Below are 88,933 nucleotides of genomic sequence, written 5' to 3' on the forward strand. Positions count from 1 at the left end.
AGAAGGCGGACTGACTGACGTGGACATCAGCGTGTACCGCCCCGGCGAGCTGAGCTCCGCCGACCGGGCGGCGTGGACCTCTCTGCAGTCCAAGGCCCATCTCCAGGGTTCGCCGGAGCTGGGCAACCCGTTCCTCTCGCCCGAGTTCGCGCTCGCGATCGGCCGCTGTCGGCGCGGGGTGCGGATCGCGGTCGTCCGGGAACGCGGCGAGCCGGCCGCGTTCTTCCCGTTCCAGCGCACGGCGGCCGGCGTCGGCCGGGCCATCGGACTCGGCGTCTCGGACGCCCAGGGCGTCGTGCACCGGCCCGGCTTCACCTGGGACGCGCGGGAGCTGCTGAAGGCGTGCGGGCTCGCCGTATGGGAGTTCGACCACCTGGTGGAGGGCCAGGCGGCGTTCCAGACGGAGGCGTCCGGCACGTTCCCGTCCCCGGTCATGGACATCGACCAGGGGTACGAGGCGTATCTGGGCCAACTGCGGGAGCGGTCACCGAAGTTCACGCGGACGACGCTGGCCAAGGAGCGCAAGCTGGGCCGGGACCACGAGGGCGTGCGGTATGTGCACGACGAGCGTGATCCGGCGGCCCTGCGCACGCTGATGGCGTGGAAGTCCGCGCAGTACCGCAGGACCGGCCGCAGCGACCGGTTCGCGCAGGAGTGGATCACTCGGCTGGTGGAGCAGCTGTTCCACACCCGCTCGGAGCCGTTCGCGGGGATCCTGTCGGTGCTGTACGCGGACGGCAGGCCGGTCGCCGGGCACTTCGGGCTGCGTGGCGAGCGGGTGCTGGCGTGCTGGTTCCCGGCCTACGACCCGGCGTTCTCGAAGTACTCGCCGGGTCTGGTGCTGCATCTGCGGATGGCCGAGGCGGCCGCCGCCGACGGCATCGCCTACCTGGACCTCGGCCGGGGCCAGAAGGAGTACAAGGACTCCCTGAAGACACGTGAGCTGACGGTGTCGGAGGGGTGGGTGACCCGGCGTCACCCGGTCGCGTTCGGACACCGGGCACGGCGTGCTCCGGTCCGGGCGCTGCGCAACACGGTGCAGGCACGGCCGGAGCTGTTCGAACCGGCGGACCGCCTCCTCAGGAGCATGGGGAAGATCCGTTCGGGACGTCGGTGACAGCCGGTGCAAGACGGCCGGTTACGGCCAAACCAACAAAAACGTGAGAGCTCGTTCCAGCTCTTGCCATACAGGCTCAATCATCAATACCGTCGTACATCTCACTCGCATCGGACTGTCAAACGCGGCTCTAGGGGAGGGCTCAAGACCGCGACAGGCCCGGCGCGGGGCGCGGTAGGGGGGTGCTCGGTGACAGTGTCCGCACTGGTGACCGAGTCGTGCCGCGCGACCGGCTGCCGATTATCGGTGGCCGGCCAGACATGCCAGCTCACCACGCGTGCACGGAGATCCATCCGGCCGTGCCGTACGTGAGAAACCCCCCTTTCGAACCGGACAAAACACCGGGCCGCCCAGGGGCGGGCGGTCCACCGGACGAGAGGGACCAGACTCATGAGCTCTGTGCTGCGCCCGGCGGTCGCGGACCAAGGTCCGTCCACAGCCGGCAAGTACCGGCCCGTCTCCTCGCACCTGGCCATCGCGCCACCGGTGAGCGTGGTGATCCCGGCCATGAACGAGGCGGAGAACCTGCCGTACGTCTTCAAGACACTTCCGGACTGGATACACGAAGTGGTCCTGGTGGACGGCAACTCCACCGACGACACCGTCGAGGTCGCCCGTGAGCTGTGGCCGGACGTCAAGGTCGTGCGACAGCGCGGGAAGGGCAAGGGGGATGCCCTGACCACCGGGTTCGCGGCGGCCACCGGCGACATCATCGTGATGGTCGACGCGGACGGCTCGGCCGACGGCAACGAGATCCTTTCGTATGTCTCCGCCCTGGTCTCGGGCGCGGACTTCGCCAAGGGGTCCCGCTTCGCCAACGGCGGCGGCACCGACGACATGACCTTCATCCGCAAGCTGGGCAACTGGGCGCTGTGCACGGCCGTCAACCGCAAGTTCGGCGCCCGCTACACCGATCTCTGCTACGGGTACAACGCGTTCTGGCGGCACTGCCTGGACAAGATCGAACTCGACTGCACCGGCTTCGAGGTCGAGACCCTGATGAACATCCGGGTCGTCAAGGCGGGACTGAAGGTGCAGGAGATCCCGAGCCACGAGTACCTCCGAATCCACGGCACGAGCAATCTGCGGGCCGTGCGGGACGGACTGCGGGTACTCAAGGTGATCCTCCGGGAGCGCTCCAACCGGCGTGCCCTGCGCAGCCGGAGCCACCACTCCCCGATGCTCGACTCGGTGCGGGGAGAGGTGTCTTGAGCGGTCCCGACATCTCCGTCGTGATCTGCGTGTACACCGAGGACCGCTGGGAGGACATCCTCGCGGCGGTCTCCTCGGTGCGGGCGCAGTCGTATCCGGCCCTGGAGACCCTGCTGGTCGTCGACCACAACGAGGCGCTCCTGGACCGGCTGACCAAGGAGTACAAGGAGTCCGGGGAAGGCGAGGGCGAGGTGCGGGTGCTGGCCAACGCCGGGCCCCGTGGCCTGTCCGCCGGCCGCAACACCGGTATCGCGGCCTCCTACGGCGAGGTGATCGCGTTCCTCGACGACGACGCGGTGGCCGAGCGGGACTGGCTGAGGCACTTCGCCGCCGGGTACGCCGACCCGAGCGTCATGGCCGTCGGCGGGCGCACCGAGCCGGTCTGGGCGTCGGGGCGCCGGCCGGCCTGGTTCCCGGAGGAGTTCGACTGGGTGGTGGGCTGCACCTACCGGGGCCTGCCGCGCGGCCGGGTGAAGGTGCGCAACGTCCTCGGTGGCAACGCCTCCTTCCGGCGTACGGCGTTCGACTTCGCGGGCGGCTTCGCCACCGGCATCGGGCGCGACGGCGACCGGCTGCCGCTGGGCGGCGAGGAGACGGAGCTGTGCATCCGGCTCACCCGGGCCCGGCCCGACGCGGTGCTGCTGATCGACGACCGCGCGGTGATCCACCACCGGGTGCCCGGACCGCGCGAGCACTTCCGGTACTTCCGCACGCGGACCTACGCCGAGGGTCTCTCGAAGGCGCTGGTGGCCCGAAGTGTGGGCGCGGACAAGGGACTTGAGTCCGAGCGCCGGTACACCACCCGGGTGCTGCCGGCCGGGGTGGCGCGCGGGCTGCGGGACGCCGTGCTGGCCCGGCCGGGGGGCGCGGGGCGGGCCGGCGCGATCGTCGCGGGGGTGCTGACGGCGGCCGGTGGGTACGTCGTGGGGAGTGTCCGAGCGCGCCGGGGCCAGGTCACATACTCGGTGGTGGGCATCGAAGGGGAAGCCGGCGTCGAGGGGGAGGCCGGTATCGAGGGGGGCAGCAGATGACCGACGGGCGCGTACCGATCCTCATGTACCACGCCGTCTCCACCTCGCCGAACGACGCCACCCGCGAGCTGTCGGTGGCGCCGGAGGCGTTCGCGGAACAGATGGCGCTGATCGGCGACCTGGGCCTGACGCCCGTCAGGACCGCAGATCTCGCGGCGCGCTGGCGCTCGGGCAAGCCACTGCCGGAGCGGCCGGTGCTCATCACCTTCGACGACGGCTACGAGGGTGTGCACCGGCACGCCCTGCCCGTGCTTGCCAAGCACGGTTTCCCGGCGACGCTGTTCGTCTCCACGGGCTGGCTGAGGGGCCCGCACGACACCGGCGGCGGCCTGGACGCCATGCTCGACTGGGACCAGGTGCGCGAACTCGCCGGGGCGGACGTCGAGATCGGCGGCCACAGCCACACGCACCCCCAGCTCGACCAGCTCCCGGACGACAAACTGCGCTCCGAGCTGATCCTCTGCAAGGAGATCATCAGCGACGAACTCGGCACCGTCCCGGCCTCGTTCGCCTACCCGTACGGCTACTCCAGCCGCCGGGTGCGCGAGGCGGTGCACGAGACGGGGTACGCCCAGGCGCTCGCCGTCAACAACGGCCTCGCGCGGCGCCGGCAGGGTCCGTACGCCCTCACCCGGCTGACCGTGCGCCGCACCACCGGGATCGAGGAGTTCGGGCGGATGGTCGAGGGCCGCGCCATCGCCCGTGCCTTCGCCAGGGACCGCGCCCTCACCAAGGGGTACGCCGTGGTCCGCAGAGCACGACAGGTCCGCCGGAAGGCCATCCGTTCCCGTGTCTGACACGACGACCACGACCGAGCCCGCATCGACCGACGCCACGGCGCCCGAGCAGTCGGGGCGCCGCCTTCGCCTGCCCGGCATGGGCGGGTCCCCCGGGGGCGGCCAGCTGTTCCGCAACGCCTACGCCCTGATGATCAACACGGGTGTCTCCGCCGTGCTGGGGCTCGGTTTCTGGCTGGCCGCCGCCCGCTACTACTCCGAGTCCGCGGTCGGTCAGGGGTCCGCCGCCATCGCCGCGATGAAGTTCCTCGCGGGTCTTACGGCGGTGACGCTGACGGGCGCGCTGGCCCGGTTCATCCCGGTCGCGGGCCGTAGGAGCGGCCGGCTGATCTTCCGGACGTACGCGGGCAGTTGCGTCGTGGTGGCGCTGGCGGCCGGCGTCTTCCTGCTGACGCTGGACCTGTGGGGGCCGTCGTACCGGTTCCTGAACGGGCCGGTCAACGGGCTCTTCTTCGTCGTGGCCGTCATCGCCTGGAATCTGCTCACCCTGCAGGACGGTGTGCTGACGGGGCTGCGCAGCGCGGTGTGGGTGCCGGTCGGCAACACCGTGTTCTCGGCGGTGAAGCTGGGTCTGCTGGTGGCGTTCGCGGTGGCGATCCCCACCGCCGGGGTCTTCGTGTCGTGGGTCGCGGCCATCGCGGTGTCGGTGCTGCCGCTGGGCTGGCTGGTGTTCCGGCGGCTGGTGCCCCGCCATGTGGCGGCCACCGAGGAGCACGCCCGTCCGCCGTCGCTGCGGGAGATCGGCCGGTTCCTGGCGGGCGACTACACCGGCTCGCTGTTCTCCCTCGCCGTGGTCTATCTGATCCCGGTGATCGTGGCCGCGCGGGTCTCCGCCGAGGACAACGCGTACTTCTACATCACGGCCACGATCGGCGGCACCGTCAACCTGCTCGCCATCAACATGGGCGCCTCCCTCACGGTCGAGGGCTCGCACGACCCGAGGCGGCTGGCCGCCAACACCCGGGCCGCGCTGCGCCGCATGGCGCGGATCATGGTGCCGGTCGCCGCGATCCTGTTCTTCGGGGCGCCCTGGATCCTCGGCGTCTTCGGCCAGGGCTACGCGGACGCGGCGACCCCGCTGCTGCGCTGGTTCGCGGTCGGGGCGCTGCTGCGGGTCGTCATGGAGACGTACTTCGCGGTCCTGCGCGCGCAGAGCCGCACCGCCGGACTGGCCTGGCTGCAGGGCCTGCTGTGCGCCTCGGTGCTCGGTCTGACGCTGGTGCTGCTCCCCCGGATGGGCCTGACCGGCGCCGGCGTCGCCGAGATCGTCTCCCTCTCCGTGATCGTCGCCATCGCGGCGCCCAAGCTGTACCGGACCGCGCGGGCGACCGCGGGCGAGGTCCCCGAGGACGCGGCGCCCGACGGTGACCTCGCCGACCTGGGTGCGCGCGAGGTGCCCGAGGGGGCGCGCAGGCGGGGCCCCGGGTGGGCGCTCGACACCGACACCCTCGCGCTCGGCATCCACGTCGACTTCGACCACCTGGAACGCCGGCCCGACGTCCGCCCGGGGCCGGGCACACCGCCCACGGGCACCCCGCCGGTACGCCCGGACCACCGGCCGACCTGGGCGCGCAAGCCGGAGGTCGGGCTGCCGGTCGAGGAGCGCGAGCCGGGCTCTGAGGCGTCCATGGGGCCCGCCGAGGTGGACGCGCCGTTCGAGACGGACTTCGACGCGGGCAAGGGCGAAGAGGCCGGACCGGAGGAGCGCGAGGAGGCTGCCGTACGGGAGGAGGCCTTCGTACGGGAGGAGAGTGCCGTACGGGAAGAGCCGCCCATGCCCGAAGAGGCCGTACGACAGCCCGAGGCGCTCGCGCCGACCTGGCGGGAGCGGTTGCTGCCGACCCGTCTCGGGGTCGTCCTGGGCTGTCTGCTGATCGCCGCTCTGCTGCTGTACTGGGTGCCCGCGCTGCGGCTCGGCGAGACCGACCTGGACGGGATGGGCGGGCTCGGGCTGATCTCCGTGCTGCCGCTGCCGACGCTGGTCGGGGCCGCGCTGCTGGCGGTGGTGTTCGCCTCGCTGCTGTGGCTGGGCCGGGAACACCGGGCGCTGCTGCTGGTCACCCTGCTCGCGACGGTCGTGTCGCTGCACGCCCTGCCCGCGCTGATCGAGGTCGAGCCACGGTTCGCGACGGCCTGGCAGCACCTCGGCTTCCTCGACTACATCGACCGCACCGGGTCGGCCGTGCCCGACCTGGACGCGCGCTGGAGCTGGCCTGGGTTCTTCGCGGTCGCCGCGTTCGTCGCGAAGGCGTGCGGGGTCGGCGACCTCACCGAGGTCATCCGCTGGTGGCCGCTGGCCATGCAACTGCTGTACCTGGTGCCGATGTTCCTGCTGGTGCGCTCGATGCGGGCGAGCTGGCGGGCCAAGTGGACCGGCATCTGGGTGTTCGTGCTCAGCGGCTGGGTGGGCCAGGACTACTTCTCGCCCCAGGGCTTCACCTATCTGCTGTATCTCGCCTTCGCCGCGATCCTGCTGGTCTGGTTCCGGGCGCCGCATGTGATCTGGACGAAGCGGCGGCCCGGCGAGGTCGAGGTGGAGCCGGCGAACCGGCGGCAGCAGGCCGTGCTGCTGGCGGTCGTCATCGGGCTGTTCGCGGCGAGCGTCCCGGCCCACCAGCTCACGCCGTTCGTGATGCTGGGCGTGCTGACCGGGCTCGTGCTGATCGGCAAGTCCGAACTGCGCGGCCTGCCGATCCTGTTCGGCGTCATGGTGACGGTCTGGATCGGCTTCTTGGCCGAGCCGTACTGGTCCGGGCACTTCGACGAACTCTTCGGCGGGGTCGGCGGCGTCGGCAGCAATGTGTCGTCGTCCGTCTCCGGCCGGATCGAGGGCGGCAGCTCGACGCACAAGCTCGTGCTGTACGTGCGCGTGCTCCTGGCCGGCGGTGTGATGGCCTTCGCCTGCTGGGGCTGGTGGCGCCGGCGCTTCCACCACTACCGGGAGCGCTCGCTGCTCGTCCTCACCTTCGTGCCGTTCCTGGGCTTCGGCATGCAGTCGTACGGCGGTGAGATGGCGCTGCGCGTCTTCATGTTCGCCCTGCCCGGCGCGGCACTGCTCACCGGTCTGGCCTTCTTCCCGCGCACCGGAGTCACCGCGAAGGAGCGCGACAAGGACCGGGTGAGCCTCGCCCCGCTGGCCGCGCTGATGGCTGGCCTGGTGCTGATGGGCGGCTTCCTGGTGGCCCGGTGGGGCAACGAGCCGTTCGAGCGGATCCGGCCCGGTGAGGTCGCCGCCATGGAGTTCGTGTACGCCCACGACGATCCGACCGTGCGGCTGCTGTGGCTGAGCGACGACCCGGTGAACGTGGTGACGCCGTCGATGCCGTGGGGCGCGCGGGACATGGAGAAGGTGGAGTACCTGCCGACGCTGGCGCCTGCCGACCCGGTGCTGGTGTCGGGCCTGGTCAAGTCGTTGAAGGACGCGGGCCCGAACTCGTATCTGATGATCAACCGGGGTCAGGTCACCTATCTCCGGATGGACGTGGGCTATTCGGCGACCTGGGAGTCCCGGCTGATCCGGCATCTGGACGAGCGGCAGGAGCTGAGGAAGGTCTTCGCCAACACCGACGTGACGATGTACGCGCTGCGCAAGCAGCCGGCGGGCGAGGTGGCGAAGGCCGATCCCGGGCCGATCGGGCCGCAGGTGACCTGGACGCCCTGGTCGGTGGTCGGGGGGCTCGCGGCGCTCGCGCTGATCGTGCTGCTGATGGCCCGCGAGATCGTCCGGGTGGTGACGGCGCCCAGTGTGCGGCAGCTGCGCTGGTTGCAGAGCAGCTTCTGGTTCTCGCTGCCGCTGCTGGCGGTGCTGCTGGCTTCGCTGGTGCAGCGGTTCCTGACGATCAAGTAGGCGGCAGGGCAGAGGTGCGGTGGCTCAGCGCTTGAGCCACTTCACCTCGTACGCCTGGAGCTCGACCTTGTCGCCGTCGATCGTCGCGCTGGTCTGCCGGTCCAGGGTGTTCACGACCAGGATCGCCTTGTCCGTGGCCAGGACGCGGACGTCGGCCTTGTCGCCGTCGGCGACGGACACCGGCTTGTGCTGCGTCCCCGGCCGGAACTCCGCGCCGAATCGGGAGAGCAGGTCGTACATCGGCAGCTTCGCGCCGCCGCTCGCGGTGTCGGTCGGCGTCCACAGACAGCCGGCGCACTCGGTGCCCTTCTCCTCCTCCGGGTTCCAGTAGAAGGCGGAGGAGGCACCGCCCTTGGCCAACGCGATCATTCCGGCGGCCTGGACGGCGACGCGGCGGGCCTCGGACCAGCCCTTGCGGTCGTCGTTGCCGTCGGCGGGCTCGACGTAGTACTCGGCCCACCACAGCGGCAGACCACCGGTCTGCTTCCGCACCCACCGGCTGACGGCCGTGAACTTGTCGGTGGCCGTGAACTCGTCGGGCAGCAGCTCGTCGTCCCGGGTGTAGCTGGAGCCGTCCACGACGACGAAGTCGGCGCCCGCCTTGTACTGGTTCCAGTACGCGAAGGCGTCGACGGTGCGCTGGTCCAGGGCACCCCAGGGGCCGGTGAGGGCCTTCGATGCCTCCTCCGCGCGCGGGTCGACGCTGTCCATCACGAGGTACGGCCCGCCGACCATGATGTCGGGGTTGACCTTCTTCAGCGCCTTGTAGACGAGGTTGTAGAGCTCCGTGTATCCCTCGTAGTCCCAGCGGGCCTCGGCGTCGTTCCAGAAGCCCTTGAACTCGTTCCACACGATGAAGTGGCGTACGTCGGGGTAGCGCTTGGCGACGGTCACGGCGAGCGCGGCGAAGTCGTCGAAGTGCTCGGGCTCGGGCGCCGTCTCCAGGGCGGCCTGGCTCCAGTCGGTGTCGTCGACGCCGGCCTCGCCGCCCTTCATCCAGTCGGGGGCGCAGCACAGGGTGACGACCGGGGTGCTGCCGGAGGCGCGGACGAAGTCGATCCGGCGGTCCATCGCCTCGAAGTCGTAGCGCCCCTGGACCGGTTCGGGGTTGTCGGCGCCCCAGCCCATGATGTGCTGGATCTGCGGCAGCCCTCCGGCGTCCGCGAGCCGTCCCTCGACGCGCTTCACGGCTGCGGCGGCGCCCTCGTCCGCGCTGTGCTGGGTGTGGGTGAACCCCCAGCCGACCTCGGGGTTCGTGGCGTCCGGTGTGGCGGTCGGGCTGCCGTGCACCTTGTCGCCGTCGCGGGTGGTGCCCGCGGTGCTCGCGCCGTTCCCGGGAAGTGTGTTGAGCAGGGTCACCACCAGGGCCAGCGCGGCCACGCCCACACCGAGCAGCGCGGTGAGCCGCCACCGCCGTGCCCCCGAATTCCACCCATGACGTCCCATCAAGGACACGGTAACGGGGGTGACGGCCCCTCGGGCGGGTTTCGTCACTCTGGACCGCCCGCGGTACATGCCGGGGAAACCGGGTGCACCGGGCCGCCGTGTGCCGGATCATGGCCGCATGTCTGCGAACCCACACGACGCTCTGCCGATCCGGCTCAACGTCGACGACAGCGACTCGCCGTCCGACGTCGTCGACGCGCTGTTCCTCGGCCGCTTCGCGACGGGCGAGCAGCCGTACTCGCACGCGGCGAACATCGACCGCGTACGGTCCGGTGCGACGCTGCTGCCGCCGGGTGCCCGTGTGCTGCGCGCCGCCCGCGACGACGACCGCAGCGCGACCCTGGCGGAGGGCGACGGCTGGACCCTGCTGATCTCCCGCTGGAACCGGGGCGCCGACGTCACCGTGACCGCGACCAGCGAGGAGCTGGCGGAGCGGGTGCTGGGCGAGGCGACGGACGGCGCCGCGGACGAGCCCGAGCCGCAGCCGGAGAACGTGACCATGGGCTTCTGGTACGTCTCCCCCAGGCGCGGCCCGCACCGCACGACCCGGCAGATCTCGGCGGGCACCTGGGACGAGGTGCGGGCCAACTACACCGCGCCGGTGGCGGACGCGATGGACCGTCTGATGAAGACGACCCCGGAGGACATCGCGGGCCGGCTGCTCCTGCTGCACGGCCCGCCGGGCACCGGCAAGACGTCGGCGCTGCGGACCCTGGCCCGCTCCTGGCGGGACTGGTGCCAGGTCGACTGTGTCCTGGACCCGGAGCGGCTGTTCAGCGACGTCGGCTATCTGATGGACATCGCGATCGGCGAGGACGACTCGACGGGCAAGGGCCGCTGGCGGCTGCTGCTCCTGGAGGACTGCGACGAGCTGATCCGCGGCGAGGCCAAGCACACGGCGGGTCAGGCGCTGTCGCGGCTGCTGAACCTGACCGACGGTCTGCTGGGCCAGGGCCGCAACGTCCTGGTCGGCGTCACGACCAACGAGGACCTGGAGCGCCTGCACCCCGCCGTCGTCCGGCCCGGGCGCTGCCTGGCCCGGATCGAGGTGGGGGCGCTGACGCGCCGGGAGGCGACGAACTGGCTGGGCACGGAGGAGGGCATCGGCCGCGAGGGCGCCACGCTGGCCGAGCTGTACGCGCTGCGGCGGGGCACGTCCCCGACCGCGCTGCCCGACCCGAGGGACGGGGCGGACGCGGGGCTGTATCTGTAGTGCTTTGATGGAGGTATGACCCTGTTCGTCGGCACGTCGGGGTGGCAGTACCGGGACTGGAAGGGCGTCCTGTACCCGGCCGACGTACCCATGCGACTGTGGCTCGAGGAGTACACGGAGCACTTCGCCACGGTCGAGATCAACAACGCCTTCTACCGGCTGCCGACGCGGGAGAACTTCGAGGCGTGGCGGGAGCGGGTGCCGGGGGACTTCGTGGTCGCGGTGAAGGCGAGCCGGTATCTCACCCACATCAAGCGCCTCAAGGATCCCGAGGAGCCGGTGCACCGTCTGATGTCCCACGCGGCGGGCCTGGGTGACCGTCTGGGGCCCGTGCTCCTCCAACTCCCGCCGACCCTGCGCGCCGACCCCGATCTCCTGGACGCCTGTCTTGCCTGCTTCCCGTCCGGCACGCGGGTCGCGGTCGAGCCCCGCCACGAGTCCTGGTGGACGGCCCGGACCCGTGAGGTGCTGGAGTCCCGGAAGGCCGCCCTGTGCTGGGCCGACGTCCAGGCCCGCCCGGTGGCGCCCCTGTGGCGTACGGCGGACTGGGGCTATGTCCGCTTCCACGAGGGCCGCGCCCACCCCTGGCCCGGCTACGGCCGGCGTTCCCTGGAGACCTGGGTCGACCGCATCGCGACCACCTGGTCCGACGCCGCGGACATGTACGCGTACTTCAACAACGACCCCGGCGGGGCCGCGGTGCGGGACGCGGTGGTCTTCGGGAGGGCGGCGGCCCGGGCGGGTCTTGCCGTCACCCGCACGCCCGAGCTCGCCGGGCGCTCGAAGGCCGGGCGATGACTACTCCCCGTAGGCCGCCCGCAGGGCATCCCGTACGGCGGCGAGCGCATCCCCCTCCGTCAGCCCGAGCCGCCGGGCACGCTCGACGTACGCCGCCGCGGCCGACGCGAGCTCCCGTTCCGCGGCCGGGCCGGCGGCCGCCACGAACGTGCCGTTGCGGCCCCGCGTCTCGATCACGCCGTCGCTCTCCAGCGCGCGGTAGGCCTTGGCGACGGTGTTGGCCGCCAGCCCCAGCGACTCGGCCAGCCCCCGCACGGTCGGCAGCCGGTACCCCACCGGCAGCGCCCCCGACCGTGCCTGCTCGGAGATCTGCGCCCGCACCTGCTCGTACGGCGCGGCACTGTCATCGATGTGGATCTTCAAGGTCACAGGGCGATTGTCCCGCACCGCAGGAAAATGAGAGGCACCCCGACGCCTCCGCCTCATAGCGTGCGCGGTGATGACTATGACCGTGCGCCCGCTCCGCCCCGACGTGCGAGCCGATGCCGAGGGCTTCTCCCACGTCCGCCACCTCGCCCTCCCGTGCTACCTGATCACCCCGGAATCCGTCTCCTACGACGTCACCCACATGCACCCCGACGCCCACTACCAGCCACTTCTCGCCGAGGAGAACGGCGAGGTGATCGGCACGGCGCAGGTCGGACTCGTCCACGAGAGCCCGGAGCCCGGACAGGGCTACGTCAACGTGTACGTGCACCCGGAGCGCACGCGTCGGGGCGCCGGCACGATGCTGGTCCGGGCCGCCGAGCGGCATCTGGCCGCAGTGGGCGGGACCAGGCTGTTCGCCTGGGTCCTGGACGAGCCCGGCAACCGCGCCTTCGCCGAGGCGCGGGGCTACCGCGAGAGCCGCTCGGCGCACTTCCTCCGCCTGGACCTGGCGAACGGCGCACTGCCCCCGCTCCGGAGCCTCCCACCGGGCGTCGAGCTGCGCACGGGTGCCGACTTCGCCGACGATCCGCGTCCGCTGTTCGAGCTGGACGCGGAGACGTTGTCCGACGAACCGAGCGACATCGCCTATGAGTTCACGGACTACGAGGCCTGGCTCCAGGACACCTGGCACCACCCCCTCTTCAGCCGCGAGCTGACGTCCGTCGCCCTGGTCGACGGCCGCCCCGCCGCCTTCAGCGCGGCCCGCACGGACAGCGGCACCCGGTACGGCACCGTCATGACCGGCACCGCGCGCGCCTTCCGCGGCCGCGGCCTGGCCAAGCTGGCGAAGAACGACTCCCTGCACCGCGCCCGCGCCTCGGGGTACACGGAGGCGTTCACGGGCAACGACACCGGCAACGGCCCCATGCTCGCGATCAACAAGTGGTTCGGCTACGAGATCTGCGCCACGGAGGTGCGCCATGTCCGCGAACTCGGCTGACCAGGGACGTCCACTGGACGTGGTCCTGGTCAAGGGCGGCCGTACGAAGATCCGTTACGCGGCCGAGCCGCTCTCCGACGACGGCACCCGGATCGTCGTCCGCGCGCCCTGGGCCGGCGCCGGGGTCCGTGACTTCGGCTTCGTCCGCTTCGAGCCGGGCGACGTCTTCACCGAGTACTACTGGCGGGACCGCTGGTACTCGGTGAAGGAGGTCCGCGCCGCCACGGGGGCCCTCAAGGGCTGGTACTGCGACGTCACCCGCCCGGCCACGCTGTCCGGCGCCGAGCTGGTCGTCGAGGATCTCGACCTGGATCTGTGGTGCTCCGCGGACGGCACGGACGTACGCCGCCTGGACGAGGACGAGTTCGCCGAGAGCGGCCTCGAACGGACCGATCCGAAGGCCGCCGAGGCCGCCGTGGCGGCGCTGGACACCCTGGAGGACCTGGCCCGCGGGGCCGGGTTCGGCGAGCTCCTGGCCTAGGCCCTGTCGTCAAATTCCCGTCGTCCGCCCGGAGGGCGGGCCCGGAGGAGGCGATGGGGGTGCCCCCGCGCGAGCCGGGCGAAGCTCGGTTCGAGCGTGGGGGAGCGTGCGATCGCAAGGCGCCGGAGCGCCCTCGTGGCGGAGCCACGTGGGCGGTTCGGCAACGCGGCGAGCGTGCGTGCCAGACACCTCCGGGCAGGCGGGAATTTGACGACAGGGCCTAGGGCCTGCGGTCTGGCCGGGTCGCCCCGGTCAGGCCACCGTCGCCACGGCCGCGTACCGCTCGTCGTCCACCGCCCTCCCCCACAGCCGTGTGTCCCCGGACAGGCGCTCCACGCGGACGTCGTCGGCGAGCGGGGCGAGGAGTGCGGCGAGCCGGTCCGCCGGTATGCCGACCGTCGGTGCGGTGGTCCCCCACACCCCCTCGACCAGCACGAATCGCCCCTGTGGGCGCAGCAGCCCGCGCCAGTGCCGCAGGACCCGGCCCGGGTCGGGCAGCGTCCACAGGACATGGCGGACGAGCACCACGTCGAACCGCTCCTCGCCGACCGGTGGCACCGCCGCGTCACCGACGAGGAACGCCGCGTCCCGTCCGGCCAGCTTGGCGCGGGCCAGGTCCACCATCGCCGGGGACCGGTCCACCCCCGTGACCCGGTGTCCCTGTTCGGCCGCGAGGAGCGACAGGCTGCCGGTGCCGCAGCCGAGGTCGAGCACGTCGCAGGCGCGCTCGGGCAGCCAGGACCGCAGCCGGGATGCCCAGGCCTGGCGCACCTCGGAGTCGCGCAGGCCGTGGTCCGGCTCGTCGTCGAAGTCCGCGGCGGCCGCGTCCCAGTCCACGTCCGCGCTTGCCGCTGTGCCTGTGATGGCGTGTTCACCGTTCGTCATGGGCCAAGAGTGACACCCGCCACTGACAGTCGGATCGTGACAGCCGCCACTGACAGGACCGGCGCCGATGAGGAACTCTCCCCGGACGGGTCTACCTCCCCAAGAACGAGGAACTCGGTAGTCCCTGAAGGAGGCAGCCATGCGCCGTGTGACCGTGCAGAAGCCCCTGAAGAGGAAGTCGGATACCCGCCGGGTCCAGGAGGAGGCGGACGAGCGCCCCTCGGGACGACCCGAGGTCCGCAAGGACATCGCGCGCACCTGGTGGCCGGACGGCTGAGACGCCCGTCGGCCCCGGTGAGACACGTCAGTCGAGCCGCTTGCGGTAGTGGACGCGGTCGTACGGCCCGAGCCTGATCTCGGGCAGGCCCAGCGCACGCGCGTGGTGGTCCGTCATAGCGCGACGGTACCTACCTGATCGCAGTCTCAGCACTCCCTTAAGGCGACCCTAAAGATCGCCATCACCCGCCTCCAGCAGGCGATTTCGCGGTTTCCTCGGGCTAGCTTCTGAGCGCCCCCACGGGATTCACCCCCCCCGGGATTCACCCCACGCGTCAGAACCCCCTTGAGGAGATCTTCCATGCCCGCACGCCGCAAGGCCGCCGCCGTCGCCACCCTCGGCCTGACCCCGCTCGCCCTGACCGCCCTCGCCACCGCGCCCGCCTCCGCGCACGGTTCGATGGGCGATCCGGTCAGCCGGGTCTCGCAGTGTTACGCGGAGGGTCCGGAGAGCCCGAAGTCCGATGCGTGCAAGGCGGCGGTCGCGGCGGGCGGTACACAGGCCCTCTACGACTGGAACGGCATACGCATCGGCAACGCGGACGGCCGCCATCAGGAGCTGATCCCGGACGGCAAGCTGTGCAGCGCGAACAGCGAGGAGTTCAAGGGCCTCGACCTGGCCCGCGCCGACTGGCCGGCGACGAGCGTGAGCAGCGGGTCGTACACCTTCAAGTACCGCGTGACCGCCCCGCACAAGGGCACCTTCAAGGTCTACATCACCAAGGCCGGATACGACCCGGCGAAGCCGCTGGCCTGGGACGACCTGGACCTGGCGAACCCAGTAGCGACGGCGACCGACCCGGCGGCCACGGGCGGCTTCTACACGTTCTCCGGCACGCTGCCCCAGCGCTCCGGCAAGCAGCTGCTGTACGCGGTCTGGCAGCGCTCGGACAGCCCGGAGGCCTTCTACTCCTGCTCGGACGTGGCGTTCGGCGGCTCTGACGCCGGCGGCTCGGGCAACGGCTCCGACAACACCGACGACCCCGGTTCCGGCTCCGGCTCCAGCGGCGAGGCGGCCGCCCCCGCCCCGAGTGCCTCCGCGCCCTCCGAGGAGCAGATCGAGGCCGGCGCCGACCAGTCGACGATCGAGCACCACGGCCACGGTGACCAGGACGCCGGTACGTCGGCGGAGCCGGTCGCGGCGGCCGAGGAGGAGGGGTCCGGGTCCGCCCCGGCCAACCGGCCGAAGGCGGCCGGCGCCACCGAGAACCTCGCCGAGACCGGCGGTGACAGCGGCACGGCGTATCTCGCGGTGGGCGGTGCGGCGACGCTCGCGCTCGGTTCGGCGGTCCTGTTCGCGTCGGTGCGCCGACGGGCGGCGGGCGGCGGACGCCGCTGACGCCGTTGGCGCAAGGCTCCGGGGTCTGACCGGCGGCTCAGGCCGGTCAGACCCCGGTGGTGTTCAGTCGCTCAGTCACTCAGTCGCTCAGCCGACCACGGACGCACAGGTGGTCGGCGTCGCCCGTGCCGGGTCGAGCGCGTTGGTCACCTCGTGGAAGGCGATCCGGTCGGTCAGGCCCAGGAGCGCGTGCTCGGACAGGTCGGCCGCGCACTTGTCCTGGATCAGGACGTTCTTCACGTCGGGCCCGTTCAGGAACTGGGTCCGCCAGGGCGTGACCACCTCGTCGTACTTGGTGGCGATGACGGTGTAACGGACACCGGGGACGGTGTCGCCGCCCGCGTTGAGCTTGGTCATGAACTCGGATCCGACGACCTGCTGGGCGAGGGCGGGGGTGGCGGTGGTGAGAAGGTCCTCGGCGCCGGGGAAGTACGGCAGCAGGTTGGTGAGCCCCGCCAGGGTGGTGCCGTGGTTGTTGGGGGCGATACCGACGAGGGCGTTCACCTTGTCGGCGCCGCCGAGGAACTTGAGGTAGTAGCGAGGCATCATGCCGCCCTGCGAGTGACCGACGAGGTCGGCCTTCGCGGCGCCGGTGGCGGCGAGCACGGTGTCGATGTAGGTCGACAGCTGCCCTGCCGACTTGTCTATGGGGCCGAGGGCGTGGAAGAAGGGCACGCCCGGCAGTTGGCCGTAGTCGAGGGAGAAGACGCAGTAGCCGCGGTTCACCAGATAGGGCGCGAGGGCCAGCCAGTTGTCGACGGAGTTGGCGAAGGTGCCGTGCACGAGGACGACGGGGCGGGGGTGGGCGGCTGAGGGCTTGCAGGAGTAGTCGTTCCAGCCACTGTGCGAGGTCGTCGCCGCTTCGGCCGCCTGGGCGGTGGTGGCGGGGACGACGACGACCGCGGTGGTCAGCAGCAGCGCGGCCACGGGTCTGAGCGCTCGTTTCCAGGGCAGCATCGGGTGATCTCCTTGCGGCTCAAGGGAGGTGCGACGGCCTTACGCCCTGTGATCCGGATCACGAGGATGCTGTTCACTTGTCAAGTTACGGGCGAGTAGTAGACGTGTGAAGTTACGCGTCAGTAAAAACTTCCAGTGATAGTCAAGAGCGGTTCACGAGCCATGACGAACCGTCACTACGCGGCGAGCGACCCCGGCATCACCGCATGCGGCCCGAACTTCGCCCGCACGCGGTCCGCGACCTCCTCCAGGCGGCGGGCCTTCTCGTCGAGCGGGTCGAAGGTGAGCTGGTGGGAGGCCCGTTCGGCGGGGTCGAGCCCCTCGGCGCGCAGGGCCAGGGCACGCACGCGGGCGCGTTGGAGGCCGAGGGCCTCGTACATGCCGTACGCCACCCTGGTCAGCGCCACCGAGTGGGCCGTCGGCTCCTTCAGGGTGCGGCTGCGGGTTGTGGAGGCGGGGGTCCCCCCGCTCGAGCCTGTTCGAGAGTGGGGGAGGTCGGCGTAGCGGACGGTGAGGGTCAGGGTGCGGCAGACCTTGTCCAGGGCGCGCAGCCGGGCGCCCAGTTCGTCGGCGGCCGAGAGCAGGGCGCGGCGGTGCCGGTCGGGGTCCAGCTCGTCGCGGGTGAAGGGGCGTTCGGTGGCCAGCGAACGGGAGACGGCGTTCGGGACGACCCGGCCCCGGTCGATTCCGTTCGCCTTCTCGCGCAGCTCACGCCCGGCCTTCGCGCCGACCAGCCGCTGGAGCGTGGACAGCGGCGCGGCGGCGACCAGGCCGAGGGTGTCGAGGCCGTACTCGCACAGGGTGCGGGCGGTCGCGGCGCCGACGCCGGGCAGCGCGGCGACGGGCTGGTCGGCGAGGAACTCCGCGATGGCGTCCGGTCCCTCGGGGACGGCGCAGGTCACCCCGGGCCGGGCGCCCCGCAGTGCCACGCGGGCCAGCATCGGGCCCGGCCCGGCGCCGATCGCGCAGTCGATGCCGTGGTGGGCGAGGGCCCGCACCCGGATCACCGACGCCAGTTCGAGCGCGTCGCGCCCGAAGTACCGCTCGGCGCCCCGCAGATCGGCCAGCGCCCCGTCGGGCGGCAGGGCCTCGACGACCGGCGTGAAGTCCTCCAGCAGTCCGAGCAGCCCGGGCAGGGCCGCCTCGTTTGTCGGCGGCAGCTGGAAACGTACGCAGAGGATGGTCATCCCGCACTCCCCGGACTCTGGTGCCACAACTTCCGTACCTGTGAGGGCTCTTGACCCGCCGGCCGCAGATCGGCCCACGGGTGCATCTCGTATCCGGTCGGCAGGTGGATGCGCCGGCCGTGCGTCGGATCGTCTGCGTCCCCCTCCGCCACGGGCTCCGCCAGCCGCGCCGCCACCACGTCGAGGCCGCCCTCGGCGCGCAGCTCGACCAGCTCGGCGAGGTTCCAGGCGGCGGAGCCCACCACACTCAGGCTGCGCGGCCCCCGCCGCTGCACGACCCCGCGCACCAGCAGCAGCCAGGAGTGGAAGACGGTGTGGGCGCACGCGTCGTGCGAGTCGTCGAAGAACGCGAGGTCCACCAGGCCCGTCCCGTCGTCCAGCGTGCTGAAGATGACCCGCTTGCCGGACCGGATCGGCGGCGTCTGGGTGGCCGCCTTGGCCCCCGCGACCAGCACGGTCTCGCCGTGCCGGGCCTCGCGCAGCCGCCGCGCGCTGACCACGCCCAGCTCGTCCAGGAACTCCCGGTGGTCGTCCATCAGATTGCGCGAGGCGTCCATCGACAGCACCCCCAGCTCGGCACTGAGCCGCTCCTGCGAACTGAGGTCGGGCAGCCCGGCCGCGGCTGTCTTCCGCCCGCCGCTCAGCGGGAGTTGCCCCCCGCCGCCGCCCTTGCCCCGGGCTCCCCGGTGCAGCTCGGTCAGATGCAGTTGCAGATCACGCCGGTTGGCCCCGAAGGCGTCCAACGCGCCGACCTGTGCGAGCCGTTGGGCCAGCGGACGACTGGGCCGTCCGCGCTCCCAGAAGTCGAGCAGCGAGGCGTACGGCTGCCCGTCCGCGATCCGCGCCGCCTCGGCCTCACTGATGCCGTACACGTCGGAGAGGGCGAGCCGCAGCCCCCAGACGGCCCCCGACCCCCCTGATTCAGACACCAGTTCGATACGGTGTGCGACTCCCGACACGTTCACGTCCAACGGCAGGATCGGCACCCCGCGCCGCCGCGCGTCCGCCAGCAGCAGCCGCTTCGGATACATCCCGGGGTCGTGGGTGAGCAGCCCCGCGTAGAAGGCGGCCGGGTGATGGGCCTTCAGCCAGGCCGACTGATAGGTCGGCACCGCGAAGGCGACCGCGTGCGCCTTGCAGAAGCCGTACGACCCGAAGGCCTCGACGATCTCCCAGGTCCGCCGGACGGTCTCCGCGTCGTACCCACGCGCCGCCGCGTGCTGCGCGAACCACACCTGGATCCGCCCCTGCGACTCGGGATCCGACAGCCCCCGCCGCACCCGGTCCGCCTCGTCCCGTCCGCACCCGGTCATGATGTGCACGATGTCGATGATCTGCTCGTGGAAGACGACGACCCCGTACGTCTCCCGCAGCGGCCCCTGAAGATCCTTGTGCGGATAACGCACCGGCGCCCGTCCGTGCCGCGCCTCGATGAACGGCCGCACCATGTCGGCGGCGACAGGGCCGGGCCGGAAGAGCGAGATGTCGACGACGAGATCATGGAAGGTGGCCGGCTGAAGCCGCCCGACCAGGTCCCGCTGCCCGGGCGACTCGATCTGGAAGCAGCCCAGGGTCTCGGCGGAACGAATGAGCCGGTACGTCTCCGGGTCGCCGTCCCCCCGCTCGAAGTCGAGCGCGTCCAGGTCGATCCGCTCCCCCGCGACCCGCTCCACCTCCGCGACCGCGTGCGCCATCGCCGACTGCATCCGCACGCCCAGCACATCGAGCTTGAGCAGCCCGAGGTCCTCGACGTCGTCCTTGTCGAACTGCGACATGGGCAAGCCCTCGCCGCTGGTCGGCATGACGGGCGTACGGGACAACAGGGAGGCGTCGGACAGCAGCACCCCGCACGGATGCATGGCGATCCCCCGCGGAAGGGCGTCGAGCGCCTCGACCAGCTCCCACAGCTTTCCGTACTTCTCCCGCTCCCCCGCCAGCTGCCTGAGCTCGGGCAGCTCGTCCAGGGCCGCCCGGGCGTCCCGCGCCCGGATGTGCGGGAAGGACTTGGCGACGCGGTCGATGTCCGCCGGGTCCATGGACAGGGCCGCGCCCACGTCCCGGATCGCATGCCGTACCCGATAGGTCTCCGGCATCGAGACGGTCGCGACCCGCTCACTCCCGAACCGGTCGATGATCGCGCGATAGACCTCCAGCCGCCGCGCGGACTCCACATCGACGTCGATGTCGGGCAGCACCAGTCGCCGCTTGGACAGAAAGCGCTCCATCAGCAGCCCGTGCTCCACGGGATCGGCGTGCGCGATACCGAGCAGATGATTGACGAGCGACCCCGCACCGGACCCACGGGCGGCCACCCGAATCCCCATCTTCCGCACATCGTCGACAACCTGAGCAACCGTCAGGAAATAGGACGCGAACCCGTGATGGGCGATGATGTCCAGCTCCTGGTGCATCCGCTCCCAGTACTCCCGACGCCCGTCATAGCCGCGCCGCACCATGCCCGCCACCGCCCGCGAGGCGAGCGCCCGCTGGGCGGTGCGCTGCCCGGCCCCGACGAGATACGGCTCGGGGAAGTGGACGGTGCCGATACCGAGATCGTCCTCGGGATCGACGAGACACTCGGCGGCGGTGGCCCCGGTCTGCTCCAGCAGCCGGTACGCGGCATCACGCCGAAAGCCCGCGGCCTCGACGACCCGCTCGGCGACCCGCGCCATCTCCCCCGCGCCCTTGAGCCAGGCCTCACCGGAGTCCAGCTCCTTGGTGGAGTGGACGGGCACGAGCCGCCGCGCGGCGTCCAGCACATCGGCGACCGGCCCCAGCCCGGGATCCGCGTACCGCACGGCGTTGCTCAGCACCGGCCGCACCCGCTGCTCGGCGGCGAAGCCCACGGTACGGGCGGCCAGCCGCAGCGACCCCGGTCCGGTGCCCTGACGCCCGTGCCATACGGCCTCCAGCCGCAGGGAGTCGCCGTAGATCTCCCGCCAGGGCCCAAGCAGCCGGGCCGCCCGGTCAGGACGCCCGGCGGCCAGCGCCCGCCCCACATCGGACTCGACACCGAGCAGGACGATCAGCCCGTCCCCCCGATTGTCCCCCCGAGGCAGCAGCGGCGGCCCTTCACCAGCATGCGCGGCCGAAACGGCCCGGCACAGATCGGCCCACCCCCTCCCTCCGTCCCGGGCGAGAAAGGTGACCCGAGGCGCCGACTCGTCGACAAAGGCGCCGCCCCGCACAGGAGCCCGCCGCCGCCCCGCCCCCGAGCCCCCGGACGCGAACTCCTCCACGGCCAGCTCCACACCGAACAGCGGCCGCACCCCCGCCGCCGCACAGGCCTTGGCGAACCGAACCGCACCCCCGAGCGAGTCCCGATCAGTAAGGGCCAGGGCATCCATCCCCCGCTCGGAGGCACGCTCGGCCAGCCGCTCCGGGTGCGAGGCGCCGTACCGCAGGGAGAACCCGGAGACGGTGTGCAGATGCGCGAACCCCGACACACGCACCTCCCGACTCACACTCCCGAGACCCGGCCGGACACCAAATCTCGAACATCAGTTCCCAATGCCCCCACCCCCACCATAGACCATCCCGGGACCGTTTCTCGAACATCCGTACGACATCCATTCGGCCGCCTCCCACCTGCGCAAACGCCCCGAGCCCCCGACCGTGGGGGCATGTCCCCCAGCCCCTTCCGCGCCGAAGTGAAGGACGCCGTCACCCCCCGGGCCACCCTGCTCGTGACCGGCGTGGTCGCCCTCGCCCTGCTCTTCATCGCCTCCTACGTGGGCGCCCTCCACGACCCGAAGCCCAGGAACGTCCCCTTCGGCGTCGTGGCCCCCGAGGTGGCCGCCCGGCAAACGGTGGACCGGCTGGAAGGCCTGCCCGGCGACCCCCTGTCTCCCCGCACGGTGCCCGACGAGAAAACAGCCCGCCACCAGATCCTGAACCGCGACATCGACGGCGCCCTCCTCATCAACCCCACCGGCACCACCGACACCCTCCTGGTGGCCACCGGAGGCGGCAGAGTCCTGGCCGTCACCCTGGAAAATCTCCTCGCCACCCTGGAGAGATCCGAGGCCCGCACCCTGCGCACCCTCGACGTGGCCCCCGCCGACCCGCACGACGCCAACGGCCTCACGTCCTTCTACGTGACCGTCGGCTGGTGCGTAGGGGGCTACCTCTGCGCATCGATCATGACGATCAGCTCGGGCGCCGGCCGCCCCACCCCGAGACGCTCACTGATCCGCCTCATCGCCATGGCCGCGGTCGCCCTCGTAGCCGGACTGGGCGGCGCCCTCATCGTCGGCCCCGTCCTCGGCGCACTCCCCGGCAGCATCGCCGCCCTCTGGGGCGTGGGCGCCCTGATCACCTTCGCGGTAGGCGCCGCCACCCTCGCCTTCCAGGCCGTCTTCGGCCTGGCCGGCATCGGCCTGGTCATCCTGATCGTCGTCATCCTGGGCAACCCCAGCGCGGGCGGCGCCCTCCCGCCCCCACTGCTCCCCCCGTTCTGGCGAGACCTCGGCCCGGCCCTGCCCCCGGGCGCGGGCACCTGGACCACCCGCTCGATCGCCTACTTCAGGGGCAACGACACAACCCCTTCCCTCCTGGTCCTCTCGGCCTGGGCGGCAGCGGGCACAGCCGTCACCCTCCTGGCAGCGATGGTGCGCGGCAAGGACCCAGGCCAGACGCCGACTGCGGGTCCGTAGTGGCTGGTCGCGCCCGCGCGGCGGAGCCGCACATCGATACAGCCCCGCGCCCCTGGGGAGTTGCACTGGGCCGCGCCGAGACGCACTCGCAGCCGCCCACGGCGAGCAGGGGACGTGTCGGGGGGTGTCCGCCCGCAGCGGCGGGCGTCAACGCAGAGCACATCCAGAGCCAACCGAGCCGCCCGACCGAGGACGGACACCCCCCGGCGCGGCCCCGACCCACAACGCACCGAACCGCGCTACGCGAACCCCCACCCACCGCAACGGGCCGCCGCAGGCCCCCGCCCACACACACGAAAAGCCCCGCCCCCCAACACAAGGGGCGGGACTTCACGGCAAGCAGCCGACGAACCGTCAGCCGATCTCAGTACCCGTGGCGGACAACGCCTCGGTCACCGGCTGGAAGAACGTCTCCCCACCGGAGGTGCAGTCACCACTGCCACCGGACGTGAGCCCGATCGCCTTGTCACCGGAGAACAGCGACCCACCACTGTCACCCGGCTCGGCGCAGACGTCCGTCTGGATCAGCCCGTTGACGATGTCACCGTTGCCGTAGTTCACGGTGGCGTCCAGCCCGGTGACCTTGCCGTCGTGCACCTGGGTGGTCGACCCGCTCCGGGTGACCTCCATGCCGACGGTGGCCTCGGCGGCCCCGCTGATGGCCTGCGAGGACCCGTTGTAGAGGTTGACCTCACTCGGGTGGTCGACCTCGGCGGTGTACTTGACCAGCCCGTAGTCGTTGTCCGGGAAGCTGGAGACCTCGTTGGTGCCGATCTGGTTGCCGCTGGAGTCCGACCAGTCCGTGATGCCCTCGGTGCAGTGCCCGGCGGTCAGGAAGAACGGCTCGCCGCCCTTGACGACGTTGAAGCCGAGCGAGCAACGCCCACTGCCACCGGTGATCGCGTCACCACCCGCGACGAAGGGCTTGAACTCCCCCTTCGACCGCTTGAGTTCCGCAGTGGCGCCCAGCCCGTCGACGACCTTGCCGAGCTTGGCCCACTCGGCGTCGGACACCGTACGGTCGGCGGTGACGACCACCTTGTTGGTCGCCGGGTCCGTCACCCACGCGGTGCCGGGAATGGTCGCGTCCTGCTTGAGCGTCGTACGCGCGCTCTTCAGCTCGGCGAGCGAGTTCTCCACGACTCTGGCCTTGGCGCCGGCCGCCTCGACGGCGTCGGCGGCGGCCTCGTCGAGGACGTTCACGACAAGGTTCTTGGTCTGCGCGTCGTAGTAGGTACCCGCGGCGTCCCCGCCGAGGTCCTTCGCGAGCGTCGAGGCGAGCTTTCCGGCCGCGCCGACCGAAAGGATCTTCGGCGTCGACGCCTCGGGCGTCTCACTCGCGTTCGCAGTCTGCAAGGTCACACCCGCGGCGACCAGTGCGGCGATACCCGCACCTGCCACGGCTGCACGCCGCTTGGGTATGCGTCGGTGCTTCAACTCACGTCCTCCTGTGGGGGGTCGGCCCGAAAGGTTGTGGGGACCTCGTCGGACCGGAAGGCGTACGGTCACGGGGGCGACACACAACAAAAGCTGCACCCGCACCGGTTGAACAACGCTCACTATTCCGAGACCCCGGGGGAGCGCACAAGGTCGACTTCCGGACGCGCGTAGAACACGGTTGCACGCCCCCGCCATCTTGACCGTGCACAGTCATACGGGGCCTCTTCGCACAGCAAACACCGCAAGCGAGCGAACCATACGCAACGCGTGAGGTCTACTCCTGTCTCAAAATCGACCCATCAGGATCCGATTCCAAGCGCGCCCCAGGAGACGGAACTTCACTCTCCCCGGCCGGCGGCGCCACGGACGACCGCTCCCCGGAGCCCGCCCCCTGCTGCGCTCCTTTCTCCAGAAAACGCAACAACTCCACCGGAATCGGAAGCACCAACGTGGAGTTCTTCTCGGCCGCCACCGCCATCACCGTCTGCAGCAGCCGAAGCTGAAGAGCCGCAGGCGCATCGGCCATCTGATGCGCCGCCTCCGCCAGCTTCTTGGAGGCCTGGAGCTCCGCGTCGGCGTTGATCACCCGCGCCCGCCGCTCCCGGTCGGCCTCCGCCTGCCGCGCCATCGACCGCTTCATGGTCTCGGGCAGCGAAACGTCCTTGATGTCCACCCGGTCGATCGTCACGCCCCACTCCACCGCCGGGCTGTCGATCATCAACTCCAGCCCCTGGTTGAGCTGTTCGCGGTTGGACAGCAGATCGTCCAGCTCGCTCTTGCCGATGATGGACCGCAGCGACGTCTGCGCCATCTGCGAGACCGCGAACCGGTAGTCCTCCACCCGGACAACGGCCTCGGCCGGCGAGGACACCTTGAAGTACACGACGGCGTCGACCCGTACCGTGACGTTGTCCCGGGTGATGCCCTCCTGCGCCGGCACCGGCATCGTCACGATCTGCATGTTCACTTTGCGCAGCTTGTCCACGCCCGGCACGATCATCGTGAACCCGGGCCCGCGCACCTGGGGCCGGAGCCTGCCGAGGCGGAAGACCACGCCTCGTTCGTACTGCTTGACGACCCGCGCCCCGGCCATGACGTACACCGCACCGGCGGACGCGAGCGCCACCCCCGCCGCCACCAGCTCCTCGATCATCAGCGACCCCCAGGAGTACGGCCCGTACTCCCGAAGGTAACCCCGCGCCACGACAAGGACGAGCCCCCGCACGACAGTTGCGTACGGGGGCTCACATGCTGCTGGCCGCGCTTCGATCCGCCCGGATCAGACCGTAGAGATCAAGCCATCGGGATCAGGGCGCCGACCGGACGTCAGTGGACCGTCAGTAGACGCTGACGCCATACGCGCTGAGGGCCTCGGTGACCGGCTGGAAGAAGGTCGTGCCACCGGAGGTGCAGTCGCCGCTGCCGCCGGAGGTCAGACCGTACGCGGTCCCGTTGCTGCCGTAGAGCGAACCGCCGGAGTCGCCGGGCTCGGCGCAGACGGTGGTCTGGATCAGACCGGAGACGACGTCGCCGCCGCCGTAGTTGACGGTCGCGTTCAGGGCGGTGACCCGGCCGCTGTGCGTGCCGGTGGTGGAGCCGTCACGGATGACGGTGGTGCCCACGCTGGGCGTGGCCGCGCGGGTGATGTCCACGCCGTTCGCGGTGCCGGGCCGGCTGACGGAACCGGAGTAGCGCACGATGCCGTAGTCGTTGCCCGGGAAGCTGGAGCCGGCGGTCGAGCCGATGACCGTGGTGCGGCCGGAGTTGGAGTACCAGGTGCCCGCGCCGTCGGTGCAGTGGCCGGCGGTCAGGAAGTACTGGTTGCCACTGCTGTCCTGGACGTTGAAGCCGAGCGAGCAGCGCCAGCTACTCGCATAGATGGCGTCGCCACCCTGGATGAACTTGCTGAACTTGCCGGGGACGCTCTTGATGGTGAGCGCGTCGGCGTCCGCCCCGGCCTGCTGCTTGATCTTCGCTATCTCCGCCTGGGAGACCGTGGAGTCGACGGTCACCGTGACGCGGTTGGTCTTGCTGTCGACGGCCCAGGCGGTGCCGGGGACGTCGGCCTTCAGCACGGAGCCGCTGACGCTCTTGAGCTCGGCGGCGCTGAAGGTGGCGGGAGTCTCCGCGGCGGTCGCGTTGGGGATCGCGATCGCGGCTGCGGCGACGAGGCCGGAGGAAACGGCGATCAGCCGGGTCCGTCTCGTGATGCCACTGCGGGGGGTGGTGCGCTTGATCCTCACTTTTCGTTCCCTCCAAGGGAAGTCGGGGGCCCGCGTGGGGGTCGGGGCCCGTGAGGCGCAGTCAGTCGGCCGGTCGTCTCCGGATCCCGAACACGTCGTGCCCCTGACAAGCGCTGAGGGGGAGTATTCGGCCGAACGGCCGGTTGGCGCAAGAGCGCCTTTCGGCCGTCAACTTTTGAACCACCTTTACGTTTTGGCCATCAGCCGCGGTCAGCGGCGTTCTGGGCCCGTCCCCGCCCCGAGCGGAGCACCTAACAACCGTCGCAAGGGCAACAGCAATCGCACCCGTCGCAGTCACAGTCACGACAGCAGCCCTCACGCTTCTTACGCGACCACGGCCCCTCGTACTCCTTCGCACAGCACAGCTTGCAGGTGCAGCACAGCAGCCAGAACATCCCGCAGCCGGCCCAGAACCCACGCCGCTTCGGCGGCTGGGGCGCCGGCACCCCGCCGAACCCCCCGAAGTCACCCCCGCCCCCGCCACCTCCGCCGGGCACGCCCCCGCCCCCCGCGTACGGGTTCCCGCCGGCGTACGGATTCCCGCCACCGGCGTACGGATTCTGCGGCGCCCCGTACGGCCCCTGCTGGGGCGGCTGCCCATAGGGACCGGGCTGATGCGACGCGCAAGCGGGCACCGTGCCGAACGCGCGGTCCACCGAGCGCCGCAGCTCGTGCACCAGCAGCAGGTGGGCGAGCCCCGGATCCGTGAACTCCACCTCGCGCAGCGCCAGCCGCACCCCCTGCACGGCGTCGTCCGCGAGCCGTCGCGCCTCGGCGAGGGAGGTGCCGGTCGCGGTGAGCGGGTTCCACGCGCCCGCCTCGGCGTCGGCCGCCCGGTCCTCCACGGCGTCCAGGAGGTGGGCCAGCCGGCCGAAGAGGCGCCCGGCCTCGGCGAGCGGCTCGGCGTTCCGCGGCCGTCCGGCCAGGATCGCGGTGTGCGCGAAGGCGGCGGCGGTCGCCGTCTCGGTCGGTTCGGTCACGGTGAGGATCGACGTCCCGATCCCGGCGAGCGTCTCGATGCCGATCTGCCGGTCCACGGCGTCGACGAGTACGGCGGTGTCGAACCCGACGGCCGAGCCGCTCCGCGCGCCCGCCGCACCCCAGCCGGTGGCGACCCGGCGCGCGGCGAGCGCCACCGGCTTACGGGCCAGCAGTCCGTCGCCGTCGGCCACATGGTCACGCACCTTGGCCGAGGCCAGCACCAGGGAGACGGCGGCGGCCAGCCGGGCGCCCTCGCCTTGCGCGACGGACGCGGTGCGCATACCGCGCAGCGGACACGGTCCGGCCGTGCGCCGCAGTCCGCTGTCCTGGTCCGCCTGAGCCTCTGTCAGAACGGAGATGAGGAGGCCGCCGTAGTTCGTCACGATCCGCGCGAACTGGCCGTGGTCGCCGCGCAGCGCGAGGCACAGCCCGCACAAATGCGCCATCCACTGGCCGGTGAGCTTCTCTCCGAGTCGATGACGGCAGGGCCTGACCATTCCGAACATGACGCTCCCCCGAGGTTCTTACGGTGTACTCACGACGCTGAGCTGCCGCATCGTACCGAGCGGAGTAGTGAACGCCGTGACGGGCTCGTTCACCCGTACGCACCTCACATCACCCAAACGCCGTGAAGAATCATATTTCACTCACAGTCAGCAGCCGTACGTGGCATGCCCCTTGGGGTACACGGGCTCTCGACGTATTCGCTGTGCACCAGTACCGTCACAAACCCCCCGCGCGGCGTCTATCCACTTGGCGCGACGTCCGCATCATGGATGACCATAGGGATACGGAATGTAAGAGAGACCGCTGTGAGAGGAGGCGTCCATGGGATCGGTGCGCAAGGCGAGTGCCTGGCTGGGCCTCGTTGACGACAACGATGACGAGCGTTACTACGACGACGACTACTCGGAAGGGACCGAGCCCGGCGAGGCCTGGGTCACCGACCCGCGGGTCAAGGTGGCCACGGACGTCGCCGAGGAGAAGGGCCGCCGCATCGGCACGGTCACTCCGGACAGCTTCCGGGACGCCCGCGCCATCGGCGAGCTGTTCCGGGACGGGGTCCCGGTCATCATGAACCTCACGGCCATGGAGCCCGCGGACGCCAAGCGGGTCGTCGACTTCGCGGCGGGCCTCATCTTCGGTCTGCGCGGCTCGATCGACCGGGTGTCCAACCGCGTGTTCCTGCTGACCCCGGCCGACACGGAGATCATCAGCGGTGAGCGTGCGACGCACCGCGAGGACGGCTTCTACAACCAGAGCTGAGGCAGGGCCGTCCACCGGCCCTGCCCCCTCCTGGTGGGCTCACCGGAAGGCGTCGAGTCCGGTGAGCGCCTTGCCCAGCACGAGCTGGTGCATCTCGACGGTGCCCTCGTAGGTGAGCACCGACTCAAGGTTGGTCGCGTGCCGCATCACGGGGTATTCGAGCGAGATCCCGTTGGCGCCGAGGATCGTCCGGGACATACGGCAGATGTCGATGGCCTCACGGACGTTGTTGAGCTTGCCGAAGCTGACCTGCTCGGGACGCAGGCGGCCGGCGTCCATGCGCCGCCCCAGATGATGGGCGAGCAGAATCCCCTTGTGCAGTTCGAGCGCCATGTCGGCGAGCTTGGCCTGGGTGAGCTGGAAGCCCCCGATCGGCCGGCCGAACTGCTCCCGCGTCTTCGCGTAGTCGACAGCGGCCTCGAAACAGGACCGCGCAGCCCCCATGGCGCCCCACACGATCCCGTACCGCGCGTGCGAGAGACAGCTGAGCGGCCCCTTGAGCCCCACGACCTCCGGCAGCACGGCGTCGGCCGGCAGTCGTACGTCGTCCAGCACGAGCTCACTGGTGACGGAGGCGCGCAGCGACAGCTTGTGCTTGATCTCAGGAGCGGAGAACCCGGCACTGTCGGCCGGCACGACGAACCCGCGGATCCCCTCCTCCGTCTGCGCCCACACCACTGCGACCCCGGCGACGGACCCGTTGGTGATCCACATCTTCCGCCCGCTGAGCACCCAGTCGGCGCCGTCGCGCTTGGCGTAGGTCCGCATGGACGCCGGGTCGGACCCGTGGTCGGGCTCGGTCAGCCCGAAGCACCCGATGACCTCACCGGAGGCCATCCGGGGCAGCCACTCCTGCTTCTGCTCCTCGCTCCCGAACCGGTGGATGGCGTACATGGCGAGGGAGCCCTGCACGGAGACGAGGGACCGGATCCCGGAGTCGGCGGCCTCCAGCTCCAGACAGGCGAGCCCGTACTGCACGGCGGAGGCCCCGGTACAGCCGTACCCCTCCAGCGACATCCCGAGGGCACCGATCTCCCCGAGCTCCCGCGCGAGTTCCCGGATCTCCGGCAGCTCCCCCTTCTCGTACCACTCGGCGACATACGGCACGACCCGATCCGCCGCCCAAGCCCGCACGGTGCTCCGGATCGCCAGGTCCTCGGGCTCCAGGAGGTCGTCGATACCGAGGGGATCGGCGGGGTCGAACGGGGGCAACTTCGAGGACGCTGACATGGGACACCCTCCGGGAGGATTAAAACTAGCGCCGCTAGTTACGACTCTGGGCAGACGCTACGACGCGGTGTCCCGCACGTCCAGTACGACCCCCACGGGACTCGTTCGCCACGTAGGGGCGGCCGCCGGCGGCGATCGGCCCCCACGGGAGACGTCCACCTGTCAACGAACCGTAAACGGGTGGTGCGTGGGTGGGAGAAGGCTTTGGTCAAGCGGAGACGCGGGACTCCACGACTTCCCTCGGCTTGGGCAACTCCACCGCGGGCGCCTCACACTGCATGACCCGCGGCAACCGCAACGCCATCACGGCCCCCAGCAGCAACAACCCCGCACTCACCAGCAACGTCACATGCAGCCCGTGCACAAAACAGTCCCGAGCCGCCCGCTGCAGAGCCACCCCCGCAGACCCGCCCAGCCGCGCAGCGACCTCGTACGCCTCACCCAGCGAATGCGAAGCCGCCGCGGAGGCCGACGCCGGAACACCCGACACGTTCGCCAGCCCGGGGGCATACGCCGCGTTCATCACGCTGCCCAGCAGCGCGATGCCGATCCCCGCGCCCAGCTGGTACGAGGTCTCGCCGATCGCCGCAGCCCCACCCGCCTGCTCGGGCGGAGCCTCGCTCAGCATCGATTCGTACGCCCCGAAGAGCGTCGTCTCCAGCCCGAAGCCCAGCAGCACGAACCCGAACAACAGCAGCCCGGGGTTGTCCTCGCCGCCCATCGCCGTCAGCAGCAGCACCGCGACGGCCGTCAGCACGAACCCGGCGCACACCATCCGCCGCGGCCCGAACCGCCGCAGCATCCGCGCGCCCGCGAGCCCGGCCGCCATCGCCGCGAACGTCAGCGGCAGCAGCCGTAGACCCGTCTCCAGCGGCGAGAGTCCCAGCACCAGCTGCAGATACTGCGCCGCGATCAGTTCGAGCCCCACGAGCGCGAGCATCGCCAGCACGATGCAGCCGACCGAGGTACTGAACGCCGGCCGCGCGAACATCCGCAGGTCCACCAGCGGAAACTCCCGGCGCCGCTGCCGCCGTACGAAGAGCACCAGCAGCACCGCGCCTACCACCAGCGGCACCAGGGTGAGCAGGCTGGCCACCTGCTCCCCGCCGCCGAGCCGCTTGACGCCCAGCACCATGCCGAACAGTCCGGCCGCCGCCATCAGCGCGCCGACGACGTCCCAGGGACCCTTGCCGTCGCCCTTGGACTCGGGCAGCAGCAGCCGTCCCACCGGGAGGCTGACCAGCATCAGCGGGATGTTGACGAGGAAGACCGAGCCCCACCAGAAGTGTTCGAGGAGGAAGCCGCCGAGCAGCGGTCCGACGGCCGCGCCGACCGCGGCGACGGCGCTCCAGATGCCGATGGCGAGGGCCCGCTCGCGCCGGTCGGGGAAGACCTGGCGCAGGATCGACAGGGTCGCGGGCATGATCATCGCGCCGCCGACACCGAGCAGGGCGCGGGCCACGATCAGCACCTGTGGATCGTGGGCGAGGGCCGCGAGGCCCGAGGCGAGACCGAAGAGGGCGTAACCGAGGAGCAGGACGCGTCTGCGGCCCACCCGGTCGCCGAGCGTGCCGAAGAGGATCAGCAGCGAGGCGCAGACCAGCGGATAGATGTCGACGATCCAGAGCAGCTCTATCGCGCCGGGCCTGAGGTCCTCGGTGACGGCCGGCACAGCCACGTGCAGCACGGTCGCGTCGACCGCGACGAGCAGCAGGCTGGCACAGAGGACGACGAGGACGACCCAGCGGTTGGCACCGGCCCCGGCCGCCCGACGGCGCAGCCCAGCGGCAGCCGTGGTCGTCCCGGACATGTACGTACCTCCCAGATGTTCCCTCGCCCCCGGCGGTCACACGGGGTGGGGACTCCCCGTGGCCCGGCCGGAGAGGAGCGGTGGTCTCCGGCCCACGCGACGAAGGGCGAGTGACTCGTCAGAGTACGCGAGTCCGACTCGGCGCCGAGTGGCGGACCTCTCACACCTGTGCGGAACCAGTGTGGCGTATGCCACTCCCGCCCCCTTCCGTCGCACTCCCGCCGACCTCCCCGTTCTGCCCCCGCCGATAATCGGGCCCGTGACCGATCTTGCGATGCGCGTGACCCCGGCCCGTTCCGAGGCGCTGCGCCGGGCCGCCCCGGCGCTCCTCGGGTACGCGGCCGTACGCGCCCTCGGGCTGCTCGTCCTGGCCCTGTGGAGCGCGATGCGCGACAAGGACGCGTACACCCTGCTGACCGCCCGCTGGGACGCGCTCTGGTACACGAGGATCGCCGAGCTGGGGTACGGCTACGAGGTGCGGCTGCCGAACGGCGACGTGCACTCGAATCTCGCGTTCTTCCCGCTGTTGCCCTGGCTGGAGCGGCTGGTCGCGGAGGTGTCCCCGCTGTCGTACGCCGACGGCGGCTTCGTCGTCAGCCTGCTGGCCTCGCTCGCCGCGGCCTGGGGGATCTTCGCGGTGGCGGAGCATGTGTACGGCCGCCGCGTCGGTGTCTGCGCGGTCCTGCTGTGGGCGGTCCTGCCCGTCGGGGTCGTGCAGTCGATGGCGTACAGCGAGTCACTGTTCACGGCGCTGGCCGCCTGGTCCCTCTACGCGGTCCTGACCGGCCGCTGGATCACGGCGGGCACCCTGGCCCTGCTGGCGGGGCTGACCCGGCCGGTGGGACTGGCCGTGGTCGCGGCGGTGTGGGTGGCGGGCATCGCCGCGTTCGTGCGGGAGCGCGGGGCCGCCCGGGCGCCGGGCGCGGGCGGCCCGGGACTCCCCCGCGGTGTTCCGGTGCGCCGCGCACTGGGGATGCTGCTCGCCCCGCTCGGCGTCGCCGCCTATGTCCTGTGGGTCGGCCACCGCACCGGCAAGGGCCCGCTGGGCTATCTCGACGTCCAGGCGGGCTGGCGCAACGGTTTCGACGGCGGGTACGCCTTCGCCCGGTTCGTCGCCGAAAAGTTCACGTCGTTGCCGTCGGCCCTGGCAGGGGTCGGGCTGCTGGTCGGCGTCGGCCTGCTGGTCTGGCTGTATGTCGTCTGCGTACGGCAGCGCCAGCCGTTGCCGCTGCTGGTGTACGCGGGTGTCGTCACCGCACTCGCCCTGTGCGCGTCGAGCTACTTCGGCTCGAAACCGCGCCTGCTGCTGCCCGCTTTCCCGCTGCTCCTGCCGCTCGCCCGGTCCCTCGCCGGCCTGCGTACCCGCAGGTCGGTGCTGCTGGTGGGCGCTGTGGCCGTGGCCTCGGCGGCGTACGGGGGGTTCTGGCTGAACGGCAGCGGTCCGCCCTGACCGCCGGTGGGCCCAGGGAAGCTCCGAGAGAATTCCGCATTATGCGCCGGTGAACAAATACAAAAGCGCGATAAACGCCCGGTCCGGAATGATCAAAGGAATTGAGGGCCACCGTCTCCGACGATTACGCATTCGCTCGAAATAAACTCCCCCCTGAGAGGAATCCCACATCACATCGTCATCACAAAGACGGTGAATCGACCGGGATCCGAGCTCACTCGCTGTAACGTCGATTGGGTGCGTACCAAACCGAAGCCCACCCGTCTGGACCGGGTGTTCGCCAGACTGGATCGTGAGCCGGAACGACCGGCCCACATCAGTGTGCCGACGACGAGCCGACACCGGATCGTGCTCCTCGGCGCGACCCTGGCCTTCTACGCGGCCATCGTGTGGGCCATCGTCATCACTTCCTGGCTGGTCCGGCTGGACTGGCAGGTCATGTTCTTCCGCCCCTACCAGCAGTGGGCGGAGATCCACGCCTTCGTCGACTACTACGTGGTGCTCGGCCAGCGCGGCCCGACCGCCGTGATGGTCGCGGCGTGGCTCGGCTGGCGCTCCTGGCGGCAGCACACGCTGCGCCCGCTGCTCGCGCTCGGCGTCTCCCTGCTGCTGCTGAACGTCACCGTCGGCGCCGCCAAGATCGGCATGGGCCGCCTCGGACCGCACTACGCGACGACCGTCGGCTCCAACGAGATGTGGCTGGGCGGCGATATATTTCCCAGCGGCCACACCGCCAACGCCGTGGTGACCTGGGGGATCCTGGCCTATCTGGCCTCGACCCCGAGAGCGCGCCGCTGGCTGTCGGCCCTGTCGGCGGTGACCTCGCTGGGCGTGGGCCTGTCCACCGTCTACCTGGGTACGCACTGGCTGAGCGATGTGCTGCTCGGCTGGGCCGCCGGCCTGCTCATCCTGCTGGCCCTGCCCTGGTTCGAGCCGCTGATCGCCCGCTCCGAGGCCTGGATCTTCGACCTGCGCGACCGGTGGCGCGAGCGCCGCACCGGCGTGGTCACCGTGCCGGCCGCCCCGGTCGAGGCCCCGGTGCTGCTCAAGCCCTGCCCTGTGGGCGCCGAGGACGAGGCCGCCGCCCGCGAGGCGGCCACCGCGGCCCGCTCGCCCCGGACGACCCTCCATCCGCCCGTCTACCTGGCACCCGGCCCGCACACAGCCCGCGCGGAGCGCACTCCGGTGACCCCGGTCGGCAGCCGCCGGCCGCCGCACACGGACCGCGTCGCGCGCGGCGCGCCCCAGACGGCCCGCCCCCTCACGGGCGGCTGACCGCCCGGACGGCGGGGTTCGGTACGCACGACCCCCCGCCCGACCGCACGGTGAAGGCGAAGGCCCCGGCCCCTCGACAGGAGCCGGGGCCTTCGCCCGTCTGCCGGTCTGCGTCAGCCCTTCCAGGCCCGCGCCACCTGGCCGTCCTTCACCTCGAAGTTCAGGCGACCGCTGCGGTACTCCATGGTGATGATCGCCCCCGGCGGCAGGGAACGCACCGTCGACCACCCTCGGTCACGGGCGAGTCGCTCGGCCCGGTCGGCGGCCAGACCGACGTATGTGTCCGGGCTGTCCTGCGGTTCGGCGGGGGGTTTCGGAATGGGTGCCATGCCGCCACGCTAGGCCCTGCGCGAGGGTTCGGGCCAGAGCGGACAGAGAGCCTTTGTAGCGGCCATCCAGGTCACACGTACCTCTGGGGTCACGCTTTTGTCACAGAATCACGACACGCGTTTCGGCCACTCTTCGTCACACGGACGGGCGGTTCCCTAGGCCTTCCGCAGGCATTCGATCGTAATTTCCGCGTGTCGCGCCGACCAGGTCAATAGCCCGGGGAAAAGTTCCCGGGGAACTGCCGCCGACCCCTTTTCCCGCCGCCGCGACAATGGCTGCCGCCGCGGTGGGCGTACGGGCCGCGGGATCCGATGCCGCACAGAAAATACATGGTTCCGACACAGAAACCCCGTACGCCCCCTGTCGGAGCGCCGTCGACGCGAGCATCATGGCGTGAGCTCGCGTCGGCGCGTGCGGCGCGGGCTTCAGCGGGCCCGGGGCGCGACGAGCGAAGGGGCGAGCGAGCGATGGGGACGCAGACCGTACCGGCGACGGCACGACCCATGCGAGGCAAACAGCCCGGCGGCCGGGTGGTCGTCGACTGGCTGACCACGACCGACCACAAGAAGATCGGCCATCTCTACCTGATCACGTCGTTCCTGTTCTTCCTGGCCGGCGGTGTCATGGCGCTGCTGATGCGGGCCGAACTGGCTCGGCCGGGTATGCAGTTGCTGAGCAACGAGCAGTTCAACCAGCTCTTCACCATGCACGGCACGATCATGCTGCTGCTGTTCGCCACCCCGACCTTCGCGGGCTTCGCCAACGAGCTGATGCCGCTGCAGATCGGCGCCCCGGACGTGGCCTTCCCACGGCTGAACATGTTCTCGTACTGGCTGTTCCTGTTCGGCGGCCTGATCGTGATGAGCTCGCTGATCGTGCCGGACGGGCCGGCCTCCTACGGCTGGTTCGCCTACGCGCCGCTGAACAGCCTGGAGCGCTCGCCCGGCATCGGCCCCGACCTGTGGATCATGGGCCTGGCACTGGCGGGCTTCGGCACGATCCTCGGCGCGGTCAACTTCATCACCACGATCATCGGGATGCGCGCCCCGGGAATGACGATGTTCCGGATGCCGATCTTCGTGTGGAACACCCTGTTCACGTCGATCCTGATCCTGATGGCGTTCCCGGTGCTGGCCGCGGCCCTGCTGGTGCTGGAGGCGGACCGCCGGTTCGGCTCGGTGGTGTTCGACGCGGGCAACGGCGGGGCGCTGCTGTGGCAGCACCTGTTCTGGTTCTTCGGGCATCCCGAGGTGTACATCATCGCGCTGCCGTTCTTCGGCATCATCACGGAGATCATCCCGGTCTTCAGCCGCAAGCCGATCTTCGGCTATCTGACGCTGGTCGGGGCGACGATGGCGATCACCGGTCTGTCGATCGTGGTGTGGGCGCACCACATGTTCGTCACCGGCGCGGTGTTGCTGCCGTTCTTCTCGTTCATGAGTTTCCTGATCGCGGTGCCGACGGGTGTGAAGTTCTTCAACTGGACCGGGACCATGATCAAGGGCTCGCTGTCCTTCGAGACACCGATGCTGTGGGCGACCGGCTTCCTGGTGACGTTCCTCTTCGGCGGGCTGACCGGGGTGATCCTGGCGTCGCCGCCGCTGGACTTCCACGTCTCCGACTCGTACTTCGTCGTCGCCCACTTCCACTACGTCGTCTTCGGCACGGTCGTCTTCGCGATCTTCGCCGGGTTCCACTTCTGGTGGCCCAAGTTCACCGGGAAGATGCTCGACGAACGGCTCGGCAAGATCCACTTCTGGACGCTGTTCGTCGGCTTCCACACCACGTTCCTGGTGCAGCACTGGCTGGGCGCGGAGGGCATGCCGCGCCGCTACGCCGACTACCTGGCCGCCGACGGCTTCACGGCACTCAACACGGTCTCCACGATCGGCGCGTTCCTGCTCGGCCTGTCGACGCTGCCGTTCCTCTACAACGTCTGGAAGACCGCCAAGTACGGCAAGAAGGTCGAGGTCGACGACCCCTGGGGCTACGGCCGCTCCCTGGAGTGGGCGACCTCCTGCCCGCCCCCGCGGCACAACTTCAACGCGCTGCCGCGGGTCCGCTCCGAGTCCCCGGCGTTCGACCTGCACCATCCGGCGCACGCGTTGGAGGCTCCGCAGCCCGAGCCAAAGAGCGAGCAAGCAGGCCGTGAGCCGTCCTGATCCTCGCCACCAGCTCGGCCGGCTCCAGGACCTCGAACTCGAAGCCCATCAGCATCACATGGATCACCATCACGTCGAGGCTTCCGGCGCCGGTGCGCAGCAGACAGCTGCCGGGACCGTCTGCCTCCAGTTGCCCGTCCGACGGCGAGATGTGCTCGGCGGCCTCCTCCAGGGGCACCAGCAGCCGGATGACGGCATGCGCGGCGTACGCGCGCGTGGAGACGCCCCGGGAGACGTAGGCGGCGAGGTCCTCGGCGGGCGGTGTGCGCGGGGTGAAGCGCGGGCCGTGCGGCGGCCTGGGGGTGACGCGGTCGACGCGGAACGTCCGCCAGTCCTCGCGGTCGAGGTCCCAGGCGACCAGGTACCAGCGGCGCTCGCTGCACACCAGGCGGTGCGGCTCGACACTGCGGCGGGTGGGGGCGCCCTCGTGATCGCGGTACTCGAAGCGCAGTCGCTCGGCGTCCCGGCAGAGGTGGGCGAGCTCGGTCAGCACGGCCGGGTCGACGGCAGAGGGCTGGGGGCCGCGCAGCATCGGCACGGTGAAGGCGTTGAGGGCGCCCACGCGGCGGCGCAGCCGGTTGGGCAGGACCTGCTCCAGCTTGGCGAGGGCCCGTACGGAGGTTTCGCCGATGCCCTCGATGCCCTGGCCCGCGGCCGTGCGCAGGCCTACGGCGACGGCGACCGCCTCGTCGTCGTCCAGCAGCAGGGGTGGCAGCTCGGCGCCGGCCCCGAGCTGGTAGCCGCCGCCGGTGCCGGGGCTGGCGTTGACCGGGTAGCCGAGTTCGCGCAGGCGGTCGACGTCGCGGCGCACTGTGCGGGGGGTGACGCCGAGGCGTTCGGCGAGCTGAGCGCCGGACCATTCTCGGTGGGCCTGGAGGAGGGAGAGCAGTCGCAGGAGCCTGGCGGAGGTGTCCAGCATGATCCGAGTCTGCCAGTCGCCTAATAGCCCGGCGGTACGGATATCGCGGGCGGGTGCGGGCTCGTAGGGGTTGATCGCACAGTTCCCCGCGCCCCTGAGGGCGTTGTCGCTAACCGGCATTCGACGCTGAGGTTTCCCTGGCGGGTCGCGTACGGGACCCGGGAGGCGAGGGAATCCACCTTCATCGCGCCCGGCGCCAAGCGGTGCGGTTCGCCCTCCGTCACGCGCGCGTACGCGTCCCAGTGCCCCTCCGGCAGGGCCACGCTGCTGGGAAGCGCGGCGCGCAGGCGGCCCTTCGTGGCCGGCGTCAGGGGCAAGGTGACCTCTTCGTGGCCCTCGCGATGGCGCAGGACCAGGTGGGCCGTCTCGGTGGCCCCGGCCGCCGTGACGTCGAAGGTCAGTCCGCCGGCCGAATCCGCGATGCAGTCGGCGCGCAGTGGTGCGGCGTGCGACACGGGCGTCATGCGCTGCGGTACCTCCCTGGACTCGCTTCTCGGTCTACTCCCTGTTCTGCTGCGTCAGTTGGACCGGTGACACGGCCCTATGGTTGCCCGTCACGGCCGGTACGACAGTTGCGGGACGTCGAAGCACGTGGTGTTCATGTCTCCTTGGGAGACCCAGCCCCGGCCGTCCTCCCAGCGGGCCACCGACAGACAGGTCCGGCGGCTCTTCGGCGGTTCGGCCAGCCGCTCGAACCTGACCGGGAGCAGCAGGCCGTCGGCGGTGTATCCCTGGCCGCGGTTCATGAAGTCGTCCACGCACGCGCGCGTGACGCCCTGTTCGGCACATGACTTCGCCGCGTCCGTGAACCACATGGCCGCCGCCCAGCCCTCCAGTTGCCACTGGGAGTGCGTCTTCAGCCCCTTGGTGGCGTCCCGGAACTCCCGTACTGCGTCCTGCTCCGTGTCCTCGTGGTTGCGGGACGAGCCGGACGCCCACAGGGCGTTGCGGCAGTGCGGGGCGTCCTTGTAGTCGTCGGCGACGGTGGACGTCCAGTTCTGTACGTTCGTGACCTTGGCGGTGACCTCAGCGCCGACGGCGTCCATCGCCTCGCACAGCTGGGCGTTGCCGTGCGTGTCCATGGCGTCGAAGACGAGGTCGGCGCCCTGCTCCTTGAGATCGGCGGCCACCGCGCGGAAGTTGGGCAGCGCGAAGTCGACCTGCTCGGTGACCACCTTGTAGCCCTCGGCCTTCAGTCCCCGCTCGACGAGCCGGGCGTACGCGGCGGACGCGGGCTGGTTGTACGAGACGACAGCGGCCGTACGGGCGCCGTGCTCGCGCTTGAAGTAGCGGTAGACCTCCGTGCCGCCGTACTGCCTGCCGTCCCAGCCGGTCGTGCCGTCGCGGGGCGCGAGGCTGCCGTAGATGCCGTACAGGTGCGGGTAGGTGTCGTAGGCGGCCCCGATGGGCTGGCCGCCGATGTCGGGCACGCGTGCGCGTGCGACGCGGGAGGCGCCGGCGTAGTCGAGGGCGGTGGTGGCGACCAGGGCGACGACCTCGTCCTCGTCGATCAGCCGGTGCACGCACTCGTTGTTGCCGACGCCGCTGCCGCCGTCGTCGCACTCGCGGACCTCGACCCTGCGCCCGTCGACGCCTCCGCGCGCGTTGAGGCGGTCGAAGTACGCCTTGGCTCCGTCGCGCGGGCCGGTGAAGGCGTTGCCGCCGACCGGGCTGGTGGCGCTGGTGACGACCCCGACCCGGATGGGGGTGCGGTCGCGGGCCGGCGCCGGGGAGCCGCCGCGGTCACGGTGCTCGAAGTCGCTCTCCGGCAGCCTGCTGCCGCACGCCGTGCTCAACGCCAGCAGCACCACGACGATCGCCGCCTCAGCACCCCGGGACCGGCGACCCATTGCCGCTCAACTGGACCAGCGCGCACAGCGTCTTGACGGACACCTTCCAGGTGCCGTCCTGTTCGACCGCGGTCCCGGAGGCGTTCGGCAGGGCGGTCGCGCCCTTCAGGGTCAGGTCGTACGTCACGTCCGCCTCGGTCGGCGAGGTGAACTCGACCTTGGAGACCTTCGCCTCGACCTGCCCGCCGCGCTCGTCACCGCTGAACGCCTTCAGGACCGGCCCCATCCGGTCGCCGTTCTCCAGCACGGCCTGCTTCTCCTCCGTGGAGGTCGCCGGGTCGAAGAACTTCTGCCAGTTCTGCTTGATCTCCGTCTCGGCCGCGCCCACGTCGGGGGGCGCCGTCGCGGCCGGGGCCGTCCGCTCGACGGTCGGTGTCGGCGGCGTCGCGTCGCCGCCGCCTCCCTCGTCGTCGCTGCACGCGGCAAGGGCCGGGGCGAGGAAGAGGAGCAGAGCGGCCACCGGTGCGGCCCCCCGTCCCCTGAATGTGTTGCTCCGCCTGACGTCGCTCCCGAGAACCATCTGGCTCACCACCGGGTGTCGATCCGGGCTGTGCGCGCCCGGTGCTTTCAGGGTCAGCTTGCAGGAGGCATAGTGCAAGTCCATTGGCAGACATGGAATAGCGCCAGGCACATGCGCAGAAACCCGGCGCGCATGCACACAGACCCGACGTGTGGGAGCCAGCGATGCGGACAGCGCGACTGCGGACCGTGCACCCCGTCCGGTGGGCCGGCTGGGCCGCGCTCGCCGCCGGCGCGGTGCTGTGCGTCATCGGCTGGTACGGCGTCTCCGGCGAGCGGTTCGCCGAGCGGCAGCTGCCGTACCTCGCGTCCTGCACGGTCCCCGGCGCCGCGCTGATCATCGCCGGGTCGGTGCTGCTGACCCACGGCCGGGGAGCGCTCGCCGCCGCGCGCGTGGAGGAGCTGTACGGCCTTCTGGTGGCCGTGGAACCGGCCGACGCCGAGGAGTCCGGGCAGGCGGCCGCGGCTCCGCAGGCGGTCAGCGGGGACCTGCTGATGGTGCCCGGCGGCACCCTCTGGCACCGCGCGGACTGCCCGCTGGTCGCCGGGAAGGCGGAGGCCGTGCCCGTCGACGCGAAACTGGTGCGCAGCGGCGAGCTGGGCCCGTGCCCGATCTGTGAGCCCGCCGAAGCGGACGACTGAGGCGGACGCCGATGTCCTCGCTGACGTACGACCTCACACTGGCCGGTCTGTCGGTCGGCGGCGCCGCCGCGCTCACCGGGATCGGCCTGGTCGTGACGTACCGGGCGACCGGCGTGCTGAACTTCGCGCACGGCGCCATCGCCATGGTGTGCGCGTACGCGCTGCGCGGTTGCGTGGTCGAGTGGGGCTGGCCGCTGTGGGCGGGCGCGACGGTGACGCTGCTGGTCCTGGCGCCCGGCATCGGGGTGGTGCTGGAACGGTTCGTCTTCCGCCCGCTGGCCGTCCTGGGCGGCGACCCGGCGCAGACCCTGGTCGCGTCCATCGGCGTGTTCGTGCTGCTGGTGGGCGGCGCGGTGCTGCTCTGGGGCCAGGGGGCACGGGACGACGCGCCGGAACTGGTGTCGGCGGACCCGTGGGGCCAACTGGCGGTGGCGCTGCTGCTGGCGGCCGGTGTCACGGCGGTCATCCGCTGGACGCGCTTCGGCCGCGAACTGCGCGCCGTGGTGGACGACCGGCAACTGGCCGTCCTCGGGGGTATCGACGCGGACCGGGTGGCGGCGGCGGGCTGGGCCTTCGGCTCGTTCACGGCGGGCCTGACGGGCGTCCTGCTGGCGCCGTACGTGCGTCTGGACCCGTACGGCATGCCGCTGCTGGTCATGGAGGTCGTCGCGGTCGCGGTGGCCGCCCGGATGCGCAGCCTGCCGGTCGCGGTACTGACGGCCGTGACGATCGGGGTCGCCCAGAGCCAGCTGACGCGCCTGCACCCGTCCGGCTGGGGCGCACCCCTCCTCCAAGCCGTCGGCACGAACCTCTTCGTCGTCGCCCTGCTGATCGCGGCCCTGGCCCTCCCCCCGGTCGGCGCCCGCGACGCCCTGCCCCGCACGGCCACCGCGCGCGTACCGACACCTCCGGGCGCCTGGATCGTGGCGCTCGTGCTCTTCCTCCTCCCCCTCGGCTTCGCGGGCTCGGACCTGCATACGTCGGTGCAGGTGCCGGCGCTGGCCGTGGTGCTCCTGTCCCTGGTGGTCGTCACGGGCCGCGGCGGCCAGATCTCCCTCGGCCAAGCGGCCTACGCGGGCCTCGGCGCCCTGTTCACGGCCCTGCTGGCGGCGGGCCGCCTCCCGGGCCTGCCCCGCCTGCCGGAGCTCGCGGCCCTGACCCTGGCGGTCGTCCTGGTGGCTCCCCTGGGCCTGCTCACCGGCTGGCCCGCGATCAGCCGCCGGGGCCTGGCGTTGGCGCTGGTGACCTTCGCGGTCGGCGTCGGCGTGAGCCGCTTCGTCTTCACCCAGCCGTACGCGATCTCGGGCCTCTCCCTGAACCGCCCGGCGGGCTTCGAGGGCGACCGCGCGTACTACGTCCTCGAACTGCTGCTCCTCGGCGCCGCCCTCCTCACGACCTGGCTGCTGCGCCGGGGCCGCACGGGCCGGGCCCTGGCCGCGATGCGCGACCACGAGTCCGGGGCATCGGCGGCAGGCGTCCAGGTCCCCTCCCTCAAACTCCTGGCCTTCGTCGCGGGCGCCGCCCTCGCAGCCCTGGGCGGCGGCCTGCTCGGCATGGGCCTGCGCGCCTTCGACCCGTCCGCCTACGACCCCGTCCGCGGCCTCCTCTGGTTCGCCGCGGTCATCGTCCTCGGCGCCGACAGCACCCTCGGCGCCCTGGCCGCCGCAGCCCTCCTGGTCGGCCTCGACGCAGGCACCCGCGGCGGCGTGGCAGCGGCCCTGATCGGCATCCTGGCGGCACTGGTGGGCCGCTTCCCCGAGGGCCCGCACGAGGCATGGCGGTCCCGCAGGAGGCGGAGGACGGGGTTGACGCCGCTGGGGATGGGGGTGCGCGGGCGGTTGCGGCAGGTGGGGCGGGGGGTTACGCCCGGGCGGAGCTTCACGGGGCTGACGGGCCCGACAGGCCCGACAGGCCCGACAGGCCCGACAGGCCCGACAGCGTCAGGCGTAGCGCGGCGGACGCTCTCCACTCCGGCCAGCCCCTCAGGCCCCAGCCCCGCAGACCCCAGCCCGACAGCGACCCCCCACCCGGCCGCGGCCGCCGACGGCGCTGAACCCCCACAAGGGCCACCCGCACCCGACGACGAAAGCAGCACGGGTGGTGCGGGTGGGACCCCCAACGCGGCCGAAGGCCGCGTGCCCACCCACACACCCGCACCAGAACCCACCCCCCTCACCACCCACCACCTCCAGGCCCACTACAACGGCTTCACCGCCCTCGACGACGTGACCGTCACCGTCCCACCCGGCAGGGTCACCGCCGTCATCGGCCCCAACGGCGCAGGCAAATCCACCCTGTTCCACTGCCTCGCCGGCACCCACCACCCCACCCACGGCCAAGTCCACCTGGGCCCCCACGACATCACCCACCTCCCCGCACACACCCGCACCCGCCTGGGCATCGCCCGCACCTTCCAGCAACTCGCCGTCTTCCCCTCCCTGACCGTCGCCGAGAACGTCCGCGTAGGCGCCGAGCAGGGAAGAACCCGAGACCCGTCCGCCGTCGAACGTTCCCTCCGACTCCTGGGACTCGACGGCCCCGTGAGAGCTCTCCCCGCAGCAGACCTCCCCACCGGCACACTGAGACGCGTAGAACTGGCCAGAGCCCTCGCGGGCAACCCGCGCGTACTGCTCCTCGACGAGCCCGCCGCCGGCCTCGACACCGCCGAAGTCACCGCACTGACCCGCGTCCTGAAGGCCCTCGCCGCCGACGGCATGGCCCTGCTGGTCGTCGAACACGACCTGGACCTGGTCGCCGACGTCGCCGACACCGTGCACGTCATGGCGGCGGGCCGCATCATCGCCTCGGGCCCTCCCGACCGCGTCCTCGACACGGCAGGCCCCCAGGAGCCCCCCGCATGACCCCGAACCCGCCCACGCCCGCGCCCGCGCCCGCGCCCGCGACCAAGATCTCCCTGCACAACGCGCGCGTGCGCTACGGCCCCTTGGAGGCCCTCCACGGCGTCACCCTCACCGCCCCCGGCCCCGGCCTCACCGTGCTGCTGGGCCGCAACGGCTCCGGCCGTACGACCGCCCTGCGTGCCCTCGCCGGAACCGTGCCCCTGTCCGGCGGCGCGGTGTTCTGGGACGGCACCGACGTGACCCGTGTGCCCGCGCACGAGCGGGCCCGCCGCGGACTGTGCCTGGTCCCCGAACGGCAGGCGGTGTTCGCCTCCCTCACCGTGCGCGAGCACCTCGAACTCGCGGCCGGTTCGTACGACATCGCCCTCGACGCCTATCCCGGCCTCGAACCCCTCCTCATCCGCCGCGCCGGCACCCTGTCCGGCGGCGAGCAGCGCATGCTCGCCCTCTCCCGTGCCCTGTCGGCACGCGCGCGTGTCGTGCTCGTGGACGAGCCCACGCAGGGCATGTCACCCACGGTGGCCGCTCGCACGTACAGGCTGCTGAGCGAACTCCACGCGTGTGTGGTCGTCGCCGAGCAACGACTGCCGCCCGTCCTGCACGGCCGGGCGGCACTCGTCCACGAACTGCGGCGCGGCGCGGTCGTGTTCAGCGGCGAGTCGGGCGAATGGGAGCGCCGTGCCGCGCGCCGAACCGGGTCGATCCCTTCCGGATGAGCGTCGACCCCTTCCGGATGAGCAGCGAGGTCTTCTCCGTCAGCTGCTCCGTGACGCTCTGTTTGGCCATGTCCAGGCGGCCCTTGAGCCCGTACCGCCTGGAGCAGTGCGGCCACGCACCCCATCCCTGCGAGGCCGCCACCTTCCGGGCGATCGCGATCTGCTGCTGACGGGTGGCGAGATCCGCCCGTTCGGCGTACTTCGTCCCGCCGAAAGCCTCCCAGGTCGACTGCGAGAACTGCAGCCCCCCGTAGTGGCCGTTGCCGGTGTTGATGTGCCAGTTCCCGCCGCTCTCGCACTTGGCGACGCAGCCCCAGGGCCATTGGTCCTTGGCACACTCGTACGCCACGCGTTTGGGCGGCGGTCCGGGGGCCGGTCGCGGCGCCGTATGACTGGCGCGGGTGGCATATGTGGCGCGCGCTGTGTGCGTCGCGTGTGTGGCGTTCGACGGACGCGTCACCTGCGTGGCGTTCGACGCGTGCGTGGCGTTCGACGTTCCCGGAGCCACGGCGGTGAACAGGGCGGCGACCAGGACGATCTTGAGCGGTGTGCATTTCATATGAGCACGCTAGGCAGCTTATTGCGACCTTCCGGGGCGGCGCGTCCGACGGGAGCGGGTGCCCCACCCGGTCGGCGGACCGGGCGGGGCACGGTGCCCTGGCCAGGGAGCGACACTCAGAGTTCGAGACGCTGCCCGGGCACGATCAGATGGGGATCAGCGCCGATGACGGACTGGTTGGCGGCGTAGAGCTGCCGCCAGGTGGTCCCGTGCCGGGCGGCGATGCCGCTCAGCGTGTCGCCCGTACGGACGGTGTAGTCCCCGCGGGACGAGCTGCGGTTCGTGTGCCCCGCCGAACGCTCCGGCGTCTGCGCCGAAGTGGACGGGGCCGCCTTGGGTGCGGAGGGGGCCGAGCCGGCGGCGGAAGCCGCGGGTGCGCTCCCGGACGCTCCGGCCCGGGCCGAACAGGTCGGCCACGCGCCCCATCCCTGGGCGCGCTGCACCTTGGTCGCCACGGCGATCTGCTGGTCCTTGCTCGCCCGGTCGGCCGTCGGCGCGTACGCCGTGCCGCCGTAGGCGCGCCAGGTGGAGGCGGCGAACTGCAGTCCGCCGTAGTAGCCGTTGCCGGTGTTGATGTGCCAGTTGCCGCCGCTCTCGCACTGGGCGATGCGGTCCCACACTGCGCTGTCCGCCGCCGCGGCGTTGCCGGTCGCGGCCAGCAGCCCGAGCGGAGCGAGCAGTGCCGCTCCAGCGAGGACCGCCGTCGTACGGGTCCGGTTCCCGTTCGGAGCCGAAGCCTTCGGCGCCTTCCGAGTGTTGTCGCGCGTGTTATCGGCACATTCGGACATGTAGTTCCCTCTCGAAGCACTCGGGGTCCCCCAAGGCTGGACGCCACTCGCCACGCCATGGGGCGGGTGAGCGGCGCGGCCCCGTCCGCCGGAGGTGGTGCTGTGCGCTGGCTGGTGCGGTTCGGCGGACGTACCCGAGCGGTGCTCGTTGCACACGGCCGAGGAATCTAGGGACAGCGGCCGTTCGGCATCAACCAACTCCTTGTCACTCCAGGCCAGTTCGCCGTTACCCCAGGTATCGGCGATTTTCGGCCACCCACTTCATTCGCTGATTTCAGGATTTGTCGACCAGACCCCCTGACGATCTGTGACACACCACACGCAACCAACCTCCTTTGTTCTCCGAGGAGTTGACCGTGAGTGGGCGATTCCGCACCGGGCGTGACGGTGCGCGATGGATGGTTCGATTCCGTTCGCCGTGGTGCGTGACTCCCGCCACAGATCGTCCGTTGTCTTCTTCATGAGCCCGGGAGCCGCCCGGTTCACGGGCCGGGAGCCACCCGGCCCCGCCACGCCACATCCCGAGGGAGCCACCCGTGCCGCGCATGCTCGACGTCAGCGACGAGGTACGTGCCGAGATCGGCGACGAAGAGGCCGACCGGCTGCTCGCCGGAGAGAACGCCCCGGGCAGTTACGACTGCACCTCCTGCCGCACCCCGGGCGACTCCGAACAGGAGCGCACCAGCACCGTCCTGTTCATCGGGGACGAGACCGCAGTCCTCGCCTTCGCCCACGCCACCTGCCTGCCCTCCCAGGTCGTCCAGGTCACCGAGGAGCAGCTGCGGGGCGCCGTGAAGTCCATCACCGGTGACCGCGTCGATCTGGAGCCGGAGACGATCGTGCCGGAGCAGGCCGTGCTCGGCGTGACCAGCGGGCTGGTGCTGATCGCCGGGGAGCTGCACCCCGCCCTGGTCGTGGAGCCGACCGGGCCCATCGTGCGCCCCGGGGCGGTCGACGCCGGGGACGACTTCCTGCCGCTGCTCATCGAGCAGGGGTTCATGCCGGTGACGGAACTGACCGATGTGCCGCCGGTGCTGCACGGCTGGTCGGTACTGCTGGCGATGGGGCAGCTGCACGCGGTGCTGCAGCCGGGGCCGAACGGGAGCCAGCCCGTCGCCTGGTGGCAGGCGCATCAGCCGCTTCAGGTGACCGACGGCTGGCGGGCCGCCGCCAACAAGCACCAGCAGGTGCTGATGTTCGCGGCGCCGGTGGGGTCCATCGGACGCCAGCCCCGGGAGGATCTGTTGCGGGACGCGTTGGACAAGGCGGCGGCGAACGGGAAGTTGGTGGGGGCGGCTCTGCCTCTGGCGGGAACCTGAGGGCGCCCGCTCAGCGGGGACCCGCACATCGACACAGCCCCGCGCCCCTTCGGGGCGATACCCGGCCGCATCTCTTCCCGTGCCGGGTCGTTTGGACATACGTGCATGCATACGACGTTCCCCGCCACCAGGGCGGCCCCTCGCCCACGCCGATCTACGACGCGCTCTACGCCGAGTACGTCAAGTCCTTCCGTTCGCTGCCGGGTGATCGCAGCGGTGAGGAGGACCTGGGGTTCGTCGCGTTCGGGAACATCCAGCGCAGTACCGGCACGTACGGCGGCCATCGCCCGGGGTCGTTCAGCAGCTCGTACAGTGCCTACAGCGCGGGCGCCCACAGCGCCCGGCACGGCAACAACCAGCAGCCGCAGTGGCAGCGCGTCGGCCACATCGGTCCGCAGGGCAACACGGGGATGCACCACGTCCCGGCCGCGCTGCCGCCGGCGCGCAGAGGCTGAACAGACTGAACACGACGGAAGGGCGGCCCGCTGAGGGCCGCCCTTCCGTCATGTCGGCTGCTGCTCGCCGCTACTTCTTCTTGCCGCGCTTCTCGCGCACGCGAACGGAGATATGGATCGGCGTGCCCTCGAAGCCGAACTCCTCGCGCAGCCGGCGTTCGATGAAGCGGCGGTAGCCCGCCTCGATGAAGCCGGAGGCGAAGAGGACGAACCGCGGGGGCTTGGTGCCGGCCTGGGTGCCGAAGAGGATGCGCGGCTGCTTGCCGCCCCGGATCGGGTGCGGGTGGGCGGCGACCAGCTCACCGAGGAAGGCGTTGAGGCGGCCCGTGGGGACGCGGGTCTCCCAGCCGGCGAGGGCGGCCTCGATCGCGGGGACCAGCTTCTCCATGTGCCGGCCGGTGCGCGCGGAGACGTTGACCCGCGGCGCCCAGGCGACCTGGCCGAACTCGGTCTCGATCTCCCGCTCCAGGTAGTAGCGGCGCTCCTCGTCGAGGGTGTCCCACTTGTTGTAGGCGATGACCATCGCGCGTCCGGCCTCGACGGCCATCGTCACGATCCGCTGGTCCTGGACCGAGATGGAGTCGGCGGCGTCGATCAGGATGACCGCCACCTCGGCCTTCTCGACGGCGGCGGCGGTGCGCAGCGAGGCGTAGTAGTCGGCGCCCTGCTGGAGGTGGACGCGCTTGCGGATGCCCGCCGTGTCGACGAACTTCCAGGTGACACCGCCCAGTTCGATGAGCTCGTCGACCGGGTCGCGGGTGGTGCCGGCCAGCTCGTTGACGACGACGCGCTCCTCGCCCGCCACCTTGTTCAGCAGGGAGGACTTGCCGACGTTCGGGCGGCCGATGAGCGCGATACGGCGCGGGCCGCCGACCCCGGCCCCGCCGAAGGTCTGCGCGGGGGCCTCCGGCAGCGCCTCCAGGACGGCGTCCAGCATGTCGCCGGTGCCGCGGCCGTGCAGCGCGGAGACCGGGTGCGGTTCGCCGAGTCCGAGGGACCACAGATACGTCGCGTCGGCCTCGCCGCTCGGGCCGTCCACCTTGTTGGCGGCCAGCACCACGGGCTTGCCGGCCTTGCGCAGCAGTCGTACGACCGCCTCGTCGGTGTCGGTGGCGCCGACCTTGGCGTCGACGACGAACACGACGGCGTCGGCGGCCTCGATGGCGTACTCGGCCTGCGCGGCCACGGAGGCGTCGATGCCGAGGACGTCCTGCTCCCAGCCGCCGGTGTCGACGACCTTGAAGCGGCGCCCGGCCCACTCGGCCTCGTAGGTCACGCGGTCGCGGGTGACGCCGGGCTTGTCCTCGACGACGGCCTCGCGGCGGCCGATGATCCGGTTGACCAGAGTCGACTTGCCGACATTGGGTCGTCCGACGACGGCGAGCACGGGCAGCGGACCGTGACCGGCCGCCTCGATCGCGCCCTCGACCTCCTCGAGATCGAAGCCCTCTTCCGCGGCGAGCTCCATGAACTCCGCGTACTCGGCATCGCCAAGCTCTCCGTGGTCGTGCTCTTCGAGCGAGCCCTCGGAGTGGATGTGGTCGTTCATGAAGTCCGTACCTCGTCGTTCATCGTGGTGATCGGTGGAACACCGGGTGTCCCCCGGCTGATCCACTACTCAGTTACTTCAGTGTCGCCCGGCGACCGGTCAGTCGCCTGGCGTTTTCCAGGTGTGCGCTGAGCTGCTTCTGGATGCGCTCGGTCGCCTCGTCCAGCGCCTTGCGCGTACGTCGTCCGCTGCCGTCGCCCGCCTCGAAGGGGTCGCCGAAGACGACGTCGATACGGCTGCGCAGCGGAGGCAGCCCCTTCATCAACCGTCCCCGCTTCTCGGAACTTCCCAGTACGGCGACCGGGACGATGGGCGCCCCGCTGCGCACGGCGAAGTAGGCGAGCCCGGCACGCAGGGAGGCGAAGTCGCCCTCGCCCCGGGTGCCCTCCGGGAAGATCCCGAGGACGCCGCCGGCCGAGAGGACGTCGAGGGCCCGGGTGATCGCCGTACGGTCGGTGGTGTCGCGGTCCACCTTCAGCTGGCCGATCCCGGTCAGGAACGGATCCAGCGGCCCGATGAACGCCTCCTTCTTGATCAGGAAGTGCGTCGGCCGGGGCGCCACGCCCATGACCATCGGGCCGTCTATGTTGTGCGAGTGGTTGACGGCGAAGATCACCGGACCGCTCGCGGGCACCTTCCAGGCGCCGAGCACGCGCGGCTTCCACAGCCCGTACATCAGGCCGACGCCGATCCGCCGCCCGACCTCGGCGCCCCGCTCCGAAGCCTGCGTCACTTTCCGGCCCGCTTCTCCTCGACGAGCGTGACGACGCACTCGATGACCTGCGACAGGGTGAGCTCGGTGGTGTCCACCTCGACCGCGTCGTCGGCCTTGGCGAGCGGCGAGGTCTTGCGGCTGGAGTCGGCCGCGTCGCGCTTGATCAGCGCCTCCCTGGTCGCGTTGACGTCGGCGCCCTTCAGCTCACCGCTGCGGCGGGCGGCGCGGGCCTCCGGGGAGGCGGTGAGGAAGATCTTCAGGTCGGCGTCGGGCAGCACGGTCGTACCGATGTCACGGCCCTCGACGACGATGCCGATCTCCGCGGACTTGGCCAGGGAGCGCTGCAGCTCGGTGATCCGGGCCCGCACCTCCGGCACGGCACTGACCGCGCTGACCTTGGAGGTGACCTCCTGGGTGCGGATCGGCCCGGCCACGTCGGTGCCGTCCACCGTGATCGTCGGGTTGCCCGGCTCGGTGCCGGAGACGATCTCGGGCTTGCCGGCCACGGCGGCGATGGCGGAGGGGTCCTCGATGTCGATCCCGTTGGTCACCATCCACCAGGTGATCGCCCGGTACTGGGCGCCGGTGTCGAGGTAGCTGAGCCCGAGCTGCGCGGCAACGGCCTTCGACGTGCTCGACTTGCCCGTGCCGGAGGGGCCGTCGATGGCGACAATCACGGGCTTGGCGGCACCGTTTTCCACGGGGGGACACCTTCCAGATGCGGTGTGACGGGAGTGCGGGGACGCGAGGGCGCCCCGCACAAGGTTACTGGGTTCAACTCACTCGTCCGGCCGCACAGGGTTCGCCCCCGCCGCCCCTACCCGTCCCATCCTTCTGGGGCTCCGCCCCAGACCCCGCTCCTCAAACGCCGGAGGGGCTGAATTGATCAGCCCGTCCGGCGTTTGAGGACGAGGCCCGAAGGGCCGACAGCGGGGGTCTGGGGGCGCAGCCCCCAGGGACGGGACGGGTAGGGGCGGCGGGGGCGAGAATCCGCTACTGCCGGATCGCCCAGCCCCGCTCCCGCAACGACGCCGACAGAACCGGCGCGGCCTTGGGCTCCACCATCAGCTGCACCAGACCGGCCTGCTGCCCCGTCGCGTGCTCGATCCGCACATCCTCGATGTTGACCCCGGCCCGCCCCGCGTCCGCGAAGATCCGCGCCAACTGCCCCGGCTGGTCGTCGATGAGCACGGCGACCACCTCGTAGACCCGCGGAGCGGCCCCGTGCTTGCCGGGCACGCGTACCTGCCCCGCGTTCCCCCGCCGCAGCACGCCCTCGATACCGGCCGTCCCCTTCACCCGCTTGTCCTCGTCGGAGGACTGCAGGGCCCGCAGCGCCCGCACCGTCTCCTCCAGATCGGCGGCGACGTCCGTGAGCAGATCGGCGACGGGCCCGGGGTTCGCGGAGAGGATGTCGATCCACATGCCGGGATCGGACGCGGCGATCCGCGTCACATCACGGATGCCCTGACCGCACAGCCGTACGGCCGTCTCCTCGGCGTTCTCCAGCCGCGCGGCGACCATGCTGGACATCAGATGCGGCATGTGGGACACGAGCGCGACCGCGCGGTCGTGGGCGTCGGCGTCCATCACGACCGGCACGGCCCGGCAGTGCGAGACCAGCTCCAGGGCGAGGTTCAGCACCTCGGTGTCGGTGTCCCGGGTCGGCGTCAGCACCCAGGGCCGCCCCTCGAAGAGGTCGCCGGTCGCGGCCAGCGGCCCGGACTTCTCCCGGCCCGACATGGGATGCGTACCGATGTACGACGACAGGTCGAGCCCGAGCGCGTCCAGCTCACGGCGCGGCCCGCCCTTGACGCTGGCCACGTCGAGGTAGCCGCGGGCCACACCCCGGCGCATGACGTCGGCGAGGACACCGGCCACGTGCGCGGGCGGGGCGGCGACGATCGCGAGGTCCACGGGGCCCTCGGGCGCCTCGTCCGTGCCGGCGCCGAGCGCGGCCGCCGTCCGGGCCTGCTCGGGGTCGTGGTCGGCGAGGTGGACGGTGACCCCCCGCCTGGCCAGCGCGAGGGCGGCGGACGTACCGATGAGGCCGGTGCCGATGACGAGTGCGGTTCTCACTGGGCGATGTCCTTGCGCAGGGCGGCCGCGGCGCCGAGGTAGACGTGCGCGATGTCGGCGCGGGGCTTGTCGGACTCGATGTGCGCGAGGACCCGAACGACCCGGGGCATGGCGCCCTCGATGTCCAGTTCCTGGGCGCAGATCAACGGGACGTCGGCGAAGCCGCTGCCGAGCTTGCGGGCGGCGGCCGCCGGGAAGTCGCTGTGCAGATCGGGCGTGGCCGTGAACCAGACGCTGATCAGGTCGTCCGCGGTGAGGTCGTTCCGCTCCAGGATCGCGGTGAGCAGGGCACCGACCTGCTCGTCCATGTGGCCGGCCTCGTCCCGCTCCAGCTGGACGGCCCCCCGGACCGCTCGTACCGCCACGGCACTGCTCCTTGCTGACGTACGGATCACTCTTCGGCTGTCCAGCCTAGTCAGCCCGGGTGCGCCGGACCCATCTCGCCCGCCCCCTGAGACAACCCGACCCGCCTTGACGAATGCACGAAACGCCCGTTCTCCTGCACTATGCCCCAAGTTGTTTCGCCTTCGGCGCTTTAGGTGCAAAGATGCTGTTGCTCCGCTCGGAGCGACTTCCCGGCGCCCTCTGGTTCTTCCGCACTTTCGGAGTGACGACATGACCTACCGTCCGACGCGGCGCACGATCCTCATCGCGACGGGCGCGACAGGCGCGACGGCGCTCGTCGCGGGCTGTGGCGATTCCGACGGCGACGGCGACTCCGCCTCGACCTCCACCACCTCCCCCGGCCAGGACGACCAGGACGGTCAGACCGGCCAGGAGGGCAAGGAGCTGGCCACCACGTCCGAGATCCCGGTGGGCGGCGGCAAGATCTTCGCCGACGACAAGGTGGTGGTGACCCAGCCCGAGACCGGCCAGTTCAAGGGCTTCTCCGCCATCTGCACGCATCAGCAGTGCACGGTCGCGACGGTCGCGGACGGCACGATCAACTGTCCGTGCCACGGCAGCAAGTTCAACATCACGGACGGCTCGGTGGCCCATCCGCCGGCGACGCGGCCGCTGCCCGAGAAGAAGATCACCGTGGACGGAAATTCGATCCGCCTGGTCTGATCCGCCGCGTACGCTCCGGGCATGCGCCCCGAGACCCTGGTCCGCGACCACACGATCTACGCCTGCGTGATGGGCTCGCGCGCCTTCGGTCTGGCGACGGACGGCAGCGACACCGACCGCCGCGGCGTCTTCCTCGCCCCGACGCCGCTCTTCTGGCGCTTCGACAAGCCGCCGACGCACGTCGACGGCCCGCTGGAGGAACAGTTCAGCTGGGAGCTGGAACGCTTCTGCGAGCTGGCCCTGCGCGCCAACCCGAACATCCTGGAGTGCCTGCACTCCCCGCTCGTGGAGTACGTCGACGACACGGGCCGCGAGCTGCTCGCCCTGCGCGAGGCGTTCCTGTCCCGGCAGGCCCTGGAGACGTTCACGCGTTACGCGCTGGGCCAGCGCAAGAAGCTGGAGGCGGACGTCCGCTCCCACGGCGCCCCGCGCTGGAAGCACGCGATGCACCTCCTGCGCCTCCTGACGAGCGCCCGCGACCTGCTGCGCACCGGCCGCCTCACGATCGACGTCGGCGACCGGCGCGAGGCGCTGCTGGAGGTCAAGCGCGGCGAGGTCACGTGGCCGGAGGTGGAGTCCCGGATGAACCGCCTGGCGCGGGAGGCGGAGGAGGCCTGCCGTCACAGCCCGCTCCCGGCCGAGCCGGACCGCCGCCGGGTCGAGGACTTCCTGATCGGCGTCCGCCGCGCGTCAGCTCTCCAGCCGGGTCCGTACGACGAAGGCGTGCAGGGCGTCGTGGACGGCCGGGGCATCGGGCAGCGCTGAGGCGGCCTGCGCCTCGTCCAGCGCACCGTGCAGCCGCTCCACGTCGGCCGCCACGCGCGCGTGGTCGACGTCGGCGGCTCCGTGCTCCTGCTCGGCCTTGGCGGTGATCAGCTCCGGCAGGTAGCCGGGGGCGTCGACCTCCCCGATCAGCGTCGGCAGATGCGGCTGCACCTCGCCAGTGCGCATCAGGTGGATGCCGGTGAGCAGCACACGGAAGGTGTAGAGCAGCGGCTTCAGCTCGCCGGTCTTCTCGAACAGCCGCCACTGGGTAGTGGCGAAGCCCCGGTAGTGATGGGCGTGATGGCTGGTGAGCACGCCCGGCGCCAGCCCGGCCAGCTCCCGGTGGGCGTCCGTGGTGTGCACGACGAGCGGCGAGAGCAGCTGCTCCAGGACATAGCCGTTGCGGCGCAGCATCAGCCGTACGAACTTGCGCAGGTCGTGTGTGACCAGGTCCATCTCGACGCCGTCCCGCACCCACATCCGCGACCGCGTCTCGTCCGGCTCCCGCAACCCGACGAGGTCGGCGGTGGGCAGCAGGTGCACGCCCCGCAGGTCGACGTCCGAGTCGCGCGACGGGAAGCCGTACAGATGCGCGCCGGAGACCGTCGCGAACAGCACCGGATCGGGCTGCTCGGCGACGACGGGCGCGAGGTCGATGTCCAGGGCGTCGATCATCCGTCAAGCGTCCCAGAGCGCTCCGAGGGTCAGCAGGTCGCCCCGGTACTCGATGCGGTCCGCCCACTCCGTCGGCCACGCCTCGGCACCCAGGTGGGCGCCCGCGAACGCGCCGGCCAGGCACGCGATCGAGTCCGAGTCACCGGATGTGCAGGCGGCCCGCCGCAGGGCCGTCAGCGGCTCGTCGACGAACCACAGGAAGCAGAGCAGCCCGGTGGCCAGGGCCTCCTCGGCGATCCAGCCCGCACCGGTCGCCAGGCACGGGTCGGTCTCGGGCGAGACGGTGCGCACGGCCTCCTGGAGCCGGTCCAGCACGCCCAGGCACTCGTCCCAGCCGCGCGCGATGAAGTGCTCGGGCGTCGGGTCCTGGCCGCGGGTCCACAGGTCGCCGAGCCAGCGCTCGTGGTAGCGGCCGCGGTTCTCGTAGGCGTACGACCGCAGCAGCCCGACCAGCCCGGTCGGCTCGGCGCCCTGCGCGAGGAGGCGTACGGCGTGCGCGGTGAGGTCGGAGGCGGCGAGCGCCGTCGGGTGGCCGTGGGTGAGCGCGGACTGCAACTGGGCGGCGCCCGCCCGCTGTTCGTCGCTCAGCCCCGGTATGAGCCCGACCGGAGCCACGCGCATGTTGGCACCGCAGCCCTTGGAGCCGATCTGGCTGGCGTCCTGCCAGGGCAGGTCCGTGCGCTCCAGCAGGTCGCAGGCCCTGAGGCAGGTGTTGCCGGGGGCGCGGTTGTTCTCCGGTGAGCGGTTCCACGCGATGAACTCCGCGCGCACCGGCCCCACCATCGCGTCGGGTCCGAGCACACCCATGTCCGTCGCCGTCCGCAGCCCCTTCCCCAACGCCAGCGTCATCTGCGTGTCGTCGGTGACGATCGCCGGCGTCGGCAGCTCCATCTCGGCCCATGGCCCGCATTTGGCGAGGATCGAAGGGACGTCGTTGAACTCGGTCGGAAATCCGAGGGCGTCCCCGAGGGCGAGGCCGAGCAGGGAGCCGGTGGCGGCGCGCTTGCGGACGGTGGTCGTGGTCATGCGGGGCGTCCTTCCGGGGTGGGCCGCAGCAGGGGCGGGTGGAGGGTGGCGGCGGTGCCCGCGCGGTACAGCGCGGCCGGTTTGCCGCGGCCGCCGGTGAGCCGGGCGGCGCCGGGCACGGCTTCGACGAAGCCCGCAGTGGCGAGGACCTTGCGGCGGAAGTTGGGCCGGTCGAGGGCGGTGCCCCACACCGTCTCGTAGACCTGTTGCAGCTCGCCGAGCGTGAACTCGGGCGGGCAGAAGGCCGTGGCGAGGCCGGTGTACTCCAGCTTGGCGCCGACGCGGTCATGGGCGTCGGCCAGGATCCGGTCGTGGTCGAAGGCGAGGGGTCCGGCCGTGTCGTACGGCACCCAGCGCGCCTGGGCCGCGTCGCTGCCGCCGTGCGGTTCGGGAGGATGGGGCAGCAGGGCGGTGAAGGCGACCGTGACGACTCTCATCCGGGGGTCGCGGTCGGGCTCGCTGTAGGTCCGCAACTGCTCCAGGTGCAGCCCGGAGACGTCCGACAGGCCGGTCTCCTCGGCGAGTTCACGCCGGGCCGCCGTCTCCGCCGACTCGTCGGGCTGCACGAATCCGCCGGGCAGGGCCCAGTGGCCCTTGTACGGCTCCTGCCCGCGCTCCACGAGCAGGACGTGCAGGGCGCCGTCGCGGAGGGTGAGGACGGCGAGGTCGGCGGTGACGGCGAAGGGTTCGTGTGCGTACTTGTCGTAGGCCGTGCCCATGAGAACCACTCACCCCCTCAACAGCTTTAATAGTCAGTACGACTATAAAGAGGCCGAGGGGGTCACCACAACCCCCGTTCACGCACAGGACTCGCGACGCCCCAGGAAGCCCAGCAGCCGGACGTCGGCACGCGCGCGTGGCCGCACCTCGACCGGCGGCGCGAACCGCACGCCCCGGTCCTCCTCGGTGACCACGCAGCGGGCGACGTTCAGCAGCTCGGCCGCGAGCGACACCGGGATGGGCCTGGGCCGACCGCAGGCCTGGGCGACGTCCCACCCGTGCACGGCGATCTCGACGGCACCGACGGCGCCCATCACCCGTACGTCCAGCGGCCGTTCACCGACCAGCACGCGCTGCCCGGCGGGTCCGGCCGCCCAGGCACCGAGCACGGCGCACGCGCGCGTACGGAAGCCGCAGGCCCGGTCGGTGCGCGGGAACAGCCCGATCCGCCCGCCCGTCAGCCCTTCATAGAGCGCGTCCAGGGAGTCGTCGAGATGCCCGAGCAACTCCCCCAGATCCCACCCGGCGCACGGCGTCCGGCCCCCGAGACTCCCCCGCGTCCACCTCGGCGACGCTCCCCAGCGCGTAGGCGAGCGAACGCTCCAGCAGCTCCCCGGAGCTCATGACAGGCCCCGCAAGGCCGTCAGCGTGCCTTCAGGCGCCGTCCGAGGCGCCTCCTGGCCGGTCGTGTTCGTCCCCGCAGTCGTGTCCGCTGTCGAGTTCATCCCCGCTCCCTCCGTCACCGATACAGACCGGCGGAGCGGCGAAAACGAATCGGCCGGTCCTGGACCACTCCAGAACCGGCCGACGCTGGGGGGCGACCTACAGGTCGACCTCCTGCATCAACATCCCGACCTCGGTGTTCGACAGCCGCCGCAGCCAGCCCGACTTCTGGTCGCCGAGGGTGATCGGCCCGAAGGAGGTGCGGACCAGCTTCTCGACGGGGAAGCCCGCCTCGGCCAGCATGCGGCGCACGATGTGCTTGCGGCCCTCGTGCAGGGTGACCTCGACCAGGTAGTTCTTGCCGGTCTGCTCGACGACCCGGAAGTGGTCCGCGCGCGCGTAGCCGTCCTCCAGCTGGATGCCGTCCTTGAGCTTCTTGCCCAGGTCGCGCGGGATCGGGCCGACGATGGCCGCCAGGTAGGTCTTCTTGACGCCGTACTTGGGGTGGGTGAGGCGGTGGGCCAGCTCGCCGTGGTTGGTGAGCAGGATGACGCCCTCGGTCTCGGTGTCGAGCCGGCCGACGTGGAAGAGCCGGGTCTCACGGTTGGTGACGTAGTCACCGAGGCACTGCCGCCCCTCCGGGTCCTCCATGGTCGAGACGACACCGGCGGGCTTGTTGAGCGAGAAGAACTGGTACGACTGCGTGGCGACGGTCAGCCCGTCGACCTTGACCTCGTCCTTCTCCGGGTCGACCCGCTTGCCCTGCTCCAGCACGATCTCGCCGTTGACCTCGACCCGCGCCTGCTCGATGAGCTCCTCGCAGGCGCGCCGGGAGCCGTAGCCGGCCCGCGCGAGCACCTTCTGGAGGCGCTCGCCCTCCTGCTCGGCGCCCGGGAAGGTCTTGGGCAGCTTGACGTCCTTCTTGCCCGCGTAGCGCTCCCGGTTGCGCTCCTCGGCGCGGGCGTCGTACTCACGGGAGGTCGCCGGCGCCGAACGGCCCCGACCGGTGCCGCGCTGCTGGCCCTGCTTGGGCCCGCCCTTGGCGCCGCCGCGCGCGGAGGCACCGCGCCCCGACTTCGGGCCGTCCTGGGTGGCGCCGGGGCCCACGTCGTAGCGCCGCTCCTCCGGGCGCGGCTTCTTCGGCCGGCCGCCCTGCTTGTCGTCGCGGTTGTTGCCGGCGCCGCGGTAGTTGCCGCGGCCCCCGCTGCTCCCGCCGCGGCCGCCGCTGTTGCCACCACGGCTCCCGCCGTTGTTTCCGCTGCTGTTCCTGCCGCTGCTGCTTCGCATCAAAGTTCCGTCTGGTCGTCTACGTCGTCGGTACCCCGGCTCACCGAGGTGCCCGGACCGTCATCGGGAGCGTCCGGGTCGAACGACGGCACCCCTTCCTGGGTCTCGGCCTCGATCGCCTCCGCCTCCGGGAGGAAGGGCGCGAGCTCCGGGAGCTCGTCCAGACCGCGCAGGCCCATCCGCTCCAGGAAGTAGTTCGTCGTCCTGTACAGGATCGCACCTGTTTCGGGTTCCGTGCCCGCCTCCTCGACCAGCCCGCGCTGAAGGAGGGTGCGCATGACCCCGTCGCAGTTCACTCCGCGCACCGCCGAGACGCGGCTACGGCTGACGGGTTGGCGGTACGCGACGACGGCCAGCGTCTCCAGGGCGGCCTGGGTGAGCCGGGCGGTCTGCCCGTCCAGCACCAGCCGCTCGACGGCGGCCGCGTACTCGGGACGGGTGTAGAAACGCCAGCCGCCCGCGACGAACCGCAGCTCGAAGCCGCGCCCCTGCACGACGTAGTCGTCGGCCAGCTCCCGCAGGGCACCGGCGATCTGCCGCCGCGGCCGCTCCAGGAGCTTGGCGAGGCGCTCCTCGGTCGCGGGCTCGTCCACGACCATGAGCATCGCCTCCAGGGCGGGCTTGAGGTCGAGGTCCGCGACGCCGCGCAGCCCGGCCGGAAGCTCGGTGGTCTCCTCACTCACGCCTTCTTCTCCTCCTTCGGCGGCTCGGGCGGCCGGTCGAACTCGTCGGTCACCGTGGGCGTCTCGTCCCCGTCCCCGCCGGTCCAGCGCACGGTGAGCTCCCCGAGCGCGGTCTCCTGGTCCAGGGCCACGGCCTTCTCCCGGTAGAGCTCCAGCAGGGCCAGGAACCGCGCCACGACGGTGAGGGTGTCGTCGGTGTCCTCGACGAGAGCCCGGAAGCTGGCCTCGCCGAGCTCCTTCAGCCGCGCGACGACGATCCCGGCCTGTTCCTGCACGCTGACCAGCGGCGCGTGGATGTGATCGACGTAGACCTGCGGCTTCGGCTTGGGCTGCATCGCCTTGACCGCGAGCCTGGCGAATCCTTCCGCCCCGATGCTGATGACGACCTCGGGCAACAGCTCGGCGTGCTGCGGCTCCAGCCCGACGGTCCGCGGATAGCGCCGCGCCTCGTCGTCGAGCCGTCGGCTGAAGATGTCGGCGATCTGCTTGTACGCCCGGTACTGCAGCAGCCGCGCGAACAGCAGGTCCCGCGCCTCCAGCAGCGCGAGGTCGGCCTCGTCCTCCACCTCGGCGGCGGGCAGCAGCCGGGCCGCCTTCAGATCGAGCAGCGTGGCCGCGACGACCAGGAACTCGGTCGTCTCGTCCAGGTCCCAGTCCGACCCCATGGCCCTGATGTGCGCCATGAACTCGTCGGTCACCTTGGACAGCGCGACCTCGGTGACGTCGAGCTTGTGCTTCGAGATCAGCTGGAGGAGGAGATCGAAGGGCCCCTCGAAGTTGGAGAGGCGGACCTTGAAGACGCCGTCGTCGGGCTCGTCCGGTTCTGCGGCGGGCGGTTCGGGAGGGGCCGCCGCGGCCTCTTGGGCGGGTCGTTCGGCAACGGCCTCCGACGGCTGCGCAGCGGTCGGCTCGTCGTCATCGCCGCCGCCGTTGTGGGCAGCTGTTCCGCCGGGCGGAACGGGTGGGCACGACGGCCCCCGGGCCGGAGCCGGAGACCGGACCTCAGCCGGCGCCTCGCTCTCCGCCTCCGCAGGAGGCGAAGGAACCGGCTCGACCGGCGGAGCCGCCCCCGGCCCTCGCCCCAGCGCACGCCGACGACCGGCTGCTGCGCCGGAGGCCGGGGCGGGAACGTCGTTCGAGGTCATGGCCCCCGCAGGCTACCGCTACCGCCCGCGAAGTCGTCGTACGAGGATGCTGGCGTCTCCGCGGCTCTCCAGATCCGCGAGGACCACGGCCACCGCCTCGCGGACGATCCGCCCCCGGTCGACGGCCAGCCCGTGCTCACCGCGCAGCACGAGACGCGCGTGCTCCAGGTCCATGAGCTCCTCGGCGGAGACGTACACAGTGATCTTCTCGTCGTGCCGTTCACGCCCACTGGGCCGGCGCGAGGCGCTCCGCCCCCGCTTGCGCGGCGCGGCGGAGGCCGAAGCGGCAGCGGCTCCGGACCCGGCAGAACCGCCGGAGGCACCCGCGGCAGAACCTTCCTGCGCCCCCTCCTGCCGGCGCGCGGAGCGCTCCGCGGCCCGGCTGCGTGACTCACCGGCGTCGACGGACTCCGCGTCGGCCGCCACATGCTCCGCGCCGTCACCGTCGCCGCCCTGCACGGGCACCGACTGCGGCGCGTCCTCGGCGGCCGCGGCGGGATCGCTCTCCCCCGCGGGAGCCGGCACCCGGGCCTCGCCGTTGGCCGGGCGCCGGGGAGTGGACGGCTGGAGCGCCATACCCCCTGTCGTACGGAACAGTTCGTCGGCCCCCGGCAGACTCACTCGGCGTGACACCGGGCGAGCACCTCCCTGGCGAGCTGGCGATAGGCGGCGGCCCCGACGGAGTTGGAGGCGTACGTGGTGATCGGCTCACCGGCGACCGTGGTCTCCGGGAAGCGGACCGTGCGCCCGATGACCGTGTGGTAGACGTGGTCGTCGAACGCCTCGACCACACGGGCCAGCACCTCGCGGCTGTGGACCGTGCGCGAGTCGTACATCGTGGCCAGGATTCCGTCGAGCTCCAGCTCCGGGTTGAGCCGCTCCTGGACCTTCTCGATGGTCTCGGTCAGCAGGGCCACGCCACGGAGGGCGAAGAACTCGCACTCCAGCGGCACGATCACCTTGTGGGCGGCCGTCAGGGCGTTCACCGTGAGCAGACCCAGCGAGGGCTGACAGTCGATCACGATGAAGTCGTAGTCGGGCAGCAGCGGCTTCAGGGCGCGCTGGAGCGTCGACTCGCGCGCGACCTCGCTGACCAGCTGGACCTCGGCGGCCGACAGGTCGATGTTGCTCGGGAGCAGGTCCATGTTGGGGACCGCCGTCTTCAGGAGCACCTCGTCGGCCGACATGCCCCGCTCCATGAGCAGGTTGTAGACCGTGAGGTCGAGCTCCATCGGATTGACGCCGAGTCCGACCGAGAGCGCGCCCTGGGGGTCGAAGTCGACGAGCAGGACCCGGCGTCCGTATTCCGCGAGTGCCGCACCCAGGTTGATGGTCGACGTCGTCTTGCCGACGCCGCCCTTCTGGTTGCACATCGCGATGATCTTCGCGGGGCCGTGGTCGGTCAGCGGACCCGGGATCGGGAAGTACGGCAGCGGACGCCCGGTCGGGCCGATGCGCTCGCGGCGCTGCCGGGCAGCGTCGGGCGCGAGGGTGGCCGCGTACTCGGGGTCGGGCTCGTACTCCGCGTCGGGGTCGTAGAAGTGCCCGTCGGGCAGTTCGTCGTAGTCGGCGAATTGGTTGTGGGGCGCGCCACTTCCGTCGCCGGCCATGGCGTTCACGTGATGGCCATCCATGCTCTGGTGTGCTGTCTGAGTCAACCCTGAGATCTGGTGACTCTGGTGGGCTGCGAAGGTGCGCACCGCAACGGAGCCGACAGCCTCGAATCCCGCGGGACCCTGGCCCCGTACCGGCATTCCTGGTTGACCACCCCCGGGAGAAAATGTCGACTCATTCACAAGTCGTCTTACCTCCTTGGTGACCAGGAAACTTCTAGACAGGTCAGCGTGGCACCATGCCGACAGTCGGCGACTCTATGGCGTGTCGGGCATCCGCAGCAACACAATCCGCCGGACCGGGCAGATGTGTCGACAATGAAACATCCCGCTGTCAAGGGCGTACGGCCGTCGCACAGCAGGTTTCGCGGGTGTGCGAATCGGGCGAAGGGTTGCGTTCGAGGCGAGTTGACCGAGAGTCGCAAAGTGACCATACACACATCCGGCCGGACCTTTTCGGGCAAGGTCCGGCCGGGTGCGTTCGGTTGACGACTTGTGTTGACGTATCGCCTTTACCAGAAAGTGACTTAGCCGATCGGCTCAGCCGAGCAGCGTTTCGAGCTCCGCGTGCTCCAGGCCGTGCGCCTCGGCGACCTCCCGGTAAACGACCTTGCCGTCATGCGTGTTGAGGCCCTTGGCCAGCGCGGCGTCGCGGCGCAGCGCCTCGACCCAGCCCCGGTTGGCGAGTTCGAGGATGTAGGGCAGCGTGGCGTTGGTCAGCGCGTAGGTGGAGGTGTTGGGCACCGCACCCGGCATGTTGGCGACGCAGTAGAAGACCGAGTTGTGGACCGGGAAGGTCGGCTCGGCGTGCGTGGTGGGGTGCGAGTCCTCGAAGCAGCCGCCCTGGTCGATCGCGATGTCGACAAGAACACTTCCCGGCTTCATCCGGGAGACCAGCTCGTTGGTGACCAGCTTCGGGGCCTTGGCACCCGGGATGAGGACCGCGCCGATGACGAGGTCGGCCTCGAGGCAGGCCTTCTCCAGCTCCAGGGCGTTGGAGACGACGGTCTGGATCTTCGTGCCGAAGACCTTGTCCGCCTCCTTGAGCTTGTTGATGTCCTTGTCGAGCAGGGTCACGTGGAAGCCCATGCCGATGGCGATCTGCGCGGCGTTCCAGCCGGAGACGCCGCCGCCGATGACGACGGCCCGGCCGGCCAGCACGCCCGGGACGCCGCCCGGCAGCACACCGCGGCCGCCGTTGGCGCGCATCAGGTGGTAGGCGCCGACCTGCGGGGCGAGCCGGCCGGCCACCTCGGACATGGGGGCGAGCAGCGGCAGAGCGCGGGAGGGCAGCTCGACCGTCTCGTAGGCGATCGCCGTGGTGCCGGACTCGACGAGGGCGTCCGTGCACTCCTTGGAGGCGGCCAGGTGCAGGTAGGTGAAGAGCGTCTGGTCCTTGCGGAGGCGGTGGTACTCCTCAGCGATGGGCTCCTTGACCTTCAGCAGCAGGTCGGCGGTGGCCCACACCTCGTCGGCGGTCGGCAGGATCTGGGCGCCTGCGGCGACGTACTCACTGTCCGGGATCGACGAGCCGACACCGGCGTTCTGCTCGATGACGACCTGGTGGCCGTGGCGCACCAGCTCCAGCACGCCGGCGGGGGTGATGGCCACCCGGAACTCGTTGTTCTTGACCTCGCGGGGGATGCCGACCTTCACGTCGATCACGGTCCTTGGCTCAGAGGGTGTGGGGCATTGCATGACATTCCCAGGCATGCGGGGGCACACCGGGGTACACCGCAGGAGAAGGTGCGGCAGAGCCAGTCTAATGAAGGTGTTCCCGCTGTCTAGCCTTTCATTGCATCAATCTTCTGCGGATGCACTACGGATTTCGCAGGCGTTAGCGTCTTGTTCCGGCTCGAAAGCGCCTTGCCGGGGCTCAGACACGGCCACATCGGACTCCCGAGGCTCCTCTCCCAGCATCCGCTCGGCCGCGCCGCGGTGCAGCTGCGCCGCCGACGAGTCGCCGAGATGGTCCAGCGTGTCGGCGAGCCGCAGATGCAGGGCCCCCTGGAGCCGTACGTCCTCGGCGCGCCGTGCCCACTCCACCGCCTCCTGGCAGGTGCGCAGCGATTCCTCGGGCCGGCCGGCGTACTCCTGGACCCGGGCCAGCTCGCTCAACGCCCGTGCGTGCCCGGCGACATCGCCGTTCTTGCGGTGCCCGGCGATGGCGGCCCGCCAGTTGCGCAGCGCGTCGCCGTACCGGCCCGCATAGGTGTGCGCCTCGCCGATACGGCCGTACAGCCGGGCGGCGTCGGCCCGCTCGCCCCGGGCCAGCCGCTGGGCGAGCGCGCGGCCGAACCAGTCGGCGGCCCGGTCGTAGTCCCCGAGCTCCAGATGGGCGCCGCCTACGGATTCCATCGCGCGGCCGGTCGCGTACGGGTCGTTCGCGTCCCATCCGGCGTCCAGAGCGGCCCGATACCGCACCAGCGCCTCGCGGGTACGCCCCGTCCGGGCGTCGAGGTCGCCGAGGTTCAGCAGCGCGGCGGCCTTCTCGCGGGGCAGCTTCCGGCGCTCGGCGACGTCGAGGACCAGGCTGTGGATGCCGTACAGGTCGGCGGCGGCCTCCTGGGTGCCTAGGTGCGCGACCATCGCCCTGACCAGCTGGGACATCAGTCGGCGTGCGAGGGTGTCCAGCTCGCCGTCGGCGACCGCGGCACGGGCCGAGGCCAGCAGGGCGGGCCTGCGGATGCCGAGCCACTCGGCGGCGGCACGCGGATTGGGGAAGCGCAGGGCCTGGGGCATGCCGAGGAGCTTCTGGCGGGTCTCGGGGCTGTCGGTCTCGGTGATCGCCCGGCACGACTGGAGCAGCCGTACGGTCCGCTCCAGCATCCGGGCGCGGGCGAGCTGGAGCTCGGCGGGGCGGTCCTGGGTCTCGGTGAGGGCCTTCAGGAGCGGGTGCAGACACGCCGGGACCTCGTACTGCGGCAGCGGCGAATCCACGGCGTGCAGCAGGCCGAGGGCGACGACGTCGTCCAGGGTGGCGCGGGCGCCGTCCACCGAGCAGCCGGCGAGCGCGGAGGCGGTGTGCGGGTCGACGACGCCGCCCGGGGCGAGGGTGAGCAGCCGCAGTATCCGGGCCGCGGGCGTCGGCAGGGCGCCGTACACCAGGCGGAAGACCCGGCTGAGCGGGCTGCCCTCCTCGCCCTCGGCTCGTACCTGCTTGGCGAGGTCGGAGACGGCCACCTTGGGGCGGGCGGCGAGCCAGCGGCCGGCCAGCGTCAGCGCCGCCGGCTGGCCATGGCACACCTCGACGAGGCCCTCGGCGGCCCGCGGGTCGACGGTGATGCGGACCGAGCCGGCGTGCCGGGACAGCAGCTCCACCGCCGACTTGGTGTCGAGGCCGCCGAGCGTGCAGGGCCGCACGTCCGGGATCCCGGTCAGCGGGCCGTGGGAGACGGCGACGACCAGGCACTCCGGGGCGTCCGGGAGCAGCGCGTCGACCTGCTCGGACTCGGCCGCGTCGTCGAGCAGCAGCAGGACCTGGCGGTCGGCGAGGGTCTTGCGGAGCTCCGCGGTGAGGTCGTCCTCGGCGGCGCCGGCCGGGGCGGGGCGGTCCACGGCGGCGAGCAGTTCGCGGGCGGTGCGCTCGACGGGGACGGGGGTGCCGTCGGGCTCGCTCAGGCGGGCACGCAGCACGCCGTCGGCGTAACGGTCCGCCACCTGCCGTACGAGCTCCTCGGCGAGCGCCGTGCGGCCCGAGCCGGGGCGGCCCGCGATGAGCAGCACGCGCGCGCGTGGCGCCTTGCGGCCGGAGAGGGTGTTCAGGCCCGCGCGCTCGATGTCGGCGCGGAGCTCCTTCAACTCACGGGTGCGGCCGAGGAATTGGTTCCCGGCGGAAGCCCGGGCGAACACCTGCACGCCGCCTGTGTCCACGACCTGATCCGTCACGGGGTCACACTCCCGTCCCACCGCACGCGCAAGCCCGCCGGGACTCCGGTTCGGGCGTATTCAGAGCCTAGTTCACGCTCTGCTACGTTCCGGGCGGAGCGTGGCGGGCACGGCGGGGACGTCCCCCGATCGGATCAGCAGATGGTAGGACCGGCACTTTCCGACGGGCCTCTCAGCAACGCCCCAGGGGCGCGGGGCCGTGTCGATGTGCGGCTCCGCCGCTCGGGCGCGACAAGCCACTACGGCGCCGCACCCGAACGAAGCCCCCACCTACACCCCGAACGGCCTCGCGGGCCAAGGCGCCTCCGCCGGACGCAACCCCTCCACCCCGCCGGAGGCGCGCGCGGCGACCAGCGACAGGACGCCCACGACGAGGCAGTTGTTGTGCAGCTCGCCGGCGAGGACGCCCCGGACCAGCTCGTCGACCGGCACGCGCGCGTGCTCCATGTCGGCCTCCTCGTCCTCCACCGCGAAGCGGTCGCCGTCCGCCTCGGACAGCCCGCGGGCGAGGAAGATCCGCACGGCCTCGTCGCAGCCGCCGGGGGTGGTGTAGACGTCCGTCAGGACCCGCCAGTCATCGGCCTTGACGTGGGCCTCCTCGTACAGCTCGCGCTGCGCGGCGTGCAGCGGGTTCTCACCGGGGATGTCGAGCAGTCCGGCCGGGATCTCCCACAGCTTCTCGCGCACCGGGTGGCGGTACTGCTTGATGAGCAGGACGCGGTCCTCGGCGTCGAGGGCGAGGACGGCCACGGAGCCCGGGTGGACCTGGTAGTCGCGTCGCACCACCGAGCCGTCGGGCATGACCACGTCGTCCGTGCGGACGGAGGTCTTGTTGCCGACGAAGGGGGTGTCCGTCGCCCGGATCTCCCACTCCTCGGGGGTGTCCTTGATCGTCATGCCCTGCCCTTCCACGTGCGCAAAGGAAAACCGGGGTGCCCACCTTTGAAGGTTTGCACCCCGGCCACCGTACAACTCTCGTGCTACTTCGAATTCTTGCCTGCGCCGCCGCCCTGCTGGCGTTCGACGGCTGCCTTCACCAGCCCCGCGAACAGCGGGTGCGGGCGCGTCGGGCGCGAGCGCAGCTCGGGGTGGGCCTGCGTGGCCACCAGGTAGGGGTGGACCTCGCGCGGGTACTCCACGTACTCCACGAGCTTGCCGTCGGGCGAGGTGCCGGAGAACAGGATGCCGGCCTTCTTCTCCAGCTCCGCCCGGTAGGCGTTGTTCACCTCGTACCGGTGACGGTGCCGCTCCTCGACGTACTCCTTGCCGTCGTACACCTCGCGCACGATCGAGCCCTCGGCCAGCTTCGCCGGGTACATGCCGAGCCGCATGGTGCCGCCCATGTCGCCCTCACCGGCGACGATGTCCAGCTGCTCGGCCATGGTGGAGATGACCGGGTGGCCGGTGGCCGGGTCGAACTCGGTGGAGTTGGCGTCGCCGATGTCCGCGAGGTTGCGGGCCGCCTCGATCACGATGCACTGCAGGCCCAGGCAGAGGCCCAGCAGCGGGATCTTGTTCTCGCGGGCGTACTTGATCGCGCCGACCTTGCCGAGGACGCCGCGGTCGCCGAAGCCGCCCGGGATGCAGATGCCGTCGACGTCGCCGAGCTGCTGCTTGGCGCCGGCCGGGGTCTTGCAGTCGTCGGAGGTGACCCACTTGATCTTGACGCGGGCCTTGTTGGCGAAGCCGCCGGCCCGCAGCGCCTCGGTGACCGAGAGGTAGGCGTCGGGCAGGTCGATGTACTTGCCGACCAGCGCGAGGGTGATCTCGTGGTCGGGGTTGTGGACGCGGTCGAGCAGGTCGTCCCAGGTCGTCCAGTCCACGTCGCGGAACGGCAGGTCCAGCTTGCGGACGACATAGGCGTCCAGGCCCTCGCCGTGCACGGTCTTCGGGATGTCGTAGATGGAGCGGGCGTCAGGACAGGCGACCACGGCCGCCTCGTCGACGTCGCACATCAGGCTGATCTTCCGCTTGATCGCGGCCGGCACCTCACGGTCGCAGCGCAGCACGATCGCGTCCGGCTGAATACCGATGTTGCGCAGCGCCGCAACCGAGTGCTGGGTCGGCTTCGTCTTCAGCTCTCCCGAGGGGCCGATGTACGGCAGGAGCGAGATGTGGACGACGAAGACGTTGTCACGACCGACCTCGTGACGGACCTGGCGAACGGTCTCCAGGAACGGCAGCGACTCGATGTCGCCGACCGTGCCGCCGACCTCCGTGATGACGACGTCGACCTCGTCGGTCGCCATGCGCCGGATGCGGTGCTTGATCTCGTTGGTGATGTGCGGGATGACCTGCACGGTGTCGCCGAGGTACTCGCCGCGCCGCTCCTTGGCGATCACCGTGTTGTAGACCTGGCCGGTGGTGACGTTCGCCGAGCCGTCCAGGTCACGGTCGAGGAAGCGCTCGTAGTGGCCGATGTCCAGGTCGGTCTCGGCGCCGTCGTTGGTGACGAACACCTCGCCGTGCTGGAAGGGGTTCATCGTGCCAGGGTCGACATTGAGGTACGGGTCCAGCTTCTGCATCACCACACGCAGACCCCGGGCCTTGAGCAGCATGCCGAGGCTGGAGGCCGTCAGGCCCTTACCGAGCGAGGAGGCGACACCCCCGGTGACGAAGATGTGCTTGGTCGTCGTGGATTTTGGCATGGCCAAGAGGGGGCTCCCGTGGTCGCGATCTTGAAGTGCGGTTCGGGGGTCATCACGCCCACCGGTCCACGGGCTACCAGGGTATCAGCGACTAGGACCGATGGCTTCCGGCCACGCTCCGCACACGAGTCGGCACGGATCCGCACGCCCCACCTGTTTCCCACCCATCGGTCACCCATTGCTCACCCGTTCGGCCGACCCGGGTTGCCCGGAGCGGCACGCAGATCATCTACGTGCGTCGTATCCTGCTCGGACATTCGCTGCCGGGCCCGGCCGGTAACACGGCACCACCCCTCGCCCGTAACCACCGGAACAACGAGAGCTCGTCAGTTCGTTGAGCAGAGATCGTCGAGAAGAGACTGTCGTTTTGCCTCACGGCGGAGACGGCTGCTTTGCTTCACCGCTCAACGACGCATTACAAAACCCACCCCTTGACCGCACTAAGCGAGAGCCCCCTTGCCAGAAGAGGGGGTGACGTGGCCGTTCGACTGGAGTTGCACGTGGCCGGGCGCATCGAAGACTACGCACTCATCGGAGACATGCAGACCGCGGCGCTGGTCTGCCGGGACGGCACAGTCGACTGGCTGTGCCTGCCCCGCTTCGACTCGCATGCCATCTTCGCCGGGCTGCTGGGCACAGAGGAACACGGCTTCTGGCGGCTCGGCCCCGCCCACGCCTCCGACGCCCCGCCGCCCACCGCGGCCCGGCGCACCTACCGCGGCGACTCGCTGATCCTGGAATCCGAGTGGGACACGCCGCGCGGCACGGTCCGAGTGATCGACTTCATGCCCCCGCGTGACGGCGCGCCCCAGCTGATCCGGATCGTGGAGGGCGTCTCGGGCCGGGTGCCGATGCGCTCGGCGCTGAGGATGCGTTTCTCGTACGGGCGGGTCGTGCCGTGGGTGCACAAGCACGAGGGCCGTACGGTCGCCGTAGCCGGTCCAGACTCGGTGTGGTTCGACGCGGAGACCGAGACGTACGGCAAGTCGCTGACGACGTACTCGGACTTCACGGTCGCCCCGGGCGAACGGATCGCCTTCACCATCTCCTGGGAGCCCTCGCACAAGCAGCCGCCCGCGCTGCCGGAGCCGGAGCAGTCGCTGGAGGCGACGGAGGACTTCTGGCGGGAGTGGGTCGAGCACTGCACGTACCACGGGCCGTACCGCGAGGCGGTGATCCGCTCGCTGATCACGCTGAAGGCGCTGACGTACGCCCCGACGGGCGGCATCGTCGCGGCGCCCACCACCTCCCTGCCCGAGGACATCGGCGGCGTCCGCAACTGGGACTACCGCTACACCTGGCTGCGCGACGCGGCGATCACCCTGTCCTCGCTGCTGCGCACCGGTTACCGCGAGGAGGCCCGCGCCTGGCGCGAGTGGCTGCTGCGGGCGGTCGCGGGCGACCCGGAGAACCTGCAGATCATGTACGGCATCGCCGGCGAGCGTGAGCTGGGCGAGGCCGAGCTGGACTGGCTGCCCGGCTACGAGAACTCCGCCCCGGTCCGGGTCGGCAACGGCGCCGCGCACCAGCTCCAGCTGGACGTCTACGGCGAGGTCACCGAGGCCCTGCACCTCGCCCACATGACGGGCCTGGCCCGCAACGACTACGCCTCGCTGCTCCAGCTCAAGCTGATCCGCTACCTGGAGGACCACTGGGACGAGCCCGACGAGGGCATCTGGGAGGTGCGCGGCCCGCGCCGCCACTTCGTGCACTCCAAGGTGATGGCCTGGGTCGCCGTCGACCGCACCATCAAGCTCATCGAGTCCGGCGACGCCGACGGCCCGCTGGAGCGCTGGCGCGAGCTGCGCGACGACATCCACCGGGACGTGTGTGAGAAGGGTTACGACAAGGAGCGCAACACCTTCACGCAGTCGTACGGCTCGAAGGAGCTGGACGCCTCGCTGCTGCTGATCCCGCAGATGGGCTTCCTGCCACCGGACGACAAGCGCGTCATCGGCACCATCGAGGCGATCCAGCGCGAGCTGTCCACCTCGGACGGCTTCATCCTGCGCTACCCGACCTCCAGCGGCGACGAGAACGTCGACGGCCTGCCCGGCGACGAGGGCGCCTTCCTCGCCTGCTCGTTCTGGATGGCCGACGACCTGGCGATGATCGGCCGCGTCGACGAGGCCCGCAAGCTGTTCGAGAAGCTGCTGTCGCTGCGCAACGACCTCGGTCTGCTGGCCGAGGAGTGGGACCCGCGCCTGCAGCGCCAGGTCGGCAACTTCCCGCAGGCCTTCAGCCACGTCCCGCTGATCGACACCGCCCTGCGGCTGACGGCGTCGGGGGCCTACGGCGGCTGAACAGGACCGCCGGCCGAAGCCTGCCTACGCTGGGATCCATCAGCCCCTGCACGGAAGGGGGCGCCCCATGGCCTCCCCATCGAAGGCGGGCGCGGCCCTCGCCGCGCTGCGCGAGGATCTCGCCGGTGACGTGTTCGCGCCGGGGGACTTCGGTTACGACGACGCGCGGGTCGTCTTCAACACCATGATCGACCGGCGGCCCGCGGTCATCGCCCAGTGCGTGGACGAGGACGACGTCGTCCGGGCCGTGCGGTTCGCCCGCGAGCTGGACCTGCACGTCGCGGTGCGCGGCGGCGGGCACAGCGTCGCGGGCATGGCGCTGAACGACAACGGTGTGGTGATCGACCTGCGCCATATGCGCGCCGTCACCGTGGACCCGGCGGCCGAGGCGGTACGGGTCGCGGGCGGGGCGACGATGAGCGACCTGGACCGCGCCACCGAGGTGTTCGGCCTCGCCACGACCGGCGGCCGGGCCTCGACCACCGGTGTCGGCGGCTTCGTCCTCGGCGGCGGCACCGGCTGGCTGGACCGCTGGTGCGGGCTCGCCGTGGACAATCTGCTCGGCGTGGAGCTGGTCACCGCCGACGGCGGCCGGGTCCACGCGAGCCCCGACGAGAACCCGGACCTGTTCTGGGCCCTGCACGGGGGCGGCGGCAACTTCGGCATCGCCACCGCGATCACCCTGAAGCTGCACGAGCTGCCCGAGTTCGCCATCGCGATGGTGCTGTACCGGCCCGAGTTCGCGCCGGACGCCGTACGCACCTTCCGGGACGTGATCGAGTCCGGCCCGGACGAGGTGAGCGGCGGCATCATCCACTTCACCGGCCCGCCCGAGGAGTTCGTACCGCCGTCCCTGGTCGGCGACCTGGTGTGCGGGGCGCTCCTGACGTACGCCGGTGCCGAGCAGGACATGCGCAAGTACGCCGAGCCGCTGCTGGCGCTGCCGCACGAGGCGGAGATCGTCGGCGCGATGCCGTACGCCGATGTGCAGTGCATGATCGACGATCCGCCCGGCATGCGGCACTACTGGTCGGCGGAGTACCTGACGGGCGCGCCGGACGACTTCGTCGACGTCTACTGTGCGGCCGGGCGGTCCATGCCCGTGCCGACCGGCACCCAGCACGTCCTCCTGCCGCAGGGCGGGGCGATCTCCGCCGGTCCGCACGAGTACCCGGTGCCGTACCGGGACGCGCCCTGGGCGGTCCACCCGTACGGCATGTGGCAGGACCCGGCGGACGACGAGCGGTGCAGGCGGTGGGTGCGTGACGTCCGCGCGGACGTACGGCCGTGGAGCAGCGGCGCGGTCTATCTGAACTTCATCGGCGACGAGGGCGCGGAGCGTGTGGTGGCCGGTCTGGGCGCCGGGAACACCCGTCGGCTGGCGGAGCTGAAGCGGCGCTACGACCCGGACAACGTCTTCCGGTTCAACCACAACATCCGGCCGGCCTGACCAGCGTCACCAGGCCTGCCGGAACGCCGTCAGGGTCCGTTCGCCGCCCGGGTCCGCGGCCGTCGCCGGGACGAGGGCGATCTCGTCGAGCCCGGCGTCGGCGTACTCCGCCACACGCGCGCGTACGGCGTCCAGGTCGCCCACCAGGCCGACCGTGCCGGCCGCCGCCGCGGGCAGTGCCCGGACCAGCGTGCCGGGGTCGGCGCCGGTACGGGCCAGCTCGACCGCCTCCCCGAAGCCGGCCGCCTCGAACATGTCGCTGTAGCCCGGCACCGTCAGATACCCGGCGACGCTGCGCAGGACCTGCGCGAGGGACTCCGGGTCCGGGTCGACGGCGGCCGGCAACCAGGAGGCCAGCGTCGGTGGCGTACGGCCCGCGCGTTCGGCGGCCGCCGTCAGCTTGGCCCGCAGCGTCCGTACCTGGTCCGGCGAGACGATGTCGAGCAGCATCCGGTCGGCGTGCGTCGCGGCGGTGGCGACGGCCCGGTCGCCGAACGCGGCGACGGTGAGCGGGCCGCCGGGCGGCGGGAGGCGGCGCGGGAAGACGCTGCCGGGGACGATCGGCTCACCGGGCTCGCCGTGCAGGAAGACGCGCAGGGCCGCCGCGCAGGCCTCCATCGCCGCCGCGGGGCGCACGCGCGGCACCCCGTGCACACCCTCGACGACCCGCTTGCTGGACGTCCCCAGCGCCACCCCGACCGGCCGTCCGGTGACGGCGGCGACCGAGGCGGCACCCCGTGCGATCCCGAACGGCTCGCGCACCGACACCGCCACCGGACCAGCCGTCAGCGCGACCCGCTCGGTGGCCCGCCCGATGGCCGCGGCGAGGACGAAGGAGTCCCAGGTCGGCCCCTCCCCCGCCCACACCTCCCGATATCCGAGCCGGTCGGCGGCCACCGCCACCCGCAGCGGCTCCTCGATGGGACTGTCGTCCTCCCGTGCCACGGCAACCACGCTGAAGTCCATGCCGACGCCGCTACCCCGCCGCCCGCTTCCCAACCCGGCGCGATCGCCACCTCCGCGGCACAGGGTGCGAGGGTCCGGATATGTCGCGGCGGCGTGCCCGCGGGTAGCGTCCGCCTCATGGACAGCGGTACGGGCGGTATGAGCAGCGGATTCGACACCCACAGCGCCGGGATCACCGTGCGCCGGGCGCTGGAGCTGCCCGGTCTGCGCAGCGGGCTCCCGGAGGTCCTCGCGGGCGCCGACCGGCTGGGGCGCACGGTGCGCTGGGTGCACGCGGGCGAGGTGCCCAACATCGCCTCGCTGCTGAAGGGCGGGGAACTTCTGCTGACCACGGGCTACGGCATCGGCACCCGCCCCGCCGACCAGCGCGCGTTCGTACGCACCCTCGCCGAGCGCGGTATCGCGGCCCTGGTCCTCGAACTCGGCACCCGCTTCACCAGGCTGCCGGCCACGCTGGTCGACACGGCACGCGCGGCCGGTCTGCCGCTGGTCCAGCTGCATCGCGAGGTGCCGTTCGTGACGGTCACCGAGGAGATACACACCGAGATCGTCAATGGCCACTACGCGCTGCTGCAGCGCGCGGAGGAGGTGCACCGCCGCTGCACGCAGGCCCTGCTCGGCGGCGGCGGAGTGCCCCAAGTGCTGGGCATCCTGGCTGACTTCAGCGGCAACCCGGTGTTCCTGGAGACAACGGACGGCCAGCTGCTGTACGCCGCCGGGGCAGGTCCGGAGGGTGCGGATCCGCTTCAGGTGTGGGAGGGGCTGCGCGGGCAGCACAAGGACGGGCCGCCGCCCGTCGGTTCGGTGCTGGTGGACGTTCCGGGGGGCGGCCCGGGGACGGTGTCGGTCCGGGCCCGTCTCGCGCTCCTTCCCGTACGGGGCCCTCTCGCGCCGGTGCACCGGATCGCCGCCGAGCGGGCCGCGGGCATCCTGGCCGTGGTGCTGATGCAGGCACGGCAGGAGGAGGAGCTGGCGGCGCGCGGGCGCGGCGACTTCCTGACCGACCTCGCGGAGGGCCGGGTCGCCGCCGAGGACGCCCCGGCACAGGCGCGCGTGCTGGGCTTCAAGCCGGGTGACGGCCCGCTGCTGCCGGTCGTGATGCGGTTGGGGGACGCCCTGGCGCCAGGCGGCGGCTGGGCGGTGCTGGCGCGCGCGGTCGGCGAGGAGCTGGCCTCCGTCGGTGTGCCGGTGCTGTTGGGCGTACGGCCCGTGGAGGGCCGGGTGCCGCTGCTGCTGGGCCTGCGTGCGGAGGCGGACCGGACGGCGGTCGCGGACCGGGTCGCGGTGGCGCTGCGGGCGGGCGTGGAGCGGGCCGGGGTGCAGCGGCCCGGGGCGCCGCCGCCGGTCGTGGTCGTCGGCGTGGCCGGCGGCTGGGCGGCGGCCTCGGCGGGCCTCAGACACGCGGCGGAGACGGCGACGGCGGCGCAGGGCCTGACCGACCGCCCCTGGTACGACGCCCGGCGGCTGGACATCGACCTGCTGCTGTGGCGGCTGCGGGACCACCCGGACCTCGCGGCCTTCGTGGACCGCGCGATCGGCCCGCTGCGCGACCACGACAACCGCTCGAAACCGCCCCTGCTGCCCACCCTGGAGACCTACTTGGCCCATGCGGGCCGCAAGGCGGAGACCGCCCGCGAGCTGCACCTCAACCGGCAGACCCTCTACAACCGCCTCGCCCGCATCGGCGAGTTGCTCGGCACCGACCTCGACGACCCGCAGACGGTGCTGGCGTTGAGCCTGGCGCTGCGGGCGCGCAGACACGCGGGGTAGGCATCGCGGGGGCGGACGCGCGGGCCGGCGTCCAGAACACCCCCTAGATCACGTACCGGGGCTGCGTCAACTCGTCGTACACACTGAGGACTTGGGCCACCGTCTCGTCCTCGGTCGGCCAGGTGGCCGTCTGCCGCACGCCGCGCTCCCTGAGGAGTTCCTGCCGCTCGGGGTCGTCGAGCAGCCGGACGACGGCGTCGGCGAGGGCCTTCGCATCGCCGTACGGGACGAGTTCGGCGGCGTCCCCGACGAGTTCCGGCACGCCGCCCACCTCGGTGGCGACGAGCGGCACGCGCGCGTGCAGGGCCTCCTGGGCGAGGACGGACCGCGACTCCCAACTGCTGGGCAGCAGCGCCACATCGGCGGCGGCCAGCAGCTCGGAGACGTCGTCGCGCCGCCCGATGAGCCGCACGGGCAGTTCCTCGTCCTCGATCCGCCGCTGGAGTTCGGCCCGCTGCGTCCCCTCCCCCGCGATCACGACCAACGGCACGGGATCGAGCCGCAGCCACCCGCGCGAGGCGTCCAGCAGCACGTCGTATCCACGATGCCGCTCCAGCGAGCCGACGGCGATCAGCAACGGCCGCCCGGTGGCCCCGAGTTCGGCCCGGACCTTGGGTCGCAGCCGGTCGGGGTCGTCGTGCTCGACGGCACGCAGGGGCCCCGGCATGGCGACGGCGGCGAGGCGGGCGTCCCGGGCGCCGGTCCGGCGGGCCCGGTCCACGAGCGCCGAGGTGGTCCCGAGCACGACGGAGGCGGCCTTGACGACCCGCCGCTCCAACAGCCGCACGAGATGGGCGCGGGCTCCCTCGGCATGGGCCCGGTCGTGCCAGGTGACGACGAGCGGGGTGCGCCGCCCGCTCAGCGCGAGCACCGCGCGGAAGGAGGCGTGCAGTCCGTGGGCGTGCACCAGGTCGGCGTCCGCGCACGCCGCCCGCAGGGCCGCCACGGAGCCGGGATCGCTGCTGCGCGGCACATGCACATGGTCGGCGCCGGCCCCCGTGAAGTCATAGAGCTGATCGGCCTCGACCGGGGCACACACGGTGACCCGCACGCCCCGCGCGACCAGCCCCGACGCCAGTGATCGCACATGCGCGCTACTGCCGGCGTTGCCACCGCCCAGCACCTGCACGGTGCGCAGCGAGGACTGGCCGTGCGGTGCATGGCTGCTCACGGGGGTCACCTGGCCGGGGCTCCTGCTTCGGGTCGGGCGGTCACGAAGAACGTACAGAAGGATCGGGCGGACGGGGTGTACCGCGGGGGATCCCTACGCGTCCGACGTGTTTACGCCAAGGATGCCAGGACATACGGCCGTTCCGGGAACGCCGGCCGGCCCCGGGCGGCCCGGGCGCCGGGCAACTCGGTGGCCGGAGTCACCTGCACGAGTGATCCGAGGTGGGGATTGTGGCCGAACATGCGCGCGTGGAGCACGTCTCGGCGACCGGCGTGCACCGGCGTGGCGCACCGAGCCACACCCGACCTCACGGCGCGCCGACGCCCCGCGCCACCTCGCTCACCCTGTCGCCGTACACCGCCGCGGCCACGACGGCGGCCGCGTGAGCGACCAGCCCGGCCCGGCCGTTCCCGGCGACGACAGCGGCGCCCAGGGCCGCGCCCAGCGCATGGGCGCCGGTGTCCCCGATCATCGCCCGCTCCCCGAGGTCGTCGGGCAGGACGGCCGCGGCGGCCCCCATGGCACCGGCGGCCAACGCGCCACCGTGCCCGGAGCGCAGCAGTCCCGGCGCACCGAGCGCGAGCACCGCGGCGGCGGCCCGTCCGGGCCGTACGTCCACGAGGTTCACGAAGTGCGCGGCGCCGGCGATCACGACCCCGGCGAGCAGCTTGTCCAAAGGCCGTTCCTTCAGGACGGCCCCCGCGACGAGCCCGGCGGCGGATATCCCGAACAACTTGACGGCCCCGCTGGTGACTTCGCCGTCCCGCAGCGCGCCGAGATGCGCCCGGAACCCGCGCCGGGGTTCATCGGCGCCCGCCACGTCGTCGTAGGCCCCGCACATCCCCGCGACCGCCACGGCGGCCCCTGCGGCCGGCGAGATTCGTCCGGCCCCGGCAGCGGCCGCCAGGGCGGCGGCGGGCCCGGCGTACAACTCCACGGTCCGCCCGGCGTAGTTCTTCCGCTCCCAGCGGTCACGGCCACCGGGTGCCTTGGCTCGCAGGGCGGTGACGGCGGCGCGGGTGAGGGCCGCGGAGAGGCCGAAGGCGGTGGTCCGAGAGGCACGTTCGCTCATTCGGCCACCCTACGGGCCGCCACTGACAACCCGGCCCTGCGCCGGGCCCGCCCAGGCAAACACCCGCCCACCTGGGAGGCCCGCCCTCCTACGCGTCCGCGCGGGCCGTCGCCAGCAGCTCCTCCGCATGCGCCCGCGCGGTCTCCGAGTCCTCCTGCCCGGCGAGCATCCGGGACAGCTCCCGGATCCGCTCCTCGCCCTCCAGGACCTTCACGCCGGACCGGGTGACCGACCCGTCGTTGGTCTTCTCGACGAGCAACTGCCGGTCGGCGAAGGCGGCGACCTGCGGCAGGTGGGTCACCACGACGACCTGCGCGGTCTTGGCCAGCCGGGCCAGCCGCCGCCCGATCTCCACGGCCGCCTTGCCGCCGACGCCCGCGTCGACCTCGTCGAACAGGTACGTCGGCACGGGATCGGTCCCCGCGAACACGACCTCCACGGCGAGCATCACGCGCGAGAGCTCACCGCCGGACGCGCCCTTGGCGATCGGCCGGGGCGGCGCTCCCGGGTGCGGAGCGAGCAGCAGCTCGACCTCGTCCGCGCCGGCCGGCCCGTAGGCGACCGTACGCCCGCCGACCTCCACGCCCTCCGGGTCCTCGGTCTGCCGGATGTCGAAGGACACGCGCGCGTGCGGCATCGCGAGCGAGGCCAGTTCGGCGGTGACCGCGGCGGCGAACCGCTCGGCGGCGTCCGTCCGCGCGTCGGTCAACGCCTGCGCCAGCCCGCCCAGCTCGGCCCGCAGCGCGTCCCGCTCGGCGGTCAGCTCGTCGATCCGCTCGTCGTCGCCGTCCAGCTCGGTCAGCCGCGCGGCGCTCTCCTCGGCCCAGGCGAGCACGGCGGCGACGTTCTCGCCGTACTTCCGCGTGAGCCCGGTCAGCGCGGCCCGCCGCTCCTCGACGGCCGCGAGCCGCAGGGGATCGGCGTCCAGGTCGTCGGCGTACCCCGCCAGCTCCCCGGCGACATCGCCCAGCAGGATCCCGATCTCCCCGATCCGGTCGGCCAGCGCGGACAGCGCCGGGTCGTGCGACCGCACGGCGTCCAGGGCCCGCTGCGCACCCGCGACGAGCGTCGCCGCGTCGATGCCCTCGGGGTCCTCCGGATTACCGGCGAGCGCGGCATGAGCGGCCGTGGCGGCGGACGACAAGGCCTCCGCGTGCCCGAGCCGCTCGGCCTCCTCGGCGAGCTCGACGTCCTCCCCGGCGCGCGGCTCGACACCCGCGATCTCATCCAGTCCGAACCGCAGCATGTCGGCTTCCTGAGCCCGCTCACGCGCGCGCGTGACGATCTCGTCGAGCTCGACGGACACGGCCCGCAGCCGCCGGTACGCCTCGCCGTACTTGGCGAGCGGCACCGCGACGGCGTCCCCCGCGTACCGGTCGAGCGCCTGCCGCTGCCGGGCCAGCTTCAGCAGGCCCTGCTGATCGGTCTGCCCGTGCACGGCCACCAGCTCGTCGGCCAGCTCGGCCAGCATCCCGACCGGCACACTGCGCCCGCCCAGATGCGCCCGCGACCGTCCCTCGGCGGAAACGGTACGGCTGATCAACAGCGCCCCGTCGTCGAGCTCCGCCCCGGCCTCCTCGACCCGTACGACGACCGGCGCCCCCGAGGGCACGGCGATCCGCCCCTCCACAACCGCCTTCTCGGCCCCGATCCGCACGAGCGCCGGGTCCGCCCGCCCTCCGAGCAACAGACCCAGGCTCGTGACCACCATGGTCTTGCCCGCACCCGTCTCACCCGTGACCGCGGTGAACCCCGGCGACAGCTCGACGACCGCGTCATCGATGACCCCGAGCGACCGTATCCGCATCTCCTCCAACACGGACACGACCTTACGAGGTCGGGGGCGGGGAGTGCGACGGGCCCCGGGTCCATGATGTGAAGGTGCAGGTGACGAATGTAGATCGGCGTCACATTGTCACCCAGGCGAGTGTCACGCCCTCAAGGGGCGCGGGGAACTGCGCGAGCAACCACGAACCACCCGCAGCCGCCCGCGCTCCCGCACCACCCCCCACGGATGGCTAGTGAGGCGCCCCCCGCCACCCGGAAACCGGCAACGCGAACTTCGCCACAAGTCGATCCGTGAACGACGCATGATGCAACCGAGCAAGCCGCACCGGCACAGCGCCCCGCCGAACCTCCACCCGCGCCCCCGGCGGCAACTCCACAGTCCGCCGCCCGTCACACCACAGAACCCCCGGCGGGACATGCGGCAGAACCTCCACCGCAAGCACAGAATCCGGCGACGTCACCAACGGCTTCGCGAACAACGCATGCGCACTGATCGGCACCATCAACAACGCCTCGACCTCAGGCCACACCACAGGCCCACCCGCCGAGAACGCATACGCCGTCGACCCCGTAGGCGTGGACAGCACGATCCCGTCGCACCCGAACCCCGTAACCGGCCGCCCGTCGATCTCCAGCACGACCTCAAGCAGCTTCTCGGCGCCCGCCTTCTGCACGGCCGCCTCGTTCAGCGCCCAGTCCGTGTGCACGATGTCGCCGTTCTGATGCACGACGACGTCGACCGTCATCCGCTCCTCGACCTCGTACGCCTTGGTGACGACCCGGTCGACAACCTTGTCGAGGTCGTCCCGCTCGGCCTCCGCGAGGAACCCGACACGCCCGAGGTTGACGCCCAGCATCGGCACCCCGGACGCCCGGGCGAACTCGGCGCCGCGCAGCAGCGTCCCGTCGCCGCCCAGCACTATCAGCAGCTCGCACCCGTCGAGGCACTGCGGAGTCGCCTCCTTGACGAGTCCCACCTCGGGCGGCAGCGGCAGGTCGGCCGCCTCGTACTCCAACACCCGCACACCGATCCCCGACCGCAGCAGTCCCTTGACCACCAGCTCGGCGCTGCGGATCGCCGCGGGCCGCCCCGTGTGGGCGAGCAGAAAAACAGTACGAGCTCGGTTCGGTGTCAACGCGGCCCCTCCGCAACTGCACGGTCAACGTCGGCCGGGTCCAGGGCGGGCGCCCCGGCACGCAGCCACAGAAAGTACTCGACGTTCCCGGAGGGTCCGGGCAACGGACTCGCCGTCACGCCCTTCACTCCGAGCCCGATTTCCCACGCCTTCTCGGCGACTCCCCGCACGGCCTCCGCCCGCAGCTGCGAACTCCGTACGACTCCCCCGCTGCCCAGCCGTTCCTTCCCCACCTCGAACTGCGGCTTGACCATCATCACCAGATCGGCGTCCTGTTTCACGCACCGCACCAGGGCGGGCAGTACCAGGCCGAGCGGGATGAAGGACAGATCCCCCACCACAAGATCCACTGGCTCCCCATCGATCGCTTCGAGCGTCAACTCGCGTACGTTCGTACGGTCCTTGACGGTGACGCGTTCATCGCTTTGGAGAGTCCAGGCGAGTTGTCCGTATCCGACGTCCACGGCGACGACATGGGCGGCCCCCGAGCGCAGCAGGACGTCGGTGAAACCACCGGTGGACGCGCCGGCGTCCAGTGCCCGCCGCCCCTTCACCACGAGCCCCTGGGGCACGAAGGCCTCCAGCGCGCCCGCGAGCTTGTGCCCGCCGCGCGAGACGTACTCGGGGTCGCTGTCGTCGGTGGACACCACGATCGCCGCCGCCGTCTCCACCTGCGTGGCCGGTTTGGTCGCGACGGTCTTGCCGACGGTGACCCGTCCGGCGGCGATCAGCTGGCTGGCGTGCTCGCGCGAACGCGCGAGCTTGCGGCGGACCAGCTCCGCGTCGAGACGGCGGCGTGCGACTCCTGCCACGTTCGGTTCAGCTCCTCATCCCAGGCATCGACGGGGGCGCCGGAGGTCCCGGGCGGGCGTCGAGCGCGGTGAGCGCGTCGCGCAGCCCCCGGTGTACATCCTCGTACACCTCGACGTGCCCGTCGGTGGCGAGGTGGTCGGCATCACCCAGCCGCTCCAGCTGGGCGTCGACTTCGGCGTTGCCGGTGGGGGTGCGGGGGATGTTCAGCGGGGCGGGGGCGGCCGGGTCGTGGGCTGCCGGGTCGTACTCGGGTTCGACCGCCGCGGCCGTCTCGATCCCTTCGGCCGCCTCCCCGGGGGTCGCCGGGATCTCCGTCTCCGGAACCGTGTCGCTCATGCCCAGACGCTACCCCGAACCGCTGGGGTACCGTCGATCGCGATGGCCACGACTGAGGAGTGCCGCGCCGCACTCGAAAAGCTCTCGGACAACATGCAGCGCGCCGAAGGGGACGCCCGCACGGCCGCGGCCCTGGACCGCTCGGTGAGCTGCCACATCACCGACCTGGACGTCACCTTCGCCGGCCGTATGTCGGACGGCCGGATCCATGTCCACGAGACGTTCCAGGGCCCACCCCGTGAGAAGGCCCAGATCAGACTGAGCATGACCGGCGACGACCTGGTCGCCCTGGTCGACGGCGAGCTGCACTTCGCCAAGGCCTGGGGCTCGGGCCGGGTGAAGCTGCACGCGGGCGTGCGCGACCTGCTGACGCTCAGGAAGCTTCTGTAGCCGCCACCTTCTCGGCCCGGCCGCCCTGGTCGACCCGCTCCTTCCTGACCTGCTCGCGCGCCTTCCGCGCCGCCGGCACCACCAACGGCGTACCCGTCTCCGGGTCGTCGATGACCTGGCACCGCAGCCCGAACACGTCCTCCACCAGCTCGGCCGTGACGATGTCGTTGGGCGCGCCCTCGGCGATCACGGCCCCGCCGCGCAGGGCGATGAGGTGCGTGGCGTACCGGGCCGCGTGGTTGAGGTCGTGCAGCACCGCGACCAGCGTGCGCCCCTGCTCCTCGTGCAGTTCCGCGCACAGGTCGAGGACGTCGATCTGGTGCTGGATGTCGAGGTAGGTCGTCGGCTCGTCGAGCAGCAGCAGCGGCGTCTGCTGGGCGAGCGCCATCGCGATCCACACGCGCTGGCGCTGACCGCCGGACAGTTCGTCGACATAGCGATCCGCGAGCTCGGCGACGCCGGTCTGCTCCATCGACTCCTGGACGACCCGCTCGTCCTCGGTCGACCACTGGCGCAGGATGCCCTGGTGCGGGTACCGGCCACGGCCCACCAGGTCGGCGACGGTGATCCCGTCGGGCGCGATCGACGACTGCGGCAGCAGACCCAGTGTGCGCGCGACCTTCTTCGCCGGCATCGACTGGATGACCGACCCGTCCAGCAGAACCCGGCCCTGGCTGGGCTTGAGCATCCGGGACAGGGCCCGCAGCAGCGTGGACTTGCCGCACGCGTTCGGGCCGACGATCACGGTGAAGGAGTTGTCGGGTATCTCCACCGACAGCTGCTCGGCGATGACCCGCTGGTCGTAGGCGAGGGTGACGTTGTCGGCGGACAGGCGGTTCACGGTGCTCCTTCGGTTGTTCAGCCCACTGCTCTTCTCGTTGCTCTTGCCGGCGCTCATATCCGGCCCGCCTTGCGCTCGGTGACCAGCAGCCACAGCAGATACACGCCGCCGAGCACGCCCGTGACCACGCCCACGGGCAGTTGGTCGGCGCCGAAGACCCGCTGGGAGATCCAGTCGGCGGTGACGAGGAGGGCGGCACCCATGCACAGCGAGGGCAGCAGGTTCGGGCCGGGCGAGCGGGTCAGGCGCCGGGCGAGCTGCGGGGCGGTGAGCGCCACGAAGCTGACGGGGCCCGCGGCGGCGGTGGCGGCCGCGGTGAGCAGTACGGCGGACAGCATCAGCAGCAGCCGTACGCGTTCGACGCGCACCCCGAGGGCGTACGAGACGTCGTCGCCCATCTCCATCATCCGCAGCCCGCGCCCGTTGGCGAGGACGAGCGGTACGAGGACGGCGCACAGTGCGAGCAGCGGCCAGACCTGGGCCCAGTCACGGCCGCTGAGGGAGCCGGTCATCCACACGACCGAGCGGGCCGCGTCGACCAGGTCGGCCTTGGTCAGCAGATAGCCGTTGACCGCCGTCATGATCGCGGACATGCCGATGCCGACCAGGACGAGTCGATAGCCGTGCACGCCCCGATTCCAGGCGAGCAGATAGATGGCGAGCCCTGTCGCGAGTCCGCCCACGAGCGCGCCGACGGTGACCTGGCCGGCGTCCCCGGAGAACAGCACGATCATCACCAGTGCGCCGGCCGTGGCCCCCTGCCCGAGACCGAGGATGTCCGGGCTGCCCAGCGGGTTGCGGGACAGCGCCTGGAACAGCGCACCGCCGAGGCCGAGCGAGGCCCCGACGAGGAGCCCGACCAGGACCCGCGGCAGCCGCAGCTCGTTGACGATGAACTCCTGCCCCGCGTTCCCGTCGCCCAGCAGCGTCTTGAGCACGTCGCCCGCCGGGATCGGGAAGTCGCCGGTACCGATCAGCACCACGCTCGCGGCGAGCGCGGCGAGCAGCAACAGCACGACGACGGTCAGCGCTCGGACGTCCAGCCGGACGGAGAGCCCGCCCGGGCCCCGCACGGCACTGTTGGTCCGGGACGCCCGGGCCGACTTCACCGCGCTCCTCGCCCCGGCCCGCACGCCGCTGTCCTCTTCGCTCGTCGCGTCCCTCTTCAGTGCGGTCTTCACAGCTGGGCCGTCCTCCGCCGTCGTACGAGAAAGATGAAGACCGGTCCGCCGAGGATCGCGGTGACGATGCCGACCTGGAGCTCCGAGGGCCGGGCCACGATCCGGCCGAGCACGTCGGCGCCGAGCAGCAGCACAGGCGACAGGACGGCCGCGTACGGCAGGATCCAGCGCAGGTCGGGCCCGGTGAAGGAGCGCACGACGTGCGGCACCATCAGGCCGACGAACACGATCGGCCCGCAGGCGGCGGTCGCGGCCCCGCACAGCACGGTGGCGGCGAGCATCGACAGCACCCGGGTGCGGTTCAGGTTGGCGCCGAGGGCCTTGGCGGTGTCGTCACCCATCTCCATGGCGTTCAGCGGCCGGGCGAGAGCGAGCGCGAGGACCATGCCGACGACGAGGAACGGCAGCACCTGCCTGATGGTCGAGTCCGTCGCCGAGGTCAGCGAACCGACCGTCCAGAAGCGCATCTTGTTCAGCGCCGCGTCGTCCATGATCATCACGGCCTGGAGATAGCCGTACAGCGCGGCGCTGATCGCCGTACCGGCGAGCGCGAGCCGCACCGGCGTGGCACCCCGGCTGCCGCCGAGGAACCAGACCATCGCCCCGACCGTGGCAGCGCCGAGGAAGGCGAACCAGACATAGCCGCTCAGGCTGGTGACGCCGAAGAAGGTGATGGCGGTGACGACCGCGGCGGACGCGCCCGCGTTGATGCCGAGCAGACCGGGATCGGCGAGCGGGTTACGGGTGAGCGCCTGGAGCACGGCCCCGGCGAGACCGAGCGCGGCACCCGCGAGCAGCCCGAGGACCGTACGCGAGATCCGGTCATCGACCACGACGTCCCCGTAGGTCCCGGAACTCTCGAACAGTCCGTGCCAGACCTCCCCCAGGGACAGCTGTTTCGCCCCGATCGCGATGCTCGCCAACGCGACGACCACCAGGATCAGGACAGAGACGAGCAGCCCAACGGCACGTATCGTCCGTCGGGTTGGGGGCGCGGACGGGGATTCCGCGCGCTGTTCGGTAGGACTGTCGACCAACACGCAGTTAGGTTAGCCTACCCTCCCATTCAGCCACGATCCCACCGCACGACGTCACAACCCCGGCCACGGTTCCGCCCCGCGGCGTCACAACCCCAGCCGCGCCAGCTCCTTCCCCGCGTCCAGCGTGCACGAGCCGTCCCCGGCCGCCGTCCAGGCCGCCGCGCACAGCGCCCGCAGCCCATCCAAGGACGTACCGTCACCGTCGAGTTCCAGCCGCTCCGCCCTGGCGGTCGCCGTCCAGCCGCCGCACCGGAAGCCCTCCCCGGCCGCCACGACGTCCGGCTGCCCGCCGAGCAGCCCCCGCAGATCGGCGTCGACATACGTCGGCCGGTGCTGCGGCGGCGCGGCGAGCAGCAGGGCCCCGTCGGTCACGCCGGTCAGCACGAGCAGCGAGTCCACCTCCCCGTTGAACGCGCCCTCGATGTCCGTGTCCAGCCGGTCGCCGACCACCAGCGGCCGCTCGGCACCCGTCCGCAGAATCGTCTCCCGGTGCATCGGGGGCAACGGCTTGCCCGCCACCTGCGGCTCGGCACCGGTGGCGATCCGCACGACCTCCACCGCGGCCCCGTTGCCCGGCGCGATCCCGCGCCCGCTCGGAATCGTCAGGTCGGTGTTGGACGCGAACCACGGCACCCCGCGCGCGACGGCGTACGAAGCCTCAGCGAACCGCCCCCACGGCAGCTCGGGCCCGCCGAACCCCTGCACCACCGCCGCCGGATCGTCGTCAGCCGACTCCACGGGCTCCAGCCCGCGCTCACGCAGCGCCACCCGCAGCCCCTCCCCGCCGATCACCAGCACCCGCGCCCCCGCGGGCACTTGCTCACTGATCAGCCGCGCGACCGCCTGCGCCGAGGTGATGACGTCGCCCGCCCCGGTCGGTATACCGAGCTCCGTCAGATGCGCGGCCACGGTGTCCGGAGTCCGCAGAGCGTTGTTCGTGACGTACGCCAGCCGCATCCCGCCGGCCCGGGCCGAGGCAAGCGACTCGACGGCATGCACGATCGCGTCGCCACCCGCGTACACCACTCCGTCGAGGTCGAGCAGCGCCGTGTCGTACGCCTCGCTCAGGGCCTGGCCACTGCCCTCGGGCCTCGTCCTGACGCTCTGGCTCATTCCGCATCGCTCCTCGTTCGACGGCTTTCCCCCGATCATCCCCCATGCCACTGACACCCGTACGATGCCGGGATGAACACAGCAGGTCACCCGGAAGCAACGGAGCGCCGAGGCCTCGAACTGACACCGTTCCGAGGGCTTCGCTACGACCCCGACCGGGTCGGCGGCCTGGCCGCCGTGACATCCCCTCCGTACGACGTCGTCGTCCGCCCCGACGGCCTGCACCAACTCCAGGACGCCGACCCGCACAACATCGTCCGCCTGATCCTCCCCCAGGCCGCCACCCCGGGCGCTCGCAACGAACAGGCGGCCAAGACCCTGCGCCGCTGGCTCTCCGAGGGCGTCCTGGCCGCCGACCCCGACCCCGGCCTCTATGTCTACGAACAGCGAGACGGCGACGGCATGCTCCAGCGCGGCGTCATCGGCGCCCTGCGCGTGACGGAGCCCTCGGAGGGCCTGGTCCTGCCGCACGAGGACGTCATACCGCACGTGGTCGCCGACCGGGCGGACTTGATGCGCGCCACCTCCGCGAACCTCGAACCCCTGCTGCTGACCTACCGCGGCACCGGCACGGCCACCGAGACGACCGCCCTCATCGAGCAGACGGTCGAACGCCCGCCGCTCTTCTCGACCACCACCGAGGACGGCTTCAGCCACCGCCTGTGGTCGATCACCGACCCGGCCGACCTGGCCCACGTCCAGTCCGACCTGGCTCGCCACCAGGCCCTGATCGCCGACGGCCACCACCGCTGGGCGACCTACCGCCGTCTACGCGCGGAGCACCTTTCCCCCAGCCCCTGGGACTACGGCCTCGTCCTCCTGGTCGACACGGCCCGCTACCCCCTGCGCGTCCGCGCCATCCACCGCCTCCTGCACAACCTGCCCGTATCGGACGCCCTGGCCGCCCTCGACGGCCTCTTCCGCGTACGCCGCCTCGAAGTCCCGCTCGCCGAAGCCCTGGAAACTCTGGCCGACGCGGCCTGCGCGGGCAACGCCTACCTCCTCGCCGGAGACGGCGCCTTCCACCTCCTCGACCACCCGGACCCGGCCCTCCTCGACCGCACGGTCCCCCCCGACCGCCCCGCCGCCTGGCGCACCCTCGACGCGACGGTCCTGCACGCCACCCTCCTCGCCCACATCTGGCACATCCCAGAGGACGACCCCACCCGCATCGCCTACATCCACGACACCGCCGCCACCGTCAGCAAGGCAGAACGCGACGGCGGTACGGCCGTCCTGATGCACCCGGTCCGCGAAGACGTCGTACGCGACCTCGCCCGCCAGGGCGTCACGATGCCCCGCAAGTCGACGTCATTCGGCCCGAAACCGGCCTCGGGCCTGGTGCTGCGCGCACTGGACCTCTGAAACGCCGAAGGGCGGGACCCCTTCCGGAATCCCGCCCTTCACTTCACCCGCGCCTACTCCTTGTCACCCTCGTCCGAGTCGGACCCGGCCGGAGCCTGCTCGTCTCCACTGCCCCCGGTCTCGTTCCCGCCCTCGTTCTCGTCGAGGGCGTCGACGAACTCGACACCGTCCAGCTCGGCCAGCCGGTCGGACGCGTCCGTGCTGCCGTCCTTGTCGGCCTCGACGGCCTTGGCGAACCACTCACGCGCCTCGCCCTGACGCCCTGCGGCCAGCAGCGCGTCGGCGTACGCGTACCGCAGCCGCGCGGTCCACGGCTGTACGGAGTTGGAGGCGAGCTCGGGGCTCTGCAGCGTCACGATGGCCGCGTCCAGCTGCCCCATGTCACGCCTGGCGCCGGCCGCGACGAGCCGCATCTCCACCTGCCCGGCCTTGTCCAGCTTGTGCACCTCGGGTGCCCCGGCCATGTCCAGCGCCTTCTCCGGCCGCCCGAGCCCACGCTCGCAGTCGGCCATCAGCGGCCACAGGTCCGCGGACCCGGTCATCCGCCGCGCGGCCCGGAACTCGGCGAGCGCCTCGGCGTACTTCTGATTCGCGTACGCCGCGAACCCGCCGGCCTCACGCACGGCCGCGACACGCGACGCCAGCCGCAGGGCCACCTTGGAGTAGCCGTAAGCGCCCTCGGGGTCCTCGTCGATGAGCCGCGCGACCATCACCAGGTTCCTGGCGACGTCGTCCGCGAGCGTCTTCGGCAGGCTCTGCAACTCCTGCCGTACGTCCTTGTCGATCTCCTCGCCCGTGACATCCTCGGGGATAGGCAGCCGCTTGATCGGCTCGCGGTCGCCACGGTCCCGATCCCGCTCATCACGGAACCGACCACCGCCACGCCGGTCGTCACCACCGCGCCGGTCATCCCGCCCACGGAAGCCACCGGGCCGCCCACCCCGATCGTCCCTGCGGGGCCCGCGTCCGCCACGGTCGTCCCGCCCACGGAACCCACCGCGCTCACTGCGGTTGTCATCACGACGGAAGCCGCCGCGATCCCCACGGTCGCCACTGTCACGGCGGTCGTCACGCCGGAACCCACCACGGTCATCGCGACGCTCGTAGCTACCCCGGTTGTCGTCACGACGGAACCCACCGCGGTCACCACGGTCATCACTCCGACGGTCATCGCGACGGTCATCACGGCGCTCGTAACTGCCCCGGTTGTCGTCACGACGGAACCCACCGCGGTCACCACGGTCATCACTCCGACGGTCATCGCGGCGATCATCACGGCGCTCGTAACTGCCCCGGTTATCGTCGCGACGGAAGCCGCGGTCACGGTCGTCACGCCGGCCGTATCCACCACGATCGCCGCGGTCACCACTGTCGCGGCGGTCGTCCCGGCGCTCGTAGCTACCGCGGTCGTCGCCCCGGCGGTCATCACGACGGTCGTCGCGGCGGCCATAGCCCGCACCGGCCCCACGGTTGTCATCCCGGCGGAAGCCGCCACGGTCGTCGCCCCGCCGCTCACCGCGCTCAGCACGCTCGCCTCGGTCGTCCCGGCGGAAGGCAGGGCGGTCACCGTCACGCCGGAACCCACGGTCGCGGTCGTCACGACGGGGACCAGCAGGCCGGTCATCGCGCCGGAACGGCGGCCGAGAACCACGGTCGTCGCCGCCCCGCCGGTCATCACGGCGGTCGTCGCGGCGGCCGTAACCACCACCGCGGTTGTCGTCACGCCGGTTGTCGTCCCGACGGAAGCCACCCCGGTCACCGCGGTCATCGCCCCGGCGGTCGTCACGACGGTCATCACGTCGGCCGTACCCGCCGCGGCCGGCGCCGCTGCCACCACGGTCGTTGTCACGACGGAACCCGCCGCGGTCTGCCCGGTTGCCACGATCACCGCGGTCACCACTGTCCCGTCGCCGCTGGTCGCGCTCCGGTCGGTCGTCGGGAGAGTTGGTGGACATCGGTGACTCCTGTCTTCGGTACACAAGCATTGTAAAAACGAAAGGACCCCTGGTCCCAGCTGAACGCTGGTGACCAGGGGTCCTTCCCAAAGATTGTTCGGCGGCGTCCTACTCTCCCACAGGGTCCCCCCTGCAGTACCATCGGCGCTGTAAGGCTTAGCTTCCGGGTTCGGAATGTAACCGGGCGTTTCCCTCACGCTATAACCACCGAAACCCTAATGGTTTCGAGCGAACAAGCACACTTTTTATTTATGCGTTCTGCTCAAAGCCGACAACGGTCGTTGTCTCAGAACT

The 88,933-nt window shown here is 71.5% G+C and carries 78 protein-coding genes, 1 rRNA gene and 3 pseudogenes (1 of these 82 running past the window's edge); 30 read left to right on the forward strand and 52 right to left on the reverse strand.

Translation table 11 applies throughout. The annotated features are described in order from the left end of the window. From AQJ67_RS39750 to AQJ67_RS39775, 6 genes are all read left to right on the forward strand, one after another. Window positions 1-18: the 3' end of a hypothetical protein gene (locus AQJ67_RS39750; protein WP_244190751.1), read on the forward strand. It extends 408 nt beyond the left edge of the window; 18 of the gene's 426 nt are visible here — the last part of the coding sequence; its start codon lies off the left edge, out of view; its stop codon occupies window positions 16-18. A gap of 1 nt (window position 19) precedes the next feature. Continuing rightward, complete coding sequence (locus AQJ67_RS39755; RefSeq protein ID WP_062724381.1) at window positions 20-1,117, forward strand: GNAT family N-acetyltransferase; 1,098 nt, start codon at window positions 20-22, stop codon at window positions 1,115-1,117. A 390-nt stretch (window positions 1,118-1,507) separates the two neighbouring features. Continuing rightward, window positions 1,508-2,329 carry a glycosyltransferase family 2 protein gene (locus tag AQJ67_RS39760; protein ID WP_062724382.1) on the forward strand — a complete coding sequence of 274 codons (822 nt, stop codon included), beginning with the start codon at window positions 1,508-1,510 and terminating at the stop codon, window positions 2,327-2,329. After that, window positions 2,326-3,360, forward strand: a complete 1,035-nt coding sequence (locus tag AQJ67_RS39765; protein ID WP_062724383.1) for a glycosyltransferase family 2 protein — start codon at window positions 2,326-2,328, stop codon at window positions 3,358-3,360. The genes AQJ67_RS39760 and AQJ67_RS39765 overlap by 4 nt, the downstream gene beginning before the upstream one ends. Further along, entirely contained in the window at window positions 3,357-4,157 is an 801-nt protein-coding gene (locus AQJ67_RS39770) for a polysaccharide deacetylase family protein (protein WP_062724384.1), read from the forward strand. The genes AQJ67_RS39765 and AQJ67_RS39770 overlap by 4 nt, the downstream gene beginning before the upstream one ends. Next, complete coding sequence (locus tag AQJ67_RS39775; RefSeq protein WP_062724385.1) at window positions 4,150-8,004, forward strand: lipopolysaccharide biosynthesis protein; 3,855 nt, start codon at window positions 4,150-4,152, stop codon at window positions 8,002-8,004. The genes AQJ67_RS39770 and AQJ67_RS39775 overlap by 8 nt, the downstream gene beginning before the upstream one ends. A gap of 24 nt (window positions 8,005-8,028) precedes the next feature. Here the strand turns inward: AQJ67_RS39775 and AQJ67_RS39780 are convergent, their stop codons facing one another. Beyond that, window positions 8,029-9,450 carry a GH39 family glycosyl hydrolase gene (locus AQJ67_RS39780; RefSeq protein WP_062724451.1) on the reverse strand — a complete coding sequence of 474 codons (1,422 nt, stop codon included), beginning with the start codon at window positions 9,448-9,450 and terminating at the stop codon, window positions 8,029-8,031. A 118-nt stretch (window positions 9,451-9,568) separates the two neighbouring features. Between AQJ67_RS39780 and AQJ67_RS39785 the strand changes: the two genes are divergently transcribed. Together AQJ67_RS39785 and AQJ67_RS39790 are read left to right on the forward strand one after the other, a co-directional pair. Then, window positions 9,569-10,663 carry a DUF5925 domain-containing protein gene (locus AQJ67_RS39785; RefSeq protein ID WP_062724386.1) on the forward strand — a complete coding sequence of 365 codons (1,095 nt, stop codon included), beginning with the start codon at window positions 9,569-9,571 and terminating at the stop codon, window positions 10,661-10,663. A 15-nt stretch (window positions 10,664-10,678) separates the two neighbouring features. Continuing rightward, the gene (locus tag AQJ67_RS39790) at window positions 10,679-11,461 is read left to right on the forward strand and encodes a DUF72 domain-containing protein (protein ID WP_062724387.1); all 783 of its coding nucleotides are present in this window, start codon (window positions 10,679-10,681) and stop codon (window positions 11,459-11,461) included. Here AQJ67_RS39790 and AQJ67_RS39795 read toward each other — a convergent pair whose 3' ends face one another. After that, window positions 11,462-11,830, reverse strand: coding sequence for a GntR family transcriptional regulator (locus AQJ67_RS39795; protein WP_062724388.1), 369 nt, complete (start codon window positions 11,828-11,830; stop codon window positions 11,462-11,464). It lies immediately after the preceding gene. Window positions 11,831-11,900: 70 nt separating this feature from the next. Here AQJ67_RS39795 and AQJ67_RS39800 point away from each other — a divergent pair, with 70 nt between their 5' ends. Together AQJ67_RS39800 and AQJ67_RS39805 are read left to right on the forward strand one after the other, a co-directional pair. Beyond that, complete coding sequence (locus AQJ67_RS39800) at window positions 11,901-12,830, forward strand: GNAT family N-acetyltransferase (protein WP_062724452.1); 930 nt, start codon at window positions 11,901-11,903, stop codon at window positions 12,828-12,830. Continuing rightward, window positions 12,811-13,311 carry a ribonuclease FAU-1 family protein gene (locus tag AQJ67_RS39805; protein ID WP_062724389.1) on the forward strand — a complete coding sequence of 167 codons (501 nt, stop codon included), beginning with the start codon at window positions 12,811-12,813 and terminating at the stop codon, window positions 13,309-13,311. Before AQJ67_RS39800 ends, AQJ67_RS39805 begins: the two co-directional genes overlap by 20 nt. A 252-nt stretch (window positions 13,312-13,563) precedes the next feature. Here the strand turns inward: AQJ67_RS39805 and AQJ67_RS39810 are convergent, their stop codons facing one another. Then, window positions 13,564-14,196, reverse strand: coding sequence for a class I SAM-dependent methyltransferase (locus AQJ67_RS39810; RefSeq protein WP_107123105.1), 633 nt, complete (start codon window positions 14,194-14,196; stop codon window positions 13,564-13,566). A gap of 139 nt (window positions 14,197-14,335) precedes the next feature. On the opposite strand from AQJ67_RS39810, the gene AQJ67_RS47320 reads away from it, so the two are divergent. Further along, window positions 14,336-14,473, forward strand: a complete 138-nt coding sequence (locus AQJ67_RS47320; protein ID WP_107123106.1) for a hypothetical protein — start codon at window positions 14,336-14,338, stop codon at window positions 14,471-14,473. 27 nt (window positions 14,474-14,500) lie between these two features. Here AQJ67_RS47320 and AQJ67_RS50865 read toward each other — a convergent pair. Next, window positions 14,501-14,608, reverse strand: a pseudogene (locus AQJ67_RS50865) (GNAT family N-acetyltransferase); the annotation flags it as partial. A gap of 165 nt (window positions 14,609-14,773) precedes the next feature. On the opposite strand from AQJ67_RS50865, the gene AQJ67_RS39815 reads away from it, so the two are divergent. Beyond that, window positions 14,774-15,811: a lytic polysaccharide monooxygenase auxiliary activity family 9 protein gene (locus AQJ67_RS39815; protein ID WP_062724390.1), complete on the forward strand. Its 1,038-nt coding sequence runs from the start codon at window positions 14,774-14,776 to the stop codon at window positions 15,809-15,811. Window positions 15,812-15,898: 87 nt separating this feature from the next. Here the strand turns inward: AQJ67_RS39815 and AQJ67_RS39820 are convergent, their stop codons facing one another. The 3 genes from AQJ67_RS39820 to AQJ67_RS39830 form a co-directional block, all read right to left on the reverse strand. Continuing rightward, window positions 15,899-16,768 (reverse strand): esterase/lipase family protein, encoded by an 870-nt coding sequence (locus AQJ67_RS39820; RefSeq protein ID WP_062724391.1) that lies wholly within the window; start codon window positions 16,766-16,768, stop codon window positions 15,899-15,901. A 176-nt stretch (window positions 16,769-16,944) separates the two neighbouring features. Further along, window positions 16,945-17,955, reverse strand: coding sequence for a DNA polymerase Y family protein (locus AQJ67_RS39825; protein ID WP_062724392.1), 1,011 nt, complete (start codon window positions 17,953-17,955; stop codon window positions 16,945-16,947). Further along, the gene (locus AQJ67_RS39830) at window positions 17,952-21,401 is read right to left on the reverse strand and encodes a DNA polymerase III subunit alpha (protein ID WP_062724393.1); all 3,450 of its coding nucleotides are present in this window, start codon (window positions 21,399-21,401) and stop codon (window positions 17,952-17,954) included. The genes AQJ67_RS39825 and AQJ67_RS39830 overlap by 4 nt, the downstream gene beginning before the upstream one ends. 177 nt (window positions 21,402-21,578) lie before the next feature. Between AQJ67_RS39830 and AQJ67_RS39835 the strand changes: the two genes are divergently transcribed. Next, complete coding sequence (locus AQJ67_RS39835) at window positions 21,579-22,610, forward strand: ABC transporter permease (RefSeq protein ID WP_062724394.1); 1,032 nt, start codon at window positions 21,579-21,581, stop codon at window positions 22,608-22,610. Between the two features lie 354 nt (window positions 22,611-22,964). On the opposite strand, the gene AQJ67_RS39840 is transcribed toward AQJ67_RS39835, so the two are convergent. From AQJ67_RS39840 to AQJ67_RS39855, 4 genes are all read right to left on the reverse strand, one after another. Next, a complete protein-coding gene (locus AQJ67_RS39840) occupies window positions 22,965-24,047 on the reverse strand; it encodes a S1 family peptidase (protein WP_062724395.1) in 1,083 nt (360 codons plus the stop codon). 277 nt (window positions 24,048-24,324) lie between these two features. Next, window positions 24,325-25,203 (reverse strand): slipin family protein, encoded by an 879-nt coding sequence (locus AQJ67_RS39845; protein WP_062724454.1) that lies wholly within the window; start codon window positions 25,201-25,203, stop codon window positions 24,325-24,327. 184 nt (window positions 25,204-25,387) lie between these two features. Next, entirely contained in the window at window positions 25,388-26,293 is a 906-nt protein-coding gene (locus AQJ67_RS39850) for a S1 family peptidase (protein ID WP_062724396.1), read from the reverse strand. 251 nt (window positions 26,294-26,544) lie between these two features. After that, the gene (locus tag AQJ67_RS39855; RefSeq protein ID WP_208615126.1) at window positions 26,545-27,780 is read right to left on the reverse strand and encodes a DUF5685 family protein; all 1,236 of its coding nucleotides are present in this window, start codon (window positions 27,778-27,780) and stop codon (window positions 26,545-26,547) included. Window positions 27,781-28,102: 322 nt separating this feature from the next. On the opposite strand from AQJ67_RS39855, the gene AQJ67_RS39860 reads away from it, so the two are divergent. Continuing rightward, window positions 28,103-28,540, forward strand: a complete 438-nt coding sequence (locus tag AQJ67_RS39860) for a cell division protein SepF (protein WP_048582470.1) — start codon at window positions 28,103-28,105, stop codon at window positions 28,538-28,540. Between the two features lie 39 nt (window positions 28,541-28,579). Here the strand turns inward: AQJ67_RS39860 and AQJ67_RS39865 are convergent, their stop codons facing one another. Next, window positions 28,580-29,770, reverse strand: a complete 1,191-nt coding sequence (locus AQJ67_RS39865) for an acyl-CoA dehydrogenase family protein (protein ID WP_062724398.1) — start codon at window positions 29,768-29,770, stop codon at window positions 28,580-28,582. 208 nt (window positions 29,771-29,978) lie between these two features. Then, window positions 29,979-31,580, reverse strand: a complete 1,602-nt coding sequence (locus AQJ67_RS39870) for an MFS transporter (RefSeq protein WP_062724399.1) — start codon at window positions 31,578-31,580, stop codon at window positions 29,979-29,981. A 259-nt stretch (window positions 31,581-31,839) separates the two neighbouring features. Here AQJ67_RS39870 and AQJ67_RS39875 point away from each other — a divergent pair, with 259 nt between their 5' ends. Further along, window positions 31,840-33,030 (forward strand): mannosyltransferase family protein, encoded by a 1,191-nt coding sequence (locus AQJ67_RS39875; protein ID WP_062724400.1) that lies wholly within the window; start codon window positions 31,840-31,842, stop codon window positions 33,028-33,030. A 237-nt stretch (window positions 33,031-33,267) separates the two neighbouring features. Continuing rightward, on the forward strand, window positions 33,268-34,305 hold the full coding sequence (locus AQJ67_RS39880; protein ID WP_062724401.1) for a phosphatase PAP2 family protein: 1,038 nt from the start codon (window positions 33,268-33,270) through the stop codon (window positions 34,303-34,305). A gap of 113 nt (window positions 34,306-34,418) precedes the next feature. Here AQJ67_RS39880 and AQJ67_RS39885 read toward each other — a convergent pair whose 3' ends face one another. Next, a complete protein-coding gene (locus AQJ67_RS39885; RefSeq protein ID WP_062724402.1) occupies window positions 34,419-34,634 on the reverse strand; it encodes an I78 family peptidase inhibitor in 216 nt (71 codons plus the stop codon). Between the two features lie 504 nt (window positions 34,635-35,138). On the opposite strand from AQJ67_RS39885, the pseudogene ctaD reads away from it, so the two are divergent. Beyond that, window positions 35,139-36,677, forward strand: a pseudogene (ctaD, locus tag AQJ67_RS39890) (aa3-type cytochrome oxidase subunit I); the annotation flags it as partial. On the opposite strand, the gene AQJ67_RS46270 reads toward ctaD, so the two are convergent. The 4 genes from AQJ67_RS46270 to AQJ67_RS39910 form a co-directional block, all read right to left on the reverse strand. Beyond that, complete coding sequence (locus AQJ67_RS46270; RefSeq protein WP_079056484.1) at window positions 36,676-37,716, reverse strand: WYL domain-containing protein; 1,041 nt, start codon at window positions 37,714-37,716, stop codon at window positions 36,676-36,678. The pseudogene ctaD and the gene AQJ67_RS46270 overlap by 2 nt on opposite strands. A 20-nt stretch (window positions 37,717-37,736) precedes the next feature. Next, on the reverse strand, window positions 37,737-38,180 hold the full coding sequence (locus AQJ67_RS39900) for a hypothetical protein (RefSeq protein ID WP_062724405.1): 444 nt from the start codon (window positions 38,178-38,180) through the stop codon (window positions 37,737-37,739). A gap of 90 nt (window positions 38,181-38,270) precedes the next feature. After that, window positions 38,271-39,566 carry an ABC transporter substrate-binding protein gene (locus AQJ67_RS39905; RefSeq protein WP_062724406.1) on the reverse strand — a complete coding sequence of 432 codons (1,296 nt, stop codon included), beginning with the start codon at window positions 39,564-39,566 and terminating at the stop codon, window positions 38,271-38,273. Next, window positions 39,541-40,086, reverse strand: coding sequence for an MTB12 C-terminal domain-containing protein (locus AQJ67_RS39910; protein WP_062724455.1), 546 nt, complete (start codon window positions 40,084-40,086; stop codon window positions 39,541-39,543). Before AQJ67_RS39910 ends, AQJ67_RS39905 begins: the two co-directional genes overlap by 26 nt. Window positions 40,087-40,250: 164 nt before the next feature. Between AQJ67_RS39910 and AQJ67_RS39915 the strand changes: the two genes are divergently transcribed. The 3 genes from AQJ67_RS39915 to AQJ67_RS39925 are packed head-to-tail and all read left to right on the forward strand — an operon-like array spanning window position 40,251 to window position 44,304. Beyond that, on the forward strand, window positions 40,251-40,727 hold the full coding sequence (locus tag AQJ67_RS39915) for a hypothetical protein (protein WP_062724407.1): 477 nt from the start codon (window positions 40,251-40,253) through the stop codon (window positions 40,725-40,727). An 11-nt stretch (window positions 40,728-40,738) separates the two neighbouring features. Further along, window positions 40,739-43,588 carry a branched-chain amino acid ABC transporter permease/ATP-binding protein gene (locus AQJ67_RS39920; protein WP_062724408.1) on the forward strand — a complete coding sequence of 950 codons (2,850 nt, stop codon included), beginning with the start codon at window positions 40,739-40,741 and terminating at the stop codon, window positions 43,586-43,588. Beyond that, window positions 43,585-44,304 carry an ATP-binding cassette domain-containing protein gene (locus tag AQJ67_RS39925; RefSeq protein WP_062724409.1) on the forward strand — a complete coding sequence of 240 codons (720 nt, stop codon included), beginning with the start codon at window positions 43,585-43,587 and terminating at the stop codon, window positions 44,302-44,304. Before AQJ67_RS39920 ends, AQJ67_RS39925 begins: the two co-directional genes overlap by 4 nt. Here AQJ67_RS39925 and AQJ67_RS46275 read toward each other — a convergent pair. Together AQJ67_RS46275 and AQJ67_RS39935 are read right to left on the reverse strand one after the other, a co-directional pair. Beyond that, window positions 44,237-44,863, reverse strand: a complete 627-nt coding sequence (locus AQJ67_RS46275) for a transglycosylase family protein (protein ID WP_079056481.1) — start codon at window positions 44,861-44,863, stop codon at window positions 44,237-44,239. The two genes, AQJ67_RS39925 and AQJ67_RS46275, sit on opposite strands and share 68 nt — an antisense overlap. Before the next feature lie 116 nt (window positions 44,864-44,979). Next, window positions 44,980-45,651 (reverse strand): LysM peptidoglycan-binding domain-containing protein, encoded by a 672-nt coding sequence (locus tag AQJ67_RS39935; RefSeq protein WP_062724410.1) that lies wholly within the window; start codon window positions 45,649-45,651, stop codon window positions 44,980-44,982. A 536-nt stretch (window positions 45,652-46,187) separates the two neighbouring features. Between AQJ67_RS39935 and AQJ67_RS39940 the strand changes: the two genes are divergently transcribed. Together AQJ67_RS39940 and AQJ67_RS39945 are read left to right on the forward strand one after the other, a co-directional pair. Further along, window positions 46,188-46,970, forward strand: coding sequence for a hypothetical protein (locus AQJ67_RS39940; protein WP_062724411.1), 783 nt, complete (start codon window positions 46,188-46,190; stop codon window positions 46,968-46,970). A 101-nt stretch (window positions 46,971-47,071) separates the two neighbouring features. Next, complete coding sequence (locus AQJ67_RS39945; RefSeq protein ID WP_062724412.1) at window positions 47,072-47,425, forward strand: hypothetical protein; 354 nt, start codon at window positions 47,072-47,074, stop codon at window positions 47,423-47,425. A gap of 70 nt (window positions 47,426-47,495) precedes the next feature. On the opposite strand, the gene der is transcribed toward AQJ67_RS39945, so the two are convergent. The 5 genes from der to aroH form a co-directional block, all read right to left on the reverse strand. After that, the gene (der, locus tag AQJ67_RS39950) at window positions 47,496-48,974 is read right to left on the reverse strand and encodes a ribosome biogenesis GTPase Der (protein WP_062724413.1); all 1,479 of its coding nucleotides are present in this window, start codon (window positions 48,972-48,974) and stop codon (window positions 47,496-47,498) included. Between the two features lie 73 nt (window positions 48,975-49,047). Beyond that, window positions 49,048-49,650: a lysophospholipid acyltransferase family protein gene (locus AQJ67_RS39955; RefSeq protein ID WP_244190753.1), complete on the reverse strand. Its 603-nt coding sequence runs from the start codon at window positions 49,648-49,650 to the stop codon at window positions 49,048-49,050. 53 nt (window positions 49,651-49,703) lie between these two features. Further along, complete coding sequence (gene cmk / locus AQJ67_RS39960) at window positions 49,704-50,390, reverse strand: (d)CMP kinase (RefSeq protein WP_062724415.1); 687 nt, start codon at window positions 50,388-50,390, stop codon at window positions 49,704-49,706. A 292-nt stretch (window positions 50,391-50,682) separates the two neighbouring features. Beyond that, window positions 50,683-51,768 (reverse strand): prephenate dehydrogenase, encoded by a 1,086-nt coding sequence (locus AQJ67_RS39965; protein WP_062724416.1) that lies wholly within the window; start codon window positions 51,766-51,768, stop codon window positions 50,683-50,685. Continuing rightward, a complete protein-coding gene (gene aroH / locus AQJ67_RS39970) occupies window positions 51,765-52,133 on the reverse strand; it encodes a chorismate mutase (protein ID WP_062724417.1) in 369 nt (122 codons plus the stop codon). The genes AQJ67_RS39965 and aroH overlap by 4 nt, the downstream gene beginning before the upstream one ends. 116 nt (window positions 52,134-52,249) lie before the next feature. Here aroH and AQJ67_RS50870 point away from each other — a divergent pair. The 3 genes and pseudogenes from AQJ67_RS50870 to AQJ67_RS39980 form a co-directional block, all read left to right on the forward strand. After that, a pseudogene (locus AQJ67_RS50870) lies at window positions 52,250-52,387 on the forward strand (DUF6529 family protein); the annotation flags it as partial. After that, entirely contained in the window at window positions 52,384-52,836 is a 453-nt protein-coding gene (locus AQJ67_RS39975; protein WP_062724418.1) for a Rieske (2Fe-2S) protein, read from the forward strand. The pseudogene AQJ67_RS50870 and the gene AQJ67_RS39975, both read left to right, overlap by 4 nt. A 21-nt stretch (window positions 52,837-52,857) precedes the next feature. Continuing rightward, window positions 52,858-53,601: a nucleotidyltransferase domain-containing protein gene (locus AQJ67_RS39980; protein ID WP_062724419.1), complete on the forward strand. Its 744-nt coding sequence runs from the start codon at window positions 52,858-52,860 to the stop codon at window positions 53,599-53,601. On the opposite strand, the gene AQJ67_RS39985 is transcribed toward AQJ67_RS39980, so the two are convergent. From AQJ67_RS39985 to AQJ67_RS40045, 13 genes are all read right to left on the reverse strand, one after another. Next, window positions 53,527-54,276 carry a nucleotidyltransferase domain-containing protein gene (locus AQJ67_RS39985; protein ID WP_062724420.1) on the reverse strand — a complete coding sequence of 250 codons (750 nt, stop codon included), beginning with the start codon at window positions 54,274-54,276 and terminating at the stop codon, window positions 53,527-53,529. The genes AQJ67_RS39980 and AQJ67_RS39985 overlap by 75 nt on opposite strands. Window positions 54,277-54,279: 3 nt before the next feature. Further along, a complete protein-coding gene (locus AQJ67_RS39990) occupies window positions 54,280-55,302 on the reverse strand; it encodes an ADP-ribosylglycohydrolase family protein (RefSeq protein ID WP_062724421.1) in 1,023 nt (340 codons plus the stop codon). Continuing rightward, window positions 55,299-56,021, reverse strand: a complete 723-nt coding sequence (locus AQJ67_RS39995; protein WP_062724422.1) for an NUDIX hydrolase — start codon at window positions 56,019-56,021, stop codon at window positions 55,299-55,301. Before AQJ67_RS39995 ends, AQJ67_RS39990 begins: the two co-directional genes overlap by 4 nt. 78 nt (window positions 56,022-56,099) lie before the next feature. Then, complete coding sequence (locus tag AQJ67_RS40000; RefSeq protein WP_244190752.1) at window positions 56,100-56,528, reverse strand: DinB family protein; 429 nt, start codon at window positions 56,526-56,528, stop codon at window positions 56,100-56,102. 316 nt (window positions 56,529-56,844) lie between these two features. Further along, window positions 56,845-57,972 carry a pseudouridine synthase gene (locus AQJ67_RS40005; RefSeq protein WP_048582495.1) on the reverse strand — a complete coding sequence of 376 codons (1,128 nt, stop codon included), beginning with the start codon at window positions 57,970-57,972 and terminating at the stop codon, window positions 56,845-56,847. Then, window positions 57,972-58,655 (reverse strand): SMC-Scp complex subunit ScpB, encoded by a 684-nt coding sequence (gene scpB, locus AQJ67_RS40010; protein ID WP_062724423.1) that lies wholly within the window; start codon window positions 58,653-58,655, stop codon window positions 57,972-57,974. The genes AQJ67_RS40005 and scpB overlap by 1 nt, the downstream gene beginning before the upstream one ends. After that, the gene (locus AQJ67_RS40015; RefSeq protein ID WP_062724424.1) at window positions 58,652-59,800 is read right to left on the reverse strand and encodes a segregation and condensation protein A; all 1,149 of its coding nucleotides are present in this window, start codon (window positions 59,798-59,800) and stop codon (window positions 58,652-58,654) included. Before AQJ67_RS40015 ends, scpB begins: the two co-directional genes overlap by 4 nt. Window positions 59,801-59,818: 18 nt before the next feature. Continuing rightward, the gene (locus AQJ67_RS40020) at window positions 59,819-60,433 is read right to left on the reverse strand and encodes a hypothetical protein (protein ID WP_079056482.1); all 615 of its coding nucleotides are present in this window, start codon (window positions 60,431-60,433) and stop codon (window positions 59,819-59,821) included. Next, entirely contained in the window at window positions 60,418-61,554 is a 1,137-nt protein-coding gene (locus AQJ67_RS40025) for a ParA family protein (RefSeq protein WP_078916304.1), read from the reverse strand. The genes AQJ67_RS40020 and AQJ67_RS40025 overlap by 16 nt, the downstream gene beginning before the upstream one ends. 399 nt (window positions 61,555-61,953) lie before the next feature. Next, window positions 61,954-63,078, reverse strand: coding sequence for an alanine dehydrogenase (ald, locus tag AQJ67_RS40030; RefSeq protein WP_062724426.1), 1,125 nt, complete (start codon window positions 63,076-63,078; stop codon window positions 61,954-61,956). 135 nt (window positions 63,079-63,213) lie between these two features. Next, window positions 63,214-65,301 (reverse strand): AAA family ATPase, encoded by a 2,088-nt coding sequence (locus AQJ67_RS40035; RefSeq protein WP_062724427.1) that lies wholly within the window; start codon window positions 65,299-65,301, stop codon window positions 63,214-63,216. Window positions 65,302-65,571: 270 nt separating this feature from the next. Continuing rightward, window positions 65,572-66,198, reverse strand: coding sequence for an NUDIX domain-containing protein (locus AQJ67_RS40040; protein ID WP_062724428.1), 627 nt, complete (start codon window positions 66,196-66,198; stop codon window positions 65,572-65,574). An 83-nt stretch (window positions 66,199-66,281) separates the two neighbouring features. Further along, window positions 66,282-67,949, reverse strand: coding sequence for a CTP synthase (locus AQJ67_RS40045; RefSeq protein WP_062724429.1), 1,668 nt, complete (start codon window positions 67,947-67,949; stop codon window positions 66,282-66,284). 500 nt (window positions 67,950-68,449) lie between these two features. Between AQJ67_RS40045 and AQJ67_RS40050 the strand changes: the two genes are divergently transcribed. Continuing rightward, the gene (locus AQJ67_RS40050) at window positions 68,450-70,252 is read left to right on the forward strand and encodes a glycoside hydrolase family 15 protein (RefSeq protein ID WP_062724430.1); all 1,803 of its coding nucleotides are present in this window, start codon (window positions 68,450-68,452) and stop codon (window positions 70,250-70,252) included. Between the two features lie 67 nt (window positions 70,253-70,319). After that, window positions 70,320-71,702 carry an FAD-binding oxidoreductase gene (locus tag AQJ67_RS40055; RefSeq protein WP_062724431.1) on the forward strand — a complete coding sequence of 461 codons (1,383 nt, stop codon included), beginning with the start codon at window positions 70,320-70,322 and terminating at the stop codon, window positions 71,700-71,702. A gap of 6 nt (window positions 71,703-71,708) precedes the next feature. Here AQJ67_RS40055 and AQJ67_RS40060 read toward each other — a convergent pair whose 3' ends face one another. Next, window positions 71,709-72,668 carry an LLM class F420-dependent oxidoreductase gene (locus AQJ67_RS40060; RefSeq protein ID WP_062724432.1) on the reverse strand — a complete coding sequence of 320 codons (960 nt, stop codon included), beginning with the start codon at window positions 72,666-72,668 and terminating at the stop codon, window positions 71,709-71,711. A 117-nt stretch (window positions 72,669-72,785) separates the two neighbouring features. On the opposite strand from AQJ67_RS40060, the gene AQJ67_RS40065 reads away from it, so the two are divergent. Next, the gene (locus AQJ67_RS40065; protein ID WP_062724433.1) at window positions 72,786-74,438 is read left to right on the forward strand and encodes a PucR family transcriptional regulator; all 1,653 of its coding nucleotides are present in this window, start codon (window positions 72,786-72,788) and stop codon (window positions 74,436-74,438) included. A gap of 43 nt (window positions 74,439-74,481) precedes the next feature. On the opposite strand, the gene AQJ67_RS40070 is transcribed toward AQJ67_RS40065, so the two are convergent. The 6 genes from AQJ67_RS40070 to AQJ67_RS40095 all read right to left on the reverse strand — a co-directional run bounded on the left by AQJ67_RS40070 (window position 74,482) and on the right by AQJ67_RS40095 (window position 80,754). Beyond that, the gene (locus tag AQJ67_RS40070) at window positions 74,482-75,618 is read right to left on the reverse strand and encodes a glycosyltransferase family 4 protein (RefSeq protein ID WP_062724434.1); all 1,137 of its coding nucleotides are present in this window, start codon (window positions 75,616-75,618) and stop codon (window positions 74,482-74,484) included. 298 nt (window positions 75,619-75,916) lie between these two features. Beyond that, window positions 75,917-76,681: a hypothetical protein gene (locus AQJ67_RS40075; protein WP_062724435.1), complete on the reverse strand. Its 765-nt coding sequence runs from the start codon at window positions 76,679-76,681 to the stop codon at window positions 75,917-75,919. Between the two features lie 88 nt (window positions 76,682-76,769). Then, on the reverse strand, window positions 76,770-78,488 hold the full coding sequence (gene recN / locus AQJ67_RS40080; RefSeq protein ID WP_062724436.1) for a DNA repair protein RecN: 1,719 nt from the start codon (window positions 78,486-78,488) through the stop codon (window positions 76,770-76,772). 211 nt (window positions 78,489-78,699) lie between these two features. Then, window positions 78,700-79,605, reverse strand: a complete 906-nt coding sequence (locus AQJ67_RS40085; RefSeq protein WP_062724437.1) for an NAD kinase — start codon at window positions 79,603-79,605, stop codon at window positions 78,700-78,702. After that, window positions 79,602-80,417 carry a TlyA family RNA methyltransferase gene (locus tag AQJ67_RS40090; protein ID WP_062724438.1) on the reverse strand — a complete coding sequence of 272 codons (816 nt, stop codon included), beginning with the start codon at window positions 80,415-80,417 and terminating at the stop codon, window positions 79,602-79,604. Before AQJ67_RS40090 ends, AQJ67_RS40085 begins: the two co-directional genes overlap by 4 nt. Before the next feature lie 7 nt (window positions 80,418-80,424). After that, window positions 80,425-80,754 carry a hypothetical protein gene (locus tag AQJ67_RS40095; RefSeq protein WP_062724439.1) on the reverse strand — a complete coding sequence of 110 codons (330 nt, stop codon included), beginning with the start codon at window positions 80,752-80,754 and terminating at the stop codon, window positions 80,425-80,427. Between the two features lie 42 nt (window positions 80,755-80,796). On the opposite strand from AQJ67_RS40095, the gene AQJ67_RS40100 reads away from it, so the two are divergent. Next, window positions 80,797-81,144 (forward strand): SCP2 sterol-binding domain-containing protein, encoded by a 348-nt coding sequence (locus AQJ67_RS40100; protein ID WP_062724440.1) that lies wholly within the window; start codon window positions 80,797-80,799, stop codon window positions 81,142-81,144. Here the strand turns inward: AQJ67_RS40100 and AQJ67_RS40105 are convergent. The 4 genes from AQJ67_RS40105 to AQJ67_RS40120 all read right to left on the reverse strand — a co-directional run bounded on the left by AQJ67_RS40105 (window position 81,128) and on the right by AQJ67_RS40120 (window position 85,319). Next, window positions 81,128-82,042: an ABC transporter ATP-binding protein gene (locus AQJ67_RS40105; RefSeq protein ID WP_062724441.1), complete on the reverse strand. Its 915-nt coding sequence runs from the start codon at window positions 82,040-82,042 to the stop codon at window positions 81,128-81,130. The genes AQJ67_RS40100 and AQJ67_RS40105 overlap by 17 nt on opposite strands. Continuing rightward, window positions 82,039-83,094, reverse strand: a complete 1,056-nt coding sequence (locus AQJ67_RS40110; RefSeq protein ID WP_062724456.1) for a FecCD family ABC transporter permease — start codon at window positions 83,092-83,094, stop codon at window positions 82,039-82,041. Before AQJ67_RS40110 ends, AQJ67_RS40105 begins: the two co-directional genes overlap by 4 nt. A gap of 68 nt (window positions 83,095-83,162) precedes the next feature. Continuing rightward, window positions 83,163-84,206 carry a FecCD family ABC transporter permease gene (locus AQJ67_RS40115; protein WP_062724442.1) on the reverse strand — a complete coding sequence of 348 codons (1,044 nt, stop codon included), beginning with the start codon at window positions 84,204-84,206 and terminating at the stop codon, window positions 83,163-83,165. 84 nt (window positions 84,207-84,290) lie between these two features. Beyond that, a complete protein-coding gene (locus AQJ67_RS40120; protein ID WP_062724443.1) occupies window positions 84,291-85,319 on the reverse strand; it encodes an HAD hydrolase-like protein in 1,029 nt (342 codons plus the stop codon). A 72-nt stretch (window positions 85,320-85,391) separates the two neighbouring features. Here AQJ67_RS40120 and AQJ67_RS40125 point away from each other — a divergent pair, with 72 nt between their 5' ends. Then, on the forward strand, window positions 85,392-86,684 hold the full coding sequence (locus tag AQJ67_RS40125) for a DUF1015 domain-containing protein (RefSeq protein WP_062724444.1): 1,293 nt from the start codon (window positions 85,392-85,394) through the stop codon (window positions 86,682-86,684). A gap of 53 nt (window positions 86,685-86,737) precedes the next feature. Here the strand turns inward: AQJ67_RS40125 and AQJ67_RS48770 are convergent, their stop codons facing one another. The 3 genes from AQJ67_RS48770 to rrf form a co-directional block, all read right to left on the reverse strand. Further along, window positions 86,738-87,502 (reverse strand): tetratricopeptide repeat protein, encoded by a 765-nt coding sequence (locus tag AQJ67_RS48770; RefSeq protein WP_244190754.1) that lies wholly within the window; start codon window positions 87,500-87,502, stop codon window positions 86,738-86,740. Then, complete coding sequence (locus AQJ67_RS46280; RefSeq protein WP_244190755.1) at window positions 87,394-88,581, reverse strand: hypothetical protein; 1,188 nt, start codon at window positions 88,579-88,581, stop codon at window positions 87,394-87,396. Before AQJ67_RS46280 ends, AQJ67_RS48770 begins: the two co-directional genes overlap by 109 nt. A 153-nt stretch (window positions 88,582-88,734) precedes the next feature. Further along, window positions 88,735-88,851: ribosomal RNA gene (gene rrf / locus AQJ67_RS40140) — 5S ribosomal RNA — on the reverse strand. Window positions 88,852-88,933 lie beyond the last annotated feature (82 nt).

This window comes from Streptomyces caeruleatus, assembly GCF_001514235.1.
GTDB lineage: Bacteria > Actinomycetota > Actinomycetes > Streptomycetales > Streptomycetaceae > Streptomyces > Streptomyces caeruleatus.

Coding starts and splice junctions, on each gene's coding strand:
- AQJ67_RS39900 (WP_062724405.1), bottom strand. CDS start 38,180: ATGACGCCCGTGTCGCACGCCGCACCACTGCGCGCCGACTGCATCGCG.
- AQJ67_RS39820 (WP_062724391.1), bottom strand. CDS start 16,768: ATGCTGCCCTGGAAACGAGCGCTCAGACCCGTGGCCGCGCTGCTGCTG.
- AQJ67_RS40075 (WP_062724435.1), bottom strand. CDS start 76,681: ATGAGCGAACGTGCCTCTCGGACCACCGCCTTCGGCCTCTCCGCGGCC.
- AQJ67_RS40045 (WP_062724429.1), bottom strand. CDS start 67,949: ATGCCAAAATCCACGACGACCAAGCACATCTTCGTCACCGGGGGTGTC.
- AQJ67_RS40025 (WP_078916304.1), bottom strand. CDS start 61,554: ATGCCGGTACGGGGCCAGGGTCCCGCGGGATTCGAGGCTGTCGGCTCC.
- AQJ67_RS39770 (WP_062724384.1), top strand. CDS start 3,357: ATGACCGACGGGCGCGTACCGATCCTCATGTACCACGCCGTCTCCACC.
- AQJ67_RS39980 (WP_062724419.1), top strand. CDS start 52,858: ATGCGCCCCGAGACCCTGGTCCGCGACCACACGATCTACGCCTGCGTG.
- AQJ67_RS40060 (WP_062724432.1), bottom strand. CDS start 72,668: ATGGACTTCAGCGTGGTTGCCGTGGCACGGGAGGACGACAGTCCCATC.
- AQJ67_RS39910 (WP_062724455.1), bottom strand. CDS start 40,086: ATGGTTCTCGGGAGCGACGTCAGGCGGAGCAACACATTCAGGGGACGG.
- AQJ67_RS39825 (WP_062724392.1), bottom strand. CDS start 17,955: ATGACCATCCTCTGCGTACGTTTCCAGCTGCCGCCGACAAACGAGGCG.
- AQJ67_RS39865 (WP_062724398.1), bottom strand. CDS start 29,770: ATGTCAGCGTCCTCGAAGTTGCCCCCGTTCGACCCCGCCGATCCCCTC.
- AQJ67_RS39790 (WP_062724387.1), top strand. CDS start 10,679: ATGACCCTGTTCGTCGGCACGTCGGGGTGGCAGTACCGGGACTGGAAG.
- AQJ67_RS39815 (WP_062724390.1), top strand. CDS start 14,774: ATGCCCGCACGCCGCAAGGCCGCCGCCGTCGCCACCCTCGGCCTGACC.
- AQJ67_RS40105 (WP_062724441.1), bottom strand. CDS start 82,042: ATGAGCGCCGGCAAGAGCAACGAGAAGAGCAGTGGGCTGAACAACCGA.
- der (WP_062724413.1), bottom strand. CDS start 48,974: ATGAACGACCACATCCACTCCGAGGGCTCGCTCGAAGAGCACGACCAC.
- AQJ67_RS40120 (WP_062724443.1), bottom strand. CDS start 85,319: ATGAGCCAGAGCGTCAGGACGAGGCCCGAGGGCAGTGGCCAGGCCCTG.
- AQJ67_RS39810 (WP_107123105.1), bottom strand. CDS start 14,196: ATGACGAACGGTGAACACGCCATCACAGGCACAGCGGCAAGCGCGGAC.
- AQJ67_RS39835 (WP_062724394.1), top strand. CDS start 21,579: ATGTCCCCCAGCCCCTTCCGCGCCGAAGTGAAGGACGCCGTCACCCCC.
- AQJ67_RS39925 (WP_062724409.1), top strand. CDS start 43,585: ATGACCCCGAACCCGCCCACGCCCGCGCCCGCGCCCGCGCCCGCGACC.
- AQJ67_RS47320 (WP_107123106.1), top strand. CDS start 14,336: ATGCGCCGTGTGACCGTGCAGAAGCCCCTGAAGAGGAAGTCGGATACC.
- AQJ67_RS39935 (WP_062724410.1), bottom strand. CDS start 45,651: ATGTCCGAATGTGCCGATAACACGCGCGACAACACTCGGAAGGCGCCG.
- AQJ67_RS40065 (WP_062724433.1), top strand. CDS start 72,786: ATGGACAGCGGTACGGGCGGTATGAGCAGCGGATTCGACACCCACAGC.
- AQJ67_RS46270 (WP_079056484.1), bottom strand. CDS start 37,716: ATGCTGGACACCTCCGCCAGGCTCCTGCGACTGCTCTCCCTCCTCCAG.
- AQJ67_RS40005 (WP_048582495.1), bottom strand. CDS start 57,972: ATGCGAAGCAGCAGCGGCAGGAACAGCAGCGGAAACAACGGCGGGAGC.
- AQJ67_RS39975 (WP_062724418.1), top strand. CDS start 52,384: ATGACCTACCGTCCGACGCGGCGCACGATCCTCATCGCGACGGGCGCG.
- AQJ67_RS40015 (WP_062724424.1), bottom strand. CDS start 59,800: ATGACCTCGAACGACGTTCCCGCCCCGGCCTCCGGCGCAGCAGCCGGT.
- AQJ67_RS39805 (WP_062724389.1), top strand. CDS start 12,811: ATGTCCGCGAACTCGGCTGACCAGGGACGTCCACTGGACGTGGTCCTG.
- AQJ67_RS39855 (WP_208615126.1), bottom strand. CDS start 27,780: ATGTTCGGAATGGTCAGGCCCTGCCGTCATCGACTCGGAGAGAAGCTC.
- AQJ67_RS39885 (WP_062724402.1), bottom strand. CDS start 34,634: ATGGCACCCATTCCGAAACCCCCCGCCGAACCGCAGGACAGCCCGGAC.
- AQJ67_RS39985 (WP_062724420.1), bottom strand. CDS start 54,276: ATGATCGACGCCCTGGACATCGACCTCGCGCCCGTCGTCGCCGAGCAG.
- AQJ67_RS39990 (WP_062724421.1), bottom strand. CDS start 55,302: ATGACCACGACCACCGTCCGCAAGCGCGCCGCCACCGGCTCCCTGCTC.
- AQJ67_RS39785 (WP_062724386.1), top strand. CDS start 9,569: ATGTCTGCGAACCCACACGACGCTCTGCCGATCCGGCTCAACGTCGAC.
- AQJ67_RS40095 (WP_062724439.1), bottom strand. CDS start 80,754: ATGAGCGACACGGTTCCGGAGACGGAGATCCCGGCGACCCCCGGGGAG.
- AQJ67_RS39860 (WP_048582470.1), top strand. CDS start 28,103: ATGGGATCGGTGCGCAAGGCGAGTGCCTGGCTGGGCCTCGTTGACGAC.
- AQJ67_RS39905 (WP_062724406.1), bottom strand. CDS start 39,566: ATGGGTCGCCGGTCCCGGGGTGCTGAGGCGGCGATCGTCGTGGTGCTG.
- AQJ67_RS40040 (WP_062724428.1), bottom strand. CDS start 66,198: ATGACGATCAAGGACACCCCCGAGGAGTGGGAGATCCGGGCGACGGAC.
- AQJ67_RS39915 (WP_062724407.1), top strand. CDS start 40,251: ATGCGGACAGCGCGACTGCGGACCGTGCACCCCGTCCGGTGGGCCGGC.
- recN (WP_062724436.1), bottom strand. CDS start 78,488: ATGCGGATACGGTCGCTCGGGGTCATCGATGACGCGGTCGTCGAGCTG.
- AQJ67_RS39955 (WP_244190753.1), bottom strand. CDS start 49,650: ATGTACGGGCTGTGGAAGCCGCGCGTGCTCGGCGCCTGGAAGGTGCCC.
- AQJ67_RS39995 (WP_062724422.1), bottom strand. CDS start 56,021: ATGGGCACGGCCTACGACAAGTACGCACACGAACCCTTCGCCGTCACC.
- AQJ67_RS40100 (WP_062724440.1), top strand. CDS start 80,797: ATGGCCACGACTGAGGAGTGCCGCGCCGCACTCGAAAAGCTCTCGGAC.
- AQJ67_RS40125 (WP_062724444.1), top strand. CDS start 85,392: ATGAACACAGCAGGTCACCCGGAAGCAACGGAGCGCCGAGGCCTCGAA.
- AQJ67_RS39870 (WP_062724399.1), bottom strand. CDS start 31,580: ATGTCCGGGACGACCACGGCTGCCGCTGGGCTGCGCCGTCGGGCGGCC.
- AQJ67_RS39845 (WP_062724454.1), bottom strand. CDS start 25,203: ATGATCGAGGAGCTGGTGGCGGCGGGGGTGGCGCTCGCGTCCGCCGGT.
- AQJ67_RS39760 (WP_062724382.1), top strand. CDS start 1,508: ATGAGCTCTGTGCTGCGCCCGGCGGTCGCGGACCAAGGTCCGTCCACA.
- AQJ67_RS39800 (WP_062724452.1), top strand. CDS start 11,901: ATGACTATGACCGTGCGCCCGCTCCGCCCCGACGTGCGAGCCGATGCC.
- AQJ67_RS39780 (WP_062724451.1), bottom strand. CDS start 9,450: ATGGGACGTCATGGGTGGAATTCGGGGGCACGGCGGTGGCGGCTCACC.
- AQJ67_RS39920 (WP_062724408.1), top strand. CDS start 40,739: ATGTCCTCGCTGACGTACGACCTCACACTGGCCGGTCTGTCGGTCGGC.
- AQJ67_RS40055 (WP_062724431.1), top strand. CDS start 70,320: ATGGCCTCCCCATCGAAGGCGGGCGCGGCCCTCGCCGCGCTGCGCGAG.
- AQJ67_RS46275 (WP_079056481.1), bottom strand. CDS start 44,863: ATGAAATGCACACCGCTCAAGATCGTCCTGGTCGCCGCCCTGTTCACC.